Origin of the sequence: Saccharomonospora sp. CUA-673 (genome assembly GCF_001942305.1) — a bacterium.
GTDB lineage: Bacteria > Actinomycetota > Actinomycetes > Mycobacteriales > Pseudonocardiaceae > Prauserella.
Genome location: NZ_MKKE01000085.1, coordinates 1 through 115343, shown reverse-complemented (window position 1 = coordinate 115343; position 115343 = coordinate 1). Strand labels below are relative to the sequence as shown.

Genomic DNA, 115343 nt, shown 5'->3' with positions numbered 1-115343 from the left:
GCGTGCTCGACATCCTGCCCGCGGGCGATCTCGCCGGCATGGAACGCGTCGACTGGATCACCCCGCGCATCCTCACCCTCGCCGTGCTGTCGTCGGCGTTCACCGGACAGGCGATCGCACTCAGCTTCGACCGCCGCTACGGCGTGCTGAAACGACTGTCGGCGACGTCGCTGCCGCGGTGGCTGCTCGTCGCGGGCCGACTCGTGGCCGCGCTGGTCGTCGTGGCGGTCCAGGTCCTCGTCCTCGGCATCGTCGCCCTCGCACTGGGCTGGTCGCCGTCGACGGGCGGGATCGTGTTCGGCATCCTGCTCGTCACCGTCGGCACGATCTGCTTCGGCGCGCTCGGCGTGCTGCTCGGCGGCGCGCTGCGGGCCGAGGCCGTGCTGGCGCTGGCCAACATCGTGTGGTTCGTGCTGCTGCTCGCAGGCGGCATCCTCATGGTTCCGTCCGCACTGCCCGACGCCTACGCCGCCGTCGTCGTGCTCCTGCCTTCCGGTGCGCTCGCCGAGGGGCTGCACGCCGCACTCGTCGACGGCACCTTCTCGGTGACCTCGCTGCTCGTCCTCACCGTCTGGGGCGCCGCGGCCGCCGCCGTCGCCGCGAAGACCACGAAACTCACCTGACGACCGGGGTGAACGAGGGGCTGGCCGGACGCGCTCGGCGCCACCTCTACGGCCGGCCCCTCTCCCACCACCACCCAAAACGACGCGCTTCGCGCGACCTCTACAATGTGTAGTTGTGAGCGCTTTCGTGGAGCGGGTGTCCTCCCTCATCGGCCGCATGCCGTATCCGTCCCGGTCGGTGCAGCGCGCCGTCGCGATCGCCGCGATCCTCACGCAGGGCGGCATCGGCGTCACCGGTTCGGTCGTCCGCGTCACCGGCTCCGGCCTCGGCTGCCCGACGTGGCCTCAGTGCTTCCCCGGCAGCATGTTCCCGGTCGAACATCCCGAGTACGAGACGTTCAACCAGTGGATCGAGTTCGGCAACCGGCTGCTGACGGGCATCGTGGGCATCGTCGCCGCGTTGTGCGTGCTCATCGCGTGGCGCATCAAGATCGCCCACCCCGAGCGCACCCGCCTCGTCAAGCTCGCCTGGACGATGCCGGCCGGTGTGGCCGTGCAGGCCATCGTCGGCGCCATCACCGTGCTCACCGGTCTGCTGTGGTGGACCGTCGCGATCCACTTCCTCGCCTCGGCCGTGCTCGTCTGGCTGGCGACCCTGTTGTTGCACGCCTTCAACGAGGGTGACGACCCACCGCGCTGGGTCGTGCCCGGCCGCGGCCGGGTGTTGATGCAGGCGTTCGTCGTGGCCATGGCCGCGCTGCTGGTCACCGGCACCACCGTCACCGGTGCCGGCCCGCACGGCGGCGATCCCGACACCCCGCGGTTCGACGCACCCATCGAGACGCTCTCGTTCATCCACGGCGCGATGCTCGTGGCCTACCTCGTGGTGCTCACCGCGATGGGCGCCGAATGGTGGCGCCACCGCGCGAGTTCCCCGGTACCGCCGACCCTGTGGCGTCGCTACGCCGCGGTCTGGATCGTCGCCCTCGCCCAGGGCGCGCTCGGCAGCGTCCAGTACGCCCTCGGCGTCCCCGAGGCACTGGTCTCGCTCCACGTTCTCGGCTCCGCCGCGGTGATTGTGACGACCGCAACGCTCTGGTGCGGCGCGCGCGACCGCGGACCCGCCGTGGAACGCCCCGCCGCACCCGCAACGGGCGCCCCAGCAGCCTGAACGCCGCGCACGCCGGGAGTGAGGTTTTCTCGCGTTCCGGCGCGAAAAGCGCTGTTCACGGCCACGTACGCCCACGAGGGGCGACCGTTCCGTCACGTGTCATCACAGTGCCGCCCCTGAGTGCGGATTCTGGCGGTACTCTGCAACACGCTGTTCGCGGCACCCCGCCGGCCCAGCCGCCCCTGTCGAGCCGGCCGCACCGGCCGAGCCGGGCACGAGTCCCCCTCCCCCATCGATGTCTCGAGACGAGGTCCGCACGCCCATGAGCACTGCCCAACAGGCGCCGGAAACCACCGACGGGCCCAAACCCCTCCTCGGTGAGGCCCGCACGACCGGCCAGATGCTGGTGCTGAAAACCTTCCTCCTCGTTCCCTTCGTCGCGCTGCTCGCCGCCGTTCCGTTCGCCTGGGGCTGGGGCCTGAGCTGGCTCGACCTGCTCCTGGCCGTCACCTTCTACACGTTGGGCACGCTCGGCGTGACCGTCGGATACCACCGCTACTTCACGCACGGCGCGTTCAAGACGGGCCGCCCGATGCGCATCGCCCTCGCCATCGCCGGCAGCATGGCCGTGCAGGGATCGGTCATCTTCTGGGTCGCCAGCCACCGCAGGCACCACGCGTTCGCCGACCGCGAGGGCGACCCGCATTCGCCGTGGCTGTTCGGTTCGTCGCCGGCCGCGCTGCTGCGCGGTTTCTGGCACGCCCACATGGGCTGGATGTTCCAGCGCGACGTCACCAACTACCAGCGCTTCGCCCCGGACCTGCTCGCCGATCAGGACCTGAAGATCGTCAACCGGTTCTTCGCGCTGTGGATCGTCGCCAGCCTCGGTCTGCCGGCGCTCATCGGCGGTCTGGTCACGTGGTCGTGGTGGGGCGCGGTGACCGCGTTCTTCTGGGCCGGTCTGGTGCGGATCGCGTTCTCGCACCACGTGACGTGGTCGGTCAACTCGGTGTGCCACATGGTCGGCGAACGACCCTTCACCAGCCGCGACCGCGCCGCCAACTTCTGGCCGCTGGCGGTCCTGTCCATGGGCGAGTCGTGGCACAACTCCCACCACGCCGACCCGACGTGCGCCCGGCACGGCGTGCTGCGCGGTCAGCTCGACATCTCCGCGCGGTTGATCTGGCTCTTCGAGAAGCTCGGCTGGGTGCACCACGTGCGCTGGCCGCGTCCCGAGCGCCTCGCGGCCAAACGCGCCGCCTGATCCCGCCGGCCTGATCCCGCCCGGCCCGGTCCGATGGCTCCGGGCCGGCGTCGGTGTCAGGCGCGTCGGGGTCAGGCCAGGGCCGCGCGCACCGCGGAGGCGAATCGCACGGCGGCGTCGGCGCCGGTCTGACGGAAACCCAGGCTCGGCTCGCTCACCTCGAGTTCGAGGACGGCCGGGTCTCCCGCGTCGGTGCGCACGATGTCGACCCGGGCGTAGAGGAAGTCGGGTCGGCGCAGACCGAGCCGCGCCGCAGCGGCGTCGACCGCGTCCTCGGCCAGTGCCAACCAGTCCGCGTCCGGCGTGGCGGCGCCGAGCTTCTCGGTGACGAACAGGCCCGACTCGTCGACCTCGGAGCCGCCGAGCATCGGGCCCTTCGTGAAGGCGTGCGAGTACTGCCCGCCGAGGAACACCAGCGCCGTCTCGCCCTCCTCGTCGACGGCCGTCTGATACGGCTGGACGACCGCGGTGTAGCCCGCCGCGTGCAGACCGGCGAGATGCTCGGCCGCGGCGGCGTGCTCGTCGCGGGTGAACCGTGCCGCACCCCGTGACCCGGCGCCGACCGACGGTTTGACGACGAAGTCTCCCCTCTCGGGCCACTCCGCCGCGCGCCCGGTGCCACGAGCGTCGTGGGGACGGTGGCGACGCCGGCGTCCGCGAGGTCGACGAGGTAGGCCTTGTCGGTGTTCCAGCGCACCGCCTCGACCGGGTTCACCAGCCGCGGCACGGAGGCGCACCAGGCCAGGAACTCGTCCCTGCGTTCGGTGTAGTCCCACGTCGCGCGCAGGATCACCAGATCCGCGGCGGTGAAGTCCTCGTCCGGGTCGTCCCACACGGCCCACCGGGCCTCGACGCCGACGTCGGCGAGCGCGGGCAGCAGGGCCGCCTCGTCGCCGTCGCCCTCCGGGACGCCGGTGCACCCGACGAACAGGACCTGTCGGGTGTTCGAGGGGCGGACGGTCATGCGCGAGGGCCGGCCATCCTGCGCCGGTGCTCGGGGCCGATGACGGTCGCGTTGACGGTCGCGGAGTCCCATTCGGCGGCCTCGAGGTCGCCGATCGCCGCGATCAGCGCCTCGCCGGTCTCCTGGCTGGGGACGACGACGTCGCCCATGGCGCCGTCGGCGCCGACCAGCACGACGCGGGCGCCCTTGCGTCCGATCCGCTCCACGACGGCCCGGGTCGGGGCGCCGTGTGCCGCGACGAACGAGGTCGCGGCCGACCGCTGGGCCTTCGTCGGTTCGGCAGGACTCGTCTCGGTGCTCTCGTTGTCAGCCACGGCGACAGTCTAGGGGGCGCGGCCGACACGGACGTCCGGGCGCGCTGCGAATCACGATCATGCGGCGGTGATCACTAGGCTCGGGCGCAACACGGCCCAGTGACGGCCCAGTTCGCCTGCGAGGAGAGGAAGTGCGCATGCCTACCGCGATCCGGATCGAACGCACCGGGGGTCCAGAGGTCCTGACCCCCGCCGACGTCGAGTCGCCGTCCCCCGGGTCCGGGGAGGTGCTGGTCGACGTCGAGGCGGCGGGCGTCAACTACATCGACACCTACCAGCGTTCGGGCGTCTACCCGATCGCACTGCCCTACACGCCGGGGCTGGAGGGCGCGGGCACCGTCGCCGAGGTCGGCCCGGACGTCACCGGGATCGCGGTCGCGACCGGGTCGCGTGGCAGGGCTATCCCGGCGGCTACGCCCAACGGGCCGTCGTGCCGGCGGGCATCCTGGTGCCCGTTCCCGACGGAGTGTCGGCGCAGACGGCGGCCGCCACGATCCTGCAGGGCGTCACGGCGCACTACCTCGTCAACTCGACGTACCCGGTCACCGAGGGCGAGACGGTGCTGGTGCATGCGGCCGCGGGCGCGTCGGACTGCTGTTGACGCAGTTGGCCAAGGCCAAGGGCGCGCGGGTGGTCGGCACGGTCTCGACCGAGGAGAAGGAACGCCTCGCCCGCGGCGCCGGGGCGGACGAGGTCATCCGCTACACCGAACGCGATTTCGCCGCCGCGGTCGACGACCTGACCGGCGGCGAGGGCGTGCCGGTGGTGTACGACGGTGTCGGCGCCAGCACGTACGAGGCGAGCCTGCGGTCGCTGCGGCCACGCGGGATGCTCGTGCTGTTCGGCGCGTCGAGCGGACCGGTCCCGCCGATCGACCCGCAGGTGCTGAACTCGGGCGGATCGCTGTTCCTGACGCGCCCGACGACGGCGCACTACACCGCCACGCGGGAGGAACTGGAGTGGCGGACCGGCGAACTGTTCGCCGCGGTCGCGGCCGGGGAGCTGGACGTGCGCATCGGCGCGACGCACCCGCTCGCCGATGCCCGCCGCGCCCACGAGGACCTCGAGGGCAGGCGGACCACCGGCAAGGTGCTGCTCATCCCCTGAGGCCGGCTCCCCGCCGGTGACCTCGGCCGACTCGTATGCGGCCGAGGTCACCGTGGGGCACGACAAGCGTCCGGCGCCTCAGGAGACGGTCGTTCGGGAGACTGCGCCTCGGGAGACGGTGTCTCAGGAAACGCCGGTGACCTCGGCGACGACGACCAGGCTGTCCGAGGCGAGCGGGTTGCCGCCCTGCTCGGAGTAGCCCAGGTCCGGCGGCAGCACGAACACGCGCGTGGCGCCCTGCTGCGCACCCTCCAGGCCCTCGGCCCAGCCCTCGATCTCACCGGTGGGCGAGGCCAGGTTCACCGACGCGGTGCCGGAGTCGGCCACCGAACCGTCGGCCCAGCCGACGACCGTGTAGTCCACCTGCACGGTCGACTGCGGCGACACCTCGGCGCCGCTGCCCGGCTCGACGTCGTGGGTCACGACCTCCTGCGGAGCGGCGCAGTCCCGCGGGATCTGCACCTGCGGCTCGGCGCCGCCCGTCGCGACGGTGATGTCGGTGGCCGCACACTCGGCCGCACCGCCGCCGGTGGAGCCCCCGCGCCCCTCGCCGTTCTCCTCGGACGCGGCGCCGCTCTCGGTCACCGACACGGGCGCCGGCGTGTGCTCGGCCTGTTCCTCGGGCGACTGGTCGGTCGGCTCCTCAAGGGACGGCGAGCACGCCGCGAGCACCGTCGCTGCTGCTGTCGCGGCCCCCGCGATCATGATCTTGCCAGCTTTGCGCATGCGCCTACCCTAGCTGGGCGCTCACCGGGCGTTTTGCACGCCTTCACCACGTGTGTGTCGCCACTCCCGGCGCGGTCGAGGCCGCGGCGAGCGCGCCCGGCACGGGCCCGGTGTGCACGATTCCCAACCGCGTGGTCGCGCGCGTCAGCGCGACATACAGGTCATTCAGGCCGCGCGGCGACTCGGCGATGATCTCCTCGGGCGCGACGACGACCACCGCGTCGAACTCCAGACCCTTCGCCCGGTCGACCGACAGCAGCGACACGCGTCCGCCCGATTCGCCGGACGAGTCGAACGTCACAGCGGCCTCGAGCTCCGGTGTGGCCAGGCTCTCGGGGACGACGACGGCCACCGTGCCCCCGTCGGCCTCGGCCAGTTCGCCGTCCACGACGGACCGGATCTCCTCGGGCAGCCGCTCCCGCTCGAGCGTGCGCTGCCACGGCACGTCCCCGGTGTCGCGCACCGACGTCGGCGCGCGCAGCTCGGGGTCGATCTCGGCCAGCACGTGCGCGGCGAGCTCCATGATCTCGGCCGGGGTGCGGTAGTTGACGGTCAGCTCGCGCAGGCGCCACCGCTGCCCCACGTACGGCTCGAGCACGTCGCCCCACGCGGACGTGCCCGCGCGCGAACCGGTCTGCGACACGTCGCCCACGAGCGTCATGGAACGGCTCGGGCAGCGGCGCATCAGCGTGCGCCAGTCCATCGCCGACAGTTCCTGCGCCTCGTCGACGATGACGTGCCCGAACGTCCACGTCCGGTCCTGTGCCGCGCGCTGAGCCGCGGTGAGGTTGCTGCGCGCCTCCTGCCGCTCGGCGATCATCTCGGCGTCCAGCACGTCGCGGACGCGGATCTGGTCCTCGTCGAGGAGTTCGTCGTCCTGTTCCAACACGTGCAGCACGCCCTCGGCGTAGGCGCGTTCCTCGCGTTCCCGGCGCTCGCGTCGCAGCCGCGCCTCCGTGTCGTCCTCCCCCAGCAGCTCCGCGAGCTCGTCGAGCAGCGGAACGTCGGCCGGCGTCCACCACGAACCGGGGGCGCGCAACAGCGCATCGCGCTCGGCGTCGGTCAGCTGCCCCGCGGCGGCCGAGGCGAGCCGGCCGGGGTCGGTGAGCAGGTCCGCGAGCAGCTCCTGCGGCGTGAGCTTCGGCCACAGACCGTGCAGCGCGTCCCGCACCGCGCGGTCCTCGGTGAGCTCCTGCCTGATGGTGGCGTGGTCGCGCTCGTCGAGCAGCACGCCGTCGTCGGTCTCGTCCTCGGTGAGCGGGATGTCGGGCACGTCGTCGAGCACGCTCGACTCCAGCCGCGCCACGGCCTGCTCGGCGAGCGCGTCCAGCAGGGTGTCGACGAAGACCCGGCGGGCGACGTTGTGCGGCTTGAGCGTCGCCCGCGCCTTCTCGCGCGCGCGCTCGCACGTCGCGCGGTCCAGTTCGAGCACGTCGTTGTCCTCGGCGTCGATGTGCAGCACGTCCTCGGGCACGGTCTGTCGGTCGCGCACCGCCTGCGTCAGCACCTCGACCATGCCGACCCGGCCCTTGACCTCGGCCGTCTCGGGGGTGTCCGTGCCGACGGCCTCGAGACCGGGGAAGAGCTCGCCGACGGTGGCCAGCAGCACGCCCGTCTCACCGAGCGAGGGCAGCACCTGTCCGATGTAGCGCAGGAACGTGCTGTTGGGCCCGACCACCAGCACACCGCGTGTGGTGAGCTGACGCCGGTAGGTGTAGAGCAGGTACGCCGCGCGGTGCAGCGCCACGGCGGTCTTGCCGGTCCCCGGCCCGCCCTGAACGACCAGCACGCCGCCCATGTCGGCGCGGATGATCCGGTCCTGCTCGGACTGGATGGTCGCGACGATGTCGGACATCTCGCCGGTGCGGCGCCGTTCGAGCGCCGACAGCAACGCCGCCTCGCCCGCGAGCCCCAGGTGGTCGCTGTCGCCGCCGGAGCCGATGTCGAGGATCTCGTCGTCGACGTCCACGACCCGCCTGCTGAGGGTGCGCAGATGCCGGCGGCGCCGCACGCCGTCGGGTGAGGCGGCGGTGGCGAGGTAGAACGGCCGGGCGACCGGGGCGCGCCAGTCGATCAACAGCGGCCGGTAGTCGTCGCTCTCGTCGAACAGGCCGAGCCTGCCGATGTAGAGCGGGGACTCGATCTCCTCGCCTGCCCGGCGTTCGTCGCCGAAGTCCAGCCGTCCGAAGCACAGCCCCTGCTCCACGGACGTGAGTTGGGCCAGTCGGTCGCTGTAGGTGGCGGTCGCCGCCTCCCGCTCGGCCTGCGCCTGCGGCTCCCCGTCGGCCATCCGCAACGTCTCGGCTAGCCGCCGCTCCGCGAGCTGCCGTTCGGCGTCGAGGGCCGCGTAGAGACCGGCGAGATACTCCTGTTCCTCCGCGATCGCGGTGTGTTTGCCGTCAGCGGTGATGTCCCGGCCGTCCGCGGACACAGACAAGGGCGGCGCCTTTCCACGAAGATGATGTCGGACCTCGACCGATGTCCAACGATCGACGACGCCGATGAATTCCCCGGACCCGCGGTGGTTAACCCGAGCGGCGCCGTGCCGGGCGCCGAGGCCGTCAGACCAGGACCGGCAGGCCGATGGCCGAGTCGACCGCCAGCGCCACGAACACGATCATCAGGTAGGTGTTCGAGCGGTGGAACAGCGCCATCGGCTTGGTCTCCTCGCCCCGCTTGGCGCCGGCATGCAGACGGTGGGCGTAGAACAGGAACCAGGCGCCGGCCAGGCAGGCGAACGCGGCGTAGAGCCAGCTGGTGGCGGGCACGAGAAGCAGGGTCCAACCGACCATCACCCACGAGTAGATGACGATCTGCTTGGCCACGTGCTCGGTGCTGGCCACCACGGGCAGCATCGGGACGCCCGCGCGCTCGTAGTCCTCGCGGTACTTCATGCCGAGCGCCCACGTGTGCGGCGGCGTCCAGAAGAAGATCACGCCGAACATGACGAACGCGGGCCATTCGACGGTGCCGGTGACCGCGGCCCAGCCGATGACGACGGGCATGCACCCGGCGGCACCGCCCCAGACGACGTTCTGCGGCGTACGCCGCTTCAGGCCGAGGGTGTAGACGAAGATGTAGAACAGGATCGTCGCGATCGCGAGCAACCCGGCGAGCAGATTCACCGCGAAATACAGCAACGCGAACGACGCGACGCCGAGCGCCAGACCGAAGATCAGCGCGTTCCTGCGCGGAACGGTGTCGCGCACGAGCGGACGCGTCTTCGTGCGGTTCATGACCTTGTCGATGTCCGCGTCGACGACGCAGTTCAGCGCGTTCGCGCTGCCGGCGGCCATCGTGCCGCGACGAGGGTGGCCAGCAGCAGCCACGGGTCCGGGATCGACCGACCCGCGAGGAACATCGCGGGGATGGTGGTGACGAGCAGCAGCTCGATCACACGCGGCTTGGCCAGGGAGGAGTACGCGGCGATCGCCTGCCGAACACCGCGACGAGCACCCGGATCACCAGCCGGGGGCTCACCGGAAGGTGTACCGGCGGTGTGCCCGGCGCTGGTGTTGGCACTGCGCCCGTGCGACGAATGCGCAGCGTGCACCAACGACATGTCGCTCCCTGCGTCAGATTGCGGGCCGGAGACGTCCTCGGCGAGCGCCGGACGGCTCGTCGGCCGGTTCCTTGACAGAGGGTAGTAGAGGACTTTTCCGCATCTGCGCACGGCACCCCGGGTGCGAAGTCCACGTCACATTCCACACGCCCCCGGACGCCGGCGTGACTTATGTGCCCTCGCGTGCGCGCCCGCGCGCGTGCGACACGCGCGCGGGGCCGGGCCGCGGTGGTGACGGCGCCGGCGTCTGCGAGGCTCTCGCGCGGTGGGCGCGCCAGGCACCACCGAAGCGCGCGGGTCTACGCTGGCGGCATCGGTCACGTTCCACGGGTTACCTGCCAGTTCGCTGTGGTACCCGCGCCCTGATCGATTAAGATCGCGGAGGCAGCCGCCGATGGCCGGACCACCGGCGCGCTCGCCCCGCACGGCCAGCTTCAACCAAAGACGATTCAGGAGCCGAGTTCTAGTGTCGGAAATCGCCTCGACCGCGGACAACAACCCACTGCTGCGCCGGAACTACCCGGCCGACTGGGCCGACGTCGACACCCGGGCAGTGGACACGGCCCGCGTGCTCGCCGCCGACGCGGTCGAGAATTGTGGCAGCGGCCACCCCGGCACGGCCATGAGCCTCGCCCCGGTCGCCTACTCGCTGTTCCAGCGCATCATGCGACACGACCCGACCGACCCGGAGTGGCCGGCGCGCGACCGCTTCGTCCTGTCGGCGGGTCACTCGAGCCTGACTCTGTACATCCAGCTCTTCCTCGCCGGGTACGGCCTGGAGATGGAGGACCTGCGCCAGCTGCGCAAGTGGGGTTCGAGGACCCCGGGCCACCCGGAGTACAGCCACACCGCCGGTGTCGAGACGACCACCGGCCCGCTCGGCCAGGGACTCGCCAACGCGGTGGGCATGGCGATGGCCGCCCGCCGCGAGCGCGGCCTGCTCGACCCCGAGACCCCGGCCGGCCGAAGCCCGTTCGACCACCACGTCTACGTGATCGCCTCCGACGGTGACATCGAGGAGGGCGTCACCTCCGAGGCCAGCTCGATCGCGGGCCGTCAGGAGCTCGGCAACCTCGTGGTGATCTACGACGACAACAAGATCTCCATCGAGGACGACACCGCCGTCGCGCTGTCGGAGGACACGGCCAAGCGCTACGAGGCCTACGGCTGGCACGTGCAGGTCGTCGAGGGCGGCGAGGACGTCGTGGCCTTCGAGGACGCCGTCGCCGCCGCCAAGGCCGAGACGACCAAGCCCTCGTTCATCCTGCTGCGCACCGTGATCGGCTACCCGGCACCGACCAAGATGGACACCGGCAAGGCGCACGGCGCCGCGCTGGGCGCCGACGAGGTCGCCGCCGTCAAGACCGCCCTCGGGTTCGACCCGGCCCAGGACTTCCCCATCGAGGACGAGGTCCTGGCCCACACCCGCAAGGCCGTCGACCGCGCCAAGAGCGACCGCGCCCAGTGGCAGGAGCAGTTCGACGCGTGGGCCGCGCAGAACCCGCGGCGCGCCGAGCTCGCCGAGCGGCTGCGCACCCGCACCCTGCCCACCGGCTGGGCCGACGCCCTGCCGACGTGGGAGCCCGACGAGAAGGGCATGGCCACCCGCAAGGCCTCGGGTGCGGTGCTGAACGCGATCGCCGACGCGCTGCCCGAGGTGTGGGGCGGTTCGGCCGACCTGGCCGAGAGCAACAACACGATCATCGAGGGCGCGAAGTCGTTCGGCCCCGAGGCCGCGTCGACGGACATGTTCACGATGGACCCGCACGGCCGGAACCTGCACTTCGGTGTCCGTGAGCACGCGATGGGCTCGATCCTCAACGGCATCGCCCTGCACGGCGGCACCCGTCCGTACGGCGCGACGTTCCTGATCTTCAGCGACTACATGCGCCCGGCCGTGCGCCTGGCCGCGCTGATGAAGGCGCCGGTGACCTACGTCTGGACGCACGACTCGATCGGTCTCGGCGAGGACGGCCCGACGCACCAGCCGATCGAGCAGCTCGCCTCGCTGCGCGCGATCCCGGGCCTGAGCGTGGCGCGACCGGCCGACGCCAACGAGACGGCCGCCGCATGGAAGGCCGCGCTCGAGGACAACGAGCACCCGACCGGTCTGGCCCTGACGCGACAGAACGTGCCGGTGCTCGAGGGCACCGACGCCGCGGGCGTGGCCAAGGGCGGCTATGTGTTGGCCGAGGCCTCCAACGGCAACCCGGAGGTCGTGCTGATCGCGACCGGCTCCGAGGTGCAGCTCGCCGTCGAGGCGCGGGCCGCGCTCGAGGCCGACGGTGTCGCCACGAGCGTCGTGTCGATGCCGTGTGTCGAGTGGTTCGACCGTCAGGACCAGGCCTACCGGGACGCGGTCGTCCCGCCCACCGGTGTGGCCAAGGTCGCGGTCGAGGCCGGCATCGCCCAGCCGTGGCACCGTTTCGTCGGTGACTCCGGCGAGATCGTCTCGATCGAGCACTTCGGCGCCTCCGCCGACCACAAGACGCTGTTCCGCGAGTTCGGGTTCACCGCCGAGGCCGTGGTGTCCGCGGCCCGCCGCGCGCTGACCAAGAAGAACTCCTGACCGGATTGGAGATCGCCTCATGAGCAGCAATCTCGCAGCACTCTCCCAGGCCGGCGTGTCGATCTGGCTCGACGACCTGTCCCGGGACCGGATCGACTCGGGCAACCTCGCCGAGCTGATCCGCGACAAGCACGTCGTCGGCGTCACGACCAACCCGACGATCTTCGCCAACGCCCTCGGTGACGGCGAGGCCTACGACGAGCAGGTTCGGGAGCTGGCCGACCGCGGCGCCGACGTCGACGCGGTCGTGCGGGAACTGACCACGACCGACGTGCGCAACGCCGCGGACCTGTTCCGCGACGTCTTCACCGCCACCGGCGGCGTCGACGGCCGCGTGTCGATCGAGGTCGACCCGGGCCTGGCCCGCGACACCGACAAGACCGTCGCCGAGGCCGCCGATCTGTGGAAGACGGTCGACCGGCCCAACCTGCTGGTGAAGATCCCGGCGACCGAGGAGGGCCTGCCGGCCATCACCCGCACCCTCGCCGAGGGCATCAGCGTGAACGTCACGCTGATCTTCTCGGTCGAGCGCTACAAGGCGGTCATCGACGCCTACATCGCCGGCCTGGAGCAGGCGAAGGCGAACGGGCACGACCTCTCGTCGATCCACTCGGTCGCCTCGTTCTTCGTGTCCCGTGTGGACAGCGAGATCGACAAGCGGCTCGAGACGATCGGCACCGCCGAGGCGCTCGCGCTGCGCGGCCGGGCCGCGATCGCCAACGCCCAGTTGGCCTACGCCGCCTACGAGGAGCGCTTCTCCTCGCCGCGGTGGGAGGCACTGCAGGCCGACGGCGCGAACGTCCAGCGTCCACTGTGGGCATCGACGGGCGTGAAGAACCCGGACTACTCCGACACCCGCTACGTCGACGGGCTCGTCGTGGCGAACACGGTCAACACGATGCCGGAGTCCACTCTGGACGCCTCCGCCGATCACGCGAACGTCACCGGCGACACGGTCAGCGGCACCGCCGAGCAGGCCCAGGAGGTGTTCGACTCGCTCGCCGGCGTCGGCATCGACGTGGCCGACGTGTTCACCACGCTCGAGACCGAGGGCGTGGACAAGTTCGACACGTCGTGGTCCGAGCTGCTCGAGACCGTCTCGCGGCAGCTCGCCAAGGCGAAGGCTGATCCGGGGATGGGGGCCGACCAGATCGGGGTCGAGCTCGACCCCGCACTCGCCGACGCCGCCGCTCCACTGATCGACGCCCTCGTCTCCGACGGCGTGGCGGGCAGGCTCGCCGCGCAGGACGCCACGCTGTGGGGTCCGGACGCCGAGGCGGAGGCCTCGATCCGCCTGGCGTGGACGACCCTGCACCGCACGTCGCGTCCGCTCATCGGCGAGATCGAGGCGCTGCGCACCGATCTGCGCTCCGAGGGCATCGACCGCGTGGTGCTGGCGGGCATGGGCGGATCGTCGCTCGCGCCCGAGGTCATCACCGCGTCCGCGGGCGTGCCGCTGACGGTGCTGGACACGACGGACCCGGCGCAGGTGGCGGACGCGCTCACGGGCGATCTCGACCGCACGGTGCTCGTGGTGTCGTCCAAATCGGGCACGACGGTGGAGACCGACAGCCACCGCCGGGTGTTCGCCGCGGCCTTCGAGGCCGAGGGCATCGACCCGGCGCGGCGGATCGTCGTGGTCACCGACCCGGGTTCGCCGCTGGCCGAGCTCGAGCAGTGCCGCAAGGTCTTCCTGCCGATCCGAACGTGGGCGGGCGCTACTCGGCCCTGACCGCGTTCGGGCTCGTGCCGGCGGGCCTGGCCGGTGCCGACGTGGCGCGGCTGCTGGACCAGGCAGCGTTCGTCGCCGACGCGGTGGCGACCGATGCGGCCGACAACCCGGCGCTGACGCTGGGCGCGGCGTTCGCCGCCGCTCACGCCGACGGCGCGAGAAGCTCGTCCTCGCCGACACCGGGTCCGAGGCCGCGGGTTTCGGCGACTGGGCCGAGCAGCTGATCGCCGAGTCGACGGGCAAGGAGGGCACCGGCCTGCTGCCCGTCGTCGTCGAGGGTCCGGACGCGCCCGGCTTCGCCGGCGAGGCCCCGGCGGCGGGTGACGCGACGACCGTCGCCGTCGGACCGCCGGCCGCCGGCGCCCGCATCGCCGTGGACGGACCACTCGGCGCGCAGTTCCTGCTGTGGGAGTCGGCGGTCGCGATCGCCGGCCGACTGCTGGGCATCAACCCGTTCGACCAGCCCGACGTGGAGGCCGCGAAGAAGGCCGCCCGGTCGCTGCTGGACGAGCCGGACGCGAGCGGCGCCGCGGCGACGCCGTCGACCGTCACCGGCACGGTCGAGGTGCACGCCTCGACCGGCACGAGCGGCGACGGATTGCTGGCCGACATCCTGCGGGAGTTCGTCGCGACCGTGCCGGCCGGCGGTTACCTGTCCGTGCAGGCGTATCTGGACCGGCTCGACGACGCGTCCGCGTCGCTGCTGCGTTCCGAACTGGCCCGCCGCACCGACGTGCAGACCACGTTCGGCTGGGGACCGCGGTTCCTGCACTCGACCGGCCAGTACCACAAGGGCGGGCACCAGAACGGAGTGTTCCTGCAGATCACGGGTGAATCCGAGGAGGACCTGCCGGTGCCGGACCGTCCGTATTCGCTGGGCACACTGCAGTTGGCGCAGGCGCTGGGCGACGGGCAGGTGCTCGTCGACCGGGGCAGGCCGGTCCTGCGGCTGCACCTGACCGACCGGGCCGCCGGCCTGGCCGAGGTGATGCGCGCGGTACAGGAGATCACTCGATGACGCGTAGCTGGACCAACCCGCTCCGCGACCCCAGGGACAAGCGCCTGCCGCGCATCGCGGGGCCGTCGAGCATGGTCATCTTCGGCGTCACGGGCGATCTGTCCCGCAAGAAGCTGATGCCCGCGATCTACGACCTGGCGCACCGCGGTCTGCTGCCGCCGGGGTTCTCCCTGGTCGGGTTCGCCCGCCGCGAGTGGGAGCACCAGGACTTCGGTGAGCTCGTGCACGACGCGGTGGCCGAGAACGCGCGCACGCCGTTCCGCGAGTCGGTGTGGAACCGGCTCGCGGAAGGCATCCGCTTCGTGCAGGGCACGTTCGACGACGACGACGCCTTCGACCGGCTCGCGGCCACGGTGCGCGAACTCGACACCGAACGCGGCACGGGCGGCAACACGGCCTTCTACCTGTCGATCCCGCCGTGGGCGTTCCCCATCGTCAGCAAGCAGCTCTCGCGCTCGGGCCTCGCCGACGCCGACGACAGCACGTGGCGACGCGTGGTGATCGAGAAGCCGTTCGGGCACGATCTCGCGAGCGCCCAGGAGCTCAACGGCGTGGTGAACCAGGTCTTCCCCGAGGAGTCGGTGTTCCGCATCGACCACTACCTCGGCAAGGAGACGGTGCAGAACATCCTGGCGTTGCGGTTCGCGAACCAGCTGTTCGAACCGCTGTGGAACGCGCACTACGTGGACCACGTGCAGATCACGATGGCCGAGGACATCGGGCTCGGTGGCCGCGCCGCCTATTACGACGGCATCGGCGCCGCCCGCGACGTCATCCAGAACCACCTGCTGCAGCTGTTGGCGCTGACGGCGATGGAGGAACCGGTCTCGTTCGAACCGGGTGCACTGCGGGCCGAGAAGGTGAAGGTGCTGGGCGCGACGAAGGCGGTCGGCCCGTTCGACGAGACGACCGCGGCCGGGCAGTACTCGGGCGGCTGGCAGGGCGGCACCAAGGTACCGGGGCTGGCGCAGGAGGCCGGTTTCGCGAAGGAGTCGACCACCGAGACCTACGCCGCGGTGACGCTGGAGGTGCAGAACCGCCGCTGGGCGGGCGTGCCGTTCTACCTGCGCACCGGCAAGCGGCTCGGCAGGCGGGTCACGGAGATCGCCGTGGTGTTCAAGCGGGCACCGCATCTGCCGTTCGACTCCACCTCCACCGACGAGCTCGGCGAGAACGCCTGGTCATCCGCGTGCAGCCCGATGAGGGCGTGACGATGCGGTTCGGGTCGAAGGTGCCCGGCACGACCATGGAGGTCCGCGACGTCACGATGGACTTCGGCTACGGACACTCGTTCACGGAGAGCTCACCGGAGGCCTACGAGCGGTTGATCCTCGACGTGTTGCTCGGTGAGCCGTCGCTGTTCCCGGTGAACGAGGAGGTCGAACTGTCGTGGAAGATCCTCGACCCGGTGTTGCGGCACTGGGCCGAGCGCGGCGTCCCCGAGCCTATCTGCCGGGCAGCTGGGGGCCGGAGTCGGCGGACCGGATGCTGGAGCGCGCAGGACGCCACTGGAGGCGGCCGTGATCGACACTTTGCGCAGCCCCGACCACGGACGCCGACCGGGTGCGGGTGTCCCGCAGAACACTGGAGGCGGCCGTGATCATTGACTTGCCGTCGACGACGACGTCGCAGTTGAACAAGAAGATCGTCGAGCTCCGCGAGCGGGGCGGTGCGGTGGCGTTGGGCCGGGTCCTGACGCTCGTGATCGTGGCGGAGGACGACGACCAGCTCGAGGACGCGATCTACGCGGCCAACGAGGCGAGCCGGGAGCATCCGTCGCGGGTGATCGTGGTGGCCAAGGGTGCGCGCACGGCCGCGCCGCGGATCGACGGGCAGATCCGGGTGGGCGGTGACGCCGGTGCCAGCGAGGTCGTGGTGCTGCGGCTGTACGGTGCGCTGGCGAACCAGGGCCAGAGCGCCGTCGTGCCGCTGCTGTTGCCGGACGCGCCGATCGTGACGTGGTGGCCGGGTAACGGGCCGAAGTCGCCGAGCAAGGACGCGCTGGGCAAGCTCGCGCAGCGGCGGATCACCGACTCGGCGGCGGAGAAGAACCCGATCCGGTCGCTGCAGTCCCGGGCCAAGACCTACGCCGACGGCGACACGGACCTGGCGTGGACGAGGTTGACGGAATGGCGTGCCCAGCTGGCGGGCGCGCTGGACCTGCCGCCGTACGAGCGGGTCACCGGCGCGACGGTGACCGGTAAGCCGGACTCGCCGTCGACGGAGCTGCTCGCCGGGTGGCTGGCCGAGTACCTGGGAGTCCCGGTCAAACGCTCCAAGACGACCAGTGCGCAGGGCATCGTGTCGGTGACGTTGGAGCGGCCGTCCGGGCCGATCTCGATCGACCGGCCCGACGGCCGCACCGGCACGCTCACACAGCCGGGCCAGCCGACGCGGCGGGTGTCGCTGCAGCGGCGTGACACGCGCGACTGCCTCATCGAGGAGTTGCGCAGGCTCGACCCGGACGAGATCTACGAGGCCGCGTTGAAGGGGCTCACCAAGCTCGCCGGCACGCGGCGCAGTACGGCCACGTCGAGTGCGGCCAAGGCGGACAGCACCAAGGCAGACACCGCGCAGTCGGGCACCACCAAGGCGACCGCGAAGAAGACGGCCCCGAAGAAGAAGACGGCCTCGAAGAAGACCGCGGCGACGAAAACCACGGCGACGAAGGCGAGGAGAACCGAGTCATGAGCACCTCCGGCACCGAGGCACCCGTCGCGACGGTCGTCCATCCCGACGCCGACGTGCTGGCTGCGGCGACGGCCGCGCGGCTCATCACGGCGCTGGCGGACGCGCAGGCGGCCCGCGGCTCGGCGTCGGTGGTGCTGACCGGCGGCGGCACCGGCATCGCCCTGCTCGAGCAGGTGCGCCGCTCCCCCGCCCGCGACGCCGTCGACTGGTCGCGGCTGGACGTCTACTGGGGTGACGAGCGGTTCGTGCCCGCCGACGACCAGGAGCGCAACGAGAAGCAGGCCCGGGAGGCGCTGCTCGACCACGTCCCGGTCGACCCCGCGCGGGTGCACGCGATGGCGCCGTCCGACGGCGAGTTCGGCGACGACCCGGACGCCGCCGCCGAGGCGTACGCGCGCATCCTCGCCGAACGAGCCGGCGCCGGTGGCGGAGCCGGCGCCGTGCCCGAGTTCGACGTGCTGATGCTCGGACTGGGCGGCGAGGGCCACACGGCGTCGATCTTCCCGCACACGCCGGCCGCCCACGAGACGCAGCGGTCGGTCGTGGCCGTGCGGGACTGCCCCAAGCCGCCGCCGACCCGGGTGTCGTTGACGTTGCCGGCGCTGCGGCGCGCGCGGCAGGTCTGGTTGGTCACCGCCGGTGCCGCGAAGGCCGAGGCGGTCGGCCGGGCGCACCGCGGCGCGGGTGAGGTCGAGCTGCCCGTCGCGGGTGCCCGGGGAACGGCCGGCACGCTGTGGCTGCTCGACACGGCCGCGGCGGCCGATCTGCCCTGACCCGCCTGGTCACAGCACGTACAGCCCGGTACCCGGTCGTGCGCGCACGGTAACCACGACCGGGTGTTCCCATACGAAAATTTCATGCGCGGTGCGTTAACAACCGCACACTTTTTCCCGAATTCGGAGACACTTCGGGGCAAGATGTCCTCTCATGGTGGGGTCCACAAGACGAGAGGTCTCAACCATGACCACAGAGGGCACAGTGCTCCCGGATGTCTCGGTTCAGGGCCCGCGCTCGCGCACCGCTGCCGACCGCATGCGGCATACGCAGGCCACCGTCAAACACTCGCTCACGTCCGTGTGGAGCCGGCCAGCCGTGCGCAGCGCGGCTGTCGACGTCGCGGTGCTGACCATCGCGGTCCTGGACGTGGCACTCGCTCCCCCGTCGGACGCCCCGCCGTACTCGCTGTACCTGTCGATCCTCGGCTGTGCCGCGCTGCTGCTGCGGCGCTGGTTCCCGTTCGCGGTGCTGCTGCTGACCATCCCCGGGTTCATGGCCGGCTGGGCCCAGGTCGCGGCGATGGTGGCCCTCGGTTTCCTCGCAACCCGCAAGCAGCTGCACTGGCAGGTGTGGGTCGGCGCATGGTTGGTGTGGATGTGCCGGTTCGTGCTCTGGCCTCTGGACAAGTTCGCGGCACTGTCATGGCAACAGCACGGCCTCGACGTCATCTACAGCACGGTCGTCGCGGGCATGCCGCTCGCCATCGGCCTGCTCATCGGCGCACGGCACGAGCTGGCCACACGGCTGGCCGAGCTGCGTGCGAGCCGGGACCGGGAACGCAAACTGCACGCCGAGATGGTCCGGGCGGAGGAACGCACCCGGCTGGCCAGGGAGATGCACGACGTCGTCTCGCACAACATCACGCTCATCGCCATGCAGGCCGGCGTGCTCACGGCCCAGACGTCGGCCAACGGTTCGGGCAGTGGTTCCGGCAACGGGTCGGGTAGTGGCGCCGAGGCCGAAGCCGCCCGCAGCGCCCACACGATCCGCGAGCTGAGCACGCAGACGCTCGAGGAGCTGCGCGGCCTCGTGGGACTGCTGCGCTCCGAATCCGCCGACGACGACTGCTCCGACAGCCCGTCGGCACGGGTATGTCAGATCCCCGAGCTGGTGCGCGAATGCCAGGTGCCCGTGCGTCTGGAGTTCGACACGATGCCGGAGTTCGTCCCGGACCAGGTCTCGGCGGCGGCGTACCGCACCGTCCAGGAGGCGTTGACGAACGTGCGCAAGCACGCGCCCGGGGCCGACACCCAGGTCACGGTGCACTCCGACGATACGGGGCTGTTCGTGCAGATCCGCAACGAGCCGCCCGCGCGGCGTCCGGGCGACGGTCCCCTTCCCTCGGGCGGGTACGGCCTCACCGGCCTGGCCGAACGCGCCCGGCTGTTGGGCGGCACGCTCGAGTCGTCACCGACGGCCGACGGCGGGTTCTGCGTGACCGCCCGCTACCCGATGTCCGGCATGCACACCTGAGACCTCTCGGCCAACCGAGCTCCACGAACTGGGCGCTCCACGAACCAGGGGCACGAAACGAGCGATGCTCCGCAGGAGAAGGTCCCGCGGAGCATCACTCGTGTTGTCAATCAGGCAGCGGTGTCACACACCGCCGCGGCGCTGGCGCAGCCGCTCCAGCGCCTCCTCGAGGAGGGCTTCGCCGTCCTCGTCGCTGCGCCGTTCCTTGACGTACTCCAGGTGCGACTTGAACGGCTCGGACCGGCCCGCCGACGGCGGGTTCTGCTGGTCCTTGCCGCCGGGAAGGCCGCACTTGGGGCAGTCCCACTCGTCGGGGATCTCGGCGTCCAGCGCGAACGACAGCCGTGCCTCGTGGCCGTTGGCGCACCAGTACGACACGACGTGCCGGGGTGCGGTCTCGCCGCGCTCGGACTCGCTGGACGGACCAGAGGCCCCGATTCGCATCCCGCGGATCGCGTTACCGCCCACCATCACATCTCACCCACCAGAATCCCGGCGTGCTCACGCACGCGATCGATCAGATCTTCAGGAACAGGCCGAGCCCGATGATCGCGATGAGCCACACGAGGCCGAGACCGACGGTGACCTTGTCCAGGTTCGACTCCGCACGGCTCGACCCGGCCAGGCTGGCCTGCATCCCGCCACCGAACAAGGACGACAGTCCCCCACCGCGACCGCGGTGCAGCAAGACGGCGATGATCAGCAGGAGGCTGGTCACGACCAACAGAATTTGCAGGAACAGTTGCATGTCATCCTCTGTCTACTGCGAGTGGCGAGGGCACCCAGAGTAGCGGGTGCCACACGCGATCAGGGTAGCGGGCCTCCGGCGGCCATGGCGCAGAGTTTGGTGAACTCGTCGCCGTCGAGGCTGGCCCCGCCCACCAGGGCACCGTCCACGTTCTCACACGCCACCAGCTCGGAGATGTTGCCCGACTTCACCGATCCACCGTAGAGGATCCGCGTGGCGTCGCCGACCTCGGCGCCGTACTTCTCGGTCAGCGCCGAGCGCAGCGCGGCGCACACCTCCTCGGCGTCGGCCGGCGTCGCGACCCGGCCGGTGCCGATGGCCCACACGGGCTCGTAGGCGACGACGAGGTTCGCGACCTGATCGACCTTGAGGCCCTTGAGCGCCGCGATCAGCTGGTCGGTGGTGTGCTGGATGTGCCCACCGGCCTCGCGGACCTCGAGGCCCTCGCCGACGCACAGGATCGGCGTGAGCTCGTTCTTCAGCGCCGCCCGCACCTTCTTGCCCACGACCTCGTCGGTCTCGGCGTGGTACTCGCGCCGCTCCGAGTGGCCGACGACCACGTAGGTGCAGCCGAGCTTGGCGAGCATCGCGCCGGACACCTCGCCGGTGTAGCGCCCGAGGCGTGCTGGGACAGGTCCTGCCCGCCGTAGGTGAGCAGGAGTTTGTCCCCGTCGACCAGGGTCTGCACGCTCCGGATGTCGGTGAACGGCGGGATGACCGCCACGTCGACCTTGGCGTAGTACTTCTCCGGCAACGAGAACGCGATCTTCTGCACCAGGGCGATCGCCTCGAGGTGGTTCAGATTCATCTTCCAGTTGCCGGCCACCAGGGGCTTTCGACTACTCACGCACGCACCTCACGCTCTTCTTCGAGGGGGGTCCGGGGTGGAGCGGAGCTCCCCCTGGGGATTGAACACAGCCAGTTGCCGGCGACAAGCGGCTTGCGGGTGCTCATGCTGCTCCCTGGTCGAGCACCGCCACGCCGGGCAGGTCCTTGCCTTCCAGGTATTCCAACGAGGCGCCGCCGCCGGTGGAGATGTGCGAGAAACCGTCCTCGGGCAGGCCCAGCACGCGCACCGCGGCCGCCGAGTCGCCGCCGCCGACGACGCTGAAGCCGTCCCCGTCGGCGATGGACCGGGCGACCCCGCGGGTGCCGCCCGCGAAGGGCTCCATCTCGAACACGCCCATCGGGCCGTTCCAGAACACGGTGCCTGCGGAGCCGACGGCGTCGGCGAACAGCCGCACCGAGTCGGGTCCGATGTCGAGGCCCATCCAGCCGTCCTCGATGGCCGTGGCGGGCACGGTGCGGGTGGCGGCGTCGGCGGCGAACCGGTCGGCCGCGACGACGTCGACGGGCAGCAGCAGCTTGTCCCCGGCCTCGGCGAGCAGCCGCCGGCACGTGTCGACCATGTCGGTCTCGAGCAGCGAGCTGCCGACACCGTGGCCCTGTGCGGCCAGGAACGTGAAGCACATGCCGCCGCCGACGACGAGCCGGTCGACCTTCGGCAGCAGGGCCTCGATCACGGCGAGCTTGTCGGAGACCTTGGAGCCGCCGAGCACGACCGCGTAGGGCCGCTTCGGGTCGCCGGTGAGCGTGCGCAGCACCTCGAGCTCGGCCAGCACCAGTCCGCCCGCGTAGGCGGGCAGTTCGCGGGCCACGTCGTAGACCGACGCCTGCTTGCGGTGCACGACGCCGAAGCCGTCGGACACGAACGCCGCGTCCGGGCCGACGAGAGCGGCCAGCTCGCGGGCCAGCGCGCCGCGTTCGTCGGCGTCCTTGCTGGTCTCGCGGGCGTCGAAGCGCACGTTCTCCAGCATGGCGACCTGGCCGTCGGCCAGCCCGGCGGTGACGTCGGCGGCCCCGGGGCCCACGACGTCGCCGGCGAGCGGCACGGTCCGGCCGAGCAGCTCACCGAGCCGCGCGGCGACCGGACGCAGCGAGTACTTCTCGTCGGGTTCGCCCTTGGGCCGGCCCAGGTGCGCGGTGACGACCACCCGCGCGCCCGCCTCGGCGAGCCGCGTGATGGTCGGCAGCGCGGCGCGCACCCGGCCGTCGTCGGTGATGACCGAGCCGTCGAGCGGAACGTTCAGGTCCGAGCGGACCAGCACGTACCGACCCGCGACTCCCCCGTCGGCGATGAGGTCGTCGAGTGTCTGAACGGTCATCGATCAGGACAGCTTGGAGCCGACGAGCGTGGCCAGGTCGACGAGGCGGTTGGAGTAGCCCCACTCGTTGTCGTACCAGCCGAACACCTTGACCTGGTCGTCGATGACCTTCGTCAGCGGCGCGTCGTAGATGCACGAGGCGGGGTCGTTGACGATGTCGGACGAGACGATCGGGTCCTCGCTGTAGCGCAGGACGCCCTTGAGCGGGCCCTCGGCGGCGGCCTTGTAGGCGGCGTTGATCTCCTCGATCGTGGCCTTCTTGGTGAGGTTCACGGTGAGGTCGGTGATCGAGCCGGTCGGCACGGGCACGCGCAGCGAGTAGCCGTCGAGCTTGCCGTTGAGCTCGGGCAGCACGAGGCCGATGGCCTTGGCGGCGCCGGTCGAGGTCGGCACGACGTTCAGCGCGGCACCGCGGGCACGGCGCGGGTCCTTGTGCGGGCCGTCCTGCAGGTTCTGGTCGGCGGTGTAGGCGTGGGTCGTGGTCATCAGACCCTTCTCGATGCCGAACTCGTCGTGCAGCACCTTCGCCAGCGGCGCGAGGCAGTTCGTCGTGCACGAGGCGTTCGAGATGATGTTCTGCGACCCGTCGTACAGGTTGTCGTTGGCACCCAGCACGACCGTCAGGTCCTCGCCCTTGGCCGGGGCGGAGATGATGACCTTCTTGGCACCGCCCGCGAGGTGGGCCTTGGCGTCGTCGGCGTTGGTGAAGAACCCGGTGGACTCGACGACCACGTCGACGCCCAGGTCGCCCCACGGCAGCTTGGCCGGGTCGCGCTCGGCGAGGGCCTTGATGGTCTTGCCGCCCACGACGATGCCCTCGTCGGAGGTGGTGACCTCCTCGGGGTAGCGACCGAGCACGCTGTCGTACTTGAGCAGGTGCGCCATCGTGGAGAGGTCACCGAGGTCGTTGAAAGCCACCACCTCGATGTCCTGGCCGCTGGCTGCGGCGGCACGGAAGAAGTTGCGGCCGATCCGGCCGAAGCCGTTGACGCCTACGCGAACCGTCACTTCTGCTCTCTCCTCACAGTTCTTCGACCCGGCTTTACGTGCCGGCTTCCACGTCGTTGGGACGTCCACACCCTAGCGTGGCGACCAGGCCATACCCGGGTACCCCGGGCGAGACGTCGCGCACCTTGAAGCATGCAGAAATCGGTCAAGATCGTCGCGGCCTCAGGCGTCCTGTTTCGCGTAGACGCGGGTGGAAGTCAGGCGGGCGGTGCCGTCGGGGTCCGGGAGCGTCTCGAGTTCCTTGCGCATCGTGGCGTCGACCGAGAGGTACTTGCGGCCCGCGCGCAGATCGGCGTCGTTGCGCAGCCGCACGATCAACGGGAACTCGGCCAGGGCACCCGCGTCGAACAGGCCCGTCGTGTAGATCAGCTGCACGCCGAGAGCCCTGGCGACGGCGCGCTGCAGCTCGAGCAGGTACCCCGCCGACGCGCGGCCGATCGGGTTGTCGAGGAACAGCACGCCCGAGTGCGGGTTGCGCATCCGGCCGCGGTTGTTGGCCCGCAGTGCGGCGAGCGTGCAGTACAGGATGATCGCCGCGGTGAGCTGCTGGCCGCCGGAGAACACGTCGCGGATCTCCGAGACCCGTTGACGTTCGGTGCGCAGCACCGAGTCCGGTTTCAGCATGTCCACGCGGAAGCCCTTCGGCGCGGCCGCCCGCACGCCGCGCAGCACGAGCGAGAGCCCGTCCCGTTTGACGTCGCGGCCGTCGGCGGACTTGCCGACGGCGGCCTCGTCGACGACCTCGCCGAGCGCAGCGGCCAGGTCGGCGTCGTCGAGCTCGGTGAACCGGATGCGCAGGAACTCCTGCCCCGACCAGTCGCCGAGCCCGTCGGGCAGGCGCGAGACCCGCTGCGCCGAGCGCAGGGTGCGGATCGCGCCCTCGACCATGCTCTGCAGGCGCGTGACGATGCCGGTGCGGTGCCGGTCGATCTGCGCGAGGTCGTCGGTCAGGGTCCGCAGGCGGGGCCGCAGCGCCTGCGCCCACTCCTGCGCGTGCTCGGGCAGGCTGTCGCGGCGCACCGAGATCACCTGCTGGCGCACGGGCGTGTCCAGCTTCTCGAACCGCTTCTCGGTGGCGTACTGCGCGAGCGCGTCGGCCGCGGCGCGCACGCGCGTGGCCGCCTCGTCGACCTGCTGCTGTGCCGAGGTGAGCCGGCCGGTCAGCTCGGTCGCCCTCTGTTGTGCCTCCTCGACGTCACCGGCGAAGGGATCCGCGGTGTCCCGGGGGTCCGCCCCCTTGGCCGTGTGCGCGGCGAGCGAGTCGGCGAGCATGCGGAAGCCCGAGGCGCTCTGGGTCGCGGTGTCGAGCGTGCCCTGCGCGGCGGCGCGGGACTCGCGCAGCTCCTCGACGGCCCGGGTGGCCGCGGCCACCTCGTCGGCGGCCTCCTCGATGAGCTCGCGTCCGTGGTCGACGTCGCGCGGGCGCTCCACGGTGTCGAGCGGACCGGACGGGGCAGGCAGCTGGTCGAGTTCGGCGCGGCGGGTGGCGAGCCGGCCGATCACGTCGGTCCGTTCGGCCTCGAGGGTCTCCACCGCCCGTGCCGCGCGGGCCTGTGCGGCGGCGCGGGCCGAGGCGTCGGACCCGTCGGGGGTTTCCAGCAGTTCGGCGGCGCGCATCCGGACCGCCTCGTCGACGTTCTCCAGCGCGGCCCGCGCGGCCGATTCGGCGGCCTCGGCCTGTTCGAGCTCGGCACGCAGATCGCCGCCGACCTCGACGCGGGCGTAGGCCTCCGAGGCCGAGGTGAACGCGCGCCGCAGCGCGTCGACCGGTTCGGCGGGCACCGGCTCGGCATCCGGCCCGTCGAGCGAGACCGACCCGCCGCCCGGCACCTCGGCCAGTTCACCGCGGGCGCTCGAGGCGGTGCGGCGGTGCCCGTCGGCGGTGCGTTGGTGTTCGGCGGCCTGCTCCCGCAGCCGGGCCGCCTCCCCCGCGGCCGCCGAGGCGCGTTCCTCGGCGAGCGCCGCGGCCTCCCGGGCCCGCTCGGTCTCCTCGGTCCACTGCGGCAACCGGGCGGCGCGGCCGGCGAGTTCGGTGAGGGTACGCGCCGCGTTCTCGGCGTCGCGTGCCTCCGCCCGGAGCGCGGGCACCCGTTCGCGCAGGTCGTCGCGCTTGTCGGTGAGCCGCGCGGCGGCCTGCTCGGCCTCGGTGACGGCCTCCTCGGCCGCCGTCCGCGCCGTCTCGGCCTCCTGGGCGCGTTCGGCGAGCACCGCGATGCTGCCGGGCGGGTAGTCCTCGCGCCACGTGGTCAGCTTCCACGTCAGCGAGGCGTCCCGGCCGATCGCCTCCTCGAGCTCGGCGAGGCGGCGCTGCCGGTCGTGCTGCCTGCGGCTGATCGCCTCGCGTTCGGCGTCGGCGGCGTCCTCGTCGTACATCGCCGGGTTGGGCGGGACGAGGAACGCCACACCGGGCGCCCCGTCCAGGTGGCGGTCGGCCAGCGAGGACGTGGTCCCGACGGCGATGGCCGCGCCCGGCAGCAGCCGGTGCTCGGTCAGGATCTCGCGCGCCCGGTCGAGCTGCGCCGGCTCGTTGAGCAGCACGCCGGCCACGAGCTGCGGTGCCCGCTGCACGGCGTCGGCCCGCGTTGCAGCGTCCAGTGTGGACAGATAGCGCCAGCCGGACCACGCCGTCACACCCGCGTCCTCGAGGACGTCGAGCGCGGCCTGCACCTCCTCGGGCGGCGGCAGCAGTCCGCCGGAGCCCAGCGCCCCCAGGGCGCGCTCGTCGCGCGACTCCTCCATCCGCAAGACGGTCTGTTCCCGCTCGGCCTCCCCGCGCGCGTCCGCGAGCCGGTCCAGCAGCGCCGGGGTGTCGGTCTCCAGGGTGGCCGTGTCGGTGCCGAGCAGTTCCGCCAACCGCGGTTCCGCGGCCAACGCGTCCGTACGCCGGTGCGCGCGCGTCAGCTCCTCGGTGGCCCGTTCCGCGCGGTCCCGGCGCCGGCGGCGGCGCGCTGCGAGTCGGCGGCGGCCGTCTGGGCGGCGGACAGGTCCTCGGCGACACGTTCGAGTTCGCCCTCGCGCCGCGCCAGTTCCCCGGCCGCCTCCTCGCCGCGGGTCGCGGCCGCACGCGCCGCATCGGCGACGTCGGCGCCGGAGTCCAGCAGACCGTCGGCGGTGGCCTGCGCGACCTCGGCCCGCACCTCCTCGATGCGCGTCGCCAACCCGTCGGCTTCCGCGCGCCGGCCCGCCGCGGCCGACGTCGCCTCGTCCCGCTCGCGCTGGGCGTCCTCGGCGTCGGTCCGCAGCGCCGCTGCGCGCTGCTCGGCCTCCTCGGCCTGCTCGGCGGCGTCCCGCGCCAGGCCGAGCAGCCCGCGGGCGAACGCGGTCGCGGCAGCGTTCTTCGCCTCCAGCGCGGGCCGCGCCTTCTCCTCGCGGCTCCCGACCAACTCACGGATGTCGGCCGCCTTGCGGGCCGCGCCGAGCTGGGTCAGCACCGTGCCCGTCTCGCGCCACGCCTCGGCCGCCGTCTTCGCCTCTGCCAGCTCCGCGTCGACCCGTTCCCGCTCCGCCTCGGCCTCGTCCCGCAGCATCACGGCGACGAGCCGGCGCAGTTCGGTCAGCACGGCCTGCTTGCGCCGCAGGTCGCCCTCGGCGAGCCGTTCGGCGTCGGCGACCTCGGACACGTGGGCGTTCAGCGTGTCCAGCCGCTCGGTCTCCGCGGCGTCGCGCGCCGCGACCTCCCCGGCCAACGCGGCGAGCTCCGCGCGCGCCGAGTCCGCGACCGTGCGCGCCGCGGCGGCGAACCGTTCCTCGTCGATCAACGGGGTCAGCGCCTCGAGCGCGCCGGCGACGAAGTCCCGTTCGGTCATCAGCTCGCCGCGCTGGGCCAGGTTGTCGGCGTACGTGGCGACGACGTCGGCCAGGTCCTTCGGCTCCTCCTCGGTGATCACCGCGCGCAGCAGGAACTCGACGAACGCGTCGTCGGTGTTGAACGCGAACGCGTCCGCGGCCTCGCCCTCGCCGGCGTTCATCGCCCGCTGGTACCGGAACAGCTCGGTGTCCAGGCCCAGCTGGTCGAGCCGCTCGGTCCACTCGTGGTGCCGGCGGGTCCAGAACAGCTGCAGCTCGGGGATCTCGGCGTGCAGCGACGTCATCCGGTCGTGGAAGCCGGACATCGTGCGCAGCCGGCCCTCCTCGGTCAACGGCAACGTGTCCAGCCCGACCTCGTCGGACGGGCGGAAGCAGTACCAGGAGTCGACGAGGTTGGCCGGGTCCGAGGACGCCACGTGCCCACGCCATTCCGAGGCCTTGCCGGTGATCAGCCGCTGCCCGGACTCGACGTGCTGCCATTCGAGCGCCACGTGCGCGACGTCCTTGGCACCGACGAACTTCTCCAACACCCGCGTGTTCGTCGTGCCCACGACCTGCCGCCTGCCCGGCAGCATCACCGAGAAGATCAGCTTGATCAGCACCGACTTGCCGCCGCCGTTCTCGAGGAACAGCACGCTCGCCGGGGACGGCCGCCGCGGCGGCCCGCCACCGTCGGCAGGGTGGATGCCCGCGCCGAACAACGCGTCCTGCTGGGGCGCGGTGACGACGTCGCCGACGCCGGAGAAGTCCAGGACGACGTCCTGGTACCGCGCACCGGACGGACCCACGGAGTGCAGGCGCACCCGCGACAGCTCGTACATCTACTCCCCTACAGCGTGTCGGTGACCGACGCGCGCAGCGTCGAGCCCTCACCCGGAACCGCGACGACCCCGAGCGCGAGCAGCTCGTCGAACGCGGCGTCGGCCGCGAGCTCGCGCACCTGCACCTGGTATCGCGGCGTCGTCCGGTACGTTCCGCCCTGCTCGGAACTCACCGGGACGAGGAATCCCTGCTCGGCCAGGAACCGTAGCGCCCGGGTCACCATGCCGCGCGTGGTGTCCGGGGCGAGCCGCCCGTCCTTCGTCGCCGCCGCGGCGGGCCTGCGGGCGTAGGCGCGCCACGCCTGTTCCAGTTCCGGGGCGTCGGCCAGCGGGTCGGTGTTCGCGGCCGCGCGCTCGTCGAGGATCCGGCACGCCTCGCGCACGACCCCGTCGACCTGCTCGACGCTGACCCGGCCGATGTAGGTGTCGTTGGCCAGGTCGTCGGGCCGTGGATAGCCGAGCGCGGCCGTGGCCAGATGCACCAGGCCGTGCAGCACCTTCTCGGTGTCGCGGCGTTCCCGGATCTTCGACTGCCGCGCGTAGCTGTCCATCTTGATCTCGAAGATCGACTCGTCGGTCGCCGCCAGCACCGCACCGGCCTGCGCGTTGACCTCGAGGACCATGAGCCCCATGCCGGCCGCGACGCCGTGCGTGAGCTGTTTGAAGGCGCTGTCCTCCCCGTAGCGCGCACGAGGTCGGCGTAGACCACGTCCCGGCCCGGGACGAGTTTGGGCCGCATGCCGAACGCGAGCAGTCTGGCCGCCGCTTCCGCGTCGGCGGGCGAATGTCCGGTGCTCACAGAGCCGCCTTCCCACTGCCTTGAAGTTCCCCTGCCTGCATCTCCCCCGGGTCGAACTCGCCCGGCTGCTCGTCCGGTGCCTGCGTCGTCTCGGCGTCGGGGGTGCGTCCGGCCCATCGGGCCCATCGGCCACCTCGGGGTCGACGGCGGCCGACATCAGGAGAAGATCGGCCCCGCCGACCTCCGGGTCGTCGAGCACCGTGCCGTCGTCGATCGCCAGCAGCACGCGCTCCTGGCCCTGACGGCGCGCGCCGCCGACGTCGGGACCGTAGGCGTGCACGGCGCGCAGGGCCACGAGCCGGGCCACCGCGGGATCGGCCGCCCGCGCCTCCTCGAGCAGTCCGGACAGCCGGCGCGGCACCTCCGGCAGATCCAGCAGGGCGTCGGCCTGCCGCCACTGCTCGTCGCTGAAGGCGTCGGTGTCCTCGGCGGGCAGCAGTTCCGGTTCGGGCACCTCGCCGACCACCTGGTCGCGTTCCGGAGCGGGCCGCAGCAACAACGACACGAGCGAGGGCAACGACGGCACCGTCGGCAGCGACAGGCCCGTGCCCGCACGGAAGTAGGCCTCGGTCGGCGCGAGCGCATCGGCCAGCGACAACTCGAGCGTCGGGGTGAGCAACTGGCCGAACACGTCGATCGCCGCCCGCTGCGGCGGACCGGAGAACTGCTGGCGGTCCTGTTCCGCCCGGAACACCGCACCGGCCGCCTGCAACCGGTTCTGCAACTGGGTATGCCGACGGATGCAGTCGCCGACGATGTCCACCAGCTCGGCGGCGCGGCGCTTGTGATCGGGGTCCGCCGCCTCGTCGCGGGCGGCGGTGATGTTCTTCAGGATCGCCGTCTCGGCCCGGAACCGGGACTCGATGTGCGTCAACGCCGAGTCGAGCAGTTCCGGCAGCTCGCGCTCCCAGTCCACGGAGCGGACGTCGCGCCGCGTCGCGTCCAACCGCGCGCGCAGGATCTCGCCGTACTGCACGGTGCGGTAGCGGGCCTGCTCCGCGGCGAGTTTGGCGTCGGCGAGCCGCCCCCTCGTGATCAGGTTCTCCAGCTTGACCTCGGCGGCGATGTGCGCCGACTCGACGTCGGTGTCGAGCGCACCGACGAGCACGTTGATCGCCTCGTCGGTCGCCCGCAGGTACACCTCGCCGTCGGGCGCGGCCAGCTCGACGAGCAGCTTGAAGTCGAACGCCCGCCGCCGGTAGCGGCCGTCGGCGTCGACGGCGCCGTACACCCGGCGGAACCCGCGGTCGGTGGTGCCGACGTTGATCAGGTTGTCCAGCACCCACCTGCCACGTGGGCGTGCTCGTCGGTGGTCCGGTCCGGTGCCTGCGCCGCGATGAACGGCACCAGGCGTTCGTGACCTGCTGGTGGTCGGCGCCGGTGTCGAAGTCCATCGCGATCGTCACCTGGTCGATCGTGTGGAGCCCGATCTCCGCCATCTGGTAGACGGTCGCGTCGGCCCAGTCGAGTTTGGCCTTGCGCGCGTCGAGGTCGTGCAACGGCGCGGTGCACGCGAGCGCCTTCAGCCTGCGCGCGAGCCCCTCGTCGGGGTCGGCGGTCGTCTCGTCAGCACGCACGGTGTGAGGTTAAGCCACCGCGACCCGCGACGGTCCGACCGGGGAACCCCCGGCGACGACTCGTCGGATCAGCCGACCGGTGACGAGGCGCGCCGATCCGGCGGATCGTCCAGCGGACCGTTCGACGACCCGGCACCGTTCGGCCCCGCACCGTTGGACCCCGCACCGTTCGACTCGGCACCGTTCGACTCGGCACCGCCCGTGCCGGAGGCGTCGAGGCCGTCGGCGCCGCCGTCGTCCTCGGTCGGACCGTCGGGATCGGGTGTCGCGTGCTGGTCGTCCGGATCGAGGTCCCCGCGGTCCCTGCTGCGCAGGAACGCGGTGAGCCCGAGCGCGCCGGCCAGCGGCACGAGCGTCAACGCGGGCAGCTGGTAGCGCCAGGAGAACTCGAACGCCGCCGCACCGCCGAGCGACACCAGCGCCAGGCCCACGGGCAGCAGCGTCGCCGATCGCATGCCGCTCTCGCGCACCCGCCTGGTGAGTCCGACACCGGCCGCGATGCCGATCAACCCGGCGACGCCGAGCAGCGTGCCGTTGGTGAAGCCGCCGCCCAGCTGGTACCAGCGCAGCGGGGTGCCCAGCGACGGCCTCGATTCGGGCTCCTCGCCGCTGAACCGGAGCGCGTACTCCCTGCTCTGTTCCTCGTGGTTGTAGAACTGGTACGTCGGGAGGAAGTGCCAGCGCTGCACCGACACGTCGCCCTCGGCGTCGACCCGCCACGGCCGGAAGCCCTTGAAGAAGTCCTTCGTGATCGCCCACGCCACGTCGAACGGCTGCTGCCGGATGACGGCCTTGCCGAAGTCCTCCTGCACCCGCACGAGGTTCGTGCCCTCGGGCCACTGGGCCCGCCACTCCTCGTTGGCGCCCATGTGCGCGTACACGTCGCTGCCGAGCCGGTCGTCGAGCGGTTCGGACGGGCAGGCGATGCGCAGCGGTTCGGACAACTCGAGGTTGTCGCAGTCGGCGACGACCGCGCCGCGGGCGTACAGCACGTTGCCGGTGGACGGGCTGAGCGCGAAGTGACCCGCCCAGCTCGCGTAGTAGGCGCCGTAGCTGACGACGACGATCAGGAACGGCAGGATCAGCACCGCCAGCCGCGGCAGGATCGTCTTCCACGCCGCCCACGTGAACCAGCCCCGCCACACGCCGCCGGCGATCAGCAGGAACACCGCGGCCGGAATCACCAGCGGCAGCGCCACCATGCGGAACACGACGGCGATCCCGAACAGCAGACCGGCGATGGCCACCGCCCACACCGGAGGCTGCGCGCCGCGCCGCGTGCCGAGCAGCAGCCACAGCAGCGCGACGAGGATGACCTGGAACCAGACGTCCGACATGATCATCTGCTCGATCTGCACCGCGTAGGCGTCGAGCAGGATCGGCGCCGCCACGAGCGCCGCCAGCCAGTTCCGTCGCACGCCCAGGCGCCGGGCCAGCACGTACAGCGCGACACCGCACGCCAGACCCGCGGCGTGCTGCAGCGCCGTCACCAGACCCAGCCCGCCGATCGACAACACCGGGTTGAGGATGAACAGGTCGTACCCGATCGGGTGCAGACCCGTCGGGTTGTGCACGCCGACGTTGTCGAGGTACCGGAACGAGTCCCCGTACAGCAGCGCGGGCGGGTAGGCCAACCAGGCCGCGGCGCGCAGAGCTGCGCCGGCCAGGAAGACCACCAGGAGCAACCAGTGGCGCCGGCCGAAATCACGGGCCCGGCGAGTCAACGACGCGGGAGCGAGCACGCCTGGAAGCTAGCAATCACGGCAGCGGCAACCAGCACATACCCCCCTGAAAACACGCATTTCATGGGGCACGAAAGGCCCGGAGGGGCCGCTGCGGAGCCACTGTTACGACACCGTGTCCGCTCAGGTACGACACCGTGTCCACTCAGGCCGTGTCGCGCAACCGTTCCGTGACCTCACCGCGGTGACCGTCGCGGCCCGAGCGGACGGCCGAGAGCGGCTGCCGCTCCTCCAGCGTCAGGTCCGTGAGCACGAGGTCGCGTTCCACCCCGCTCCCTCCGGCGCCGGTGATGCGCTGGAACTGGGCCAGCAGCGTCGCGGGCGGCACCGACATCGACATCCGCCCCGAGCGCGTCAGCCGGTCCAACAGCGTGAGGATGATCTGCCCGGACATCCGGCCGAGCGCCTGCGTCGTCTGGTGCCGGTGAGTGCGGATGCCGAGGTCCACCTGGGCGAGCGCGTCGAGCCCGCGCCATTCGACGAGGTCGATCAGGTGCCCGACCTCCACGCCGTAATGGGTGACGAACGGGATCGCCTCGAGCACCTCCCGCGTGCCGGCGTACTCGCCGGCCAGCGGCTGCACGAACCCGGACAGCTCCGGCCAGAACATGTTCAGCAGCGGCCGGGCGACGAGCTCGGTGACCCGGCCGCCGCCGTCGGCCTCGCGGTGCTCGGCATCGACCAGCGGCCGGTGGTAGAAGCCCTTGACGTACTCGACCCCGGGCCGCGTCAGCAGCGGACCGAGCAGCCCGATCACGTAGCCGGCGGTGAAGTCGTACAGATCGCCGTCGACGAACACGACGACGTCGCCGCTCGTGGCGGCCAGGCCCTTCCACAGCGCCTCACCCTTGCCGCGGCGGCCGGGCAGCCACGGCAGCACCGCGTCCTGTGCGACGACGTCGGCGCCCGCCTCGGCGGCGACCGCAGCGGTGGCGTCCTGCGAGTGGGAGTCGACGACGAGGACCTCGTCCACCAGGGGCTGCTCGTCGACGAGCGCCGAGCGGATCGTGCCGACGATCTGCCCGACCGTCTCCTGTTCGTCGCGCGCCGGGATGACGACGCTCACGGTGCGGCCGCGTTTCGCGGCGACGAGCTCGGCGGCCGTCCAGTCGTCGGCCCGGGCCGACGCGCGTTCCAGCCAGCTGCCGATCTCGGCGGACACGGCGAGGTCGGTGCCTGCCTTCGGGGTCGTCCTGGTCGCGTGCACGTGCTGCCCCCTTTCGTCGAGCCCGCCGTCGATGCCGGCCGGACTGTCGTGTGAGGTGTCAGAACCGTTCTCGAACCGCTACTGCCCTTCGAGCGTCGACCTGCCGCGTTTCCGGCCGGGGACCGGCGATGCTACCTCTGCGTTACGAGATGACGTCCGTTCCGGTTCCCCGGTAACGGGCCCGGTTCACACGCGGGCGCGCCGCACCTCACACGTCCTCCTCGTCGAGCATGTCCTCGGTCACCGCCGATTCGGTGTCGGGAATGCCCAGCTCGGCGGCCTTCTTGTCGGCCATCGCCAGCAGTCGGCGGATCCGGCCCGCCACGGCGTCCTTGGTCATCGGCGGGTCGGAGAGCTGGCCGAGTTCCTCGAGGGAGGCCTGCCGGTTGCCCACGCGTAGCCGTCCCGCGGTCAGCAGGTGATCGGGTGCGCCCTCGCCGAGGATGTCCATCGCGCGCTCGACCCGCGCGGCGGCCGCGACGGCGGCGCGGGCGGAACGGCGCAGGTTGGCGTCGTCGAAGTTGGCGAGACGGTTGGCCGTGGCCCGCACCTCGCGCCGCATCCGGCGCTCCTCCCACGCCAGCACGCTCGAATGGGCGCCCAGCCTCGTCAGCAGCGCGCCGATGGCGTCCCCGTCGCGCACGACGACGCGGTCGGCGCCGCGCACCTCACGGGACTTGGCCTGGATGCCCAGTCGCCGCGCCGCGCCCACGAGCGCCAACGCCGCCTCCGGACCGGGGCACGTCACCTCCAGCGACGACGACCGGCCCGGCTCGGTGAGCGAACCGTGGGCCAGGAACGCGCCCCGCCACGCCGCCTCGCGTCGGCGATGCCGCCCGACACCACCGGGGCGGGCAGGCCCCGCACCGGCCGACCGCGCTGGTCGATCAGTCCCGTCTGGCGGGCCAGTCCCTCACCGTCCTTGACCACGCGCACCACGTAGCGGTTGCCCTTGCGCAGGCCGCCCGAGGTGATCATGTGGATGTCGGCCTGGTGGCCGTACAGCTCGTGGATCTCCTTGCGGAGCTTGCGGGCCACCGAGCCGGTGTCGAGTTCGGCCTCGACCACCACCCTGCCCGCCACGATGTGCAGCCCGCCGGCGAACCGCAGCATGGACGCCACCTCCGACCGACGCGGGCTCACCTTCGTGAGCTCGAGTCGGCTGAGTTCGTCCTTGACCGCCGCCGTCATCGCCATGTGAGGCCCTCCTTCGCGCCCTTCGCACCGAGCGCGTCTCGCACACAACCAGCCAGCGCATCCGGATCGTGCCGCCCCACCGCGGCGGGAGCCGCGATCGACGCCAGATGCGCACGCCCGCCCAGCGCCTCGGCCGCCGAGTGCAGCCGCGCGGGGGTGGGCACCGAATCGCGGTCGGCGATCACGGCGTCCACCCCGAGCCGGGGAGCGTGTTGGAAGAGTACGTCCAGGTGCTGCTCGGGTGAGAAGCCCGCCGTCTCTCCCGGCTGGGGAACCAGGTTGAGGATGACGACCTTCGTGGCCGTGGTCTCGACGAGCGCATCGTGCAGCTCAGGGACCAGAAGGTGCGGCAATACGCTCGTGAACCAGGACCCCGGGCCGAGGAACACGACGTCGGCCGACCGCACCGCCTCGACCGCTTCCGGGCACGCCTGGGGCGGTTTCGCGACCGGTGTCACGTCCCCGGCTTCACCCACCTGGTCGACACTGTGGAGGGTGATGCGCTGCACCTGACCCGGCGTGCTGGCGACCGCGACCTGTCCGCGGATGCGGCTGACCGCCCCGTCGGGTTCGAGTCCGGTCACCTCGGCCTCGATGTCGAGCGGATCGGTCGACATGGGCAGCACCCGGCCCGACACCCCGAGCAGCCGGCCGGCCTCGTCCAGACCGGCGACCGGGTCGCCGAGGACCTCGAACAACCCGGCCAGCAGGAGGTTGCCCACCGCGTGCCCGGTGAGTGCCCCGCTGCCGCCGAAGCGGTGCTGAAACACCTCCGCCCACCGCGCGCCGTCGTCGGTGGCGAGCGCCGCGAGCGCCTGCCGCAGATCGCCGGGCGGCAACAGACCCAACTCCCGACGCAACCGGCCGGACGAACCGCCGTCGTCGGCGACCGTCACGACGGCCGTGACGTCCGAGGTGACCCGCCGCAGCGCCGTCAACGTCGCATGCAGACCGTGTCCTCCGCCGAGGGCAACCGCGCGCATCCGAGAACTCACTCCCTGCCCAGGTCCCGATGCACCACCTTCACAGCCGTGCCGTCCTCTTTGGACAGGCGATTGGCGAGTTCCTCCGAAATGGCGACACTGCGGTGCTTTCCGCCCGTGCAGCCGATCGCGAGTGTGAGATAACGCTTGCCTTCCCGCTTGTAGCCGGCGCCGATCAACCGCAACAGATCGTGGTAGCGGTCGAGGAAGTCCTCCGCGCCCTCCTGACCGAGGACGTAGTTGCGCACCTCGGTGTCCAGACCGCTGTTGTCCCGCAATTCCGGGATCCAGAACGGATTCGGCAGGAACCGCACGTCCATGACGAGGTCGGAGTCCATCGGCAGACCGTACTTGTAGCCGAACGAGAGCACCGTCACCCGGGTCTGCGCGGAGGCCTCGCTGCCGAACGCGTCCTCGATCTTGGCGCGCAGATCGTGCACCGACAGCGACGAGGTGTCCAGCAGCAGATCGGCCTCGGCACGCAACGGCTCGAGCAGTCCGCGTTCCGCGGCGATGCCGTCGACGAGCCGGCCGTCGCCCTGCATCGGGTGGCCGCGGCGCACCTGGTCGAAGCGTCGGATCAGCACCGCGTCGGTCGCCTCGAGGAACAGCACCCGGGGCTTGTAGCCGCGCGTGTCCAACCCCTTGATCACCGAGGACAGGTCGTCGGTGAACGCGCGCGAACGCACGTCCATCACCACGGCGACCTTCGTGATGGCACCCCGCGACTGGGCACCGAGCTCGACCATCGTCGAGATCAGCTCCGGCGGGAGGTTGTCGACGACGAACCAGCCCAGATCCTCGAGGCACTTCGCCGCGGTGCTCCGGCCTGCGCCGGACAGACCGGTGACGACCGCGACCTCCATGCCCGATCCTCTGCCGTCCTCGTCCGCACCCCTGTGGTCCACGGCGCCGCCGTCCCGGTCGCCGTGGGCGCTGTGGGCGCTGTGGGCGCTGTTGTCGGCACTGGTCATGACTGTGACTCCCCTGGTTCCCCTGACTCGCCTTGCTCGCCTGACTTGCCGTGCTCGCCGCGGGTGGCCCGGGTGACTCCCCCGGCGAGCGCCGCGTGCACGACCTCCGCGGTCCGCCTGCCGAACCCCTGCACCTGCGCGATGTCGTCCACGCTGGCCCGTTTCAGCTTCCTGACCGAGCCGAAGTGCTTGATCAGGGCGGCCTTCCTCGCCTGCCCGAGGCCGGGAACGCCGTCCAACTCGGACGACTGCACCCGCTTGCCGCGTTTGTCCCGGTGGTACCGGACGGCGAAGCGGTGCGCCTCGTCGCGCACCCGCTGGAGAAGGTACAGCGCATCCGACGTCCGCGGCAGGACAACGGGCTCATCGTCGTCGGGCAGCCACACCTCCTCGAGCCGTTTCGCCAACCCGATCACGGCGACGTCGGTGATGCCGAGCTCGGCGAGGACGTCGGCGGCCGCGCTCGCCTGCGGGCCCGCACCGTCGACCACCAGCAGATTCGGCGGGTAGGCGAACTTGCGCGGTTTGCCCGTGTCGGGGTCGATGCCGGGCGTCCCGGGCTCTCCGACGTCAGCGGTCTCGCCGACCTCGGTGACAGCGGGGCCCTCGGTGACAGCGGGGCCCTCGGCCGGCACCGGAGCCTCGACCGGCTCGACCCGCTCGTCCGCGGTCTCCTTGAGGTAGCGGGCGAACCGGCGGCGCACGACCTCGGCGACGGAGGCGACGTCGCCCTCGTCGGCGGCCTCGCGCAGCGCGAACCGGCGGTACTCGGACTTACGCGGGACGCCGTCCTCGAACACGACCAGCGAGCCGACCACGTCGGTGCCCTGGGTGTGGCTGATGTCGATGCACTCGATGCGCAGCGGCGCGGTGTCGAGCGCCAGGTGCTCCTGCAGCTCCTGGAGCGCGGCCGACCGCGCGGTCAGATCGCCCGCCCTGCGGAGCTTGTGCTGCGCGAACGCCTCCTTGGCATTGCGTTCGACCGTCTCGGCGAGGGCGCGCTTGTCGCCGCGTTGGGCGACCCGCAGTCGCACGCGCGAGCCGCGCAGCTCCGAGAGCCACGTCGTGACGGCCTCGGCGTCCGGGGGCAGTTCGGGGACGAGCACCTCGCGGGGCACGGCGGGTCCGGTGTCGCCGGGGGTCTGCCGCGCCAGGTCGAGCTGCTCGGCGTAGAACTGGCTCAGGAACTGTCCGACGAGGTCGCCCACGCCCATCTCGTCGACCTTGTCGATCACCCAGCCCCGCTGGCCGCGCACGCGTCCGCCGCGCACGTGGAAGATCTGCACGGCGGCCTCGAGCTCGTCGTGGGCGAAGGCGACGACGTCGCGTCGGTGCCGTCGCCGAGCACCACGGCCTGCTTCTCCATGGCCTTGCGCAGCGCGGCGAGGTCGTCGCGCAACCGCGCGGCGCGTTCGAACTCCAGCTCCTCGGAGGCCTCCGCCATCGCCTTCTCGAGCCTGCGCACCATCGTGTCGGTGCGGCCGGCGAGGAAGTCGCAGAAGTCCTCGACGATCGCCCGGTGCTCGTCGGCGTCGACCCGGCCGACGCACGGGGCGGAGCACTTGTCGATGTACCCGAGCAGGCAGGGCCTGCCGATCTGGCTGTGCCGGCGGAACACGCCGTTCGAGCACGTGCGCGCTGGGAACACCCGCAGCAGCAGGTCGAGCGTCTCGCGGATCGCCCACGCGTGGGCGTACGGGCCGAAGTAGCGCACGCCCTTCTTGCGCGGGCCGCGGTAGACGTGCAGCCGGGGGTACTCCTCGTGCAGCGTCACGGCCAACACGGGGTAGCTCTTGTCGTCGCGGTACCGGACGTTGAACCGCGGGTCGAACTCCTTGATCCAGTTGTACTCGAGCTGCAGCGCCTCGACCTCGGTGGACACCACGGTCCACTCGACGCCGGCCGCCGTCGTCACCATCTGCCGGGTCCGCGGGTGCAGTCCGGTCAGATCGGCGAAGTACGAGTTCAGCCGGCTGCGCAGGCTCTTCGCCTTGCCGACGTAGATGACACGGCGCCGCTCGTCACGGAACTTGTACACGCCCGGCTCGTCGGGGATGCTCCCCGGCGCGGGCCGGTAGGTCGACGGGTCAGCCACGGACTCCACCCTATTTCGCCGGTCGGACATTCCCGGTGACCGCCTGCCCGTCCTCCCCGCCTGTCCTGGTCCGTCACCTGCGGCCCGGGGCCGCCCGCACCCGTGGCGACCCTCCAGGGCCGAGCGGTATAGGGCGTTATACAGACCCCGGGCTGTGCGAAGGTTCCCGCATGCGGATCGCCACGTGGAACGTCAACTCGATCACCGCCCGGCTCCCCCGACTGCTGGCGTGGCTCGAGGGCACCCGGCCGGACGTGCTGTGCTTGCAGGAACTCAAGTGCGCCGACGACGCCTTCCCCACCACCGCGGTGGCCGAGCTCGGCTACGAGGTCGCCTCCCACGGCACGGGCCGATGGAACGGCGTGGCGATCCTGTCGAGGGTCGGCCTGGCCGATGTCGTGCGCGATCTGCCCGGCCAGCCCGCCTACGACGGCGCCGTCGAACCCCGCGCCGTCGGCGCGACGTGCGGTGGGGTGCGCCTGTGGTCGGTCTACGTGCCCAACGGCCGCGAACCCGACCATGCGCACTACCACTACAAGCTCGACTGGCTGGCGACGCTGGGCGCGACCGTGGTCGCCGACCGGGCCGCCGACCCGGACCGGCCGCTGGCGGTGCTCGGCGACTTCAACATCGCCCCGGCCGACGAGGACGTGTGGGACATCGCCCTGTTCGCCGAGTCGACGCACGTCACCGAGCCGGAACGGAAGGCCCTGGCCGCGCTGCGCGACGCGGGCCTGTCGGACGTGGTGCCGCGGCCGTTGAAGTACGACCACCCGTACACGTACTGGGACTACCGGCAGTTGGCGTTCCCGAAGAACAAGGGCATGCGCATCGACCTGGTGTACGCCGACGCCGCCGTGGCCGGCGCCGTCACCGACGCCTACGTCGACCGCGAGGAGCGCAAGGGCAAGGGACCCTCCGACCACGCACCCGTGGTCGCCGACCTCGACCTGTGAACCCCGGACCTCCACCACGGCCGGTGGTGGAGGTCCGGTGGCGGGGTCACTCCTGCCAGGCCTGCTTGTGCAACTTGCGCAGTCCGCGAACCGCCTCGACGGCGCGGTGCCGGTCGACGGCCTGCACGGCCAGCATCGGGTAGTACTCGTCCTCGGGCAGTTCGAGCCGGGCGAACGACGCGCCGTCGGGGAAGCTCACCGACAGCACCTCGGACCAGGCGAAGTACTTGGTCGTCAGCACGTTGCGCACCGACACCCCGCGCGCGTCCGCGCGCACCTTCGGCGAGCCGAACGCGGCGCACGCCAGACCGAAGATGGCGCCGACGAGGCCCATCGCGATCTGGTCGCTCACCCGGAAGATCGCGCCCGTGTCCGACTCGCTCAGCAGGACGGCCACGGCCACGAACGCCCCGAACAGCAGGGCGCCCATCACCCCGCCGACCACCGCCGCCTGGCGCGGCCGGGCGACGAGCACGTCGCCGGCGCCTGCGGCGTCGTCGGCGGGTCCGGCCGGTCCTTCGGGCCCGTCGGGCCGGTTGTCCTCGGTCATCTGCTCACTCGCGTTCACACAAAGCCCCGTTCGGTCCACGGTTGACGCAGGCCCCGGAGCACCCCGGCGGTCGTCAACGCCGCGATCGTGGCCTCTCGTCCCTTGTTCTCTGTCGAATCCGGCAGTCCGGCCCGGTCGAGGGCCTGCTGCTCGGTGTCGCACGTCAGCACGCCGTTGCCGACGGGGGTCGACTCGTCGAGCGCGACCCGCGTCAGACCGGACGTCACGGCGTCGCACACGTAGTCGAAGTGCGGCGTGCCGCCCCGGATCACGACGCCGAGTGCGGCGACGGCGTCGTGGCTGCGTGCCAGTGCCTGGGCGACGACGGGCAGCTCCACCGAGCCCGACACGCGCACCACGGTCGGGTCGTCGGCGAGCTCCACCTCCGAGGCGGCCTGCAGCGCGTTGCGCACGAGGCTCTCGGTGATCGTCGTGTGCCAGCGGGTGGCGACGATCGCCAACCGCAAACCCGCACACTCCTTGAGGGCCTCGGCCGTGTCTCCGGCCTCGTCGGGGCGTCCCTCACCGCTCACCGCAGGCCACCGCCTTCCCGGTCGCGTCCGTTCGTGCTCACGTCCGGTTTGCCCAGATCCGCGTCGGTCATGCCCGCGCCGACGTCGTCGGCGTTCTCGAGCTGCGCGAGCTCGTGGCCCATCCGATCGCGTTTGGTCTGCAGGTACCGCATGTTCTCCGGGTTCGGCGACACCGGCAGCGGCACCCGGCCCGTCACGCGCAGCCCGTAGCCCTCGAGACCGACGCGCTTGGTCGGGTTGTTCGTCAGCAGCCGCATCGACCGCACGCCCAGGTCGGTGAGGATCTGGGCGCCCGTGCCGTAGTCCCGCGCGTCGGCGGGCACGCCGAGCGCGAGGTTCGCGTCGACCGTGTCGGCGCCGCCGTCCTGCAGTTCGTAGGCCTGCAGCTTGTGCAGCAGGCCGATGCCGCGGCCCTCGTGCCCGCGGACGTAGAGCACCACGCCCCGGCCCGCCTCGGCGACGGCCTCGAGCGCGGCCTGCAGCTGCGGACCGCAGTCGCAGCGCAGCGAGCCGAACACGTCGCCGGTGAGGCATTCGGAGTGCACGCGCACCAGCACGTCCTCGCCCTCGCCGAGGTCGCCGTAGACGAACGCGACATGCTCGATGCCGTCGAGCAGGCTGTCGTAGCCGATGGCGCGGAACGTGCCCGCGGCCAGGGGGATGCGTGCCTCGGCCGCGCGGGCGACCTGCTTCTCGAAGCGCCTGCGGTAGGCGATGAGGTCGGCGATCGTGATCAGCCGCAGGTCGTGGTCGGCGGCGAACACCTCGAGCTCGTCGCGCTTGGCCATGTCGCCGTCGTGCTTCTGCGACACGATCTCGCACAGCACGCCGGCCGGCGCCAGACCGGCCATCCGGGCGAGGTCGACGCCGGCCTCGGTGTGCCCGGGGCGGCGCAGCACGCCGCCGTCCTTGGCGCGCAGCGGCACGACGTGCCCGGGGCGCTTGAAGTCCTTCGGCCCCGTCGCCGGGTCGGCCAGCAGTTGGATCGTGTGGGCACGGTCGGTGGCCGAGATGCCGGTGCCGATGCCCTCGGCGGCGTCGACGGTCACCGTGTAGGCCGTGCCGCGGGCGTCCTGGTTGGTGTGGAACATCGGCGGCAGGTCGAGGCGCTCGCAGTCCTCACCGGTCAGCGAGACGCACACGTACCCGGACGTGTAGCGCACCATGAACGCGAGCAGCTCCGGCGTCGCCTTCTCGGCCGCGAAGATCAGGTCGCCCTCGTTCTCGCGGTCCTCGTCGTCGACGACCACCACGGCCTTGCCGTTGGCGATGTCCTGGATCGCCAGCTCGATCGACTCGAGGTCGAAGCCCGCCGGGGGGCTGTCCACTGCTGACCCCTCTGTCATGGTCACGCGTCCTCCTTGCCGCGGCCGTGGCCGGTGTCCACGCCGTGGCTGCCATTGTCCACCGCGAGTGCGCGCAATCCCGCAGCGGCCTGCTTCTCGACGTACTTGGCCAACACGTCCACCTCGAGGTTGACGAGATCGCCGGGTTCGGTGCGGCCGAGCGTCGTCAGGGCCAGCGTGGTCGGGATGAGCGCGACGGTCAGCTCCTCGTCGTCGACCCCGGCGACGGTCAGCGACACGCCGTCGATCGCGATCGAGCCCTTCTCCACGATGTAGCGGCCCAGCTCGGGCGGGAACGCGAAGTGCGTGACGTCGTCGGTGTCGCGGTGCAGGAACACGCCGGTGCCGTCGACGTGGCCCTGCATGACGTGCCCGCCGAAGCGGCCGCCCGCGGCCATGGCGCGTTCCAGGTTGACGGTGCGGCCCACCTCGGCCGAGGCCAGGCTGGTGCGCTTGAGCGTCTCGCGGACGACGTCGACGGCGAACTCGCCGCCCTCGGTCTCCACCACGGTCAGGCACACGCCGTTGACGGCGATCGAGTCGCCGTGCTTGGCGTCCCCGGTCACGACCGGGCCGCGCACCCGCAGGCGTGCACCCTCGCCGGTCTCCTCGACACCGGTGATCTCACCGAGTTCTTCCACGATCCCCGTGAACACGTCAGTGTCCTCCCTCGTCCGTGACCGGTACGGCCGTGATCCGCACGTCGTCCCCACTCATGGTGGCCCCTTCGACACGCCACCGGTGCGCTTCGGTGATGGTCGACACCCCCGCCGGGCCGAGCGCCGTCGCCCCGGAGCCCAGCAGCGCGGGGGCGACATAGGCGACGATCCGGTCGATCATCCCTGCCTGCGCGAACGCGCCCGCGAGGGTGGGTCCGCCCTCGAGCAGCACGTCGACGACGCCGCGGTCGGCGAGCGCGGCGAGCACCTCGGCCGGATCGTGGGTGCGCACGTGCAGCGTCTCGGCGGCGGCGTCCCGCACGCGGGCCGTGTCCGGGATCTCCCGCGTGCGACGATCACGCGCAGCGGCTGGCGCTCGGCGAGCCTGCCGTCGGCGGCGCGGACGGTCAGCCACGCGTCGTCGGTGAGCACGGTGCCGGTGCCGGCGACCACCGCGTCGGCCGCGGCGCGGATGCGGTGCACCTCGGCGCGCGACACCGGCCCGGAGATCCAGCGGCTCGTGCCGTCGGCGGCGGCGACGCGGCCGTCGAGCGTCGCGGCGTACTTCCACGTGACGTGGGGCCGCCCGGTACGCAGGTGGTGCAGCCAGGCACGCAGCGGGCCGGCCGCGACATCGCCCGCCAGCAGGCCGCCGCGCACGTCGAGTCCGGCGGCGCGGAGCACCTCGCCGCCACCCGCGGCGACGGCATGCGGATCGGCGACGGCGTATCGGACGGCGGCCACGCCGGCCTCCAGCAGCGCCTCGGTGCACGGTGGGGTGCGGCCGTGGTGCGCGCACGGTTCGAGCGTGACGTACGCGGTGCCGCCGCGGGCCCGCTCCCCCGCCTCGCGCAGCGCCATCACCTCGGCGTGCGGACCACCGGGCTGCTGCGTCGCGCCCGCGCCGACCCGGTTGCCGTCGACATCGACGATGACCGCGCCGACCGGCGGGTTCGGGCTCGTGCTGCCGCGGACGGCCTCGCTCAGCGCCACCGCCGCCGCCATCAGGTCCCGGTCGACGGCGTCGCGGTCGACGGCGTCCCGGTCGACAGGGTCTCGGTCGGCGGCTGCCGGATCGGCGTCGGCCGCCGCGCCGGCGGGGTCGTGCTCGGCGGGCACGTCAGTGCGCCGGCCGGGCGGCGGCCGCCTGGCCGCGCAGCGCGGCCACGGCCTTGCCCGGATCCTCCGCCCCGTACACGGCGGAGCCGGCGACGAAACAGTCCACCCCGGCCTCGGCCGCCTGCTCGATCGTGGCGGCGTTGATGCCGCCGTCGATCTCCACGACGAGCGTGAGGTGCCCGGTGTCGACGAGCCGACGCGCGGTGCGCACCTTCTCGAGCACGTCGGGGATGAACGACTGGCCGCCGAAACCCGGTTCGACCGACATGATCAGCAGCGTGTCGTAGTGCTTGAGCGTGTCCAGGTGCGGTTCGAGCGGGGTGCCCGGCTTGACGGACAGACCCGCCTTCGACCCGGCCGCGCGCAGGTTCTTCGCCAGCATCACCGGATCGTTGGCGGCCTCGACGTGCACCGTCACGTTGTAGCGCCCGCCTCGGCGTACCCGGGCGCCCAGCGGTCCGGGTCCTCGATCATCAGGTGGCAGTCGAGCGGCACGTCGGTGGCGCCGCGCAGCGACTCCACGACCGGCAGGCCGAGGGTGAGGTTGGGGACGAAGTGGTTGTCCATCACGTCGACGTGCACCCAGTCGGCGCGGGTGTCACCGTCGCCTGCCGCGCCGCTCACGGCGGCGACCTCCTCGCCGAGACGCGCGAAGTCGGCGGACAGGATGCTCGGTGCGATCAGCGGAGATACTCGTGGAGCCACACCCGAATCCTAGGCAGCCGCCCGCCGGGGCCGACACCGCCCCGGTCTCGGGGCGCGCGTCAGACGCGACGGGCGAGCCCGCAGAACATGGCGTCGGTGCCGTGCCGGTGCGGCCACAGCTGCACGGTCGGCCCGTCGCCGAGCTGCGGCACGTCCGGGAAGTACGGCCGCGCGTCGACGATCTCGGCGCCGGCGCGCCGCACGGCGGTCCCGAACGATCCCTCGGTCTCGGCCAGGTGCGGCGAGCACACGACGTAGGCGACAAGGCCGCCGGGCCGCACGAGCTCGAATGCGGAGGCGAGCAGCTCGACCTGCAGTTTCGTCAGGTCGGCGACGTCGCCCTGCTTGCGCCGCCACCGCGACTCCGGACGGCGCCGCAGCGCCCCGAGCCCGCTGCACGGCGCGTCCACGAGCACCCGGTCGTAGTCGCCGTCGAGGCCGGGCTCGCGGCCGTCGGCGACGTGCACGGTCACCGGCAGGCCCTCGACCGCGCCGGAGATGAGGCGCGCGCGATGTTCGGCCACCTCGACGGCGTCGACGTGCACCCCTTCGGCGTCGGACGTGTCGGCTGTCGCGGCCAGTGACCCGAGCAGCACCGCCTTGCCGCCGGGACCGGCACACAGGTCGAGCCAGCGGCTGTCGGACCCGGTGACGGGCGCGTTCACGGCGGCGAGGGTCACCAGCTGACTGCCCTCGTCCTGCACCACGGCGAGCCGTTCGGTGAGCGGTTCGGACGCCGACAGGTCGCCGCTGCCCGCGGGCAGGTGCACGGCATAGGGCGAGTACGGGGCGACGTCGCCGCCGGTCACGGCGGCCAGCTCGTCGGCGCTGATCTCGCCGGGCTTGGCCAGCAGGTGCACCTCGGGACGCGCGTCGTCGGCCTCGAGCGCCGCGGCGAGGTCGTCGCCGGTGTCGCCGAGCGCCTCCGCGAACGAGCGCGCGATCCACCGCGGGTGGGCGTTGCGCAGGGCGAGGTTACCGATCCGATCCTGCTCGGGGTCGGGCGCCAGTTCGTCGAGCCACTGCGCTTCGTCCTTGTCGGACACCTTCCGCAGCACGGCGTTGACGAACCCCGCGACGTGCGAACCGGCGGCGTCGCGCACGAGCTCGACGGCCGAGTCGACCGCGGCGTGCGCGGGGATCCGCGTGCGCAGCAGCTGATACGAACCCAGCCGCAACGCGTCGAGCACCACACCGTCCACCTCGGACAGTGGGCGGTCGATGCAGGCGGCGACGATCTCGTCGAGCAGGCCCGCGGCGCGCGCGGTCCCGTAGGTCAGCTCGGTCGCGAGCGCGGCGTCCCGACCGGACACCCGCCGCTCCCGCAACAGCTCGGGCAGCAGCAGGTTGGCGTAGGCGTCGCGCTCGGTGATGGCGCGCAGCACGTCGAACGCCACCTGCCGGGCCGGATCCACGGCCGGCGGGGTGCGGGGGCTCTCCTTGCGGGGCGCGGGCCGGCGGCCGCGGTCGCCCTCACCGGGCCGTCCGCCACGGCGCCCACCGCCGCCCCGGCGGTCACCACCTCGGCGATCGCCCCGGCCCTCACCGCCACGGCGGTCGTTACGGCCGTTGCGGCCGTTGTCGTTGCCCTGGCGGCCGCCGCCGCGCGGGCCGCGCCGGTCCCGGTCCCGGCCGTTCTCCCGGCCGTCCCCACCGCCGTTACCGCCATTACCGCCGTCGTTGCGGTGGTCGTCGGTCATGTGAGGCGCTCCCCCTGCTCGATCCTGGTGCCGCGAGCCCAGTCGGTCGCCGCCATCCGTTTCTTGCCCTGTGCCTGGACCTCGCCCAGCTCGACCGGGCCGGTCGCGGTGCCCGCGAGGACGCGTCGACGTTCGACGAGCAGCGCGCCCGGGGCCAGATCGGGCGCCGCCGCGGGATCGGCGGGCCGTACGGGTCCCAGTTTGCAGCGGGACCCGCGGAACTCGGCCCACGCACCGGGTTCCGGCGTCACCGCGCGGATCTGCCGATCGACGGTGAGCGCCGGGTCGGTGAAGCGCACGCGGGCGTCGTCGACGCTCACCTTCGGGGCGTACGTCACGCCGTCCGCGGGCTGCGGGACGGCCTGCACGGTGCCGTCCTCGATCCCGTCCATCGTGGACGTCATCAGCGCGGCGCCGGACTCTGCGAGCCGGTCGAGGAGTTCCCCGGCCGTGTCGGTCGCGGCGATCTTCTCGGTCACGACGCCGAAGACGGGGCCGGCGTCGAGTTCGCGCACGATGCGGAAGGTGGACGCGCCGGTGTACTCGTCGCCCGCGCGGACAGCGGCCTGCACGGGCGCCGCGCCGCGCCAGGCGGGCAGCAACGAGAAGTGCAGGTTCACCCAGCCGTGGGCGGGAATGTCGAGCGCCTCCTGCTTCAGCAGTGCGCCGTAGGCGACGACCGGGCAGGCGTCGGGGGCAAGTTCGGTGAGCCGGGCGAGGAAGTCGGGGTCGTCGGCCCGCGTCGGGGTCAGCACCTCGATGCCGTGCTCGTCGGCGAGCGCGCCGACCGGCGAACGGTGGAGCGTGCGACCGCGGCCGGCAGGCGCGTCGGGGCGCGTCACGACGGCGACGACCTCGTGGCGCGAGGCCAGCAACGCACGCAGCGTCGGGACGGCGGGTTCGGGGGTTCCTGCGAAGACCAGCCTCATCGGCCGCCCGTTCGCCTCGCGAGTGCGCTCATCGGCGATCAGTTTAGGTGTCGGCCGGCTCCCGCACGTCGGCAGGACGAGGCGACCACTAGGGTCATGGGCCATGACGGACGCCACGGTGCGCATCGCCACCGCCGACGACGCCGCCGCCATCGCCCGCATCCAGGTGCGCACGTGGCGCACCGCGTACGCCGAGGCGCTCGGCCGGGCCACCGTGGAGGCGCTCGACGAGGACGCGCTCACCGCCGAGTGGGCCGCGGCCGTGGGCCACGCCGGATCGTCGGTGTTCGTCGCGCTCGAAGGCTCCGAGCTCGTCGGCTTCTGCGCCGCCGGACCCGCCCCGGACTCCGATATCGCGGCCGCCGACGGCACTCCGCCCGACGACGCCGGTTCGGTCGCGCTCATCTCCACCGTGCTCGTCGAACCCCGGTGGGGGCGCCGCGGCCACGGCGGGCGGCTGTTCGGCACCGCGGCCCACGCGCTACGCGCGGGCGGGCACACCCGCGGCGTCACCTGGACCGCTCAGTCCGACTCCGCGTCCCTGTCGTTCTTCCGCAGCGTCGGCTGGAACCCCGACGGCACCGTCCGCACGCTCGACACCGGGGAGCGGACCGTGCGCGAGTTGCGCCTCACCGGCGGTCTCGACGTCCACTTCGACACCGATCGGGTTGATTCCGCCACCCTGGGGTAAACATCCGGTTTCCATCTGTCTGACCGCCGCCCGCACGAACGTCGGAAAATGCGGCACCACCAGGGCGGACATCGGCGGAGAACCACGACGCGACCACCCCATCACCCCGCGCCGTCTGGCATCCTCGTCGGCGGCGCCGCGACGGGTTCACATCACAGGACCACCACGCGGCCGCTGCCATCATGTCAGCGGTGTCGACCGGACGTCGGCACCCGAGTCCCCGTCCCCGCCCCGATCGCCACCGCCGCCGGTCCCGCTCCCCGACCACCCTCCCCCGTCACCGGAGTTTCCCTGTGCTGACCTGGCTGTGCATCGCCTTCGGCGTCGCCGTGGGCTCGTCACTGCTTCCCGTGGTCAGCATCGAACTCTTCATCATCACGGTGATGACGACGGAGGCCGAGCAGATCCCCTGGGTCCTGATGGGCGCGGTCGTGGCCGTGGGACATCTCATCGGCAAGCTGCCCTACTACCTGGCCGCCCGCGGATCCATCCACCTGCCGCGCGTGCTGCACGAGCGCATCCACCGGCCCCGCCGCGAACGCCCCATGACGCCGCGTCGCGAGCGGTGGCAACGCCGCACGAAACGCGTCCGCGGCTGGCTCGAGGCGCTCCGCGAGCGCTGCCACCGGCATCCGGGCTGGATGACCACGACCTACGGGGTCAGCTCCGTCGTCGGTCTGCCGCCCTACATGGCGACCGTCGTACTCGCCGGGTTCGTCAACATGCGGCCGGCCCTGTTCGTCGGCGCCGGCCTGGCCGGACGGTTCGTCCGCTTCAGCATCCTCGCCGGCGCCCCCGCCGTGTGCGCAGGCTGGTTCGGCGTGACCCTCTGAGCCGACGCTCCCGGTGAGCCCCGCTCAGGCGGCGCTGTCGGTCGAGGAACTGTCGGTCGAGGAGCTGCCGGTGGAGGTGCCGTCGCCGGCGGCCTCGAGCTCGACGGCCTTGCGCATCGTGGCCCGCGCGCGGCTCCGGTCGCCCGCGATGTCGTAGGCGTAGGCGAGGCGGTACCAGCGGCGCCAGTCGTCGGGTTCCTGCTCGAGTTCGGCGCGACGCTCCTCGAACCACGTGTCGGCGGCCGTGCGATCGACCCGCCCGGACGGGCGGCGCGGCAGATCGGACACGTCGGGCAGTCCGCCCTCCGCCTCGAGCTTGCGTGCGAGCCGCTGGATCTGGTTGCCCGAGCGCCACGTCATCCACAGCATCCACACGCCGAGCAGCGGCAGTACGAGCACACCCGCGCCCAGCAGCATCGGCACCGGTTCACCCGTGCCCAGCAACGCGACGGCGCGCCCGGCCAGCAACACCAGGTACAGCGCGACCGCCGCGGTCGCGAGGATCGCGAGGTTGCGCGCCTTCACAGGTCCAACACCTGCTCGAGGCCGACGGTGATGCCGGGCCGCGCCGGCGTCTCCCGGATGCCGAGCAGCACACCGGGCATGAACGACGTCCGGTCCATCGAGTCGTGCCGGATCGTCAGGGTCTCCCCCGCCGCGCCGAACATGATCTCCTCGTGGGCCACCAGGCCGGGCAGGCGCACCGAGTGCACCCGCACGCCGTCGAGGTCGGCACCGCGCGCACCATCCACTTCGGACACCGTCGCGTCGGGGCCGGGTTCGACGCCGGCCTCGGCACGGGCCTGCGCGATCATCCGCGCCGTGTGGGCCGCGGTGCCGGACGGCGCGTCGGCCTTGCGGTTGTGGTGCAGTTCGACGACCTCGGCCGAGTCGTAGAACTTCGCGGCCTGCTGGGCGAACCGCATCGCCAGCACCGCGCCGAGGGCGAAGTTCGGCGCGATGAGCACGCCGAGTTCCGGCCGGTCGGCGAGCCAGCCGCGCAGCTGCGCGAGGCGCTCCTCGGTGAACCCGGTCGTGCCGACCACGGCGTGCATGCCGCGGCTCAGGGCGAACTCCAGGTTCCCCATGACGGCGTCCGGGTGGGTGAAGTCGACGACGACGTCGACCTTCGCCTCGGCCAGCGTGTCGAGGCTGTCGCCGGACCCGACGGTGGCCACGAGCTCCATGTCCGGCGCCCCGTCGACCGCGCGTACGGTCTCGGCGCCCATGCGGCCGGTGTGGCCGAGCACGCCGACGCGGATGGGACTGGCGGTCATGCGATCACCTCGTGCAGTTCGTCGGGAAGGTCCTCGTCGTGAGCGTACGGCCCGACCACCACAGCGGCCGTCGGACCTGCCTGCCTGCGCAGGAGTGTGCGGGCGAGCACGGCCACCTCGTCGTCGGTGACCGCGTCGATCCGGGCCAGGTTGTCCTCGACGCTCAGGTGCCGGCCGTAGTTGAGCTCGTTCTTGCCGAGTCGGCTCATCCGCGAGGCGGTGTCCTCCATGCCGAGCACCAGCGCTCCGCGCAGTTGGCCCTTGGCCCTCGCGGTCTCGGCGGCCGACAGGCCGTCGGCGGCGACGTCGTCGAGCACGCCGCGCACGACGCCGGTCACCTCGCCCAGCCGGTCCGGTTGGCATCCGGCGTACACCGACAGGTGGCCGGTGTCGGCGTACGTCGCCAGCGACGAGTACACCTGGTACGCCAGCCCCCGCCGTTCCCGCACCTCTTGGAACAGCCGGGAGCTCATCCCCCCGCCCAGGGCGGCGTTCAGCACGGCCAGGGCGTAGCGACGCTCGTCGTGCCTGCCGAACGTGGGCGTGCCGAGCATCAGATGCGCCTGTTCGGTGTCGTCGGAGCGCAACGCGAGGGTGCGGGTGCGGCGCAGTCGGGCCCGCCCCGTGCGCGGTGCGGCGGGCGCTGCGCGGGGTCGGGCGCAGGCCGGTCGCGCAGCGCGCGCCGCACGAGCCGCAACACCGCGGCGTGCGTGATGTTGCCCGCGACGGCAAGGACCATGCGCTCCGGGACGTAGCGGCGGCGGTAGAAGCCTCGCAGCGCCCGCGGCGACATGCCGCGGATCGACTCCTGGCTGCCGAGCACGGGCCGGCCGAGCGGATTGCCGTCGAGGACGGTCTCGACGAACGTCTCGTGCAGCAGGTCCTCGGGGTCGTCGTCGCGCATGGCGATCTCCTCGAGCACGACGCTGCGTTCGGTCTCCACGTCGGCGTCGGCGCAGCGCGCCCCGAACACGACGTCGGTGACCAGGTCGATCGCCACCGGCAGGTCCTCGTCGATGACCTGCGCGTAGTAGCAGGTGTGCTCCTTGGCCGTGAAGGCGTTGAGCTCACCGCCGACGGCGTCGACCTCCTCGGCGATATCGGTGGCGTCGCGGCGCGCGGTGCCCTTGAACAACAGGTGCTCGAGGTAGTGCGCGGCGCCGGCCACGGCGGGATGCTCGTCCCGCGAGCCGACGCCGACCCACAGGCCGACCGTCGCCGAGCGCACGCCCGGGATCTGCTCGGTGACCACGCGCAGGCCACCGGGCAACACGGTCCGCCGCACCCGCGGACCGTCCGATGTGGACTCCAGGGTGCGGGTGGTGCCTACGGGCTGTTCGTAGCCGGAAATCTGCGCTGCCATCAACCTTGCTTCGTCGCGGGGATCGGTCTCGCACACACAGCGACCCGCCGGGGCACGAATGCCGTCGACGGGTCGCTGTCGCGTGCGGGTGTGGTGCGGCCGCGTTACTCGGCGGCGGCCGGCTCCGGCGTCTCCGCCGTCTCGGCCGCGTCGCCCTCGGCCGCGGCGGACGTGTCGCCCTCCGCGTCCTCGTTGACGACGACGAGGCTGATCTTGCCGCGGTTGTCGATGTCCTGGATCTCGACGCGCAGCTTGTCGCCGACGTTCACGACGTCCTCGACCTTGCCGATGCGCTTGCCGTTGCCCAGCTTCGAGATGTGCACGAGGCCGTCCTTGCCGGGCAGCAGCGAGACGAACGCGCCGAAGGCGGCGGTCTTGACGACCGTGCCCAGGAAGCGCTCGCCGACCTTCGGCAACTGCGGGTTGGCGATCGCGTTGATCTTGTCGATCGCCGCCTCGGCGGACGGACCGTCGGCGGCGCGACGTAGATCGTGCCGTCGTCCTCGATCGAGATGTCGGCGCCGGTCTCCTCGGTGATCGTGTTGATCATCTTGCCCTTCGGCCCGATGACCTCGCCGATCTTGTCGACCGGGATCTTCACGCTCGTCACGCGCGGGGCGTACGGGCTCATCTCGTCCGGCTCGTCGATCGCCTCGGACATCACGTCCATGATCGTCAGCCGGGCGTCGCGCGCCTGGTTCAGCGCGGCGGCCAGCACGTCGGACGGGATGCCGTCGAGCTTGGTGTCGAGCTGCAGGGCCGTAATGACGTCCTTGGTGCCGGCGACCTTGAAGTCCATGTCACCGAAGGCGTCCTCGGCGCCGAGGATGTCGGTCAGCGCGACGTAACGCGTCTCACCGTCAACCTCGTCGGACACCAGGCCCATCGCGATGCCCGCGACCGGCGCCTTCAGCGGCACACCGGCGTTGTACAGGCTCATCGTGGACGCGCAGACCGAACCCATCGACGTCGAGCCGTTCGAGCCCAGCGCCTCCGACACCTGACGGATGGCGTAGGGGAACTCGTCACGCTTCGGCAGCACCGGCACGAGCGCGCGCTCGGCGAGCATGCCGTGGCCGATCTCGCGGCGCTTGGGCGTGCCCACGCGGCCGGTCTCGCCGGTGGAGAACGGCGGGAAGTTGTAGTGGTGCAGGTAGCGCTTGGACGTCTCCGGAGAGAGCGTGTCCAGCGTCTGCTCCATGCGCAGCATGTTCAGCGTGGTGACACCCATGATCTGGGTCTCGCCGCGCTCGAACAGCGCCGAACCGTGCGTCCGCGGGATGACCGCGACCTCGGCGCCCAGCTGGCGGATGTCGGTCACGCCGCGGCCGTCGATGCGGACCTTGTCGCGCAGGATGCGCTGGCGCACCACCTGCTTGGTCAGCGACTTGAACGCGGCGCCGATCTCCTTGTCACGGCCCTCGAACGCCTCGCCCTCGCCGAGGCCGACCTTCTCCAGGACGGCGGCCTTGACCTCGTCGGTGGCGTCGTCGCGGTCCTGCTTGCCCTCGGTCGCCAGCGCCTTGGTCAGCTCGTCGGTCGCGATCGCGGCGACGGCGTCGTAGGCGTCCTGCTGGTAGGGCGGGAACGTCGGGTAGTCGCCGGTCGGCTTGGCCGCGACCTCGGCGAGCTGCTGCTGCGCCTCGCACAGGGCGCGGATGAACGGCTTGGCGGCGTCGAGGCCCTGCGCGACCGTCGTCTCGGTCGGCGCGGTCCCGCCCTCGGCGACCAGGTCGAGCGTGTTCTCGGTGCCCTCGGCCTCGACCATCATGATCGCGACGTCATCACCGACGACACGGCCGGCGACGACCATGTTGAACGTGGCCTTCTCCAGCTGCGACCAGGTCGGGAACGCGACCCACTGGTCCTCGATCAGCGCGATGCGCACGCCGCCGATGGGACCGGAGAACGGCAGGCCGCCGATCTGCGTGGACGCGGACGCGGCGTTGATCGCCAGCACGTCGTACGGGTCCTCGGGGTGCAGGCTCTGCACCGTGATGACGATCTGGATCTCGTTGCGCAGGCCGTCGGCGAACGACGGGCGCAGCGGGCGGTCGATCAGTCGGCAGGTCAGGACCGCGTCCGTGGACGGACGGCCCTCCCTGCGGAAGAACGCGCCGGGGATCCGGCCGGCGGCGTACATGCGCTCCTCGACGTCCACCGTCAGCGGGAAGAAATCGAAGTGCTCCTTGGGCTGCTTCGAGGCCGTGGTGGCCGACAGCAGCATGGTCTCGTCGTCGAGGTACGCCACGACCGAGCCGGCGGCCTGCTTGGCCAGCCTGCCCGTCTCGAAGCGCACCGTGCGCGTGCCGAACCGACCGTTGTCCAGCACGGCTTCCGTTTCGTGCACGGTGATGCCGTCTGCATCAGTCATATCTGTTCTTACTCCTCGTACCATCGCAACGCGGCACGCACAGCCCCGCCCTTCGGGGCACGTGGCGGGGTACGAGGCCGGCCATCGATCGAAGCCTCGGGAAACCTCCCGGGAGCCACTACCGAGGACCGGCTGCGGCGTCCCCGCACGCGGCGCGTGTCGCTGCGGAATCTTCTCTGTGGTGTTGTGTCCGGCCTGGTGTGTCCGGCCCTGCCGGTGCGGGGCCGGGTGGACCGAAGGGGAGCGACCCGGTGGGCCACTCCCCTTCGTCATGATGTCACCGGCGCAGGCCGAGTCGCTGGATCAGCGAACGGTAGCGCGCGACGTCCACCTGCATCACGTAGTTGAGCAGTCGGCGGCGACGGCCGACCAGCAGCAGCAGACCACGACGCGAGTGGTGGTCGTGCTTGTGCGTCTTGAGGTGCTCGGTCAGCCCCACGATCCGCTTGGTCAGCAGGGCCACCTGCGCCTCGGGCGAACCCGTGTCCGACTCGTGCAAGCCGTACTCGGACAGGATCGACTTCTTCTCATCGGTGGACAGAGCCACGCGTCACTCCTCGTGTTCGGTGCCGTGTTGTCAGGTCAGTACCGGCCGCCACGGACCGCAGCCGGACTCAGCTGTTCAGCCTATCAGCGCCCGGCCTCACCGCAGCGCACGGCCGAGGTCGACGCGGCCCACCGGCGTGTACACGGGCCCGTGGGACCCTCGGTCGCTGCGGAGCAGGACCACGGCCGCCGGCGCCCACTCCGGGCCCCGGTGGTCCGCCAGGGCGGCCGCCCACGTCTCGAGCACGGCCGGCGGACCACCGCGGGCAGGGTGACGTGCGCCCGGAACGGCCGGCGCTCGGTGTCCGGCCGCGCGGCCGCGGCGATGTCGGCCAGCGCCCGCCGGCCGGCCGCTCCCGCCTCGACGCCGGCCCACAGTACGCCCGGGAACGTGCCCGCCCCGGCGATGCGCAGCACCGGGGCCCGCATTCCGGCAAGCCTGTCGGCCAGCCACGCGCGGCGCTCGAGCGGATCGTCCGCACCGTAGAACCCCAGGGTGAGGTGCCAGCCGTCCTGCGCCGTCCACCGCAGCCCTCCCCCGCGGGGTCCTGCGACCGCGGCCAGCCGCCGCCGCAGCGTGTCGGCCGCCGCCGCGGGAACCGGGAAAGCACTGAACAGTCTCACGCGACCCCGGCGTCAGCGCGGGTCCTTGCCCGCGCGGCGCAGCAGGTCGGCGGTCGCGGGGAAATCGTCGTCGAGGCGTTCGGCCGCCGCCATCAGGTTCTCGCCGTCGGTGGCCTCGCGCAGCGCCGTCAGCACGTCCTGGTCGTCCGGCCCCGAGGCCAGCGGGACGTTGTCCCTGCTCACCGTGGGCCGCGCGGCCTTGACGTCCTCGAGCGCCGCCTCGATGGCCTCCTTGCTGCCGCCCGCGACGTCGGGCGTCAGTACCTTGCGTTCCAGCATGATCAGGCGCGCGAGCACCACGGGGTTGCCGATCTTGGCGCGACGTCCACTCATGACCTGGCTCAACATCGGAGCACTGATCCCCAGCACCTCGGCCAGATACGCCTGCGACACGTCGAAGGCCACGACAAGTCTGCGCACCCGGTCGCCGAGCGGTTCCCCGTACCACTCACGCTGCAACGCGATGTTGCGCTGGACGATCTTGTGGTCTTCCACGTCGGTCGTGCTCCCCTCGTTCATCCCGGTCGCCCGCCATCCTCGCGGACGGCCCCTGGGGGCATCCTGCCAGGCCGCGCCCGGCAATACGGACGGATCGCCACGAGCCGACGGCCCCGCAACGCGATTGCACCCCGCCGGAGGAGTCTCACCGAGGCGACCGGCCGCCGCTCATCAGGACAAACCGAGCAAATCCCTGGTCCTGCGCACGTCGTCGGCCATCTGGTCGATCAGTCCCTCCGGGCCGTCGAACCGGATCTGACCCCGGAGACGTTCGACGAAATCGAGGGACACCTGCTGACCGTAGAAGTCCTCGTCGACGTCGAGCACGAACGCCTCGACGGTGCGTTCCCGGCCGGAGAACGTCGGGTTGGTGCCGACCGACACCGCGGCCGCCACCGGCGGACCGCCGGCACGCTCGAACCAGCACGCGTACACGCCGTCGGCGGGGATCGCGGCGAGCCGCGGCGTCGACAGGTTCGCCGTCGGGTAGCCGAGTTCGTGCCCGCGTCCGTCGCCCCGCACGACGATGCCCTCGAGTCGGTGGGGCCGGCCGAGGGCCTCGCCCGCGGCGCGCACGTCACCGGCGTCGATGCACGAGCGCACGTACGTCGACGAGAACGTGATCTCCGCGCTCGTCTGCTGCCCGTCGGGCAGCGCCGTGCCCTGCAGCGTCGCACCCTGCGCGGTGAAGCCGAACCGCTTGCCGAGCGCCTTGAGCACCTCCACGTCGCCGGCGCCCTTACGGCCGAAGCGGAAGTTCTCCCCCACGATCACGGCCGCGGCATGAAGCTTGTCGACGAGCACCTGGTGCACGAACTCCTCGGGTTCCAACCGCGACAGCTCCGGGGTGAACGGCAGCACGCAGAACACGTCCACGCCGAGCTTCTCCACCAGGTCGGCCTTGCGCCGCAGGGTCGTCAGCTGGGCGGGGTGCGAACCGGGCCGCAGCACCTCGGACGGATGCGGGTCGAAGGTCAGCACGACCGACGGCACACCCAGCTGCCCGGCCGTGGCCACCGTCCGTTCGATCAGCACCTGATGGCCCAGGTGCACCCCGTCGAAGACCCCGATGGTGACGACGCATCGGCCCCACCCGCCGGGAAGATCTGTCAAACCGCGCCAACGCTGCACAATGCAGCAGCGTAACGACCCGGTCCGCAGGCGCTCCGGCGGGCGCTGGGACGCGGGAGCTGGGGCGCGGTGGCCGGGACTCAGGCGGGCGCGAGCACGACGAGCGGCTTGGTCACCGGGCCACGGTCCTCCGCGAGCGCCAACGCCACACCGTCGGGGGCGAAGATGCCGTAGGTGCCCGCGATACCGGCGGCGGGCAACCGCTGGCCGTGCCGCACCGCGCGGGCCGCGGCGGCGTCGACGTCGCGTCGCGGGAACGCCGCCGCGACGGCCTCGGCCAGCGTCAACGACAGTCCCGGTTCGGCCTCGATCGCCTCGAGGGTGCGTGCGGCGGCCAGGCTGAACGGCCCGACGGTGGTGCGGCGCAGCTGGGTCAGGTGCCCGCCCACGCCGAGGCCGGCGCCCAGGTCGCGCGCCAGCGCGCGCACGTACGTGCCCGAGGAGCAGTCGACCATCACGTCGAGTTCGACGCGGGTCCCGACCCGGCGCGCGGCGAGCAGGTCGAACCGGTGCACGGTGACCGGCCGCGGCGGCAGGTCCACCTCCTCCCCGTCGCGCACCCGCGCGTAGGCACGCTTGCCGTCGACCTTCACCGCGCTGACGGCGCTGGGCACCTGCTGCAGATCGCCGGTCAGGGCGGCGATGCCGTCGGCGATCGCCGCGTCGCCGGCCCCGCTCGCGTCGGCCTCGTCGAGGACGTCGCCCTCGGCGTCGTCGGTCGTCGTCGAGGCGCCGAGCGTGATGGTCGCCAGGTAGGTCTTGCGGTCGAGGGCCAGGTGGCCGAGCAGCTTCGTGGCACGTTCGACGCCGAGCACGAGCACGCCGGTGGCCATCGGGTCGAGGGTGCCCGCGTGGCCGATCTTGCGGGTGCCGAGGAAACGTCGGGCCTTGGCGACGACGTCGTGGGACGTCATCCCCGAGGGCTTGTCGACGATGAGCAGTCCGGGTGCGGGCGGTGTGGGCACGGCCGACGACCCTAACGAAGCGCCTCGCCCGGCGCGACACGAGGTCCCACGACCTGCGTCGGATCGGCACGGGCACGTCCTCGCCGCGGTCCTGCGCGGCCAGCACGCTCGCCCGCACCCGGCGGTACCAGACGAGCACGCGGCAGACGCCGAACAGCAGCACGGCGATGACCGACAGCAGTGCGATGCGGTAGTCGCCGGTCAGCTGCACGAGGATGCCCACCAGCAGCGAGGCGGCGGTGGTGGCGCAAAACCCGCCGACGTTGACCGCGCCGGTGGCCGTGCCGACGCGCGGCAGCGGGTTGTAGTCGCGCACGAGGGCGAACCCGACGGTCGACACGGGCGCACCGAGCGACATCACCAGGAACGCCGGTACGAGCGCCGCGACCGGTACCTGCCCCGGCCAGGCCAGCAGCACGGCCCACGTCACGGCCAGCAGCGCGCCGTAGCCGAGAACGGTGGGCATCCGCAGGTCCGGCCTACGACTGAAGTAGCCGCCCGCGAAGGGGCTGGTGAGCATGGCGCCGAGGACGAACACCATCAGCAGGGAACTGGCCGTGGTCTCGGCGTAGCCGAGCTGTTCGACCATGTAGGGCACGCCCCACAGCAGCGTCATCACGTTGAGGCTGAACGGCATCGAGAAGTGCGTCCAGAACGCCAGCCGGGTGCCCGGTTCGCGCCACGCGCCGCGGAGTTCGCCGCCGACCTCCCTCAGCGACTTGGCCGACGAGCGGGCGGTGCGCCGCTCCGGGGTGTCGCGCACGGCCACGAGCACCACCGCGACGTACGCGAGCGTCGCGACGCCCACGCCGAGGAACGTCGCGTCCAGCCCGGCCCCTCGAGCAGCAGCGCCAGCGGCAGCGTCGCACCGAGGTTGCCGAGGAAGCCCAGCGATCCGGTGAACGCGGTGACGAGCACGTACTGCCGGCCCGGGAAGTGGTTGGCGGCCAGGCGCAGCACCGACACGAACGCCAGCGCGTCCCCGACACCGAGGACGGCGCGCGCCAGCAGGCCCAGGGCGTAGGTGTCGACGACGGCCAGCAGCACCTGCCCCGAACCCAGCATGACGACGGCACCGATGAGCACCGACCGCGAGCCGAAGCGGTCGACGAGCATTCCGGTGGGGATCTGCATCGCGGCGTACACGGCGACCTGCAGCACGGTGAACGTGCCCAGGGCCGCGGCGCCGACGCCGAACCGTTCGGCCGCGCTCAGCCCCGCGACGCCGAACGAGGCGCGGTGGAACACGGCGAGCAGGTACACGATCGCGCCGGCGCCCCACACGATCCACGCCCGCAGCGGCGGGGAGGTCTTCACCGGGGCGTTCGCCGGTCGGCTGGCCTGCACCTGCTTCTCCTCGTACTCGGATGATTCGGACAGGCACTCGCCACCGTCCCTGTCCGTTCTAGTCGATGCCGCCCGATCGCAGTACCCGGCTGCCCGGTGTAGTTGCTCACGCGCGTACGGCGCCGGTGACGGCCCAGCGCTCGCCGCGCCAGCGCACGACGACGAATCCGAGCCGCAGCAGCATGAACACGGTCAGACCGGTCCAGATGCCGGCCAATCCCCAGCCGAAGCCGAGCGAGGCCCAGATGAGCGGCAGGAACCCGAGCAGGGCGCTGCCGAGGGTGGCGTTGCGCAGAAACGCCGCGTCGCCGGCGCGAGGAGCACGCCGTCGAGGGCGAACACCACCCCGGCCACGGGCTGCAGTGCGACGAAGAACCACCAGGCGTGCGGGATCTCCGCGAGCACGCCCGCGTCGCCGGTGAACGCCAGCGGCAGCACCTGGGACACCGCGGCGAAGGCGATCCCGAGCCCGCAGCCGAGCACGAGGCCGTAGCGCACGATCTGGCCGGCGATGCTCTGCGCGCGGCGCCGCGCTCCCCCGCCGAGCGCGGCGCCGATCAGCGACTGCGCGGCGATGGCGATCGAGTCGAGCACCAGCGACAGGAACGTCCACAGTTGCCACACCACCTGGTGGGCGCCGACGGCCTCGGTCGACGTGCGCGCCGCGACGGCCGTGGCCGACAGGAAGCACGCCTGGAACCCGAGACTGCGCAGCACGAGGTCCCGGCCGAGGACCAGCTGGGCCCACATCACCGACGGCCGCGGGCGCAGCCGCACCCGCTCCCGCACGAGCGCGGCCAGGAAGAAACCGCCCGAGACGGTCTGGGCGATGACGTTGGCGATCGCGGAACCCTCCAGGCCCAGTCCCGCCGGGTACACCAGGACCGGGCACAGCACCGCCGACAGTCCGTTGCCGGCCAGGACGTACCGCAGCGGGCGAACGGGGTCCTGCACGCCGCGCATCCACCCGTTGCCGGCCATCGTCACGAGGATCATCGGCGTGCCGAGCAGCGCGATCCGCAGCCAGGACACCGCGGCGTCGGTGATCTCCTCGCTGCCCGACATCAGGCTCGCGACCGGCCGCGCGAACAGCTGGCCCAGCGCCACGATGACCGTGCCGACGGCGAGGGCGAGCCACGTGGCCTGCACGCCCTCCCCGACGGCCTCGGCGCGCCGGCCCGCGCCGTGCAGCCGGGCCGTGCGCGCCGTCGTGCCGTAGGACAGGAACGTCAGCTGCGTGGACACCAGCGCCAACAGCGTCCCGCCGAGCGCGAGCGCCGCCAGCGGCAGCGCACCCAGGTGACCGACCACGGCGGTGTCGACGAGCACGTACAGCGGTTCGGCCGCCAGCACGCCCAACGCGGGCACCGCAAGACCGAACACCTTCCGCGCGGGAACCCGCTCCGCGGTGTCGTTGTCAGGAGCCTCGTGCTCGGGAGCGTCGTTCTCGTTCGTGCTGTTGTCGCTGTTGTCGGCGGCGGCGGTCACTCGTGGCAGGCTAACCCGCAGTAAGCTCTCGCCGATGCCCGAGTACGCCATTCTGATCCTGCCGTCCGCGAACCGCGTCTACACCGAGACGTCGGCGCAGCTGCTCCAGGCCGAGCTGACCGTGTTCGGCGACACCGTGCTGTCGCGTGTTCCCTCCGACGTCGCACCGACGAGATCGGCGGCGCCGAGTACGTCACGTTCGCCACCGACGAACCGCTCACCGACACCGACCTGGCGGCACTGTCCAATCTGTCCTCGGCGTACGTCCTTTTCGAACGGTCCCGATCGGACGCTTCGGGCGAACTGCTGCGGCCGCTGCCGCTCAGCCGGCTCGACCGGTTCGACTCCGACCTGCTCACGATCCAGAAGTACACGGGCAAGACCAACGAGCTGTTCACCAAACTGCTGCTGAACCTCACGGTGCTCTCCACCGCACGTCCCCAGGCGCTCACCGAGGCCGGCCTGCACGTGCTCGACCCGCTGTGCGGCCGCGGAACCACGCTCAACCAGGCCATGATGTACGGCTTCGACGTGACCGGCGTGGACGTCGACGAACGCGACTTCGAGGCCTACCAGCAGTTCATCAAGACCTACCTGCGCACCAAGCGGGTCAAGCACACCGCCGAGGCCACCCTGGTGCGGCGCAACAAGATCCGCCTCGCAACCGGCTCGACATCACGTACGCCCCCACCAAGGAGGAGTACAAGGCCGGCAACACCCGCGCGATCCACTACCTGCGCTGCGACACCCTCGAAACCGACGAACTCGTCCGCCGTGGCAGCGTCGACGTGATCGTCGCCGACGCGCCCTACGGCGTGCAGCACGGCAGCCGCGGCCAGGACGCGGCGCTCGCCCGCAGCCCCCGCGACCTGCTCGCCGCCGCCGTCCCCGGCTGGACCCGCACCCTCCGCCGCGGCGGCGCCCTCGGCCTGTCCTGGAACACCCACGTCGTCCCCCGCGACGAACTCGCCGACATCCTCACCCGCGCCGGCCTGCGCGTCCTCGACGGCGGCCCCTACGACCGCCTCGGCCACCGCGTCGACCAAGCCATCACCCGCGACATCCTCATAGCCGTGAAGTAACCCCGGGGGGTGGCGGGCCCGGCGGGGTGCGGTGCGGGTGGGGTGCCGTGTCAGCACCCCACGTCGCCGTGTTGGCACCTCGCGTCGCTGTGTTGGCAATCCGCGGCGCCGTGTTGGCAATCCGCGGCGCCGTGTTGGCAATCTGCGGCGCCGTGTTGGCAGTTCGCGGCGCTGTGTTGGCAGTTCCCGTCGCTGTGTTGGGGTTTTGTGCGCGAGGGTGCGTTACGGGCATCGCCTCGCCGGCGGGGCAGGTCTCCGGGATGTGGGCGGCTTTGCCGCCGGTGATGTGTCATCCCTCGACCTTCGCTTTTCGTTTATCACACTGCAGTCAGGGCGCAAGGTTTTGTTTCTTGGCTGCGGTTTCGGGGTTGGTTGCGCTCTGACTGCAGTGTGATGGTTCCTGTTTTAGGTCGACGGGATGACACATCACTGGGGGGCGGATTTGTGGGGTTGTTGGGAGTGGCGGGTTTGGCCTTGCTTCGCTTCGGCGGTTGGCGTTATTGGTGGGGGATGTTTTTGGTTACTTTGCGTTCGGGTTTCTTCATTCTTGTGGGTGAGGTTTGACGATCGCGTGTTCGGTATTATTGGTTTCGTGACAGGTGTTGAAGAGATTATCGATCGGGCCCGTTCGGTGCTTGCTTTGCGGGCTCGGGCTGATGCTGCTGAGGTGTCGTTTCTTGCTTCGCCCGACTGCGGATCGTCGTCGGATTCGGTGGAGCGTCGGTCGCTTGCTGAGGCGCTGGCGCTGAGCTTCGATTGTCGCCTCAGGTGGTTTTGGGTCGGATTGATACCGCGCTCGCGTTGACCTATCGGATGCCGCGACTGCTTTCCGCCATGCACGGCGGACAGGTGGATCGGTATTGCGCTGAGCGGGTACTGAACGTTGTCGCTCCGGTTTCCGACTCCGATGCCCTCGAGGTCGATCGGCTACTTGAGGAGAAACTGGGCCGCCTGTCTCTTACTGCTTGGCAACCACGCAATATGGCCTGGCACGCCTCTCAGATCGTCAAGCAGGTCGACCCGGGTGCCGAGACCGCGGCCGCACGCAGGGCCCACGAAGGGCGCAAGGTGACGCTCGACCACGGGGTTCACGCCCAGTCGCGGATCGCCGCCGACCTGCCCTCCGACATTGACTCGGCCGCCTACGCCCGCGTCGACGCCATCGCCCGTAAGCTCCGGACCTCCGACTCGTCACGCAACCTTGACCAGCTCCGCGCCGACGTGTTCGCCGACCTGCTCCTCGGCAACGACCCCGGCGTCACCGTCCCCCAGTCGGCGGCAATGGTCTACCTGCACATGCCCATCGACACCGCGCTCTCCATGTCCGAGACCGGCGCCTCAATCGACGGAATCGGACCAATCCCCGCCGCCTACGCGCGCGAGATCATGACCAACCCCAAGTCTCTCTGGCGCAAGGTCCTCTGCGACCCCGCCACCGGCAACCCCGTTGACCTCGGCCGATCGTCGTATCGTCCGAACTCGACGATCCGGAAACTCGTCGAAGTACGCGACCGGATGTGCGTTGTCCCCTGGTGCCGACGGCCCGCACGGCACTGCGACTTCGACCACCACCACGAATGGGCCATAGACCAAGGCTCAACCTCGACCAGCAACGCGGCACCGCGCTGCCGACGCCACCACCGACTCAAGAACGCACCCGGATGGATCCACTCCTACGACCCCACCCACGGCACGTCGTCGGTCACCACACCACTCGGCGTCACCTACACCGACAAACGCGAAACCGTCCTCGAACCGCGATAGTCCGAATCGGGCAGCAACCGGGACCCGCCGATGCCGGAACGCGAACACTCAGCCCTCGTCGGCGTCCTTGGCGGGCTTGTACGGGTCGGCCTCACCTGCGGGCTCGGCCGACGTGGCCTGACGGGCGACCTCGGCGTCGGCCTCACGCGCCTTCGCCAGCAGATCGTCGATGTTGCGGGCCTCCGACGGGATGTTGTCGGCCACGAACGTCAACGTCGGCGTGTAGCGCACACCGGTGCCCTGGCCGACCTTCGTGCGGAGCACACCGCGCGCCGACTCCAACGCGGCCGCGGCGCCGGCGAAATCGGGCGCCGCGTCGAGGGTCTCGCCGAGCACCGTGTAATACACGGTCGCGTCCCGCAGGTCACCGGTGATGCGGGCATCGGTGATCGTGACGTTGCCCAGCCGAGGGTCCTTCACCTCGTGCTCGAGCGCCGACGCGACGATCTGCGCGATCCGCTTCGCCAACCTGCGCGGGCGTGCATTGTCAGCCACCCGAATCCCCTCACTCACTCATCTCATTCGTCGTCGCCGCCGTGCACCCGGCGACGAGCCGACAACAGTTCGATCTCCGGCCGCTCCGCGACGGATCGCTCGCACGCATCGAGAACATCCCGCACATGCGCGCCGTCGGCAGCGACCACGGCGACCCCCACGGTCGCCCGGCGATGCAGGTCCAACTGGCCGGCCTCGGCGACCGCGACGTCGAACCGCTTCCGCAGCTCGGCCACGATCGGCCGCACCACGGAACGCTTCTGCTTGAGCGACCGGACATCGCCCAACAACACGTCCAACTCCAGCGAACCCACGAACATCGTCACCCCGCATCGCCCGGGTCCGACGAAGGAGCGGCTACGCCTGCGGGTGGCGGACCGACCTCGATCCACCACCCGCAGGCACCGCACCTCGTTACGCGCGCGGCTTCTCGCGCTGCTCGTACGTCTCGACGACGTCGCCGACCTTGATGTCGGAGAACTTGCCGAGCGTCAGACCACACTCGTAACCGTCGCGCACCTCGGTCGCGTCGTCCTTGAACCGCCGCAGCGACGCCACGGGCAGCTCCTCGCTGACGACCACACCGTCCCGCAGCAACCGCGCCTTGGCGTTGCGGCGGATGATGCCCGACGTGACCAGGCAACCGGCGATCGTGCCGAACTTCGAGGACTTGAAGACGTCGCGGACCTCGGCCTTGCCGAGCTCGACCTCTTCGTACTCGGGCTTGAGCATGCCCTTCAGAGCCTGCTCGATCTCGTCGATCGCCTGGTAGATCACCGTGTAGTACCGGACGTCGACGCCCTCGCGGGTGGCCCGCTCGGTCGCCTTGCCCTGGGCCCGCACGTTGAAGCCGATCACGACCGCGTCGGACGCCGTCGCCAGGTCGATGTCGCTCTCGGTCACGCCACCGACACCGCGGTGCACGATCGCCAGCTCGACCTCGTCGCCCACCTCGATCTGCATGAGCGACGTCTCGAGCGCCTCGACGGTACCCGAGTTGTCACCCTTGATGATCAGGTTGAGGGTGTTGGTCTCCTTCAACGCGGAGTCCAGGTCCTCCAGGCTGACCCGCTTGCGCTTGGCCGCGTTCTCGGCGTTGCGGATGCGGGCCTGGCGGCGCTCGGCGATCTGCCGTGCCACCCGGTCCTCGTCCACGACCAGGAACGTGTCACCCGCACGCGGCACCGACGTGAAGCCGATGACCTGCACCGGACGCGACGGATCGGCCTCGGTGACATCGCGGTTGTGCTCGTCGACCATGCGCCGCACGCGGCCGTACGCGTCGCCGGCCACCACCGAGTCGCCGACCCGCAGCGTGCCGCGCTGAACCAGCACGGTCGCCACGGGGCCGCGGCCACGGTCCAGGTGGGCCTCGATCGCGACGCCCTGCGCCTCCATGTCCGGGTTGGCCCGCAGATCCAGCGCCGCGTCCGCGGTCAACAGGATCGCCTCGAGCAGCCCGTCGATGTTGACGTTCTCCCGCGCGGAGATGTCGACGAACATCGTCTCGCCGCCGTACTCCTCCGCCACCAGGCCGTACTCGGTGAGCTGCTGGCGGATCTTCTGCGGGTTGGCGCCTTCCTTGTCGATCTTGTTGACCGCGACCACGATCGGCGACTTGGCCGCCTGCGCGTGGTTGATCGCCTCGATCGTCTGCGGCATCACGCCGTCGTCGGCCGCGACCACGATCACCGCGATGTCCGTGGCCTGCGCACCACGGGCACGCATGGCGGTGAACGCCTCGTGACCCGGGGTGTCGATGAACGTGACCGTCCGGTCGTCGCCCTCGAGCTCGGCCTCGACCTGGTACGCACCGATGTGCTGGGTGATACCGCCGGCCTCGCCCTCGGCGACCTTCGTCTTCCGGATGGTGTCCAGCAGACGCGTCTTACCGTGGTCGACGTGACCCATCACGGTCACGACCGGGGGCCGCACCTGCAGGTCCTCGTCGGTGCCGGCGTCGGAGCCGTACTGGATGTCGAAGGCCTCGAGAAGCTCGCGGTCCTCCTCCTCCGGGCTGACGACCTGAACGTTGTAGTTCATCTCGCCGCCGAGCAGCTCCAGCACGTCGTCCGACACGGACTGCGTCGCCGTGACCATCTCGCCGAGGTGGAACAACACCTGCACCAGCGAAGCCGGGTTGGCGTCGATCTTCTCGGCGAAGTCGGTCAGCGAGGCACCCCGCGGCAGGCGGATCGTCTCGCCGCTGCCCTTGGGCAGACGCACGCCACCGACGGACGGCGCCTGCATGTTCTCCATGTACTCCTGGCGCTTCTGCCGCTTCGACTTGCGGCCCTTGCGCGAGGGACCACCGGGACGGCCGAAGGCACCTGCCGTGCCACCACGACCGCCACCGCCGCGACCGCGGAAACCGCCGCCGCCACCACCGGGAGGACCACCGGGCCCACCACCGCCGGGACGGAAGCCGCCGCCACCGCCGCCGCCACCACCGGGAGCGCCGCCGGGTCCACCGCGACCGGGGGGACCACCGGGTCCACCGCGACCGCCGCCGGGACCGCCACGACCGCCGCCGGGTCCACCGCGGCCACCGCCGGGTCCACCGCGACCGCCGCCGGGACCGCTCGGCTTCGCCGGACGGGACGGCATCATGCCCGGGTTCGGGCGGGGCGGCATGTTGCCGGGGCTCGGCCGGTTGCCGCCGCCCTGCTGACCCTGCCGGTCGGAACGCTGACCCTGCTGGCCACCGCCCTGCTGACCGCCCTGGCCGCCCTGACCGCCCTGACCGGGCTGGCCCTGCGGCCGGTCGGAACGCTGACCGCCCTGGCCGCCACCGGGACGCGGCGCCGACGGACGCGGGGCCGGCGAACCGGAACCCACGCCGAACGGGTTGTTGCCGACGCGCGGCTGCTTCGGGCCGGGCTTGGGACCGGGCTTCGGGCCCTGCGGCTTCGGCGGAACGACCGCCCCGCCGGACTGGTCCTGCTTGGCCGCGTCCGACTTGGCCGCGTCCTGCTTCGCCTCGTCCTGCTTCTCACCGGCCGCCGGACCCGCGGACGCCGCGGGTGCCGGGGCCTGCTCGGCGGGCTGGGCCGGCTGCTTCGGACCGGGCTTCGGTCCCGGCTTGGGGCCGGGCTTCGGCGCCGCACCGGGCTTGGGCGCGGCGGCCGCCGAACCTCCGGAGTCCGCCGTCGCGGCACCGGTCGCCGGCGCGCGACCCCGCCGCGGCACCGTTCTTCGCACCGCCGCCGGACTTGGCCGTGGACTTGCCACCGGCCTTGTCGCCGGCCGCGGGGCCGTACGCATCCCGCAGGCGCCGGGCGACCGGCGCTTCCACGGTGGATGACGCAGACTTCACGAACTCGCCCTGCTCCTTGAGCTTGGCGAGTACTTCCTTGCTCGTGACACCGAGCTCTTTTGCTAGCTCGTGCACGCGGGCCTTGCCTGCCACTGCTCTCCTCAACTGAGGCCAGACAGGCAGATACCCGCTGACCTCGTCCTATCGTCGCGCGTTCATGGCTTCAGCTTCACGGCTGACTCATGACGGGTCGACCTGCTTCCTTGTTTCCGACCAGGACCCGGGGATGTCCCGGGCCCTCTCATTCTTCGGTGACGAGCTCGGCCAGCGTGTTCCGCACCGCGGACACGTCGACCGGACCGGCGACCCGCAGTGCGCGGGGAAAAGCCCGTTTACGCTCGGCCTTGGCCAGGCACTCCGGGTCCCGATGCAGCCAGGCACCGCGTCCTGGGAGTCGGCGACGTACGTCGACGACCAGTTCCCCGTGTGCCACGACCAACCTCACCAGCTCGTCGCTCAACGCCCGTCGACGACAACCGACGCAGGTACGAACCGGGGCGGTCATCGACGTCGGGCGTTGCACCGGGCTCCAGTTTAGCCCTTGACCTCTCACTCAGCCGAACCGGTTACCGCTGTGCGCGGTGCGTCCTCCGGGCCGCCGTCCGGGGAGGCCTCCTGCTGGGGTCCGGCGTCGGGTGCGGCGTCGCTGCGGATGTCGATCCGCCACCCCGTGAGCCGGGCCGCGAGCCGGGCGTTCTGCCCCTCCTTGCCGATGGCCAGCGACAGCTGGAAATCGGGCACGACCACGCGGGCGGTCTTCGCGCGTTCGTCCACGACCGTCACCGACACGGCCTTCGCGGGCGAGAGCGCGTTGCCGACGAACCGGGCCGGGTCGTCCGAGTGATCGATGATGTCGATCTTCTCTCCGCCGAGCTCGCTCATCACGTTGCGTACGCGACCGCCCACGGGGCCGATGCACGCGCCCTTGGCGTTGACGCCCGACACCGTCGACCGCACGGCGATCTTCGACCGGTGTCCGGCCTCGCGGGCCACGGCGGAGATCTCCACGGTGCCGTCGGCGATCTCCGGGACCTCGAGCGCGAACAGCTTGCGCACGAGGTTCGGGTGGGTCCGCGACAGCGTGATCTGCGGACCCCGGGCGCTGCGGGCCACCCCGACCACGTACGCCTTGATGCGGGCTCCGTGCTCGTAGCTCTCCCCCGGGACCTGCTCGGCCAGCGGCAGCACACCCTCGGTGTCGCCGCCGATGTCGATCACGACCATGCCGCGGGCGTTGGCGCGCGCGTCCCGCTGGATCACCCCCGCGACGATCTCGCCCTCCTTGGCGGAGAACTCGCCGTAGGTCTTCTCGTGCTCGGCGTCCCGCAGCCGCTGCAGGATGACCTGCCGTGCGGTGGTCGCGGCGATCCGGCCGAACCCCTCGGGCGTGTCGTCCCACTCCTCGGCGACGTCGCCGTTCTCGTCGTTGGTGTAGGCCAGCACCCGCACGTAGCCCGTCTTCCGGTCGATGTCGATCCGGGCGCGCGGCTGATGTCCCTCGGTGTGCTTGTAGGCCGTCAGCAGCGCGGACTCGATCGCCTCGAGTACCGCCTCGAACGGAATGTCCTTGTCGGCCTCGATGGCGCGCAGCGCGGCGATGTCGACGTTCACCTCGGCTCCTCCTTCGGTGCTGCCGAGGGCGACGCGGCACCCTCGCTGTTGTCCTTGCTCGTCGATTCCGCGGCCGGGGCGCTCTCGGCGTGCCGAGCGTCCTGCTCCAGCTTCTTGAGCTCGTCGGCGGGCGGTTGTTTGAACTCGACCTCGAGGACGGCCTTGGCGACGTCGGCGTAGCGCACGTCGCGGATGGTGCCGCCGACCAGCATGCGCGCCGCGGTCTCACCCGCGTCGCCGACCCTGCCGGTGAAGTCCGCGCCCTCGGTGGGCGTCACACGCACCTGGCGGAACCTGGCCCGGCGCCAGTGCCGCGGCGCGGTCAGGGGCCGGTCCACGCCCGGGGACGTGACCTCCAGGGTGTAGGCGCCCGCGATGAGGTGTTCGTGCTCGTCGAGCACCCCGGACAGGACCCGGCTGACCTCGGCGACCTCGTCGAGGCCGACTCCGTCGTCGCTGTCGACGACAACCTTGACCAGTTTGCGGCGTCCGGCCGGTTGAACGTCGAGCGCGTCGAGATCGAAACCCGCGGCCGTGACGGCTTCGGCCACGACGGGCTCCAGCCGGCTGGCGAGTTCGTTGGGCACCGTGATGCTCCCGCTTGTTGCTGTTGTACTGACAGTTGTTGGCCACCTCTTGACAAGTGGTGGTCCAGCTTATCGTGCCCCGCTGCCGGCACGCCGACCAGCGGGGCTTCGGCGAGCCGCCGCGCCTGGCAGGATGGCCCCCTGTGACATTCCGACGATCGGTGCCGACGAACCGGCGTGCGGTGCTGCGCGCGGCCGTGTTGGCCGTTCCCACGGTGGCGGGCCTCGGGGCCGTCGCCGGGTGCACCGACTACGACGACTCCCCCGACCCCCTGCTGCCCCTGTTGGTCCGCGCCAAGGCCGACGCCGACGCCGCCATCGCGGCGGGTGGACCGGAGGCCCGGCAGGTCGCGACGGTGCGTCAGGCCCACGCCGACGCGCTCGACGAGGAGATCCGGCGGCTGAACCGTCCGCGCCCCGAACGCATGCCGCGCGTGCCGGCCACCGTCGACGACGTCGCACAGCTCGGCAACCGGCTCGGCGAGGCGCAGGAGCAGGCCGCCGGGCTCGTCGGCGGGCTCCCGCGGTACCGCGTGGGGCTCGTGGCCGCGGTCGCCGCCGGCTGCGCCGCCGCACGGCAGCTCGGCCCCGACCTGGGCGGGGGCCATCCGGATCCGCTCGAAGGTGTCGACGCGGCCCGCCCCGACGAGGAGGCGGTGTCGGCGCTGCAGGACGCGTTGTCGGCCGAGTACGCCGCCGAGTGGGTCTACGACACGGTGACCGCGTTCCTGCCCGCCGCCTACGACAACGGTCTGGCCGCCGGGGCGGACGCTCACCTCGACCGGCGTCAGGCCTGCCGCAGGCTGATCGCCGACGCCGGGTCCACCCCGCGTGCGGCCGAGCCCGCCTACCAGGGCGCCGAGCAGGTCTCCGACGAGGAGTCGGCGGCCGAGCTCGTCGTGGCGGCGGAGACGGACGCCGCGAGCGCGTGGCACGGCGTGCTGGAACGGACCGACGACGGCCCGCTGCGCGAGGTCGCGGTCCAGGCGCTCATCGGCTCGGCGACCCGGTTGACGAGCTGGCGGCTCGACGCCGGCGTCGAACCCGCCGCGCCGCCCCTACCGGGCCGTGGCTGACAGGCGCAACGCGTCGTGGGCGATGTCGCCCAGCCGGTCGGCCGGCCCGCCCGCGTCGGCGTAGTAGGCCACCTCGACGATCGTCAGCTGCGCCCCGACCACCCGTGAGGCGTACTGCCCCTGGGCGACGTTCGGCGCACCCTCGATGCCGGCCGTGCCGTCGCGCACCAGGTCGTTGACGTTGCCGGTCCCGTTGGTGTCGGTGGTGACCTTGAGTTCCTGCGCGCCGCGCTGTTCGGGCATGGTCACGACCACGACCGACACGAGCGCCCGCGCGTCGCCGTCGCGGGTCTCGTACAGCGACCGGTGCACCCGTTCGCACGGCTGCTGCTCGAACCACTCGACCACGCGCCCGTAGGAGTTGCCCGCGCAGTCGTCCGAGACCTCCGGACCGGCCACCTGCTCGTAGGCGAACTCACCGCTCGTGAGTGGGTCCTCGGTCGCCTCGGCGTGGCCCTCGGTGGTGGGCTGGTAGCGGATCAGCCACCAGACGAGCCCCGAGACGAGCGCGATGGCGATCAGCCCGCCCACCTTCGCGGCCACCGGCAGCCGATGCATTCCGTGACGTTCGTGCGAGCCACCCTCCCGGGGTGCACTCGTTCCGGCGAAGTTCGGCTGCTGTCCTGACACGGGCCGTGACGGTAGTGCATGAACGGTCAGCGCAGGGCCTCAACCACCAGATCCACGTCCTCGTCGGTGTTGTACAGGTGCCAGCCCAGGCGGAGCCGTCCGGCGCGGATGCTGCCGCGGACGCCCGCCGCGGCGAGGCGTTCTCGGGGCACCGACGTCTCCAGCGACACGATCGCGCTGCCGGCCGGCGACAGGCCGAGCCGCCCGCGCAGCTCGTCGGCGAGCCCGGTGCAGTGGGCGTGCACGGCACGGACGTCGAGCGACGCGAGGTGGTCGAGCGCGGCGGCCGCGCCGACGAACGCCAACCAGGCCGGGGACGCGTCGTATCGCCGGGCACCCGCCGCCAGCCGCAACGGCAGGCCGTACACCGTGTCCCACGGGTCCTCGCCCGCATACCAGTTCGCCGCGACGGGATGCCCGCGGTCGAGCGCCCGCGGATGGACGGCCAGCCACGCCGCACCACGAGGGGTGAGCAGCCACTTGTACCCGGCGCCGACGACCCAGTCCGCCCAGTCCACGGCGAGCGGCAACCACCCGGCGGCCTGCGTGACGTCGAGAACCACCGCCGCACCGGCCTCGGCCGCCGCCGTCCGCAGCGCGTCGAGGTCGACCATGGCCCCGTCGGCGGACTGGACCACGCTCACCGCCACCAGGTCGTGGCCCTCGACGGCCCCCGGCAGGTCCGCCACCGGCACCTCGGTGACGGTGACCCCGCGGTGGGCCTGCGCCGCGAACGGGAACGTGACGCTCGTGAAGTCGCTGCGGGCGGTCACCACCCGCGCCCCGCCGGGCAACCCCGCCGCGACCGGCGCGAGCAGCCCGGCGACCGTGCCGCCGACGGCGATCCGGTCGGCAGACACGCCGACGATGCGGGCGAACGACGCACGCGAGGCGTCGACGTACGCGGTGAAGTCGCCCGGATCGTCGGCGCCGGCCCGCCAACGGTCCACAGCCGCGGCGACGGCATCGGCCACCGCGACGGGCGGGATCCCGATGCTCGGGGTGTTGAGATAGCCGGCAGGCACGTCGAACTCCGCGCCGAAGGCCGACCGGCGCGCACCGCCGGTCACGGCTCGTCCCGGCCTTCCAGCAACGGTCCGAACAGGCCGGGTACGGCGTCCTCGGCGAACACCAGACCCTCCGACGCGTCGACGTCGTGCACCGAGTACGCACCGCCGCCGGCCGCCGTCGTCGCGGTGAGGGTCATGAGGCCCTTGCGCCGTTGGAAGATCGACTGCCGCGCGGTGTAGCCGATCACGCCGCGCCGCTGCAGCGCCACCGTGCCGCGGCGCACGGTCCCGTGGCGCGCGACGAGGTAGTCGCCGCTGATGGCGTGCCCCAGGTTGCGGTAGGCGTCGAGCGCGAGCGCCAGCGCGATCGGGACCCCGAGCAGCGCACTGATCCACGCCAGGTGCAGCAGCACCGACAGCGACAACAACCAGCCGAGCACGGCGAGGGTCAGCACCGGCACCGCCGCGGCGGCCAGGGACCAGCGGATCCGCCGTCCGCGCGCGGCCCGCGGGTGCCCGGTCAGCTGCGCCGACGTCGGCGAGGCCTGCTCCTGCAGGACCACCGCCGCCACCCGGTCGGCCTCCGCACGCGGCGCCGCAGGCAGCAACGTCTTGCGGTCGTCCTGGTCCTCCTTGCCCTGGGCGGCGCGGAGTCCGGTCGCGACCGCGTCGACGCGCGCCCCGCCCACCGTCCGCACGCCCAGCGGTTCGACCAGTTCGACGCCGCGCAGCCGCTGCTCCTCGAGCGAGATCGACCGGGACGTCAGCAGACCGCGCTGCACCCGCAGGGTGCCCCCGGACTCCCGGTCGAGGCGGTAGTTCCACCACATCTCGACGAACACCGCGAGCGAGCCCACCACGCCGATCAGCACGCCGAACACCACGACCACGGCGATGCCGCCGACGAGACCGAAACCGCCCAGCAGGTCGATGACCCACGAGACGACACCGGTCTGCAGGCCGAACCATTCGGAGGCCTGCAACACGGCGCCGTAGGCGGCCACCCCCAACATCGGGGTGACGAACGACAACGGCGCGTACCGTGCCCACCGCGGGTCGAACGTGGCCAGCCTGCCCTCGGTGCGGGCGGTGTCGGGGGCCGTCGCACGGTCCAGCAGTTCGCCGCGCAGGCGCTCGCCCTCCTCGCGCGCGACGGCGTAGAGCATCAGCGAACTGGTGCCCGACCCCTGCTCCCCCGTGTCGATCTTCGCGGTGACGATGCCCAGGAACCGCGCGAGCGGACCCGCCGTCAGGTCGACCGTGCGGATGCGTTCACGCGACACCGAACGGCGGGTGCGCACGACGATGCCCTTCGCGAGCTCCACCCGGTCGGCGAGGATCCGGTAGCGCGTCTTGCGCAACCGGATCCGTTCGACCACGACGGCGCCCAGGACGGCGGCCACCGCGGCCGGCACGATCGCGGCGAACAACCAGAACACCGAGCCGACACCGACGGCCGTCGGCACACCGCCGGCCACGCACACTCCCGCGACGGTGAGCACGCTCGCCACGACCGTCCGCGGGTCGAGCCGGCGCCACGGGACGGCCGCGTCCTCCGGTGCGGCGTCCTCCGGTGCGGGGTCGGCGGCGTCGGCGGGTGCGGGGTCGGTCATGTCGCGTCGCCCGGCGTGGCCTGCGTGGTCTCGGTGAGTTCGCGGACGAGGTCGGCGGCCAGCTGGTGGTCCAGACCGGGGATCGTCACCGCCCCCTTCGCGGACGCGGTCGTCACGGTGACGGTGGCGAGGCCGAAGAGCTGTTCGAGGGGCCCGCGCTCGCTGTCGACGGTCTGGATGCGCGACATCGGGGCGACGCGCCATTCCTGCCACAGCGCGCCGGTGCGCGTGTAGACGGCGTCGCCGGTGACCTCCCAGCGGTGCACGCGGTACCACCACAGCGGCAGCGGGACCGCGCCGACCACGGTGGCGACGGCGACCACGACCGCGGCGGTCGACAGCCAGAACCGCGCGGCCTCGGGCAGCACGACGGCCAGCACGACGAGCGGGACCAGGACCACCAGGCCGGCCACGACGCCCTGGGCGGCCCACCACCCGACGGCCTTGCGGTGCACGCGATGCCGCGGCGGCCGCAGTCGCACCCGGCGCACCGCCGGGTCAGGTGCGCCGGTCGCGCCGGCTGCGCCCGTGTCGCCCGTGTCGCCCGTGTCGTTGTCCACCGCACCCCCAAAGACGCTGCGCCGTCACGGACGCCGCGCCGCCGATCACCGTTGACAGGCCGAACGCTAGCACCCGCGCGCATCTCCTGCCGTGTCGGCATTCTGCGTCGCCGTCTTGTGCCAACACGGCGACGCGAGATGCTGACACGGCGTCGTGGGGTGCTGACACGGCTCAGCCGAGGGGTTCCCACCACGGGTCGAGGTCGGGCGGGGTGGCCAGGTCGACGCGCTCCCCCGGTTTCGGGACCACCAGGTGCGCCCCGCGGGCCGCGGCCTCCTTGCGGGCACGGTCGACGGGTTCGGCCCATCCGTGCGGGCCGAGGTCGAAGGTGCCCCAGTGCACGGGCACGAGCGCGGCACCACCGACGTCGACGTGCGCCGCGACGGCCTCCTCCGGTGTCATGTGGACGTCGGGCCAGCTGGGCGCGTAGGCACCGAGTTGCATCAACGTCGCGTCGAACGGCCCGTAATCGCGGCCGATGCGGGCGAAACCGGGGAAGTAGCCGGTGTCGCCGCTGTAGAACACGCGCCGGGAGCCGCCGGCCAGCACCCACGACGCCCACAGCGTGTTGTTGCGGACCAGGCCCCGTCCGGAGAAGTGCCGGGCGGGCGTGGCCGTGATCCGCAGGCCCGCGATGTGCGCCGAGTCGTGCCAGTCGAGTTCGATGATTCGCTCGGGCGGTACGCCCCACCGCAGCAGGTGCGCGCTCACCCCGAGCGGCACCAGGAACGGCGCGCGCTGCAGGCGGGTCAGCTCGCGCACGGTGCGCATGTCGAGGTGGTCGTAGTGATCGTGCGAGAACACGATCCCGTCGACCTCGGGCAGTTCCGGCAGCGCGCACGGCGGGCCGAGCAGCCGCCGCGGCCCGGCGATCCGCGACGGGGACGCGCGGTCGCTCCACATCGGATCGACGAGCAGCCGCGCTCCGTCGATCTCCACGAGCGTCGAGGCGTGACCGAACCAGGTCACGTGCAGACCCGCCGCCGCCGAGGCGCCGCCCACCGGACGGCAGCTCGGCACCGGGCTCGCCGGGCGCCGTCGACGGCTGCGCAGTATGTCCCGGGCCGCGTCGCGCACGCTGCCCGGCGGCAGCCAACGCAGCGGTTCGGTATTGCGGAATCGCCCTTCGACGAACTGCGGCGACGACGGATAGTGCTGCGGCCGGCCGCCCATCGCGGCCAGCACGTCGGCGGCGACCACCGCACCACCGGCGGCACCCCCGACCGCGAACGCAGCCCCCACAGCTCTTCCCGCACGGGCGAACTTCGGCACCGGGCGACTCCTCCCTCACGCGACCGGTTCCGCGAACCGCGTCCACCGCAGGATACGCGTGCCAGGATGCCCGCCGCCCGGTACGGAAGACCGAACACCCGGTGTCCGAACGCGGAACTCGCGCGCCCGAACGCAGGTCTCGCCGTCCTGAACGCAGGTCTCGCCGTCCTGAACGCAGAACTCGTGGTCCGGTCAGACGATGGTGCGGGCGCGGGCCTCGCCCTCACCGGGGCCGTGGCGGAGCAGGTCGCTCCACGCGCCGGCGAGTCGCCGCACGAGCTCGTCGAACACGTCCGGCTCCTGCATGAACGGCAGGCGGAAGTAGTTGTCGTGCGCGCCGGTCGGGTCCATCGTGGACCCCGGGATGATCTCGACGCGTGGCGCAGCGCGATCTGCGCGAACACGTCGGAGTTCCCGCCCTCGGGCAGCGCGATCCACAGCGACGACCCGCCGTCCGGGGTGCGCCAGCTCCACCCGGGCAGCTGCTCGGTGAGCATCTGCTCGGCGTACTCGCAGCGTTGCGCGCGTTCGACGGCGCCCTTCTTGACGATCTCGGGCAGCCGCGGGAACAGCCGGGCCGCCACGGCCTGTTCGATCAACGGACCGCTGAGGTCGGCGAGCGCCTTGCGGCGTGCGCAGCGTTCGACGATCCCGCGGGGGCCGCGGATCCAGCCGATCCGCAGGCCGCCCCACACCGATTTGAGCGACTCCACCGCGACCGCCTCGGTGCCGGCGGGCAGATACGTCGACAACGGCGGCGGCACGTCGAGCCCGTTAGGGCCGCTGTCGCCCGCCATCACGCAGCCGGCGTAGGCGTTGTCCTCGACGACGGGCACGTCGTGGCGCGCGGCGAGTTCGGCGACGCGGCGCCGGCGGGCGTCGGACATCAGCACGCCGGCCGGGTTGTGGAACGTCGGCATGACGTACAGCAACGAGGGGCGCTGCTCGGCGAGCACGGTGGCGAGCCGCCGGTCGTCGATGCCCTCGTCGTCGAGGGGCACCGACACGAGGTCGGCGCCGGCGGCGCGGAAGACGTCGATGCACGGCTGCCAGCTCGGCGCCTCCACCGCCACGCTCGACGCGCCGCGCAGGTACACCTCCGACAGCAGCACGAGCGCCTGGTGCGCGCCGGTGGTGATCAGCACCTCGTCGGCCGAGGTCGGCAGGCCCTGGTCGGTGTAGTACCGGGCGACCTCCTCGCGCAGCGCGGGCAGGCCGCGCGTCTGGTAACCCGGATCGGCCAGCAGCCCGGGAAGGTCGTAGCGGGCGACCTCCTCGAGGGCCTCGGACACCTCGGGCACCCCCGCGTCGGCGGCGCAGGCCAGGGAGATCACCGAGCCGGGCCCGTCGATCAGCCGCTGGAACGTCGCGGTGCCCCGGCCGCCGCTCACCCGGCCGTCCGAGCGGGCGGCGCGCGCGGCCCGGCTGATCCGGGTACCGCTGCCCTGCCGCCGTTCGAGGAGGTCACGCGTGTGCAGATCGTCGTAGGCGGCGACGACGGTCGACCGGCTGACGGCCAGCGCCTTCGCCAGTTCCCGTTCCGAGGCAGGCGCTGTCCTGCTCGCAATGCCCCGTCCTCGACGGCCCCGGCCATCGCGTCCGCGAGCTTGCGGTAGAGCGGACCGCCGCCGACGGTCCAGTTGCCCAGGACGGCCGTCAGCTCGCCGACCCGCGGAAAACGGTCCACTTCTCGTTCCATTGGCACTTACTCCAGTCCAGTGTTCGGAGGAGTCTAGTGCACGGGACGAGGAGTAGGACACGAACCCGAAGGAGACGAGACACAATGGTGACCCTGGCACTGTTCTTACTGGTCCTCACGCTACTGCTCGCCGGGATCGGCGCGTGGTGCGGCACCCCGGGCTGCCGTTCGAGGTGGAGCCGGCCTTCGCCAGGTACGTGGTGACCGGACTGGTGGTCATCTGGCAGAGCGGACAGGCCAGGGCCGACGCACTGGACCGCGCCGGCCTGCACCCCGGGATCCACGAAAGCGGGCGGCCGGACCAGCACCGGTCCATTTCGGGCTAGCCGGCGTCGCGGTAGTGGATGTCCAGGCCCGAGCGTCCGGGCCGCAGGTCCGGCCGCAGCACCAGATCGCCGTCGTAGTCGCCGCCGTGCTCGCTGCGGTACGGCAACGCCGACTCGGCGGCAGGATCGGCGGGGTCGATGAGGCCCCCGAGCCGGCGACGCAGTCGTTCCCGCGCGCGGCGCACCTCGGCCTCGCCGGCGCGGTCGGCGCCGTACACCGCCAGCGGCGGCAGCGCGGCCATGCCGGTGTACCAGAACATCCCGTGGTTCAACGGGAACAGCACGTCCTCGAGTCCGCCGTGGATGCCCCGCGGGCCGAACGAGCTCTCGCGGGCGCCGATCGTGGTGACGATCAGGCCGCGTTTGCCGGCCAGTAGCCCGTCACCGTAGCGCCGGACCCGGCCGGCGTCGGGATCGGTGACGCCGTAGCCGAAACCGGCGACCAGCACCCGGTCCAGCCAGCCCTTCAGGATGGCCGGCGGACCCAGCCACCACAGCGGGAACTGCAGGACGACTGCGTCGGCCCGGCGCAGTTTCTCCTGTTCGGCCTCGATGTCCGCGCTCAACGTCCCGCGTTCGTAGGCCCGCCGGGACGCGGCGGCGACGTGCAACCGGCTGCCGGGGTCGTGTCCGAAGTCGGCGGCCTCGACGACGGGATTCCAGCGCATGGCGTACAGGTCCGACGCGAGCACGCTGTGGCCGGCGGCCTCGAGCGCCTGCGTGCCCTCGGCGGCCAGCGTGGCGCCGAGCGACCTCGGTTCGGGATGGGCGTGCACCCACAGCACGGTTCTACCATGCATGCCCCGAGCCTCGGGCAGTCCACTTCTCCGGTCCAGTGGCCGATGAGACGATATGTGAAAGAATCGGGCCATGACGGGTTCGGCACCGCCCCGCACGGCACCGCCCAGCGCCGCAGACCGCCACCGCGTCGCGGTGCTGGTACGCCCGGGTGTGATGCCGCTGGAACTCGGCCTGGTCCACCAGTTGTTCGGTGCGGCCCGCACCCTCGTCGACCCGGAGCGCCCGCGACGCCGCGGCGGCTGTACGAGGTCGTGACCTGCGCCGAGGAGCCCGGCACGGTGCCCACGGACGCCGACTTCCCGATCCACGTCGACCACGGCCTGGAGGCCCTCGAGCACGCCGACACGGTCGTCGTCCCTGCCACGCACGCCCCGGGTGAACCCGAGGCCGGCGGCACGCTGTCGCCGCGGCTGGCGAGGCGCTCGCGGCACTCACCGAGCGGCCCACGGGCACCCGGGTGGCGTCGATCTGCACCGGTGCGTTCGTGCTGGCCGCGGCCGGTCTGCTCGACGGGCGGACCGCGACCACCCACTGGCAGTCCGCCGACGACTTCCGCGCCCGGTTCCCCGGCATCGCGCTGAACCCGGACGTGCTCTACACCGACGACGGGGACGTGCTGACGTCCGCGGGCGAGGCGTCGGGGATCGACCTGTGCCTGCACCTGATCCGCCGCGACCACGGCGCCGCGGTGGCGGCCGACGTCGCGCGCCGCACCGTCGTGCCGCCGCACCGCGAGGGAGGGCAGGCGCAGTACGTGCCGCAGCCCGTCGCCCGTCCGGGCGTGTCGTCCACGGGGCGCGCCCGCCAGTGGGCGCTGGAACACCTGGGGCGACCGCTGTCGTTGCACGAGCTGGCGGCCCGCGAGTCGATGAGCGTGCGCACGTTCACCCGCCGGTTCCGCGAGGAAACGGGCAGCTCACCGGCCGAATGGATCACCAGGCAACGCCTCGAGCGGGCCCGCGGGCTGCTCGAGGAGACCGACCGGCCGGTCGACGTCATCGCGACCGACGTCGGATTCGGTACCGGCGCATCGCTGCGCCAGCACTTCCGTAGTGTGCTCGGCGTCTCCCCCAGCGTGTACCGCGCCACGTTCCGGGGAGGAATGACACCGGGCTGACGCGCGTTGTCAGGGCAGAAAGAGGTGACAACGATTGGCAGAAGCCACGAAGACCCCGACCCGCCGCACGCGCGCGACGGGCACCGACGGGGCAGACGCCGACCTGGTCCGTGTCTACCTCGACGAGATCGGTAAGACCCCGCTCCTGACCGCCGAGCAGGAGATCGACCTCGCCAAGCGCATCGAGGCAGGCGTCTACGCCGCCGAACTCCTCCGGCGCGTCGACCAGGGGCGCGCCGACGCCTCCGCGCTGCCCGCGAACCGGCGCGACCTCGAGGTCGTCGCCGGCGACGGCGAGTGCGCGAAGGACCACATGGTGCGGGCGAACCTGCGGCTGGTGGTCACGGCCGCGCGCAAGAACCGCAACACGAACCTGTCGCTGCTCGACGCCGTGCAGGAGGGCAACCTCGGCCTGATCCACGCGGTCGAGAAGTTCGACTACGCCAAGGGCTTCAAGTTCTCGACCTACGCGATGTGGTGGATCCGGCAGGCCATCCAGCGCGGCAACGCCTTCTTCAGCGGCACGATCCGGCTGCCGATGCACACCGCCGAGCAGATCAACAAGCTCGACCGGCTGCAGCGCACGCTCGAGTCGCAGGGTCGGCACTCGCTGTCGATCGAGGAGTTGGCGGCCGCGGCGGACATGCCGGTGGACCGCGTGCTGGCGCTGCGTCAGGCGGGGCAGACCACCGCGAGCCTCGACGTCCCGGTCGACGAGGACGGCGAGCTGACCCTGGGCGATCTCGTCACCGCCGGGTCCGTGCCGGGCGTCGGCGAGTCGTTGGAGCACTCGGCGATGGTCGGCGAGCTCAACGCCGCCCTCGAGACGCTGCCCGCGCAGGAGGCGACCGTGCTGGCCCTGCGCTACGGCCTCACCGACGGCGAACCGCACACCGTCCCCGACATCGCGCGTCGCCTCGGGCTCACCCGCAAGCGGGTCCGGTCGCTCGAGGAGCGGGGCCTGGCCCAGCTGCGCGAGGGCAACCGCGGTTCACTGCTCGCCTGGGCCAGCTGAGCGGGGCCGGCTGAGCAGGGCTGAGCGGTCCACCACGGGAAAACCGTGCCGGCGGCACCGGGCAGGCCTACGATCGGTCCGTGGACCTCCCCGTGATGCCGCCGGTGCGCCCGATGCTCGCCACGCTCGTGCGCGAGCTTCCGCGTGAACCCGGGCTGCGCTACGAGCCGAAGTGGGACGGGTTCCGGTGCATCGTGTTCCGCGACGGCGACGAGATCGAGCTGGGTTCGCGCAACGACCGGCCGCTGACCCGCTACTTCCCCGAGCTCGTCGAGCAGCTGGCCGCCGTGCTGCCGCCGCGGTGCGTGGTGGACGGCGAGATCGTCATCGTCGGGTCCGCTGGTCTCGATTTCGACGCGCTGCAGCAACGCCTGCACCCGGCCGACTCGCGGGTGCGCAAGCTCGCCGCCGAGACGCCGGCCGGGTTCGTCGCGTTCGACCTGCTGGCCCTCGGTGACGACGATCTGACCGAGGAGCCCTTCGCCGCGCGGCGCGCGCGGTTGGCGGACATCCTCGACACGGCGCAGGCCCGCGTGCACGTCACCCCGCTCACCGACGACGCCGACGTCGCCGCCGACTGGTTCACCCGCTTCGAGGGCGCCGGGTTCGACGGCGTGATGGTCAAGGCGGCCGACGATCCGTACCGCCAGGACAAGCGGACCATGCGCAAGGTCAAGCACGAGCGCACGGCCGACTGCGTCGTCGCCGGGTTCCGGTGGCACAAGGACGGCCAGGGCGTCGGTTCGCTGCTGCTCGGGTTGTACGACGACGCGGGCACGCTGCACCACGTCGGGGTCGCGAGCAGCTTCACCGCGGCCCGGCGCCGGGAGCTGGCCGACGAGCTGGAGCCACTGCGCGTCGACGCGCTGGACGAGCATCCGTGGCGCGAGTGGGCCGATCAGGCCGCGCACACGGCGGGCGGAGGGCGCATGCCGGGCGCGGAGAGCCGGTGGAGCGCGGGCAAGGACCTGTCGTGGGAGCCGCTGCGGATCGAGCTGGTGGCCGAGGTGCGCTACGAGCATCTGCAGGCGTGGCGGTTCCGGCACGGCGGCCGGCTCGTGCGGTTCCGCCCCGACCGGACACCCGATTCGTGCACGTACGCCCAGCTCGAGCAGGTGCCGCCTGCCGAACTGGCCGCCCTGTTCGCCGAGGTGTCGCGCCCGGCCCCGGCGGGGCCGTCGACATGAGCGACGCGGTGGTGCTCGACGCGGGCGGCACGGAGGTGTCGATCTCGAGCCCGGACAAGGTGTTCTTCCCCGAGCGCGGCGAGACCAAGCTCGACCTGGTGCGCTACTACGAGGCCGTCGCGCAGCCGCTGCTGGCGACCCTCGGCGGCCGGCCGTTGCTCATGGAGCGCTACCCCAACGGAGCGCTCGGGAAATCGTGGTTCCAGAAAAGGGTCCCCGCCTCGGTGCCCGACTGGCTGACGACGACGGTGGTCTCGACGCCGAACGGCACGACCAGCGACGCCCTCGTGGCGGCGGATCTGGCGCACGTGCTGTGGGCGGTGAACCTGGGCTGTCTGGGTTTCCACGTGTGGCCCTACCACGCCGACACGCCGGAGCTCGCCGACGAGCTGCGGATCGACCTGGACCCGTCCCCCGGCGTCACGTTCGGGCAGGTGCGGGACGCGGCGTGGCGCACGAAGGAACTGCTGGCCGAACTGGATATCGAGGCGCTCGTCAAGACCACCGGTTCGCGTGGACTGCACGTGTACGTGCGGTTGGAGCCGCGGTGGGACAGCTACGCGGTGCGCGCCGCGGCGGTGGCGCTGGCGCGCGAGTTGGAACGCCGGCATCCGACCTCGATCACCGCGCAGTGGTGGAAGGAGGAACGCGGCACCCGGGTGTTCGTCGACTTCAACCAGAACGCCCCGCACCGCACCGTGTTCGGCGCGTGGTGCGTCCGCCCGGTCGCCGACGCACGGGTGTCGACGCCGATCGCCTGGGATGAGCTCGACGACGTCGATCCGCGGGCGTGACCGTGGCGACGGTGCCGGCCCGCCTGGCCGAACGCGGCGACCCGTGGGCGGGTGCCGGCGAGCGGCCGCAGTCGCTGGAGCCGCTGCTGGAGATGTCGCAGCGGGATCTGGCGTCGGGGATGATGGACGCCCCGTGGCCGCCGGTCTACCCGAAGCAGCCCGGTGAGCCGCCGCGCGTGGCGCCGAGCCGGGCGAAGAAGACCTGACGCGCCGCGAGTCCGGCCCGCCCTATACGCCTCACCTCGCGCGTCACCGGGAGCGCGACCGGGTGCGGCGCCCGCTCTCGGCCTGCAGGGCGTCCACGAGTTCGCTCTTCGTCATCCTCGAGCGGCCGCTGATGCCGAGTTCCTTGGCTCGTTCGTACAGGTGCTGCTTGCCGGCGTTCGCGTCGACGCCGCCTGCCGTGGAGTACTGCCGGGACTGGCGCGCTCCGCCCTTGGCCGCCTGCATGTCGGACGGGCCGGTGGCCTGCTTGGGTTTCCACCGATCGCCGACCTTCTCGTAACCGCGTTTCAGCGCGGCGAACGCCGTCTGATGGGCACGCCGACCCTCGCCGTACTCCTCGACGGCCGAGTCGTGTGCCTTGATCCACGTGCGCTGCGCCTTCTCCGGCGACCGGCGGACCGTGTCGGGAAGTTCCTGACGTCCGGGCATCACCACACCTCCTTGCCGTGGGACACCAGGAGTCCTACCCGTGTCGCGCCCTGGCAAACGTCACGAGCCTGCCCATTCGCCGGTGAAGGTCGGCTCGGTCTTGCCGAGGAACGCCTCGACCGCGGCCTGGGTGTCCTTGGTGGCGAAGTTGACGGCCTGGGCGCGGGCCTCGTTCTCGAGCGCCTCGCGCAGCGTCGCGTCACCTCCCTCGTTCAGCAGCGCCTTCGTCTGCGCCAACGCCACGGGCGGGCCGGCGGCGAGCCGTTTCGCGGTGTCGGTGACGAATCCGTCGAGTTCGTCGGCGGGCCGGACCCAGGTGACCAGGCCGAGCCGCTCCGCCTCCCCGGCGTCGACGAAGTCGCCCAGCAGGGCGATGCGCTTGGCCTGTTGCAGGCCGACCAGCTTGGGCAGCAGCCACGAGCCGCCGAAATCGAGCGACAGTCCACGGTGGACGAAGATCTGACTGAAGCGCGCGCGGTCGGAGGCGGCGACGAGATCGCAGCCCAGCGCGAGATTCCAGCCGGCGCCGACGGCCACCCCGTCGACCTTGGCGATGGTCGGAGTCTCCAACTCGTGCAGCGTGATCGCGGTGCGGTTGACGTAGTGCATGCGCCGCAACGGATGCGTTTCCGCCCGCGCCGCGCCGGCCGCCAGGTCGGCCCCGGCGCAGAAGTCGCCGCCGGCTCCGGTCAGCACGATCACGCGGGTGTCCGGGTCGGCGTCGGCGTCGCGCAGAGCCTGGGCCAGCACGCCCCACGTGTCCGGGTCGATGGCGTTCTTGCGCCGGGGCCGGTTGAGGGTGATCGTCGTGACGGCGTCGGCGCGGTCGACCAGCACGCTGTCGTCACCGAGAACGCTGTCATCGGCGGATTCGGGCACGGTGAACTTCCCTTCAGGCCGTCGCGGCGGCATAGCGTTCGACGAGTCGGTGCTTGACGAGCTTTCCCGTGGGGGTGCGCGGAAGTTCGTCGACGAAGTCGACGCTCTGCGGCGCCTTGTAGTGGGCGATGCGTTCGCGCACGTACGCCAGGATCTCGTCGGCCAGCTCGGGCCCGGCCTCCACTGTGGACGACGGTTCGACGACGGCCTTCACCTGTTGACCCATCTCGTCGTCGGGTACCCCGATGACGGCGACGTCGGCGACGGCCGGGTGCAGGGCCAGGACATCCTCCACCTCCTGCGGGTAGATGTTCACCCCGCCCGAGATGATCATGAAGGCCTTGCGGTCGGTGAGGAACAGATAGCCGTCGGCATCGAGGTAGCCGACGTCGCCGCTGGTGGCCCAGTTGGGATGCTCGGGGTGCTGCGCGGAACGGGTCTTCTCCGGTTCGTTGTGATACGTGAAGGAGACCTCCTCGCGTTCGAAGTAGACGGTGCCGATCTGCCCCGCCGGCAGTTCGGTGCCCTCGTCGTCGCAGATCCGCACGATCCCGAGACCGGCGCGGCCGACGGACCCGGGCCGTTCGAGCCATTCCTGCGGGGAGATGAACGTGATCCCGGCGCCCTCGGTGGAGGCGTAGTACTCGTAGAGGATCGGCCCCCACCAGTCGATCATCGCCTGCTTCACCTCGACCGGACACGGCGCGGCGGCGTGCACCGCGACGCGATGGGTCGACAGGTCGTAGCGGGTGCGCACCTCGTCGGGCAGTTTCAACATGCGCACGAACATCGTCGGCACCCATTGGCTGTGCGTGACGCCGTAGGTCGCGATGGCCTGCAGTGCCGCCTCGGCGTCGAACTTCTCCATCATCACGAGCGTGCCGCCGACGGCGTGCACACACGCGCCGTACCGCAGCGGCGCGGCGTGATACACCGGTGCCGGCGACAGGTACGTCATGGACTCGTCGAAGCCGTACATCAATTGCGTGAGCGGCAACAACGGGTTGCCCGGCTCGCCGATCTGCCGTTCGGGCAGGGTGATCTTGATGCCCTTCGGCCGGCCCGTGGTGCCCGACGAGTAGAGCAGGTCCGCCCCGGCCGGTTGGTGGGCCGGACGTTCGGGCGAGGCCTCGGACAGCACGGTGTCGTAGTCGTCGTACCCGGGGACCGGCCCGCCGTAGGCGAGCCGCACCGGCACGTCGACGAGGTCGGCGACGTCGGTGACGAGGGAACCGAGCGAGGCGGAGACGACGAGGGCCTTCGCCCCGGAGTCGGTGACGATGTAGGCGATCTCCTCGGCGGTGAGGTGGCTGTTGACGGCGGTGATGTAGAGGCCCGAGCGCACGGCGGCCCAGTAGACCTCGTAGGCGCGCAGGTGGTTGTCACTGAGGAGCGCGACAGTGTCGCCGGTCCGGAATCCCTTGTCGCGTAACGCGTTCGCGAGGCGGACCGAATGGTCCTCGAGCTGCGCATAGGTCAACTTCTCACCGGAGCCGGCCATGATCACGGCGGGCTTGTCCGGTGTCGTGGCGGCGAAAGTGCCCGGGTACATAACGGCTCCTCCTTGAACCGAGACGTCCCCGTGAGACTGCCGTGCCCGATACGCGGCAGTCAATGTCGCTTGTCCGGCACCCGGAACGTCCGTGGGGACGTTCGGGTGACGGGCCGGCCGCGGATCGTGGTCGGGTGACCGGCGGGCGCAGTTCTGGAAGACTGGCCGACGTGACGGACCTGACCAGCACCACCCCGCTCTGGCTGTCCCTCGACGGCGCGGTCAACATCCGCGACGTCGCAGTCTCCCCACGACCGACGGCGCCGCGACCGCGCGCGGCCGTCTGCTGCGCGCCGACAACCTGCAGGACCTCTCCCCCGCCGACATCGCCCTGCTCGTCGAGACGGTCGGCCTGGACACCGTGGTGGACCTGCGCACGGCGTTCGAGATCGAGTCCGAGGGGCCGGGGCCGCTGCGGGCCTACGAGACGGTGCGGCACGTGCACCATTCGCTGCTGCCCGAGTCCGGCGGCGACGCACTGCTGACCCGCGACCGGCTCCGCGACGCCGCCCACAACAGCGCGAGCGGCAACGGCGAGAACGGCAGTGACGACGAGCTGGGCCGCATGGTGGCGCACTATCTCGGGTACGTGGCGTTGCGGCCGGACAGCATCGTCGGCGCGCTGCGCGCCATCGCCGACGCCCCGGGCACGGCGCTCGTCCACTGTGCGGCGGGCAAGGACCGCACCGGCGTGGTGACGGCGTTCGCGCTGGAGGTGGCCGGCGTCGACCGGGCCACGATTGCCGCCGACTACGCGGCGACCGCCGAGCGGATCGAGGCGATCATCCGGCGGCTGCGCGGCACGCACACCTACCGCGACGACATCGACCGCAAGACGATCGACGAGCACCGCCCGCACGCCGCGTCGATGGACCAGTTCCTGGCCGAGGTCGACAGGCGGCACGGCGGTGTGCACACCTACCTCGACGACCACGGCTTCGGCGCCGACGACCTCACCCGGCTGCGCACCAAGCTCCGCGACTGAACCCCACGGCCGGACCCAGCCCCACCGGCCGGACCCAGCGGCGTCACGGGGCGCGCCGCGCGAGCACCCCCGTCGTCGTCTCGGTCGCCTGCTGCTCCAGCACGGTGAATCCGGCGGGCAGCCGCTCGGCGAGGGTGCCGTGCGGAATCCGGTACGGGTGCGGCGCGGCGCCGCCGGGCAGGCGCAACGCCTCCCAGGCCAGCACCCCGCCGGGCGTCACCGCGTCGGCCGCGGCGGCGAAGGCGCCGGGGTCCCAGAACAACGTCGACAGCACGCACGCCCAGCCCGCGCCACCCGCTTCGACCGTCTCGAGGGCCTCGCACGCGTCGGCGCGGACGCACGTGATCCGCGCGCCCAGGCCGCGGCGTTCGGCCTCGGCCCGCAGCTGCTCCAGGGCCACGTCGGAGACGTCGACGGCGGTCACGTCGCGGCCACCTGCGGCCAGGGCCAGCGCGCTGCCCGACGGGCCGCACGCGAGTTCGAGCACCGGACCGGCGGGCAGCTCACCCGCAACGTCGGCGATGCGGTCGAGCAGCGGGTGCGGTGCGAACGAGGGCTCCCTGTCGCGATAGCGTCCGTTCCACCGCGCCCGGTCGGCGTCCGGGTCGCCTGCAGCGTCCGGGTCGGTCACAGCAGCCCGGAGAAGTAGGTCCAGAACCGCTGCACCACGAGGAACGTGACGAGCGCGAGCCACAACGCCAGTCCCCACACGTGCCGGTGCACCGGCCGGGCCGCCACACCGGGCAGGTGGCCGGCGGCGACGTTGTGCACGGTCGTGTACCAGAAGACCGGGATCATCGCGGCCCACACCACCAGGCAGTACGGGCACAGCGCGCCGATCTCGTACAGGCTCTGCGTCATCAGCCAGTGCACGAACCCGACCCCGAACAGCGCCGGCCTGCATGCCGAGCCAGAACCACCGCGGCAGCCGGGCGCCGGCCAGCAGCGCCACGCCCACGGTCACCACGACCGGGAACGCGGCGATGCCCAGCAGCGGATTGGGGAAGCCGAACGCCGCGGCCTGGGCGCTCTGCATCACCGAGGTGCAGGAGACGGTGGCGTCGAGCGTGCAGCTCGGCCGGTAGGTCGGGTCCTCCGCCAGCGCCAGCCGCTCGAGCGTCAGCACGAAGGCCGACGCCGTCCCCAGCAGGCCGCCGACGGTCAGGACCCAGCCGACCACCAGGCGGAGCCTGCGCTCGAGGAACCCCGACTCGGCACCGGCGGCGGTGTCGATATCACCGGCGCCGGCAGTGCCGTCGGGGCCGTCGGGGCCGTCGTTCACGGGTGCGGACATACCTCCAGTGTCCCCGGCGTCGTGTTCGCTACGTGTTGAGGTCGCACGCCTCGTCGGGATATGTTCACCCCAGCAGTTGTGGACGATGGCCGTCTAGAAAAGCCGGGGAGTCAGGGTTGACGGAACCGAACGAGCCGCCCAGCGGGACAGCGCCGGAGGGCATCACGATCCTCGGCACCGCCCAGTGGAGCGCGTGGCAGGAACGACTGCTGCCACCTGTCGAGAAGATCGGCGGCGGGATCTGGTCGGTGCCGGTGCCCATCCCGCACAACCCGCTGCGCTACACGCTCTGCTACCTGCTGACCTCGGACGACGGTCTGCTCGTGGTGGACCCCGGCTGGAACTCCCCGGAGGGCTGGGAGGCGCTGCAGGCGGGACTGGCCGAGGCCGGGGCGACGGCCGCGGACATCCACGGCATCCTCGCCACCCACGTCCACCCCGACCACCACGGACTGTCGGCGCGACTGCGCGAGGAGTCCGGCGCGTGGATCGCCATGCACCCCGCCGAACGGGACACCCTGCCGCAGCGGACGACGCGGATCGCCGGCTCGCACCGCACGATCACGGCGTGGCTGCGACACCGCGGCGCCTCCGACGAGGACGCCGAGGCGCTCGGCGGCCCCCTGGACGCGCGCACGCCCGAGTCCGCCGGGATGGCCGATCCGGATGTGCTGCTCGAGGACGGCGACCTCGTCCCGTTGCGCGGCCGGACGCTGCGCGCGGTGTGGACGCCGGGCCACACCCCCGGCCACCTGTGCGTGCAGGCCGTCGACGAACGGCTGCTGCTCACCGGCGATCACGTGCTACCGCGCATCACGCCGAACGTGGGTCTCTACCCGGGCGGGACGGGCACTCCCCTCGCCGACTTCTTCTCCTCGCTCGAGCGCACCGGCGAGTTCGACGACCACGACGCGTTGCCCGCCCACGAGTACCGCTTCCGGGGCCTCGGCCAGCGCACCCGGATCCTCGCCGAGCACCACGAGCGGCGGTGCCAGGAGCTCGTGGACGTCGTGGCCCGGTTGGGCGCGCCGACGCCGTGGGAGATCGCCCAGCACCTGAGCTGGTCCCGGCCGTGGTCGGAGATCGGCCGGATGCGGCTGAGCGCCCTGTCGGAGACCGAGTCGCACGTCGACCACCTCGTCCGCCAGGGCCGCCTCACCTGGGACGAACGGACCGCAGGAGCCAGGGTCCGCCTCGCAGGCCCGGCCACCGCGCACACGGGGAGCACCGCATGACCACCCACAGCTCCGACCTCGATCCGCGGACCCCCGTCCTCGTCGGCGTGGGCCAGTCCGCCGAACGCATCGACGACGCCGACTACCGCGCACTCTCGGCCGTGGACCTGGCCGCCGAGGCCGCCCGGGCCGCCCTCATCGACAGCGGAGCCGGCGACCGTGACGTTGCCGGCGCGATCGACACGGTCGCCGGGATCCGCCAGTTCGAGCACTCCACGCCCGGTGCGTTCCCGCCGCTGGGCAGCGCGGACAACTTCCCGCGTGCGGTGGCGGGCCGACTCGGTGCCGATCCCCGGCGCGCGGTGCTCGAGGTCGTCGGTGGGCAGGGTCCGCAGCACCTGGTGAACGAGTTCGCCGCGACGATCGCCGCCGGCGACGCGGAGGTGGCGCTGCTGATCGGGTCCGAGGCGATCTCCACGGCCCAGCACCTCGCAGGCTCGGCCGACCAACCCGATTTCACCGAGCACGTCGGCGGGCAGCTCGAGGACCGCGGCCGCGGTCTGCAGGGGTTGATGACGCGGGAGCTGCTGGCCGCCGGACTCGCCGACCCGCCCAGCCAGTACGCCCTGTTCGAGAACGCGCGGCGCGCGGGGCTGGGAGCCTCGCGCGCGGAGTACGCCCGCGCGATGGGCACGTTGTTCGCGCCGTTCACGTCGGTGGCCGCGCGCAACCCGTACGCCGCGGCCCCCGTGCAGCGCTCCGCCGAGGAGCTGACCACGGTGACCGAGTCGAACCGACTCATCGCCGATCCGTATCCGCGCTTCGTCGTCTCGCGCGACAAGGTGAACCAGGGCGCGGCGGTGCTGATGATGTCGGTCGGCGCGGCGCGGCGACTCGGCGTTGCCGAGGACCGGTGGGTGTTCCTGCACGGGCACGCCGATCTGCGCGAACGCGAGCTCCTCGACCGCCCGGACCTGTCGGCCTACCCGGCGGCGGTGGCCGCGGTGCGGCACGCCCTCGACGTCGCCGGGCTCGACCTCGACGACATCACCGCGTTCGACCTCTACAGCTGTTTCCCGATCGCCGTGTTCGCGGTGTGCGACGGCCTCGGCCTGGCGCCCGACGATCCGCGCGGACTCACCCTCACCGGCGGCCTGCCGTTCTTCGGCGGCGCGGGCAACAACTACTCGATGCACGCCGTCGCCGAGGCCGTGGCCGTGCTGCGGTCCGCACCGGGCGGCTACGCGTTGGTGGGCGCCAACGGCGGCATGCTCAGCAAGTACTCCGTCGGCGTGTACTCGACGACTCCTACACCGTGGCGACCGGACGACAGCGGGCGCGTGCAGTCCACACTGGACGCTGCCGAGGTGCCGGGGCGCACGCGATACGCCGACGGGTGGGCGACGATCGAGACCGCCACCGTGCTGTATGAACGGTCCGGGTCCCGGCGCGGAGTCGTGATCGGACGGCTGGAGTCCGACGGCAGCCGGTTCGTGGCCAACACCGAACGCGGCGACGACGAGCTGCTGGAACTGCTGGCGACCGGCGATCCCGTCGGCACGCGGGTGTTCGCGCGCTCGTTCGGCTACGGCAACCGGGTCACGCTCACCGCGGAGCGGATGGCCGAGTTCCATCCGCCGCGCCCGCCCGCGCTGCGCGAGGCCTACGAGCACGTGCTCGTCCGCCGCGACGGCCACGTCCTCGAGGTGACGATCAACCGTCCCGACGCGCGCAACAGCCTGCACCCGGAGGCGAACGCCGAGCTCGACGAGATCTTCGACGCCTACTTCGCCGACCCCGAGCTGTGGGTGGCGATCCTGACCGGCGCCGGCGACAAGGCATTCTCGGCGGGCAACGATCTGAGTCACACCGCCTCGGGCGGTCTGCCGTGGACACCGAAGAACGGTTTCGCCGGTTTGACCAGCCGCGAGCACCTGCCGAAGCCGGTGATCGCCGCGGTCAACGGCTACGCCATGGGCGGCGGACTCGAGATCGCGCTCGCCTGCCACCTGATCGTCGCCGACGAGAACGCCCGGTTCGCGCTCAGCGAGGTCAAGGTCGGGCTCATCGCCGCGGCCGGCGGATTGGTGCGGCTGCCGCGGGCGGTACCGCCGAAGCTCGCCAACGAGATGATCCTGACGGGCAGGCGCATCGACGCCGACGAGGCCGCCTCCCACGGTCTCGTCAACCGGGTCGTGCCGGCCGGCACCGCGATGGACGGGGCCCGCAAGCTCGCCGAGGAGGTCCTCGCCGGATCGCCGACGTCGGTGCGCGCGTCGCTGCAGTTCATGGGCGAGACCGCGCACATCGCCGATCCGGTCGAGGCGGTGAACCACCCGTCCCGGGTCATGGACCATCTGCTCGTCGCCGAGGACACCATGGAGGGCATCATGGCCTTCACACAGAAGCGGCCTCCACAGTGGAAGAACCGATAGGGAAGAACCGATGACGCACGCCACGACGGGCCGGCCGCGGGACCCGGAGGTCGACCGGCGGATCGCACTGGCCGCGGTCGCGGTGTTCGGCGAGGCAGGCTGGGCCGGGTTCAGCGTCGAATCGGTGGCGCGGCATGCCGGCGTGGGTAAGGCGTCGATCTACCTGCGCTGGCAGACGAAGGAACAGCTGCTGCTCAGTGCGCTCGCCACGCACGTCACCCCGGTCGTCGACGCCGACACCGGGACGCTGCGCGGCGATCTCGTCGCGCTGGCCCGCCAACTGGTCGAGCTGTACTCGGGGCCCAGCAGGCAGGCCGCGCTGCGGATGATGCTCGAGGCGCCGATAATCCCGGGCCTGGCGCGGCGCTGCGATCAACTCCGCCAGGCCCAGGTGACCGCGGCCCGCGCGATGGTGCGCCGGGGCATCCGGCGCGGCGACATCGACGCCGACACGTCCGTCACGTTGCTGCTCGACACGCTGGGCGGCGGGGTCATCGCGCACATCCTGTCCACTCCGGACCATCTGGCCGACACGGTGCACGCCCGGCTCGACGGCTTCGCCGACCAGCTCGTCGACTTCGTCCTCGACCCGGCCCGCCCCTGACTCTCGCCCCTCCCCGCCGAGACCCGCACTCAGTCCGCCGAGATCGTCATTCAGGCCCGCTTGGCCTGCGTTCCGGACGTCGAGCGCCGCAGTTGGGCGGCGATGTCGCGGGCGAGCTGCCCGCCCGTGTCGGCCTCGACGGGGGCGTGTCCGATCAGCAGGCGGTACCAGAGGACGCCGTGGATCTGGTCGACGGCGAGGTCGGCGGCCACCTCCGCGACCTCGGGCAGCCACCGCTCGACGACGAGGTACACCTGCTCGCGCTGGTCGGCCGTGAACTCGGCGAGCACCGACGCGGCATGCTCGTCGCGCAACGCCTCACCGACGATCCCGCGCAACGTCGCCGCGTACGCCGGATCGCTCGCCGCCGCGAACGTGGCGGCGACGAACGCCTCGAGGTCGCCCTCGAGCGAACCGGTCGACGCGGCCGGTGCGGTCTCGCGGGCGCGTTCGGCCATCGCCTCCAGCACGACCGCGCCCTTCGACGGCCACCACCGGTAGATCGTCTGCTTGCCCACCCGGGCGCGGCCCGCGATAGCGGTGAGCGTCACGGGTTCACCGGCGGCCAGCAGTTCGGTGGCCGCGGTCAGGATCGCCTGCCTGGCCTGGTCGTTCCGCCGTCGCCCGGTGTGCACGCGCATTATTTGACGGTACCAGCGGTCTCGACTTACTGCTCGGAACTCGCCGACCTGCCCCGATCGACGCGCTCGCGTTGCGGCACGACGACGTACTTCGGGTCCTTCGTGGACTCGACCCCGGCCTCGAAGATGCCGAGCCGTTGCAGTGCGCTGCCCGCCACCAACGCCACCCCGGACGCCACCGCCACGGCCCGACTGCGCCCGGCGAACAGACTGCCCAGTGCCCCGCCGGCGGTCAGGTACTCCGACCACTGCCGGAGCCGATGTGCCTTGCCGGTGCGGTACGCCTCGCTGACGACGCCGAGCCGCTCGTCGAGCTGACGCGAGGTGACCAGTTCCGCGACCGCGCCGATCGCCGCCATCCGCCGCGCGGGCTCGGCCTCCTCGACGGGCGCGCACACCATCGCGAACCCACCGCCGCTCGCGGCGGCCGAGCCGGTGAACACGAACGGCAGCCACTCGCGCGCCTCGTTCCACGCCGGCACCGCGGTGTGCGACAACAGCACCGCGGTGTACGACGCGACGCCGGGGGCGACCGCCGCCGACGACAGTCCCGCCGGCCGGGCCAGCTTCCCGACGAGCCTGCCCAGCACGGTGCGCCGCAGCCGCACCGGCATCAGCTCGGCGGCCGCCGCGGCGCCGACGCCCGGTCCGTAGGCCACGAGGATCCACGTGCCCACGCTCATCGGCGAACTGGGTTTGGCCACGCGCAGCATGTGGTGGAACCGCTCCGGCCGGCCCAGGTCGGCGATGAGGAAGTACATGCTCGCCCCGAGTCCGCCCAGCGCGCCGATCCGGGAGACCTTCCGCAGTCGCGGCCGGCGCGTCAGATCGGCCCCGGCGGCGAGTTCGGCGCACGCCGCCGACAGTCCTCCCGCGAACAGGTACGCCGGCACGAGCCAGTCCCACACCGGTTCCTTCAGCACGGGCCTGCCGTAGTACGACCGGAACGACGCCTGCGGCACCGCGCGTTCCTCCTTGGTGCCGTCCCCGCCCGTCAGGCGTCCGAGCGTGCGGCTCATCGCCCGCTCCGTCCGACGAACACGGACACGGCCGCGGCGGCAAACGCGGCCGCCGCCACGCCCGCCTTGGCCCACATCGAGCCCGCGTCCCGCGTCGGCACCACGGGGTCCGGCGGCAGTCCGTACACCTCGGGTTCGTCGAGCAACAGGAAGAACGCGCCGTCCCCACCGACGCCGTCGTTCGGGTCCTCGCCGTACAACCGCGCCTCGGTGATGCCGCGGTCGTGCAGCGTCTCCACCCGCTGCCGGGCCCGCTCACGCAGTTCGTCGAGCGGTCCGAATTGGATCGAGTCGGTCGGGCATGCCTTGGCGCAGGCCGGTTCCATGCCGCCCCGCAGCCGGTCATAGCACATCGTGCACTTCCACGCCCTGCCGTCGCCCTCGCGGCGGTCGATGACGCCGTAGGGACAACCGGACACGCAGTACCCGCAGCCGTTGCAGATGTCGTCCTGCACCACGACCGTGCCGAACTCGGTGCGGAACAGCGCGCCGGTCGGGCACACGTCCAGACATCCGGCGTGGGTGCAGTGCTTGCAGACGTCGGAACTCATCAACCACCGGAAGTCGGTCCGCGTCTCCTCCCCCGTGCTCGCACCCGGCAGGTCGAACGACGGCAGGCCGAGGTCGACGGCCGTGGCCGTGTCGGCGGAGGGCCCCAAGTCCCCCGGAGACTCGGCCTCCCGCGGAGGCGCCGGCTGTTCGATGAACGCCACGTGCCGCCACGAGTTGGCGCTCAGCTCACCGGTGTTGTCGAACGACATGCCGAGCAGGTCGAACCCGTCGTCGGGGAGCAGGTTCCATTCCTTGCACGCCACCTCGCACGCCTTGCAGCCGATGCACACCGACGTGTCGGTGAAGAACCCGACGCGTTCGGGGTGGTCGGCGTACCCGGCATCACCCGCGACATCGTCGAGCGGCCCGTAGAAGCTCTCCCGAGATACGGTCACGATTCCTCCTCCCGCACAGTCATCTCCGTCGTCCCGGCCGTCATCCGGTCCGTTCCGGTGTCCACGGTCACGCCCGCCCGCCGGCGATAGGCCTCCAGGTACGCCAGCAGCTCCCGGCCTCGCGGCCGGCGGCCGGGGCGGATGTCGCACGTGGCGACCTTGCTCTCCTGGATCATCGTGTTCGGGTCGAGCACGACCCCGAGCAGGTCGTTGACGACGTCACCCTCGACCTTCCCGCTGGGGCCCCAGTGGTACGGCATCCACACCTGGTGCACCACCCTGCCGTCCAGGCGCAGCGGACGCATCCGCTCGGTCACGAGCACCCGCGCGTCGACGGCGGCCCGGCTCGTCACGACGTGCGCCCAGTCGAGGTGCTCGAGCCCGCGCTCGGCCGCGAGCTGCGGGGAGACCTCCACGAACAGCGACGGCTGCAGCTCCGACAGGTACGCCAGCTGCCTGCTCATGCCGCCCGCCGTGTGGTGCTCGGTGAGGCGGGCCGCGGTGAACACGAACGGGAACACCTCGCCGCCGGCCTCCGGCGGGGCCGGGTTCGACGGGTTGTCGCCGCGGCCGTAGACCTTCCGCACCGGGCTGCCCTGCTGGCCGTAGAGCGGATTGCGCATCGGCGACTCGTGCGGCTCGTAGTGCGTCGGCAACGGGCCGTCGACGACGCCGCTCGGCGCGAACAGCCACGCCTTCCCGTCGGCCTGCATGATGAACGGGTCGTCACCGGCGAGCGCATCCGGACCGGCGTCGCCGTCCTCGGGACGGAAGTCCGGTGGCGTGTGCTTCGGGAAGTCGGGGATGTCGTGACCGGTCCACTCGCGACGGTCGGCGTCCCACCAGACGAGCTTCTTCCGTTCGCTCCACGGGTTCCCGTCCGGATCGGCCGACGCGCGGTTGTAGAGCACCCGCCGGTTCGCCGGCCACGCCCAACCCCAGTCGTGGGCGACCTCGTCCTGCTTCTCCCGGTCGGTGCGGGCCCGCGCGTGGTTGACCCCGCCGGCGTAGACCCCGCTGTAGATCCAGCAGCCCGCGGCGGTGCTGCCGTCGGCCCGCAGGTCCAGGTAGCTGTCGACGACCTCGCCGGTGCGCAGGTCGACCCCGTTGATGCGGCGCAGCACGTGATCGGCGGAAGGCTCGGCGAACTCGTCACCGCCCTCGAGTTCGTAGTCCCAGGCCAACTCGAGCAGAGGCCGGTCGCGCGGGTCGGTCGAGGAGGCCAGTTTCTGCCGCAGCAACCGTCCGAGGTGGTAGGTGAACCACAGTTCCGAACGCCGGTCGCCGGTCGGTTCGAGCGCGCGGTCGCGCCACTGCAGCAGCCGCTGGGTCTGGGTGAAGGTGCCCTCCTTCTCGACGTGCGAGGCCGCGGGGAAGAAGAACACCTCGGTGCGACATTCCTCGGCCACGATCTCCCCGGTCTCGATCTCCGGGGCGTTGCGCCAGAACTCGGCGCTCTCGATCATCGTCAGGTCGCGGACGACGAGCCAGTCGAGGTTCGCCATGCCGAGCCGTTGCAGGCGTCCGTGCGCGGAACCGACGGCCGGGTTCTGGCCGAGCAGGAAGTACCCGAACACCTCGCCGTCGATCATGTCCATCACGGTGCGATAGGTGCCGTGATCGCCGTCGATGCGCGGCAGGTGGTCGAAGCAGTAATCGTTCTCGGCGGTGGCCGCCTCGCCCCAGTACTCCTTGAGCAGCGACACCAGATAGTCGTCGGCGTTGTGCCAGAAGCCCTTCTGGTGGCGGCCGCGGATCGCCTCGACGTAGTCGTGCTTGCCCTCGTGCCGCGCATCCGGCATCGGCAGGTAGCCCGGCAGCAGGTTGTACAGCGTCGGGATGTCGGTCGAGCCCTGGATGCTGGCGTGCCCGCGCAGCGCGAGGACCCCGCCGCCGGGGCGGCCGATGTTGCCGAGCAGCAACTGGATGATCGCGCCGGCCCGGATGTACTGCGCGCCCATCGAGTGTTGCGTCCAGCCCACCGAGTACACGAGCGCCGACGTGCGATCCCGCCCCGAGGCCTGCGTCCACGCCCGGCACACCGCGAGGAAGTCCTCGGCGGGCACGCCGCAGACCCGCTCGACCATCTCCGGGGTGTAGCGGGAGAAGTGCCGTTTGAGGATCTGGAACACGCAGCGCGGATGCTCCAGCGTCGGATCGGTGACGATCCCGGTGCCGCTCTCGAGTATCGGCCCGCCGGAACCGGCCTGTTCGCCGGCCGACTCCTCCCGGTGCCGACGCCCCTCGACGGAGCTCTCACCGACGCCGTTCTCGTACTGCCACGTCGACGTGTCGTAGCTGCCTGATCGGGGTCGTAGCCCGAGAACAGGCCGTCGAGGTCCTCGGTGTCGGCGAAGTCCTCGTGCACCAGGAAGCTCGCGTTGGTGTAGGCGCTGACGTACTCCCGGAAGTCCAGGTCGTTGGACAGGATGTGGTTGATCACCCCGCCGAGGAACGCGATGTCCGAGCCCGCCCGCAACGCGACGTGCCGGTCGGCGACCGCACTCGTCCTGGTGAAGCGCGGGTCGATGTGGATGACCGTGGCGCCGCGCGCTTGGCCTCCATGACCCACTGGAACCCCACCGGGTGGGCCTCCGCCATGTTCGAGCCCATGACGACGATGCAGTCGGCGTTAGCCAGGTCCTGCTGATAGTCCGTCGCGCCACCGCGACCGAAGGAGCTCCCAGACCGGGAACCGTGGCGGAGTGTCAAATGCGCGCCTGGTTCTCGATCTGGATCGCCCCGAGTGCGGTGAAGAGCTTCTTGATCAGGTAGTTCTCTTCGTTGTCGAGCGTCGCGCCGCCGAGGCTGGCGATGCCGCGGGTGCGGCGCAGCGGGCGGCCGTCGGCGTCGGCGTCCTGCCAGCCCTTGCGCCGGGCCTCGAGCACACGGTCGGCGACCATGTCCATCGCCGTCTCGAGGGGCAGCTCCTGCCACTCGGTGCCGTACGCGCCCGGTACAGCACCCGGTCCTCGCGGTGGTCGCCCGTGACGAGCTGCTTGCTCGCCGAGCCCTTCGGGCACAGCCGGCCGCGCGAGACGGGACTGTCGGGGTTGCCCTCGATCTGCAGGACGCGCTCGCCGTGCTCGGCCGTCTCGTCCTTGCCGACGTAGACGTTCTGCGCACAGCCGACGGCGCAGTAGGGGCACACCGAACTGGCCACGCGCGCGGCATCCTCGGTGCGCGGTTCGCGCTCCCGCGACGGCGGGGACGCGGCGGCGTCTCCCCTGCCGAGCCGGTCGGCCCCGGTGAGCTGGCGAAAGACCGGCCACGACCGGATCCAATCGCTCACACCCATGAGAGCCCTCCACACGGTTCGCCTCTGACGTAGTCGACACGGTACCCCGCGACGGCGCGCTCGTCAGGATGCTGATCAGCTGAATGGAACCCTCAGGTGAGACCGCGGATGACGTGCGCGGGTGTTTTGTCGCCTTTGATCACCGACACCATCTCGAGGGCCTGGCACGTCTCGGCGACGTTGTGCGCCCGGAAAACCGCCGCACCCTGCCAGGCGCACACGGCTGTCGCGGCGAGCGTGCCGTACAGCCGCCGCTCGACCGGCAGGTCCAGTGCCTCGCCGACGAAATCCTTGTTGGACAACGCCACCAGCACGGGCCACCCGGTGTCGACCAGCCGGCCGAGCTCACGGGTGAGCGTCAGCGAGTGCCACGTGTTCTTGCCGAAGTCGTGCGTCGGGTCGACGAGCAGACCGTCGGCGGGCACGCCGAGCCGGACGAGCTCCTCGGCCCGGCCCGTCACCTCGGCGATCACGTCGGCGACGACGTCCGGATAGCGCACGCGGTGCGGGCGGGTGCGCGGCACGGCGCCGCCGGTGTGCGAGCAGACGTAGCCCGCGCCGAACTCGGCGGCGACCTCGGCCAGCGCCGGATCGGCCCCGGCCCACGTGTCGTTGATCAGATCGGCGCCCTCGGCGCACGCCCGCCGCCCCACCTCGCGGCGCCACGTGTCGACGCTGATCGCCACGTCGGGGAACCGCGCGCGCAGTTGCGCGACGAACGGCACGACGCGGCGGGTCTCCTCGTCGACGTCCACGTCGGCGCCCGGACCGGCCTTCACCCCGCCGACGTCGATGATGTCGCGCCCTCGGCGACCACGCGGTCGGCCGCGTCGAGAGCTCGGCGGTGCCGTAGGTCGCGCCGCGGTCGTAGAACGAGTCGGGCGTGCGGTTGACGATCGCCATCACCAACGGCCGGTCCCGGCGCATGGTCCGGCCCCGGAAGCGGATCACGGGCGCGCGCACGGATTCGGCAGGCGCTGGACTGTCACCGGTCTGCACGGGCCCGAGTATCCCGCGCGCCACGCGGGCCGCCTGCACTGCCCTCGGCGGGGACACGCGACCCCGCGGACGCGGTCACCGGCTCGACTCCGGAACGGGAGCCGCCTTCGGCTTCGGGGGCGGGCCCTGTGGCGGCCGCTGGGTCGGCGGGAGGACCGGGCGTCACGGCGGCGAGCACGCCCGCGAGTACGCCGGCGCCGCCGGCGATGAGGAACACCACGGTGTAGGCGTCGATACCGGGCAGCACGACCCCGTCGATGCGCACGACGATGCCCGCCGTGACGGTGGCGATGACCGCGCTGCAACTGGAGGTGCCGATCGACCGGCACAGGGCGTTGAGACTGTTCGCCGCGGCTGTCTCCGACTGCGGTACCGCCCGCATGATCAGCGCGGGCACGGCGCCGTAGGCGAGGGCGGCGCCGATGGCGGTCGCGATGACGGTGGCGATCGCGGCGACCAGCGGGGCGTGCACGAACGCCCTGGCGATGTTGCCGAGCGCGAGGATCGCCGCGCCGATCACCACGGTCACCCGCGGCCCCCAACGCCGCGAGATCACGGCCGACAGCGGAGAGAACACCACCATCGCCCCGCCGACGGGCAGCAGCGCCAGTCCGCTCTCCATGAGCGAGAGGTCGAAGCCGTAGCCGGTGGCCGCGGGCGCCTGGAGCATCTGCGCGCTGACCATGAAGCCGGCGAACATGGCGACGCCGATCAGCACGGACGCGATGTTGGTCAGCAGTACGGCCGGTCGCGCCGAGACGCGCAGGTCGACCAGGGGAGCCGCCGGCCCGCGCAGCTCGTACCAGCCCCACCCCAGGAGGATCACCACCGAGGCGACCAGCAGGCCCAGGACGAGCGGACTGTCCCAGCCCCATTCACTGCCGCGGGAGACCGGTAGCAACAGGCACAGCAGACCGGCCGACAGGCCGGTCGCGCCGAGCACGTCGAACCGCCCGCCGCTGCGCACCGACGACTCGGGCACGAGCGCCCACACCAGCAGCATCTGCACCAGACCGAAGAGGGCCGAGCCCCAGAACAGCCAGTGCCAGTCGGCCTGTTCGGCGACGAATCCGGTCAACGGCAGGCCGACCGCGCCGCCCGCGCCGAGGGTCGAGCTCATCACGGCGATACCCGTGCCGACCCGCTCGGGAGGCAGTTCGTCGCGCATGATGCTGATACCGAGCGGGATCACGCCGATGGCCACGCCCTGCAGCCCGCGGGCCACCAGGACGACGGCGACCTCGCTGGTCATCGCTCCGATGGCGCTGCCGACGGTCATCGACGCGAGCGCCGCCAGCAGCATCCGCCGCTTGCCGTACATGTCCCCGAGCCGGCCGAGGACCGGCGCGAAGACCGCGCCGGTCAGCAGGGTGATCGTGATGAGCCACGCCGCGGTCGAGGGCGTGGTGTCGAGCAGCCGCGGGAACTCCGGCAACAGCGGCACGGCGAGCGTCTGCATGAGCGCGACGGCGATGCCCGACAGGGCGAGAACGGCGACCACGGACCGTGCAGCGGGTGTTCGGGCCACGGCCGAGGCTCTCCGTTCTTCGGTGGCACCGCTCGCCCGGACCGGCGCACCTGAGTCGATATGAGTGGATATGGACCGCCACCGAGCTTAACCCCACTACGGCACGCCCGTACAACATCCCACCGCCCCGGCGTCGACCTTGGGGTGCGGCCCCGGCGGCGGTACCCTGCCCGCCATGTGTGCGCGCGGCGGTGGACCGAGAGGCGGTGGCCTGACGACCGGCGCGCCGCGGCTGCTGCGCGGCGCCGCCGCCGGACTGTCCACCGCACTGCTCGCCGTGGTCGCGCACGCGGCCGCCGGTGGCGCACTGCCGGACTGGCCCGTCGTGGCCGGTCCGATCCTCGCGCTCGGCACGCTCGCGACCGGACTGGCGCGGGTGCGCCTCCGGCCCGCGACCCTGCTCGCCCTGCTCGTCCTGGGGCAGCTGGCCGTGCACACCGTGCTGTCCCTCGGCTCCGGCCACGCGCCCACGGCGGCGGGGACACCGCGACCATGGCCGTCGCACACGTCACGGCCACGCTGATCGTGTTCGCCGCGCTCAACGGCGCCGAACGGACGCTGTTCGCGCTGATCGACGCGCTCGTCGCCCGGCTTCCGCAGCGTCCGGGCACGCTCTCCGTGGCGGGCCCGGCCCGCACGCCCCGCCCCACGGACCCGCCGCAGCGCGCCACCTTCGACGTGCTGTGCCGCCGGGTCCACGGCCGGCGCGGTCCGCCCTGACCCGCAGCTCCGCAGTCCTCACCCTTTCCACGTGCACCGCCCGCCGCACCCGAGCCCCGGGTGCGGCCGGCGCGCGTCCACGTGTCCACGCCGTCACTGGAGCGAGCTGTCATGTCCGAAACCACCGTGCGCCCACCGGGCGACCCCGATCCGACCCCCGAACCCGACCCCACGCCGGAATCCACCGCCGAGTCGCCCCCCGAGCACACCCCGGGCGCCGCCTCTCGGGGCGGCGGCGCACGACCGTGGCGCGGGCTCGTGCTGCGGCTGCACTTCTACGCCGGCATCCTCGTCGGCCCGTTCATCCTCATCGCCGCGCTCACCGGCACCGGCTACGCGCTCACCCCGCAGCTGGAATCGTGGCTGTATCACGACGAACTCACCGCGACGTCCACGGCGACACCGTTGCCGCTGGCCGACCAGGTGCACGCCGCCGAGCAGGCGACACCCGACGGCGCCCTGCACGCGGTACGCCCCGCACCGGAGGCGGGCGACACGACGCGGGTGCTGTTCACGACACCCGAACTGGGCGAGTCGGAATGGCACACCGTGTTCGTCGACCCCGGCGACGCCGCGATCACCGGCGAACTCACCACCTACGGAACCAGCGGCGTGCTGCCGCTGCGCATGACGCTCGACCAGCTGCACCGCAGTCTGCTGCTCGGCGAGCCGGGCCGGGTGTACAGCGAACTGGCGGCATCGTGGCTCGCCGTCGTCGCCGTCGGCGGCCTCGCCCTGTGGCTGGCCCGCCGCCGCACCCGCACGGCATCCGCGAAAGCCGCAACCGGGAAAGCGGCATCCGGCAAGGCGGTGTCTGGCACGGTCACGTCCGGGCGGGCGCGCACGGTGCGGTGGCACGGCAGGCTCGGCGTGTGGGTGCTGGCCGGGGCGCTGATGTTGTCGGCCACGGGGCTGACCTGGTCGGCCTACGCCGGCGCCAACGTCTCCGACCTGCGCGCCGCGCTCGGCTGGAACACCCCGGAGCTCGACGCCTCCGGAGGCGAACACGCCGGACACGAGGGACACGCCGGACACGAGGGACACGGCAGTCACGAGGGACATGGAGACCACGGCCACGGCAGTCACGGCGGGCACGGGGACCACGCCGGGCACACCGATGCGGCCGACGTCGACGAGGTGCTCCGGGCCGCGCGCGGGGCCGACATCGACGCGGGACAGCTCGAGATCACTCCCCCGGCCGAGGACGGCGGGGCGTGGGCGGTCACCGAGATCGACCGGAGCTGGCCGACGCAGGTCGACGCGGTCGCCGTCGACGCCGCACAGGGCGAGGTCGTCGACGAGGTGCGGTTCGAGGACTACCCGCTGGTCGCGAAGCTCGCCCGGTGGGGCATCGACCTGCACATGGGCAGCCTGTTCGGCTGGGCCAACCAGATCCTGCTCGTGGCGCTCGGGCTCGGCCTGGCGGCGATGACGGTGCTCGGCTACCGCATGTGGTGGCAGCGGGGCGCACGTCGCGCGTTCGGCACCCCCATTCCGCGCGGGCAGTGGCGACGGGTCCCACCGTGGGCGTTGGCGGTGGGCACGCTCGCCGCGGTCGGGATCGGCTGGTTCGTCCCGCTGCTCGGCCTCAGCCTGGTGGCGTTCCTGCTCGTCGACGTCGCAGTCGGTTGGGTCGGGCGACGCCGTGCGAGCGCGCGCGCCGAGGAGGTGTCCACGTAGGATCGGCGCGTGCCTCACGCGTCGGCGGCCGACGGGACCGCGCTCCACTACCGGGTTCAAGGCCGCTCCGACGACGCCGCGGCGACGCTCGTGCTCATCGCGGGCCAGTCGAACGGACACCGGTGGTGGGATGCGGCACTGGCCGACTTCACCCCGGTGTTCCGGGTGCTCACCATGGATCACCGGGGCATCGGCGACAGCGACAAGCCCGACGACGACTCCTACAGCATCGAGCAGTTCGCCGCCGACGTCGTCACCGTCCTCGACGCGGCGGACGTGGAACGCGCCCACGTCTACGGCACGTCGATGGGCGGGCGCATCGCGCAGCGGCTGGCGGCGGCGCACCCGAGCCGGGTCGATCGGCTCGTGCTCGGGTGCACCTCCCCCGGCGGTCCGCACGCCGTGGAACGGGACGAGGCCGTCGGCCGCAGCCTCACGCAGTATTCGGCGAAGGCGGTCCGCCGGGCGCTGCTGGAGCTGATGTACACCCCGGAGTGGCTCGCCGAGAATCCCGGCCCGTACCGCACGATCGGCGAACGCGACACCCCGCAGTACGTGCTGCGCAAACACCGTATCGCCAGTGCCCGGCACGACGCCTGGGACGACCTGCCGACGATCACCGCGCCGACCCTCGTGGTGCACGGCGAGGACGACGTGTTCAACCCGGCCGCCAACGCCGCGTTGCTGGCCGAGCGGATCCCCGGCGCTCGACTCGAGCTGATCCCGGGCGCGCGGCACGCCTACTTCGAGGAGCGCCGCGACGTCGCCGGCCCGCTCGTCGTCGACTTCCTCACCGAGTGACCCCGGCTCGCCGAATGATCGGACCGCGCCGAGTCCGGGCGGGCGGTGTCACTCGCTCCGGACAGCGGGGCCCGGTTCCGTCGGTTCGGCGGCGTGGTCGGCGAGGCTCTCACCGGCGGACCCGTAGAGGTTGAACGCCGCGTCAGCGCCGTAGGCGCGCAGCTCCTCGACGTCCGTGGCGCGCTGGGCGATGGCCGCGACCCTGCCGGTGAATCCGTTGCCGCGCAGCAGCTCCAGGACCTGGACGTTGTCACCCTGGAACGGCATGGCCAGCACGACGAGCCCCACCCGGCCCGACCGTTGCACGCGCTGCCAGAAGTCGATGTCGGTCGCGTCGGCTTCCACGACGCGATAGCCCTGCTCGCGGAGCTGCTCGACCCGGACGGGGTCGTGTTCGACGCCGACGGCACGCCGTCCGTGCGCGGCGTGCAACCGTTCCACGGTCGCCGTACCGACGCGTCCCATGCCGAGCACGATCGTGTCGGCGTCGCCGAGGTCGATGGGGCAGTCGTCGGGGGTGAGCCGGTCAGCCTGCTGCCGGGGAAGGGTGCGGTTGAGCCATGCCTCGACGGCCGGCGAGAGCCGGTTGAGCACCGCCGACACGAGGAAGCTGATCGCCACGGCGAGCGCGAGCACGACGACCCATTCCTCGGCCAGCGCACCGGTCGCGGCGACGACGGTCGCGACGATGAGCGCGAACTCGGAGTAGTTGCCCAGCGAGAGTCCCGTCAGTGCCGCAGTACGGTACCGCAGCCGCAACAGCCCACAGCAGTCCGAAGAACGCGACGATCTTCACCGGGATCAGCAGGTTCAGCAGTGCCGCGATGCCGAACGCCTCCCACGTCGGGGTGCCGGTGAGGCCGATGCTCACGAAGAACGCGATCAGCAGCACTTCCTTGCCGGTGAACAACATCCGCGAGAGCTCGGCGGCCCTGCGGTGCCCGGCGAGCAGCGCACCGAGCAGGAGGGCACCCAGGTCGCCCTTCAGCCCGACGAGTTCGAACAGCACGTACCCGGGCACCAACGCCATCGTCAGCCCGAACAGCGCGGCCAGCTCGACGGACGTGATGCGGTCCCATGCCTTGCCCACGAGCCACACACCCGGCACGACGAGCACCAACGCCAGCGCCCACGGCGACGGCACCTTCCCCTTGGACACGGTCAGCACGACGGCGGCGACGATGTCCTGCATGATCAGCACGCCGATCGCGATGCGGCCGTAGAGCGTCTGGTTGTCGCCGCGTTCGTCGAGGATCTTGATCACGAACACCGTCGAGGAGAACGAGAGCGCGAGCGCGACGATGGCGAGGTCGCCCAGGTCGGTCTCCGCGACGAGCGTGAACCCGAGCGGTGTGATGGCCAGCAGCGCGGCCAGTCCGATGAGGACGCTGAAACCCATGTGCGCCACCGCCGTGGCCCACACCCGCGGCTTCACCAGCGACCGGAGGTCGAGCTTGAGCCCGATGCCGAACAGCAGCAGCGTGACGCCCAGGTCGGCCAGCGTCTGCAGACCGGGCATCTCCTCGACACCGGCCGCGTTCAGGCCGAACCCGGCGACGAGGAAGCCCACCAGCGGCGGCAGTTTCACCGCCATCGCGAGTCCACCCGCACCGAGTGCGGCCACCAGATAGATCGCTGCAATGTCCATGACCATGCCTCACTGCCGAACCGACGCCGGAGCATACCGAGGCCGCTCGGGAGCATCGCACGCCGTTTAGCGCGATGGGTGTCAGGGAACGCCGGACGGGTACGCCCGCGCGGTGGGCGCGGCGCGGCACAACGCGTCGCGGCCGGGGTCGTCACCGGAAAGGAAGGCGCCTGTGATCCCGTTCGAGTACCGACGTGCCGACGACGTGTCGACCGCGGTGGACACCGTGGCACGGAACCCCGCCGCGTCGTTCCTCGGCGGCGGTACGAACCTCGTGGACCACCTCAAGCTCGGAGTCACCGCGCCGGAACATCTCGTGGACGTCACGCACCTGCCGCTGGACGACATCGTCCCGACCGCCGACGGCGGGCTGCGCCTCGGCGCCACGGCGCGCAACAGCGACACCGCCGCCCACCCGGACGTGCGGGCGAGGTACCCGGTGCTCGCCGAGGCGCTGCTGTCCGGCGCGTCCGGCCAGCTCCGCAATCTCGCGACCGTCGGCGGGAATCTGCTCCAGCGGACCCGCTGCCCCTACTTCCAGGACGTGACCACGCCCTGCAACAAGCGCGAACCCGGTTCCGGCTGCTCCGCGCTCGAGGGATACCAGCGCTACCACGCGATCCTGGGCGCGTCCCGGCACTGTGTCGCCACGCATCCGTCCGACATGGCGGTGGCGATGGTCGCGCTCGACGCGACCGTCCACGTGCACGGGCCCGGCGGGGCGCGCAGCATCCCCGCCGAGGAACTGCACCGCCTCCCCGGCGACGAGCCCGACCGCGACACAGTGCTCGACCACGGCGACCTCATCACAGCCGTCGAACTGCCCGCTCGGCCGTTCGCCGCGAACTCGGCCTACCGCAAGGTGCGCGACCGCGCCTCGTACGCCTTCGCCCTCGTGTCGGTGGCCGCCGCCCTCGACGTCGACGACAGCGGCACGATCCGCGACGCCCGGATCGCCTTCGGCGGCCTCGCGCACAAACCGTGGCGGGCGCGTCGGGCGGAGGACACCCTGCGCGGCGGCCCCGCCACCGACGACCGCGTCGCCCGCGCCGCCGACGCCGAGCTGGCCGACGCGGAACCGTTGGACGGCAACGGCTTCAAGGTGCCGATGGCCCGTGGTGCGCTCACCGCGACCGTGCGGCGGCTGCAGGGCCACCGGGCGTAGGCGCCACGGGCGCCACTCGTCCGACGAGTGCTGCTCCCCTGCTCACGAGGCGAGGAACCGGTCGGCGGTGACAGGCAGCTCGCGCACGCGCACCCCGGTCGCGTGGTAGGCGGCGTTGGCGATCGCCGCGGCCGTGCCGACGATGCCGATCTCGCCGATCCCCTTGGTGCCCATGGCGTTCACGTGCGGGTCGTCCTCGTCGATCCACTCGGCCTCCACCGAAGGCACGTCGGCGTTGGTGGCGACGTGGTACTCGGCGAGGTCGTGGTTGACCACCATGCCGAGCCGCTCGTCCATGACGCCGTCCTCGTGCAGAGCCATCGACAGGCCCATCGTCATCCCACCGAGGAACTGCGAACGGGCCAGGCGCGGGTTGACGATCCGACCCGTGGCGAACACGCCGAACAGCCGGGGTACGCGGACCTCACCGGTGTCGGCACTGACGTGCACCTCGGCGAACTGTGCGCCGAACGCGTGCATGGCGAACCGCTCGGTGTCGGGATTCTCCGGGGCGACCTCGGTGTGCTCGGACCCGGCGGGAGGGTCGTCGTCGCCGAACCGCGCACGGAAACCCTGCGCCGCGGCCACCACCGCCGATCCCCAGTTCGCGGTGCCCGACGAGCCGCCGGCAACCGAGGCGAACGGCAGATTCGTGTCCCCGACCCTCACGACGACGTCCTCGAACGGGACGCCCAGCGCGTCGGCCGCGATCTGGCCGAGCACCGTCCACGCGCCCGTTCCGATGTCGACGGCGCCGATGCTCACCCGGTAGCGCCCGTCCGTCTCGCGTTCGATCCGCGCCGCGGAGCCCGGCGAGTGGTGCACCGGGTAGGTCGACGACGCCACACCGGTGCCGATCCACCACTCCCCCTGCCGCGTCTGCCGGGGTTCGGCGGGACGGGACGCCCAGCCGAACCGGCGCGCGCCCACCCGCAGGCATTCGGCCAGGTTGCGGCTCGAGTACGGCTTGCCGGTCTCGGGATCGCGGTCCGGCTCGTTGCGCAGGCGGAGCTCGATCGGGTCGAGACCGCATCGCTCGGCGAGCTCGTCCATCGCGACCTCGGGGCCGAACATGCCGGGGCACACGCCGGGCGCGCGCATCCACGACGGCACCGGCACGTCCAGCGTCGCGAGCCGGTGGCTCGTACGCCGGTTCGGCGCGGCGTACATGGTGCGGGACGGAACTCCGGTCTGCTCGGCGTACTCCTTGATCCGGGAGGTCTGTTCCTCCACGTCCACTGCGAGGGCGTCGATCCGGCCGTCCCGGTCCGCTCCCAGCGCGACCCGCTGCACGGTGGGGGTGCGGTATCCGGTGAGGGTGAACGTCTGCTGGCGCGTGAGGGCGAGCTTCACCGGCCTGCCGGGCATACGTTTCGCCGCCAGCGCCGCGAGCACCACGTGGGCGTGGGGCGTGCCCTTCGACCCGAAGCCTCCGCCGACGTACGGGGCGAGAACCCGGATCTGCGATTCGTCCAGGTCGAACAGTCCGGCGACGACCTCGCGCAGCGAGTGCACCCCCTGGGTGGAGTCGTGGAGCGTGAGGCCGTCGGCGTCCCACACGGCCACGGTCGTGTGCGGCTCGAGCGGGTTGTTGTGGTTCCGCGCCGTCCGGTACTCACCCTCGACCCGCACGTCCGCGCTCGCCAGTGCGGTGCCGACGTCGCCGTCGTCGGTGTCGGTCTCGTAACTCGGGTTGACCACGTCGGGCCGGTACAGGTCGAACGATTCGCGGGGGAAGGAAACGTCGTGGTCACGGCGCTCGTAGTCGACCTCGACGAGGTCGGCGGCGTGCCGCGCGATCTCCGGGGTGTCGGCGACCACGCATCCGATGAGCTGGCCGCGGAACGCGACGTCCGGTTCCTGCAGGATCTCCAGCTCGGCGTCCTGCCCCGTACGCAGTCGCGGGGCGTTGTCCGGGGTCAGCACTGCGTGGACGCCCTCGACGGCGAGCGCGCGTTCGCTGTCCATACCCCGGACCCGGCCCACGGCGATGGTGGCCTGGATCGGGTGAGCGTACGCGGGCCGGTCGACCGGGTGCTCGTAGGCATACGGTGCGCGGCCGGCGATCTTGGCCCGTCCGTCGACCCGTGCGGTGTCCTCGCCGACCGCGTTGGTGCGTTCGAGCGAGCGGGTCATCGGCTCGCCACCTCTCCGTGCACCTGGCCGTCGCCGTCCGCGAGGTCGCCGCCACCGTCGCGGTTGCCGTCGGCGCCGGCGTGGCCGTTGGTTCTGCCGGCGACCTCGCGGATGGCCGTGACGATGCCTGCGTACGCACCGCAGCGGCACAGGTTCCCGCTCATGCGTTCGGCGATCTCGCCGTCGTCGAGCTCGGGTTCGGTGCGGACGTCCTCGGTGACCGCGCTGGCCCAGCCTGCCTCTGCTTCGTCCAGCATCCCCGCGGCGGAACAGATCTGGCCGGGGGTGCAGTAGCCGCACTGGAAGCCGTCGTGGTCGAGGAACGCCTGGTGCAGCGCCTGTCCCCGGTCGTCGGACTCCAGCCCCGCGCTGGTGGTGACGTGAGCGCCGTCGTGCGCCACGGCGAGCGCCAGGCAGGTCGTGGCCCTCCGGCCGTCCAGCAGCACCGTGCACGTGCCGCACTGGCCGTGGTCACAGCCCTTCTTCGGGGAGAAGATGCCCAGCCGGTCGCGCAGGACGTCGAGCAGTGTGGTGCGCGTGTCCGTGACGAGCCGATGCTGCTCACCGTCGACAGTGATCGTGATGTCGGCCTCCATGCTCCGGGCACGTACCCCTGGAGCGGGCCGCGGAAACGTGCGGGAGGCGGCCCCACGGCGAATTCGTCCAATTCGGACAGCAGAGGCGCCGCCCCTCGGGCGGTGTCACTCTGTGTCACTCGCCGACGGAACCGTCGGCCAACTCACGCAGCAGATCGAGGTGCCCGACGTGGCGGCCGGTCTCCTGGACGACGTGGGCCAGGACCCAGCGAACGGTGTGCCGCCCTTCCGCGGTGAGATCGTCGGGTGACACACCCGTCAGCGCCGCGGCGGACAGCCCCCATTCCCTTCGGTAGGCGGCAATGACCGACCGCGGGGTGTCCACATCGGATAGATCCCACGAGGGGTCGGGAGCACCGGGCCACAGGGAAGGAAGGTCGGCACCGGCGACGACGATCGAGATCCAGTGCCGTTCGACGGCGGTGAGGTGCTTCAGGACGCCGAGCGCGGTCAGCCTCGGCGACGTGGCGACGGGCGCGGTGGCAGCCGAAGCGCGGTCGAGTCCGGACACCTTGCCGACCGCGGTCATGCGCAGGAAGTCGAGAAACTGCCACTGCAACCGCAGCTCGTCGTGCGCCAGCTCGTCCGGCCAACGGCGTACCCGCAGGTCCTGCGCCGACTGGTCCTCGCGATCCGTGGCACTCATCGACGACGAGTATAGGACCGAAAGTGCAGAATTCCCGGAGAATCAGGCCAGGCCAGCGGGTAACAAAAAACCCAGCCTACGGCCTGGGCTGATGCTCCCCCAGTTGGATTCGAACCAACAACCCTCCGGTTAACAGCCGAATGCTCTGCCAGTTGAGCTATGGGGGAATGTTCTGTTGTCTCCGGACTGTGCTGTCCGACGGGTAGTAACTGTAGACCATGCCCGGCAGCGCCGTGACACGGGGGTCCCCACGGCACGTCACTGCCTGTTACCCCCGGGTACCCGGCCCGACACCGAGCCGCACCGTGCAGAATGACCCCTTCAACGACACAGCCACGAGGAGGCTCGGCGCTATGAACAAGTTCCTGCTGGGCGCAGCCGTCGGCTACGTTCTGGGCGCTCGTGCCGGCCACGCTCGGTACGAGCAGATCGTGCGGACCTACCGCAAGGTGGCCGACCATCCGGCCGTGCAGGGCGCGGCGGGCGTCGCTCGCGCCAAGCTCGGCGAGAAGGTCGGCGAGCGCATGCCGTTCGAGGGTTCGCCTCGGAGCTGAGCCGGTCGGAACCGGTTCGCACCTGGTGCGAGCCGGCCCGAACCGACCCGCGGACGGGCTGGTCACGGCGTTCGGGCGACGGCGAAGACGCGGCGGAACGGCAGCCATGTCGTACCGTCCGACCGTCGCGGGTAGGCCTCCGCGAGCCGCTCACCGAGCTCGCCGCGGAACGCCTCCCAGTCGTCGTCGCCGAGCGCCGCGCGGATCGGCCGCAGCGCCGTACCGGTGATCCACCTCAGCACCGCGTCGGGGCCCTCCAGCGCGTGCACGTAGGTCGTCTCCCAGGCGTCGACGGCGCATCCCGCGTCGGCCAGCAGTTCGGCGTACTCGACCGGGTCGGACACCGTCTCGGCGCCGCGCAGCAACCCCGGGCCCAGGCGGGAACGCCACTCGTCGCTCGCGGCGAGTTGCCGGGTGAGCACGTGTGACGGGGCGTCGAAATTGCCGGGCACCTGCATCGCCGACCAGGCGCCCGCGGGCAGCGCGGTCACCCAGCGTCGTAACAGGTCGCGATGCTCCGGGATCCACTGCAACGTGGCGTTGCTGATCACGACGTCGGTGTCCGGCCGCGGCACCCACTCGCGCGCGTCGACCACTTCGGCCGCCAGGCCCGCCGCCCGCGCCGCCTCGACCATCTCGGACGAGGAGTCGAAGGCCTCCAGTTCCGCGCCGGGCCAGCGTTCGCGCAGCGTCGCCGTCAGAGTTCCCGGACCGCAGCCGACGTCGACCACGCGCCGCGGCGCCTCGACAGGCACCCGGGCCAGGAGCTCGTGGAACGGACGTCCCCGCAGGTCACCATATGTTTGATACGCCACCGGATCCCACATACCGTACAAGCGTACTGCAAGAGGTTACAGCCGTACAGGCGTACGGTTTACGGATCGCCGGACAGCAGCTGCGCCGCCTCCCGCGCCATCGCGCGCACCGCATCGACGTCGGTCCCGGTGTCCGGCCGGGCCTGCAGCACCACGCCGTCGGTGCCGGGCACCTTGCGCAGCACGAACCACACTCCCCCGCCGTCGGCGAGGTCCTTGCGATGCCGTGCCCGGATGGCACTCTCGACGCGCCTGCGCACGAGCTCGGGCAACCGGCCCGCCCGCGGCACCTCCAACCGCACCGGCGGCAGATCCCGCAACAGCACCGCACCGTCCAGGTCCTCGACCTCGACGGCCTCGACGACCGTGAGCACCCCGTCGGACCACGCGGCCTTGCTCACCAGGTGCCACCCGACGCGGCGCGGGCCGGCGTCCCCGGGCAGCCACAGGCCGAGGTGAGTCACGGCCACGTGCCCGCCGTGCGCGGGCGCCGCCCCGACGATGTCCTCGCCCTCGGCGAGCGCGTCCCGCAATGCGTCCGACACGGCCGGACCCGACACCCGGCGCCACCACCGCGACAACATCATTCGAACCCGCCCGACGCCTGTTCCTTCAAGGCCTTCCGGTACTCCTCCAACGCGACGAGATCACCGAACAACTCCCGGTACTCGTCCGCGGCGTCCACAGGGGACAGTCGCTGGAGCCGCGACTTCAGTTCGCCGATCTGCCGCGCCACCAGGTTCTCCTGCACGGCCGAGAGCATCGACTGGACGTAGCGGGTGTCGGGTTCACTCACCGACTGGAACGACTCCACCGCCAGCTCCGACAGCAGCGACGCCACCCCCGGCTGCTCGGCGTGCCGCGACGCGGCCTCCAGCAACCCGGGGCCCGACAGGCCCGACGCCGTGCCACCCGCCGCCAACAGCGCCCGGTGCACCGCGACGTATCCGGGATGGGTGAAGGCGTCCTCGGGCAGCGCGTCGTACTGCGGACCCGCCAACGCCGGCTCCTGCAACGCGGCCTTGAGCACCTCGCGCTGCGCGACCCGCTCCGGATCGCGGGGGTGCGGACGGGGAATCGCCTGCTGCTCCGCCGAATCCGCCGAACCGGCCTCCGCGCGCGGCGCGGGACGCCGACCGCTCGCCTTCATCGGGGCCCCCGCGGACTCGCGGACCCGGCGCACCACCATCGCCTCGTCCTGCCACCCGGTCCACCAGGCGAGCTTCGTGGCGTAGCCGTCCCGCTTGGCGCGGTCCTTGATCTGCGCCACGAGCGGAACGGTGCGCTGCAGCGCCGACACCTGACCGTCCACGGAGTCCAGGTCGTAGTCGGCGAGCAGGCTGCGGACGGCGAACTCGAACAGCGGGATGCGCCGCGCCACCAGGTCGCGCACCGCGGCGTCGCCCTTGGCCAGGCGCAGCTCGCACGGATCCATGCCGTCCGGCGCGATCGCGATGTAGGTCTGCCCGGCGAACGTCTGATCGCCCTCGAACGCCTTCAGCGCCGCCTTCTGCCCGGCCGCATCGCCGTCGAAGGTGAAGATGACCTCGCCGCGGAAGGCGTCGTCGTCCATCATCAGCTGGCGCAGCACCCGCATGTGCTCCTCGCCGAACGCGGTGCCCGACGAGGCGACCGCGGTCGGCACGCCCGACTCGTGCATCGCCATCACGTCGGTGTAGCCCTCGACGACCACCACCTGGTGCCGCTTGGCGATCTCGCGCTTGGCCAGGTCGAGCCCGAACAGCACCTGCGACTTCTTGTAGATCGGGCTCTCGCTGGTGTTGAGGTACTTGGCCTGGATGGGGTCGTCGTCGAACAGCCGGCGCGCGCCGAAACCGACGACGTCGCCGCCACGGTCCTTGATCGGCCACACCAACCGCCGGTGGAACCGTCGATCGGCCCGCTGCGGCCCTCCTTCGAGATCTGCGCCTTGTACAGCTCGGCCAGCTCGAAACCGTTGTTCAGCAGGTGCTTGGTGAGCTTGTCCCAGCCGCCGGGCGCGAACCCGCAGCCGAACTTCGCCGCCGAGGCTGGTCGAACCCGCGCTCCTTGAGGAACGTGCGGGCCGCCTCCGCCTCGGGCGTGGCCAGCTGCTCGGCGTAGAACGCCTGCGCCGCCTTGTGCGCCTCCACCAGCCGCAACCGCGTGCCGCGGTTCTCCCTGCGGACGTCGCGGCCGCCGCCCTCGTAGGTCAGCTGCAGGCCGATGCGGTCGGCGAGCCGCTCCACCGCCTCCACGAAAGGCAGGTGCTCGATCTGCATGATGAACTTGATGACGTCGCCGCCCTCACCACAGCCGAAGCAGTGGAAGGTGCCGTGCGTGGCCCGCACATTCATCGACGGCGTCTTCTCCTCGTGGAACGGGCACAGGCCCTTCAAGGCCCCACCGCCCGCGCGGCGCAGCGCGACGTACTCGCCCACGACGTCGTCGATCCGATTGCGCTCGCGCACCTGTGCGATGTCGCTGTCCCGGATCCGTCCCGCCACGTCTCCACCTTAGGCCAGGCGTCCGACACCCCCCAGCGGGCATACTCACCGCATGTCCGACACGTCGACGGGGACGTCCGAAGACCGCGGCGCCACCGGCGGCACGGGCCCCGGCCCGCTCGCCGCACGCTTCGACGCCCTCCGGCCACACCTGATCGCCGTGGGCTACCGCCTCACCGGCTCCGTCGCCGACGCCGAGGACGCCGTGCAGGAGGCGTGGCTGCGCCTGGCGGCCCTCGACACCGACGCCGGCTCCGCGCCGCGCGACCTCCAGGCCTGGCTCACCACCGTCGTCGCCCGGCTGTGCCTCGACCGGCTGCGGTCGGCGCAGACGCGCCGCGAGCGTTACGTCGGACCGTGGCTGCCCGAACCGATCGTCACACCCATCACCTCGCACGGACCCCCGGACCCGTTGGAGTCGGTCATCGCCGACGACGGTGTGCGCATGGCCGCCATGGTCGTCCTCGACACCCTGCCGCCTCCACAACGCGTCGCGTTCGTCCTCCACGACGCCTTCGACGTCCCGTTCGCCGAGATCGCCGGCATCCTCGGCTGCACCACCGACACCGCCCGCCAACACGCCTCCCGCGGACGCCGCGCCGTCCGCGACGCCGACCCGCCCCCACGGACCACCCACGACGAACGCCGGCACGTTCTCGAAGCGCTCATCGCCGCCATGGCCACCGGCGACGTCCACGCCGTCGCGAGATCCTCCACCCCGACGTCGTGCTCATCGGCGACTCCGACGGCAAGGGCCGCACCACCCGCCGCATCATGACCGGCGCCGACAAGATCGCCCGCTTCTTCGCCGGACTGCTCACCACCTACCCGCCCGGCGCCTTCGCCGCAGCCCGCCCCGTCCTCGTCAACGGCGACGTCGGCTTCCACATACCCGCCATGGACGGCGGCGGCCGCTATCACGACATGGACGTGCACGTGCAGACCGTCGCCCTCCGCGACGGCCTCATCGTCGGCATCTACGACCAGGTCAACCCCGAGAAACTGCAGCACCTGCGGGTCTAGGGGCTCCGCGGGTGCGGGTTCGGTCCCGTGTCAGCACCTCACGTCGCCGTGTTGGCGTTTCGCGGCGTCGTGTTAGCAACTCAGGTCGCCGTGTTAGCAGTTCGCGTCGCCGTGTATGCGTTCTGCGCGGGCGTGTCAGCATTCTGCGTCGCCATGTTGGAATCTCACGTCGCCGTGTATGCATTCTGCGTCGCCGTGTTAGCAGTTTGGGGTGCTGTGTTGGCAATTCATGTCGCCTTGTTGGGGTTTCGGGGTGGGTTGTTGGGGTGCAACCTTGGGGTGGGGGTGCCTCGCCGGCGGGCAGGTCTCCGGGATGATGACGCGACTGGTGTCGCTGTTCCGTGTCATCCCTCGACCTCGCTTTTTGGTTATCACGCTGCAGCGCCAAGGGTAGGGTTTGGTTGGAGTTTTTGGGTTTCGGTTGTCCAGGGTTTTCGGTTTCGGGGGGTTTTTCGGCTTTGGGGGGATTCCCGCCCGGC

76 protein-coding genes, 1 tRNA gene and 29 pseudogenes (1 of these 106 running past the window's edge) are annotated in these 115343 nt (G+C 71.9%); 33 read left to right on the top strand and 73 right to left on the bottom strand.

What is annotated here, in order from left to right; all coding sequences use genetic code 11:
• The 3 genes and pseudogenes from BJF85_RS26010 to BJF85_RS26000 form a co-directional block, all read left to right on the top strand.
• Positions 1-623 (top strand): annotated as a pseudogene (locus BJF85_RS26010) (ABC transporter permease) (it extends 168 nt beyond the left edge of the window).
• A 157-nt stretch (positions 624-780) separates the two neighbouring features.
• Positions 781-1734: a heme A synthase gene (locus BJF85_RS26005; protein ID WP_075850571.1), complete on the top strand. Its 954-nt coding sequence runs from the start codon at positions 781-783 to the stop codon at positions 1732-1734.
• Between the two features lie 262 nt (positions 1735-1996).
• Positions 1997-2938 (top strand): acyl-CoA desaturase, encoded by a 942-nt coding sequence (locus tag BJF85_RS26000; RefSeq protein ID WP_075850521.1) that lies wholly within the window; start codon positions 1997-1999, stop codon positions 2936-2938.
• A 71-nt stretch (positions 2939-3009) separates the two neighbouring features.
• Here the strand turns inward: BJF85_RS26000 and BJF85_RS25995 are convergent.
• Positions 3010-3902, bottom strand: a pseudogene (locus tag BJF85_RS25995) (RimK family alpha-L-glutamate ligase).
• Entirely contained in the window at positions 3899-4216 is a 318-nt protein-coding gene (locus BJF85_RS25990) for a hypothetical protein (protein WP_075850520.1), read from the bottom strand. The pseudogene BJF85_RS25995 and the gene BJF85_RS25990 overlap by 4 nt, the downstream one beginning before the upstream one ends.
• A gap of 137 nt (positions 4217-4353) precedes the next feature.
• Between BJF85_RS25990 and BJF85_RS25985 the strand changes: the two are divergent.
• Positions 4354-5323: pseudogene (locus tag BJF85_RS25985) on the top strand (quinone oxidoreductase).
• A gap of 123 nt (positions 5324-5446) precedes the next feature.
• On the opposite strand, the gene BJF85_RS25980 reads toward BJF85_RS25985, so the two are convergent.
• The 3 genes and pseudogenes from BJF85_RS25980 to BJF85_RS25970 form a co-directional block, all read right to left on the bottom strand.
• Complete coding sequence (locus BJF85_RS25980; RefSeq protein WP_075850519.1) at positions 5447-6049, bottom strand: FKBP-type peptidyl-prolyl cis-trans isomerase; 603 nt, start codon at positions 6047-6049, stop codon at positions 5447-5449.
• Positions 6050-6092: 43 nt separating this feature from the next.
• On the bottom strand, positions 6093-8486 hold the full coding sequence (locus tag BJF85_RS25975; RefSeq protein WP_083666711.1) for an ATP-binding domain-containing protein: 2394 nt from the start codon (positions 8484-8486) through the stop codon (positions 6093-6095).
• A gap of 124 nt (positions 8487-8610) precedes the next feature.
• Positions 8611-9611, bottom strand: a pseudogene (locus BJF85_RS25970) (heme o synthase).
• 466 nt (positions 9612-10077) lie between these two features.
• Between BJF85_RS25970 and tkt the strand changes: the two are divergent.
• From tkt to BJF85_RS25935, 7 genes and pseudogenes are all read left to right on the top strand, one after another.
• Entirely contained in the window at positions 10078-12180 is a 2103-nt protein-coding gene (gene tkt, locus BJF85_RS25965; RefSeq protein ID WP_075850517.1) for a transketolase, read from the top strand.
• 19 nt (positions 12181-12199) lie between these two features.
• Positions 12200-13303 (top strand): annotated as a pseudogene (tal, locus tag BJF85_RS25960) (transaldolase); the annotation flags it as partial.
• Positions 13304-13315: 12 nt separating this feature from the next.
• Positions 13316-14930 (top strand): annotated as a pseudogene (locus BJF85_RS25955) (glucose-6-phosphate isomerase).
• Positions 14927-16454 (top strand): annotated as a pseudogene (gene zwf, locus BJF85_RS25950) (glucose-6-phosphate dehydrogenase). The pseudogenes BJF85_RS25955 and zwf overlap by 4 nt, the downstream one beginning before the upstream one ends.
• Positions 16455-16526: 72 nt before the next feature.
• On the top strand, positions 16527-17621 hold the full coding sequence (gene opcA / locus BJF85_RS25945; RefSeq protein WP_075850570.1) for a glucose-6-phosphate dehydrogenase assembly protein OpcA: 1095 nt from the start codon (positions 16527-16529) through the stop codon (positions 17619-17621).
• A complete protein-coding gene (pgl, locus tag BJF85_RS25940; RefSeq protein WP_075850516.1) occupies positions 17618-18394 on the top strand; it encodes a 6-phosphogluconolactonase in 777 nt (258 codons plus the stop codon). Before opcA ends, pgl begins: the two co-directional genes overlap by 4 nt.
• A gap of 187 nt (positions 18395-18581) precedes the next feature.
• On the top strand, positions 18582-19871 hold the full coding sequence (locus BJF85_RS25935; protein ID WP_075850515.1) for a sensor histidine kinase: 1290 nt from the start codon (positions 18582-18584) through the stop codon (positions 19869-19871).
• 123 nt (positions 19872-19994) lie between these two features.
• Here BJF85_RS25935 and BJF85_RS25930 read toward each other — a convergent pair whose 3' ends face one another.
• From BJF85_RS25930 to uvrC, 14 genes and pseudogenes are all read right to left on the bottom strand, one after another.
• Positions 19995-20342 (bottom strand): RNA polymerase-binding protein RbpA, encoded by a 348-nt coding sequence (locus BJF85_RS25930; protein ID WP_075850514.1) that lies wholly within the window; start codon positions 20340-20342, stop codon positions 19995-19997.
• A 46-nt stretch (positions 20343-20388) separates the two neighbouring features.
• The gene (secG, locus tag BJF85_RS25925) at positions 20389-20619 is read right to left on the bottom strand and encodes a preprotein translocase subunit SecG (RefSeq protein WP_075850513.1); all 231 of its coding nucleotides are present in this window, start codon (positions 20617-20619) and stop codon (positions 20389-20391) included.
• A 59-nt stretch (positions 20620-20678) separates the two neighbouring features.
• A pseudogene (gene tpiA, locus BJF85_RS25920) lies at positions 20679-21427 on the bottom strand (triose-phosphate isomerase).
• Between the two features lie 142 nt (positions 21428-21569).
• Entirely contained in the window at positions 21570-22784 is a 1215-nt protein-coding gene (pgk, locus tag BJF85_RS25915) for a phosphoglycerate kinase (RefSeq protein WP_075850512.1), read from the bottom strand.
• Positions 22785-22787: 3 nt separating this feature from the next.
• Positions 22788-23792 (bottom strand): type I glyceraldehyde-3-phosphate dehydrogenase, encoded by a 1005-nt coding sequence (gene gap / locus BJF85_RS25910; protein ID WP_075850511.1) that lies wholly within the window; start codon positions 23790-23792, stop codon positions 22788-22790.
• Positions 23793-23954: 162 nt separating this feature from the next.
• Positions 23955-28420: pseudogene (locus BJF85_RS25905) on the bottom strand (hypothetical protein).
• Positions 28421-28428: 8 nt separating this feature from the next.
• Positions 28429-29159, bottom strand: a pseudogene (locus BJF85_RS25900) (hypothetical protein).
• 199 nt (positions 29160-29358) lie between these two features.
• Positions 29359-30796 (bottom strand): annotated as a pseudogene (locus tag BJF85_RS25895) (hypothetical protein); the annotation flags it as partial.
• Between the two features lie 68 nt (positions 30797-30864).
• The gene (locus BJF85_RS25890; RefSeq protein ID WP_139320869.1) at positions 30865-32538 is read right to left on the bottom strand and encodes a hypothetical protein; all 1674 of its coding nucleotides are present in this window, start codon (positions 32536-32538) and stop codon (positions 30865-30867) included.
• A 145-nt stretch (positions 32539-32683) separates the two neighbouring features.
• Positions 32684-33745 carry a glucosyl-3-phosphoglycerate synthase gene (locus BJF85_RS25885; protein ID WP_075850509.1) on the bottom strand — a complete coding sequence of 354 codons (1062 nt, stop codon included), beginning with the start codon at positions 33743-33745 and terminating at the stop codon, positions 32684-32686.
• Between the two features lie 208 nt (positions 33746-33953).
• Positions 33954-34942: pseudogene (gene whiA, locus BJF85_RS25880) on the bottom strand (DNA-binding protein WhiA).
• Entirely contained in the window at positions 34933-35925 is a 993-nt protein-coding gene (gene yvcK / locus BJF85_RS25875) for a uridine diphosphate-N-acetylglucosamine-binding protein YvcK (RefSeq protein ID WP_075850508.1), read from the bottom strand. Before yvcK ends, whiA begins: the two are co-directional and overlap by 10 nt.
• Before the next feature lie 8 nt (positions 35926-35933).
• Positions 35934-36791: an RNase adapter RapZ gene (rapZ, locus tag BJF85_RS25870; RefSeq protein ID WP_075850569.1), complete on the bottom strand. Its 858-nt coding sequence runs from the start codon at positions 36789-36791 to the stop codon at positions 35934-35936.
• A 104-nt stretch (positions 36792-36895) separates the two neighbouring features.
• A pseudogene (gene uvrC / locus BJF85_RS25865) lies at positions 36896-38994 on the bottom strand (excinuclease ABC subunit UvrC).
• A 170-nt stretch (positions 38995-39164) separates the two neighbouring features.
• Between uvrC and BJF85_RS25860 the strand changes: the two are divergent.
• Positions 39165-39950 (top strand): exodeoxyribonuclease III, encoded by a 786-nt coding sequence (locus BJF85_RS25860; protein WP_075850507.1) that lies wholly within the window; start codon positions 39165-39167, stop codon positions 39948-39950.
• 46 nt (positions 39951-39996) lie between these two features.
• On the opposite strand, the gene BJF85_RS25855 is transcribed toward BJF85_RS25860, so the two are convergent.
• From BJF85_RS25855 to fmt, 8 genes and pseudogenes are all read right to left on the bottom strand, one after another.
• Positions 39997-40380, bottom strand: a complete 384-nt coding sequence (locus BJF85_RS25855) for a PH domain-containing protein (protein ID WP_139320877.1) — start codon at positions 40378-40380, stop codon at positions 39997-39999.
• 134 nt (positions 40381-40514) lie between these two features.
• Positions 40515-41033, bottom strand: coding sequence for a 6,7-dimethyl-8-ribityllumazine synthase (ribH, locus tag BJF85_RS25850; RefSeq protein WP_075850506.1), 519 nt, complete (start codon positions 41031-41033; stop codon positions 40515-40517).
• Positions 41030-42379 (bottom strand): bifunctional 3,4-dihydroxy-2-butanone-4-phosphate synthase/GTP cyclohydrolase II, encoded by a 1350-nt coding sequence (locus BJF85_RS25845; protein WP_075850505.1) that lies wholly within the window; start codon positions 42377-42379, stop codon positions 41030-41032. The genes ribH and BJF85_RS25845 overlap by 4 nt, the downstream gene beginning before the upstream one ends.
• Before the next feature lie 2 nt (positions 42380-42381).
• On the bottom strand, positions 42382-43035 hold the full coding sequence (locus tag BJF85_RS25840) for a riboflavin synthase (protein WP_075850504.1): 654 nt from the start codon (positions 43033-43035) through the stop codon (positions 42382-42384).
• Between the two features lies 1 nt (position 43036).
• Positions 43037-44043 (bottom strand): annotated as a pseudogene (gene ribD, locus BJF85_RS25835) (bifunctional diaminohydroxyphosphoribosylaminopyrimidine deaminase/5-amino-6-(5-phosphoribosylamino)uracil reductase RibD).
• Between the two features lie 115 nt (positions 44044-44158).
• A pseudogene (gene rpe, locus BJF85_RS25830) lies at positions 44159-44841 on the bottom strand (ribulose-phosphate 3-epimerase).
• Between the two features lie 80 nt (positions 44842-44921).
• Positions 44922-46562 (bottom strand): RsmB/NOP family class I SAM-dependent RNA methyltransferase, encoded by a 1641-nt coding sequence (locus tag BJF85_RS25825; RefSeq protein WP_083666710.1) that lies wholly within the window; start codon positions 46560-46562, stop codon positions 44922-44924.
• Positions 46559-47491 (bottom strand): methionyl-tRNA formyltransferase, encoded by a 933-nt coding sequence (gene fmt / locus BJF85_RS25820; RefSeq protein ID WP_075850503.1) that lies wholly within the window; start codon positions 47489-47491, stop codon positions 46559-46561. The genes BJF85_RS25825 and fmt overlap by 4 nt, the downstream gene beginning before the upstream one ends.
• A gap of 103 nt (positions 47492-47594) precedes the next feature.
• On the opposite strand from fmt, the gene BJF85_RS25815 reads away from it, so the two are divergent.
• Both BJF85_RS25815 and BJF85_RS25810 read left to right on the top strand, forming a co-directional pair.
• Positions 47595-48182: a GNAT family N-acetyltransferase gene (locus tag BJF85_RS25815; protein ID WP_075850502.1), complete on the top strand. Its 588-nt coding sequence runs from the start codon at positions 47595-47597 to the stop codon at positions 48180-48182.
• 293 nt (positions 48183-48475) lie between these two features.
• Entirely contained in the window at positions 48476-49015 is a 540-nt protein-coding gene (locus BJF85_RS25810; RefSeq protein WP_139320868.1) for a hypothetical protein, read from the top strand.
• A gap of 24 nt (positions 49016-49039) precedes the next feature.
• On the opposite strand, the gene BJF85_RS25805 is transcribed toward BJF85_RS25810, so the two are convergent.
• From BJF85_RS25805 to BJF85_RS25750, 11 genes and pseudogenes are all read right to left on the bottom strand, one after another.
• Positions 49040-49540, bottom strand: a complete 501-nt coding sequence (locus BJF85_RS25805; protein WP_075850501.1) for a hypothetical protein — start codon at positions 49538-49540, stop codon at positions 49040-49042.
• On the bottom strand, positions 49537-50292 hold the full coding sequence (dapB, locus tag BJF85_RS25800) for a 4-hydroxy-tetrahydrodipicolinate reductase (RefSeq protein ID WP_075850500.1): 756 nt from the start codon (positions 50290-50292) through the stop codon (positions 49537-49539). The genes BJF85_RS25805 and dapB overlap by 4 nt, the downstream gene beginning before the upstream one ends.
• Positions 50289-51655 (bottom strand): annotated as a pseudogene (locus tag BJF85_RS25795) (M16 family metallopeptidase). The gene dapB and the pseudogene BJF85_RS25795 overlap by 4 nt, the downstream one beginning before the upstream one ends.
• A 104-nt stretch (positions 51656-51759) precedes the next feature.
• Positions 51760-54029 (bottom strand): annotated as a pseudogene (locus BJF85_RS25790) (polyribonucleotide nucleotidyltransferase).
• 277 nt (positions 54030-54306) lie between these two features.
• Positions 54307-54576 (bottom strand): 30S ribosomal protein S15, encoded by a 270-nt coding sequence (gene rpsO, locus BJF85_RS25785; RefSeq protein ID WP_075850499.1) that lies wholly within the window; start codon positions 54574-54576, stop codon positions 54307-54309.
• A gap of 83 nt (positions 54577-54659) precedes the next feature.
• Positions 54660-55199 carry a 2'-5' RNA ligase family protein gene (locus BJF85_RS25780; protein WP_075850498.1) on the bottom strand — a complete coding sequence of 180 codons (540 nt, stop codon included), beginning with the start codon at positions 55197-55199 and terminating at the stop codon, positions 54660-54662.
• A gap of 12 nt (positions 55200-55211) precedes the next feature.
• Positions 55212-55694 (bottom strand): helix-turn-helix transcriptional regulator, encoded by a 483-nt coding sequence (locus BJF85_RS25775; protein WP_075850566.1) that lies wholly within the window; start codon positions 55692-55694, stop codon positions 55212-55214.
• A 174-nt stretch (positions 55695-55868) separates the two neighbouring features.
• Positions 55869-56828, bottom strand: coding sequence for a bifunctional riboflavin kinase/FAD synthetase (locus tag BJF85_RS25770; protein WP_075850565.1), 960 nt, complete (start codon positions 56826-56828; stop codon positions 55869-55871).
• A gap of 80 nt (positions 56829-56908) precedes the next feature.
• Entirely contained in the window at positions 56909-57793 is an 885-nt protein-coding gene (gene truB, locus BJF85_RS25765; protein ID WP_075850497.1) for a tRNA pseudouridine(55) synthase TruB, read from the bottom strand.
• Between the two features lie 34 nt (positions 57794-57827).
• A pseudogene (locus BJF85_RS26955) lies at positions 57828-59140 on the bottom strand (nitrate/nitrite transporter); the annotation flags it as partial.
• A gap of 106 nt (positions 59141-59246) precedes the next feature.
• Positions 59247-60523 (bottom strand): annotated as a pseudogene (locus tag BJF85_RS25750) (MATE family efflux transporter).
• Between the two features lie 139 nt (positions 60524-60662).
• Here BJF85_RS25750 and BJF85_RS25745 point away from each other — a divergent pair.
• Positions 60663-61710: pseudogene (locus BJF85_RS25745) on the top strand (TRM11 family methyltransferase).
• A 756-nt stretch (positions 61711-62466) separates the two neighbouring features.
• The gene (locus BJF85_RS25740; RefSeq protein WP_075850495.1) at positions 62467-63474 is read left to right on the top strand and encodes an HNH endonuclease signature motif containing protein; all 1008 of its coding nucleotides are present in this window, start codon (positions 62467-62469) and stop codon (positions 63472-63474) included.
• A gap of 48 nt (positions 63475-63522) precedes the next feature.
• Here BJF85_RS25740 and rbfA read toward each other — a convergent pair whose 3' ends face one another.
• The 7 genes and pseudogenes from rbfA to rimP form a co-directional block, all read right to left on the bottom strand.
• On the bottom strand, positions 63523-63969 hold the full coding sequence (rbfA, locus tag BJF85_RS25735) for a 30S ribosome-binding factor RbfA (RefSeq protein WP_075850494.1): 447 nt from the start codon (positions 63967-63969) through the stop codon (positions 63523-63525).
• Positions 63970-63992: 23 nt separating this feature from the next.
• Positions 63993-64289: a DUF503 domain-containing protein gene (locus BJF85_RS25730; RefSeq protein WP_075850564.1), complete on the bottom strand. Its 297-nt coding sequence runs from the start codon at positions 64287-64289 to the stop codon at positions 63993-63995.
• 94 nt (positions 64290-64383) lie between these two features.
• Positions 64384-67158 (bottom strand): translation initiation factor IF-2, encoded by a 2775-nt coding sequence (gene infB, locus BJF85_RS25725; protein ID WP_255375939.1) that lies wholly within the window; start codon positions 67156-67158, stop codon positions 64384-64386.
• A gap of 124 nt (positions 67159-67282) precedes the next feature.
• Positions 67283-67360 (bottom strand): annotated as a pseudogene (locus BJF85_RS30835) (translation initiation factor IF-2 N-terminal domain-containing protein); the annotation flags it as partial.
• A gap of 166 nt (positions 67361-67526) precedes the next feature.
• Complete coding sequence (locus BJF85_RS25720) at positions 67527-67718, bottom strand: YlxR family protein (RefSeq protein ID WP_255375945.1); 192 nt, start codon at positions 67716-67718, stop codon at positions 67527-67529.
• Between the two features lie 116 nt (positions 67719-67834).
• Positions 67835-68896 carry a transcription termination factor NusA gene (gene nusA, locus BJF85_RS25715; RefSeq protein WP_075850493.1) on the bottom strand — a complete coding sequence of 354 codons (1062 nt, stop codon included), beginning with the start codon at positions 68894-68896 and terminating at the stop codon, positions 67835-67837.
• Positions 68893-69483 (bottom strand): ribosome maturation factor RimP, encoded by a 591-nt coding sequence (rimP, locus tag BJF85_RS25710; protein WP_075850492.1) that lies wholly within the window; start codon positions 69481-69483, stop codon positions 68893-68895. The genes nusA and rimP overlap by 4 nt, the downstream gene beginning before the upstream one ends.
• 143 nt (positions 69484-69626) lie before the next feature.
• Here rimP and BJF85_RS25705 point away from each other — a divergent pair, with 143 nt between their 5' ends.
• Entirely contained in the window at positions 69627-70559 is a 933-nt protein-coding gene (locus tag BJF85_RS25705; RefSeq protein WP_083666709.1) for a ferritin-like domain-containing protein, read from the top strand.
• On the opposite strand, the gene BJF85_RS25700 is transcribed toward BJF85_RS25705, so the two are convergent.
• From BJF85_RS25700 to BJF85_RS31795, 7 genes and pseudogenes are all read right to left on the bottom strand, one after another.
• The gene (locus BJF85_RS25700) at positions 70542-71117 is read right to left on the bottom strand and encodes a hypothetical protein (protein WP_075850490.1); all 576 of its coding nucleotides are present in this window, start codon (positions 71115-71117) and stop codon (positions 70542-70544) included. The genes BJF85_RS25705 and BJF85_RS25700 overlap by 18 nt on opposite strands.
• Positions 71118-71215: 98 nt before the next feature.
• Positions 71216-72259, bottom strand: a complete 1044-nt coding sequence (locus BJF85_RS25695; protein WP_075850489.1) for an aminotransferase class V-fold PLP-dependent enzyme — start codon at positions 72257-72259, stop codon at positions 71216-71218.
• Entirely contained in the window at positions 72256-73812 is a 1557-nt protein-coding gene (locus BJF85_RS25690) for a PH domain-containing protein (RefSeq protein ID WP_075850488.1), read from the bottom strand. The genes BJF85_RS25695 and BJF85_RS25690 overlap by 4 nt, the downstream gene beginning before the upstream one ends.
• Positions 73809-74294: a PH domain-containing protein gene (locus tag BJF85_RS25685; protein WP_222844678.1), complete on the bottom strand. Its 486-nt coding sequence runs from the start codon at positions 74292-74294 to the stop codon at positions 73809-73811. The genes BJF85_RS25690 and BJF85_RS25685 overlap by 4 nt, the downstream gene beginning before the upstream one ends.
• 250 nt (positions 74295-74544) lie before the next feature.
• Positions 74545-75375 (bottom strand): MBL fold metallo-hydrolase, encoded by an 831-nt coding sequence (locus BJF85_RS25680; RefSeq protein WP_369822300.1) that lies wholly within the window; start codon positions 75373-75375, stop codon positions 74545-74547.
• On the bottom strand, positions 75339-77036 hold the full coding sequence (locus BJF85_RS31800) for a PLP-dependent aminotransferase family protein (protein ID WP_369822304.1): 1698 nt from the start codon (positions 77034-77036) through the stop codon (positions 75339-75341). The genes BJF85_RS25680 and BJF85_RS31800 overlap by 37 nt, the downstream gene beginning before the upstream one ends.
• Positions 77037-77126: 90 nt before the next feature.
• Positions 77127-77405: pseudogene (locus BJF85_RS31795) on the bottom strand (hypothetical protein); the annotation flags it as partial.
• Between the two features lie 82 nt (positions 77406-77487).
• On the opposite strand from BJF85_RS31795, the gene BJF85_RS25670 reads away from it, so the two are divergent.
• The gene (locus BJF85_RS25670) at positions 77488-77670 is read left to right on the top strand and encodes a hypothetical protein (RefSeq protein ID WP_075850486.1); all 183 of its coding nucleotides are present in this window, start codon (positions 77488-77490) and stop codon (positions 77668-77670) included.
• Here BJF85_RS25670 and BJF85_RS25665 read toward each other — a convergent pair.
• Positions 77667-78470 (bottom strand): NAD(P)H-dependent oxidoreductase, encoded by an 804-nt coding sequence (locus BJF85_RS25665; protein WP_075850485.1) that lies wholly within the window; start codon positions 78468-78470, stop codon positions 77667-77669. The two genes, BJF85_RS25670 and BJF85_RS25665, sit on opposite strands and share 4 nt — an antisense overlap.
• A 70-nt stretch (positions 78471-78540) precedes the next feature.
• Here BJF85_RS25665 and BJF85_RS25660 point away from each other — a divergent pair.
• The 4 genes and pseudogenes from BJF85_RS25660 to ligD all read left to right on the top strand — a co-directional run bounded on the left by BJF85_RS25660 (position 78541) and on the right by ligD (position 82790).
• A pseudogene (locus tag BJF85_RS25660) lies at positions 78541-79588 on the top strand (GlxA family transcriptional regulator).
• A 34-nt stretch (positions 79589-79622) separates the two neighbouring features.
• The gene (locus BJF85_RS25655) at positions 79623-80603 is read left to right on the top strand and encodes an RNA polymerase sigma factor RpoD/SigA (protein WP_075850484.1); all 981 of its coding nucleotides are present in this window, start codon (positions 79623-79625) and stop codon (positions 80601-80603) included.
• An 80-nt stretch (positions 80604-80683) separates the two neighbouring features.
• Positions 80684-81790 (top strand): ATP-dependent DNA ligase, encoded by a 1107-nt coding sequence (locus BJF85_RS25650; protein WP_187346972.1) that lies wholly within the window; start codon positions 80684-80686, stop codon positions 81788-81790.
• Positions 81787-82790: pseudogene (gene ligD, locus BJF85_RS25645) on the top strand (non-homologous end-joining DNA ligase). Before BJF85_RS25650 ends, ligD begins: the two are co-directional and overlap by 4 nt.
• 43 nt (positions 82791-82833) lie before the next feature.
• Here the strand turns inward: ligD and BJF85_RS25640 are convergent.
• The 3 genes from BJF85_RS25640 to BJF85_RS25630 are packed head-to-tail and all read right to left on the bottom strand — an operon-like array spanning position 82834 to position 85669.
• Positions 82834-83238: a ChaB family protein gene (locus BJF85_RS25640; RefSeq protein WP_075850561.1), complete on the bottom strand. Its 405-nt coding sequence runs from the start codon at positions 83236-83238 to the stop codon at positions 82834-82836.
• A gap of 60 nt (positions 83239-83298) precedes the next feature.
• Positions 83299-84117: an enoyl-CoA hydratase/isomerase family protein gene (locus BJF85_RS25635; protein ID WP_075850559.1), complete on the bottom strand. Its 819-nt coding sequence runs from the start codon at positions 84115-84117 to the stop codon at positions 83299-83301.
• 13 nt (positions 84118-84130) lie between these two features.
• Entirely contained in the window at positions 84131-85669 is a 1539-nt protein-coding gene (locus BJF85_RS25630) for an acyl-CoA synthetase (RefSeq protein ID WP_075850483.1), read from the bottom strand.
• A 199-nt stretch (positions 85670-85868) separates the two neighbouring features.
• On the opposite strand from BJF85_RS25630, the gene BJF85_RS25625 reads away from it, so the two are divergent.
• Entirely contained in the window at positions 85869-86654 is a 786-nt protein-coding gene (locus tag BJF85_RS25625) for a tyrosine-protein phosphatase (RefSeq protein WP_369822303.1), read from the top strand.
• 43 nt (positions 86655-86697) lie between these two features.
• On the opposite strand, the gene BJF85_RS25620 is transcribed toward BJF85_RS25625, so the two are convergent.
• Both BJF85_RS25620 and BJF85_RS25615 read right to left on the bottom strand, forming a co-directional pair.
• Positions 86698-87285, bottom strand: coding sequence for a cyclopropane-fatty-acyl-phospholipid synthase family protein (locus BJF85_RS25620; RefSeq protein WP_075850482.1), 588 nt, complete (start codon positions 87283-87285; stop codon positions 86698-86700).
• Positions 87282-87948 (bottom strand): annotated as a pseudogene (locus tag BJF85_RS25615) (vitamin K epoxide reductase family protein). The gene BJF85_RS25620 and the pseudogene BJF85_RS25615 overlap by 4 nt, the downstream one beginning before the upstream one ends.
• 116 nt (positions 87949-88064) lie before the next feature.
• Between BJF85_RS25615 and BJF85_RS25610 the strand changes: the two are divergent.
• The 3 genes from BJF85_RS25610 to BJF85_RS25600 are packed head-to-tail and all read left to right on the top strand — an operon-like array spanning position 88065 to position 92162.
• Positions 88065-89183: an MBL fold metallo-hydrolase gene (locus tag BJF85_RS25610; RefSeq protein ID WP_075850481.1), complete on the top strand. Its 1119-nt coding sequence runs from the start codon at positions 88065-88067 to the stop codon at positions 89181-89183.
• Complete coding sequence (locus BJF85_RS25605) at positions 89180-91558, top strand: acetyl-CoA acetyltransferase (protein ID WP_075850480.1); 2379 nt, start codon at positions 89180-89182, stop codon at positions 91556-91558. The genes BJF85_RS25610 and BJF85_RS25605 overlap by 4 nt, the downstream gene beginning before the upstream one ends.
• Positions 91559-91568: 10 nt before the next feature.
• Positions 91569-92162, top strand: a complete 594-nt coding sequence (locus BJF85_RS25600) for a TetR/AcrR family transcriptional regulator (RefSeq protein WP_075850479.1) — start codon at positions 91569-91571, stop codon at positions 92160-92162.
• A 50-nt stretch (positions 92163-92212) separates the two neighbouring features.
• Here the strand turns inward: BJF85_RS25600 and BJF85_RS25595 are convergent, their stop codons facing one another.
• From BJF85_RS25595 to BJF85_RS25565, 6 genes and pseudogenes are all read right to left on the bottom strand, one after another.
• On the bottom strand, positions 92213-92803 hold the full coding sequence (locus tag BJF85_RS25595) for a TetR/AcrR family transcriptional regulator (RefSeq protein ID WP_075850478.1): 591 nt from the start codon (positions 92801-92803) through the stop codon (positions 92213-92215).
• A gap of 26 nt (positions 92804-92829) precedes the next feature.
• Positions 92830-93822 (bottom strand): NrfD/PsrC family molybdoenzyme membrane anchor subunit, encoded by a 993-nt coding sequence (nrfD, locus tag BJF85_RS25590; RefSeq protein ID WP_075850477.1) that lies wholly within the window; start codon positions 93820-93822, stop codon positions 92830-92832.
• Positions 93819-94769 (bottom strand): 4Fe-4S dicluster domain-containing protein, encoded by a 951-nt coding sequence (locus BJF85_RS25585; protein ID WP_075850476.1) that lies wholly within the window; start codon positions 94767-94769, stop codon positions 93819-93821. The genes nrfD and BJF85_RS25585 overlap by 4 nt, the downstream gene beginning before the upstream one ends.
• Positions 94766-98067 (bottom strand): annotated as a pseudogene (gene fdh, locus BJF85_RS25580) (formate dehydrogenase). Before fdh ends, BJF85_RS25585 begins: the two are co-directional and overlap by 4 nt.
• Positions 98068-98159: 92 nt before the next feature.
• Positions 98160-98994, bottom strand: a pseudogene (gene folP / locus BJF85_RS25570) (dihydropteroate synthase).
• A 58-nt stretch (positions 98995-99052) separates the two neighbouring features.
• Positions 99053-100594, bottom strand: a complete 1542-nt coding sequence (locus BJF85_RS25565) for an MFS transporter (RefSeq protein ID WP_255375937.1) — start codon at positions 100592-100594, stop codon at positions 99053-99055.
• Positions 100595-100769: 175 nt separating this feature from the next.
• Between BJF85_RS25565 and BJF85_RS25560 the strand changes: the two genes are divergently transcribed.
• From BJF85_RS25560 to BJF85_RS25545, 4 genes are all read left to right on the top strand, one after another.
• The gene (locus tag BJF85_RS25560) at positions 100770-101117 is read left to right on the top strand and encodes a hypothetical protein (protein WP_075850474.1); all 348 of its coding nucleotides are present in this window, start codon (positions 100770-100772) and stop codon (positions 101115-101117) included.
• A complete protein-coding gene (locus BJF85_RS25555; RefSeq protein WP_075850473.1) occupies positions 101087-101314 on the top strand; it encodes a hypothetical protein in 228 nt (75 codons plus the stop codon). The genes BJF85_RS25560 and BJF85_RS25555 overlap by 31 nt, the downstream gene beginning before the upstream one ends.
• A 111-nt stretch (positions 101315-101425) precedes the next feature.
• Positions 101426-102994 carry a PepSY domain-containing protein gene (locus BJF85_RS25550; RefSeq protein ID WP_083666706.1) on the top strand — a complete coding sequence of 523 codons (1569 nt, stop codon included), beginning with the start codon at positions 101426-101428 and terminating at the stop codon, positions 102992-102994.
• A 9-nt stretch (positions 102995-103003) separates the two neighbouring features.
• Positions 103004-103795 carry an alpha/beta fold hydrolase gene (locus BJF85_RS25545; RefSeq protein ID WP_075850472.1) on the top strand — a complete coding sequence of 264 codons (792 nt, stop codon included), beginning with the start codon at positions 103004-103006 and terminating at the stop codon, positions 103793-103795.
• A 48-nt stretch (positions 103796-103843) separates the two neighbouring features.
• On the opposite strand, the gene BJF85_RS29300 is transcribed toward BJF85_RS25545, so the two are convergent.
• Together BJF85_RS29300 and BJF85_RS25540 are read right to left on the bottom strand one after the other, a co-directional pair.
• The gene (locus BJF85_RS29300) at positions 103844-104431 is read right to left on the bottom strand and encodes an NAD(P)-binding protein (protein WP_222844677.1); all 588 of its coding nucleotides are present in this window, start codon (positions 104429-104431) and stop codon (positions 103844-103846) included.
• Entirely contained in the window at positions 104322-105443 is a 1122-nt protein-coding gene (locus tag BJF85_RS25540; protein ID WP_222844676.1) for a cation:proton antiporter, read from the bottom strand. Before BJF85_RS25540 ends, BJF85_RS29300 begins: the two co-directional genes overlap by 110 nt.
• A gap of 172 nt (positions 105444-105615) precedes the next feature.
• Here BJF85_RS25540 and BJF85_RS25535 point away from each other — a divergent pair, with 172 nt between their 5' ends.
• The gene (locus BJF85_RS25535) at positions 105616-106608 is read left to right on the top strand and encodes a xanthine dehydrogenase family protein subunit M (RefSeq protein ID WP_075850471.1); all 993 of its coding nucleotides are present in this window, start codon (positions 105616-105618) and stop codon (positions 106606-106608) included.
• A gap of 42 nt (positions 106609-106650) precedes the next feature.
• On the opposite strand, the gene BJF85_RS25530 is transcribed toward BJF85_RS25535, so the two are convergent.
• The 4 genes from BJF85_RS25530 to BJF85_RS25515 all read right to left on the bottom strand — a co-directional run bounded on the left by BJF85_RS25530 (position 106651) and on the right by BJF85_RS25515 (position 110153).
• The gene (locus BJF85_RS25530; protein WP_075850470.1) at positions 106651-108744 is read right to left on the bottom strand and encodes a xanthine dehydrogenase family protein molybdopterin-binding subunit; all 2094 of its coding nucleotides are present in this window, start codon (positions 108742-108744) and stop codon (positions 106651-106653) included.
• Positions 108741-109340, bottom strand: coding sequence for a 2Fe-2S iron-sulfur cluster-binding protein (locus BJF85_RS25525; RefSeq protein WP_083666705.1), 600 nt, complete (start codon positions 109338-109340; stop codon positions 108741-108743). Before BJF85_RS25525 ends, BJF85_RS25530 begins: the two co-directional genes overlap by 4 nt.
• A gap of 115 nt (positions 109341-109455) precedes the next feature.
• Positions 109456-109986 (bottom strand): DUF664 domain-containing protein, encoded by a 531-nt coding sequence (locus BJF85_RS25520; RefSeq protein ID WP_075850469.1) that lies wholly within the window; start codon positions 109984-109986, stop codon positions 109456-109458.
• A gap of 94 nt (positions 109987-110080) precedes the next feature.
• Positions 110081-110153 (bottom strand) — tRNA-Asn (locus BJF85_RS25515).
• 186 nt (positions 110154-110339) lie between these two features.
• Between BJF85_RS25515 and BJF85_RS25510 the strand changes: the two genes are divergently transcribed.
• A complete protein-coding gene (locus BJF85_RS25510; protein WP_075850468.1) occupies positions 110340-110540 on the top strand; it encodes a hypothetical protein in 201 nt (66 codons plus the stop codon).
• 62 nt (positions 110541-110602) lie between these two features.
• Here the strand turns inward: BJF85_RS25510 and BJF85_RS25505 are convergent, their stop codons facing one another.
• The 3 genes and pseudogenes from BJF85_RS25505 to dnaG all read right to left on the bottom strand — a co-directional run bounded on the left by BJF85_RS25505 (position 110603) and on the right by dnaG (position 113841).
• Entirely contained in the window at positions 110603-111367 is a 765-nt protein-coding gene (locus BJF85_RS25505) for a trans-aconitate 2-methyltransferase (RefSeq protein ID WP_075850467.1), read from the bottom strand.
• A 47-nt stretch (positions 111368-111414) separates the two neighbouring features.
• Positions 111415-111939 (bottom strand): hypothetical protein, encoded by a 525-nt coding sequence (locus BJF85_RS25500; RefSeq protein WP_075850557.1) that lies wholly within the window; start codon positions 111937-111939, stop codon positions 111415-111417.
• Positions 111939-113841, bottom strand: a pseudogene (dnaG, locus tag BJF85_RS25495) (DNA primase). Before dnaG ends, BJF85_RS25500 begins: the two are co-directional and overlap by 1 nt.
• 52 nt (positions 113842-113893) lie before the next feature.
• On the opposite strand from dnaG, the pseudogene BJF85_RS25490 reads away from it, so the two are divergent.
• Positions 113894-114864: pseudogene (locus tag BJF85_RS25490) on the top strand (sigma-70 family RNA polymerase sigma factor).
• Positions 114865-115343: the final 479 nt, after the last annotated feature.

What these genes read in the sequence shown, in the direction of transcription:
- BJF85_RS26005 (WP_075850571.1), top strand. Translation starts at nt 781, where the DNA reads ATGCCGTATCCGTCCCGGTCGGTGCAGCGCGCCGTCGCGATCGCCGCG.
- BJF85_RS26000 (WP_075850521.1), top strand. Translation starts at nt 1,997, where the DNA reads ATGAGCACTGCCCAACAGGCGCCGGAAACCACCGACGGGCCCAAACCC.
- BJF85_RS25980 (WP_075850519.1), bottom strand. Translation starts at nt 6,049, where the DNA reads ATGCGCAAAGCTGGCAAGATCATGATCGCGGGGGCCGCGACAGCAGCA.
- pgl (WP_075850516.1), top strand. Translation starts at nt 17,618, where the DNA reads ATGAGCACCTCCGGCACCGAGGCACCCGTCGCGACGGTCGTCCATCCC.
- BJF85_RS25935 (WP_075850515.1), top strand. Translation starts at nt 18,582, where the DNA reads ATGACCACAGAGGGCACAGTGCTCCCGGATGTCTCGGTTCAGGGCCCG.
- BJF85_RS25930 (WP_075850514.1), bottom strand. Translation starts at nt 20,342, where the DNA reads ATGGTGGGCGGTAACGCGATCCGCGGGATGCGAATCGGGGCCTCTGGT.
- secG (WP_075850513.1), bottom strand. Translation starts at nt 20,619, where the DNA reads ATGCAACTGTTCCTGCAAATTCTGTTGGTCGTGACCAGCCTCCTGCTG.
- pgk (WP_075850512.1), bottom strand. Translation starts at nt 22,784, where the DNA reads ATGACCGTTCAGACACTCGACGACCTCATCGCCGACGGGGGAGTCGCG.
- yvcK (WP_075850508.1), bottom strand. Translation starts at nt 35,925, where the DNA reads ATGCGCGCGGTTGCCCTCGGCGGAGGACACGGTCTGCATGCGACGTTG.
- rapZ (WP_075850569.1), bottom strand. Translation starts at nt 36,791, where the DNA reads ATGGAGGTCGCGGTCGTCACCGGTCTGTCCGGCGCAGGCCGGAGCACC.
- BJF85_RS25860 (WP_075850507.1), top strand. Translation starts at nt 39,165, where the DNA reads ATGCGGATCGCCACGTGGAACGTCAACTCGATCACCGCCCGGCTCCCC.
- BJF85_RS25855 (WP_139320877.1), bottom strand. Translation starts at nt 40,380, where the DNA reads ATGGGCGCCCTGCTGTTCGGGGCGTTCGTGGCCGTGGCCGTCCTGCTG.
- BJF85_RS25845 (WP_075850505.1), bottom strand. Translation starts at nt 42,379, where the DNA reads ATGACAGAGGGGTCAGCAGTGGACAGCCCCCCGGCGGGCTTCGACCTC.
- BJF85_RS25825 (WP_083666710.1), bottom strand. Translation starts at nt 46,562, where the DNA reads ATGACCGACGACCACCGCAACGACGGCGGTAATGGCGGTAACGGCGGT.
- fmt (WP_075850503.1), bottom strand. Translation starts at nt 47,491, where the DNA reads ATGAGGCTGGTCTTCGCAGGAACCCCCGAACCCGCCGTCCCGACGCTG.
- BJF85_RS25815 (WP_075850502.1), top strand. Translation starts at nt 47,595, where the DNA reads ATGACGGACGCCACGGTGCGCATCGCCACCGCCGACGACGCCGCCGCC.
- dapB (WP_075850500.1), bottom strand. Translation starts at nt 50,292, where the DNA reads ATGACCGCCAGTCCCATCCGCGTCGGCGTGCTCGGCCACACCGGCCGC.
- BJF85_RS25730 (WP_075850564.1), bottom strand. Translation starts at nt 64,289, where the DNA reads ATGTTCGTGGGTTCGCTGGAGTTGGACGTGTTGTTGGGCGATGTCCGG.
- BJF85_RS25700 (WP_075850490.1), bottom strand. Translation starts at nt 71,117, where the DNA reads ATGCATCGGCTGCCGGTGGCCGCGAAGGTGGGCGGGCTGATCGCCATC.
- BJF85_RS25690 (WP_075850488.1), bottom strand. Translation starts at nt 73,812, where the DNA reads ATGACCGACCCCGCACCCGCCGACGCCGCCGACCCCGCACCGGAGGAC.
- BJF85_RS25665 (WP_075850485.1), bottom strand. Translation starts at nt 78,470, where the DNA reads ATGCATGGTAGAACCGTGCTGTGGGTGCACGCCCATCCCGAACCGAGG.
- BJF85_RS25640 (WP_075850561.1), bottom strand. Translation starts at nt 83,238, where the DNA reads ATGCCCGGACGTCAGGAACTTCCCGACACGGTCCGCCGGTCGCCGGAG.
- BJF85_RS25630 (WP_075850483.1), bottom strand. Translation starts at nt 85,669, where the DNA reads ATGTACCCGGGCACTTTCGCCGCCACGACACCGGACAAGCCCGCCGTG.
- BJF85_RS25605 (WP_075850480.1), top strand. Translation starts at nt 89,180, where the DNA reads ATGACCACCCACAGCTCCGACCTCGATCCGCGGACCCCCGTCCTCGTC.
- BJF85_RS25600 (WP_075850479.1), top strand. Translation starts at nt 91,569, where the DNA reads ATGACGCACGCCACGACGGGCCGGCCGCGGGACCCGGAGGTCGACCGG.
- BJF85_RS25595 (WP_075850478.1), bottom strand. Translation starts at nt 92,803, where the DNA reads ATGCGCGTGCACACCGGGCGACGGCGGAACGACCAGGCCAGGCAGGCG.
- nrfD (WP_075850477.1), bottom strand. Translation starts at nt 93,822, where the DNA reads ATGAGCCGCACGCTCGGACGCCTGACGGGCGGGGACGGCACCAAGGAG.
- BJF85_RS25560 (WP_075850474.1), top strand. Translation starts at nt 100,770, where the DNA reads ATGTGTGCGCGCGGCGGTGGACCGAGAGGCGGTGGCCTGACGACCGGC.
- BJF85_RS25555 (WP_075850473.1), top strand. Translation starts at nt 101,087, where the DNA reads ATGGCCGTCGCACACGTCACGGCCACGCTGATCGTGTTCGCCGCGCTC.
- BJF85_RS25550 (WP_083666706.1), top strand. Translation starts at nt 101,426, where the DNA reads ATGTCCGAAACCACCGTGCGCCCACCGGGCGACCCCGATCCGACCCCC.
- BJF85_RS25540 (WP_222844676.1), bottom strand. Translation starts at nt 105,443, where the DNA reads ATGGACATTGCAGCGATCTATCTGGTGGCCGCACTCGGTGCGGGTGGA.
- BJF85_RS25530 (WP_075850470.1), bottom strand. Translation starts at nt 108,744, where the DNA reads ATGACCCGCTCGCTCGAACGCACCAACGCGGTCGGCGAGGACACCGCA.
- BJF85_RS25525 (WP_083666705.1), bottom strand. Translation starts at nt 109,340, where the DNA reads ATGGAGGCCGACATCACGATCACTGTCGACGGTGAGCAGCATCGGCTC.
- BJF85_RS25520 (WP_075850469.1), bottom strand. Translation starts at nt 109,986, where the DNA reads ATGAGTGCCACGGATCGCGAGGACCAGTCGGCGCAGGACCTGCGGGTA.
- BJF85_RS25510 (WP_075850468.1), top strand. Translation starts at nt 110,340, where the DNA reads ATGAACAAGTTCCTGCTGGGCGCAGCCGTCGGCTACGTTCTGGGCGCT.
- BJF85_RS25505 (WP_075850467.1), bottom strand. Translation starts at nt 111,367, where the DNA reads ATGTGGGATCCGGTGGCGTATCAAACATATGGTGACCTGCGGGGACGT.
- BJF85_RS25500 (WP_075850557.1), bottom strand. Translation starts at nt 111,939, where the DNA reads ATGTTGTCGCGGTGGTGGCGCCGGGTGTCGGGTCCGGCCGTGTCGGAC.